The following is a 115343-nucleotide window of genomic DNA, read 5'->3' on the forward strand; positions in this document are numbered from 1 at the left end:
TCGGGAACGCGTTGGCCAACCGGGTCAGCTCGGCGGTCCGCCAGCCTGCCGCCGGCGCCGCGTCATTGACAGCCCGTCGACGGCCAGCATGATCACGCCATGGCGTGCCCACGACAGTTCTGCGAGGACGACATCGGGGACGTCCGACAGTGAGGTGTACGGAGCCGACGGCACAGATCCCCTCTTCCCCGGCTTCGAGGATCACCGACGCCACCGGCACCGCCGGGCTGACCGGCACCGACGCCACGAGTTGAAGGTGAGACACCTTTCCCGCCGACTGAAAGGTATCTCACCTTCAACTGATCTTGGTGATCCCGGCCGGGCGGGCAGGTGACCCCGGCTTGGTGGGTGTCGGGGCGTGCGTCGGTCAGGGTGAGCCGTGCAGGACGACCCGGTAGCCGAGTTGCTGGCCGTAGGTCATCAACGGGCGCAGGGTCGGGACGAGTTCGGTGGCCTGCGTGGACCAGTGGTGTCCCCGGTTGCTGTCGAATCGGCGGTGGCGGGCAGATGCCGTCTGTCGCTGTCGCCGCAACTCGCGTCGCAGGTGGTGCAGCCGCTTGGACGCCGTGGACCGGCCGGAGCGCCAGTCGAGCCAGCGTAGCCACCAGTCACGTAGCATCTCGGTGATCATTTCTCTCCCTTGATCAATTGGTCGATGGTCAGGTTTCCGTGCGCCGGGGTAGTCGGTAGAGTCCGTGGCGCTGGACGAATATCTCCCGCCGTTCGGCTGCGTTGCCGTGGCGGTCGATGACGTATCCGGTGATCCAGATCCACCCGTCGTAGGTCCACTTCCGGTCGACGGCGATGACCCGGAGTCGGATGGCGCGGTCATCGGCGAACTGGACGCTGGCTTCCCGGCCGATGATCAGCACGTCGCCGGGTTTCGGCTCCGGTGTGGCGAGTAGCCGGCTACTCACCAGGCCGATCCGCCATCGGGTACGTCGTACGCCCGCAGTCCGGGCACCACCTGGACTTGACCTTGAACGACCACAACCCCGCGCAGAAGCCGAGCAGCGCCGCGCTGAACAACGCTCCCACTTCCATCATCGACATCCCCTCCTGTGGGATCGACACAGCATCAGCGCCACCACCCAATGAACCGCCAGTACAGGTACCCGGACCTGTGCAGCGGCAGATCGGTCATGGCGTCTATCAGGCACGTGGCCATGTAGACCGACAGCGACACCCGTGCGCCGGTGTACTCGGCGAGGAGCTCCTGACGGCGCGCGTCGCACGGCCATGGAAGTCCGCACTTCGCACACATCCAGTGGGGACGATCCGGAGTGTGCGTGCTCACTGGGCTTCCTTCGGCCAGTGCCCCCGGTTGATAGGGACGTGTTGAGACATGCCCGCTCCCTCGCATCTGCGCGATGTGGCTCGTGCGTCCATTTTGCGCGCGCACTTTTGTGGAGTCAAGGATTGGCAGCCATCTAGGATTGACGAAATATGGATGGCCGAGAACGAGGCGTCAGGAGCAGAATGTGGGCATGACGAGCCCGACCTTCGTGCGGTTCCAGCTCGGCGTGCAGCTCCGCCGAGCACGCGAGGAAGCCAACGTGACCACCGAGAAGGCAGCTGACACCATCGAAGTCTCGGCAAGCACCTTGCGCCGCATCGAGCAGGGCAGGGTCGGGCTGAAGGGTCCGGCGCTGAACGCCCTACTGGACCTGTACGGCGTGGCCGACGCCGAGCTGCGCGAGACCCTGCTGTCGATGGCGCGGAGCGGCAAGCAACGCGGCTGGTGGGCGAAGTACGGAGACCTGCCGAACTCGTACCGGCAGTACATCGGACTGGAGTCCGCCGCCACGACGATCCAGAACTTCGAGACGCTCGTGGTGCCCGGCCTGCTGCAGACCGTCGACTACACCCGTGCGATCACGGTCGCTGACGCATCGCAGCCCACACCGCAGGCCGTAGAGGAACGGGTAGCGGTCCGCGTGGAGCGACAGAAGCTGCTCACCGAGGAGAAGCTCCGCCTGGTCGCGGTCATCGACGAGGCAGTGCTGCACCGCCGGATCGGCGGACCGGAGATCATGACCAACCAGCTGACAGCGCTGCTCGAAGCCCAGGACCGGTGGAACGTGATCATTCAGGTCATCCCGTTCGGGGAGGGTGCATACGCCTCGATGCTGTCGAGCTTCCACATCCTCAGCTTCGACGAGGGGCCGGGGGTGGTCTACATCGAAGGGCTGACCGGAGACCTCTACGCTGAAGGTGAGGATGTGCAGAGGTGCGCCAAGGTCTTCGACGACCTGCGGGCATCTGCCCTGTCACCCGCAGCATCGGCCGAGATGATCAAGGACCTCCGGGATAGGGAGACACCATGAAGGCACTCGACAACCAGTGGCGCACGAGCAGCCGCAGCGGCGGCAACGGTGCCTGCGTGGAGGCACGGTACGTCGACCAGGCCGCCCAGGTGCGTGACAGCAAGGACCAGGCTGGGCCGGTGCTGTCCTTCACCCCGGCCCAGTGGACCGGCTTCGTCCAGGACATCAGGACCGGCAGGTTCGAAGCCTGATACCCGTCCGACCGCTGGCCCGGCAAGCGAAGGCCAGCGGTGCTGCTCCGTCGATGTCCGCCTGGAGCGTTGGTAAGCGATCCGACCGCTGGCAGAGGGGCGAGCTAGATTCGCCCGGTGCGTCGCGGACCGGTTCTCCTGACCGCCGCAGGCGGGTGCGCCGTGATCCACGTCGCTGGCGTTTTGACAGCCAGCCCGGCCTGGCGCTACGCCGAGGTGCTGGCGATCGGCCTGCTCGTCGCCTACGCCGTGGCCAGCGGGCTGCCGACGCCACGTTGGGCGGTGCCGGCGGCGCTCGCCGTCCTGATGCTGGACGCCGTCCGGACGATGCCCGGTGACCGCGCCGAGGGCCACGGCTGGCAGGTGCTGCGGCCGGATACCGCCGGCGTCGACCGATTCGCCGGCGTCGAGGCGGGCCTCGCCCTCTGCTGGGCGTCGCTGACCGCAGTGGCGGTGCTGGTCGCGGCGTGGCACCGCCACCCCCGGCGGCGCCGGCCAGCAGTCGCCACAGCGCTGGCAGCCGTGGTGATCACCGGGTACGCGGCGATCCGGATCATCGCCAGCTGGCTGACCATGGCGATCAACCACCGCGACCATTCGACCGGAGCGGACCTGGCCGGCTCGGTGATCGCCGTGAGCCTGGCGGTGCTGCCGCCGTTGGGGCTCGGGTTGGCCGCGCTGGCGCTCGCCACGGCGCTGGCCGGGCACCGCCGGTGGCTCGCCTCGGCCGGGGCGGCGCTGCTCGCCGTCACCGCGCTGCCCCATGTGGACGCGGCCATCCGGGCCGTGCCGCTGCCCCTGCACGCGGGCGACCAGCTGGCCTGGTCCGCCGCCTACGCCATCGGGTCCACGCCGTCGACGCCGTACCCGGTCACGGCGCTCATCACGCTGCTGGAACTGACCGCGTACCTGCTGCTCGTCACGGGCTTGGCCGATTTCCACCCGCCGACATCCACTGCCCGGACCGAGGCAGACCAGTCGCGGCGGTGAGCCCTCGGGGCCGCTGCCGCACTCGCTGACCGGCTGCCGGGCAGCGTGCGCCTATCCTCAGTAAACGATAACCGTTACCATCACCATGCCGGTTTCCGAGCGAGGAGGCGTCGATGGCGCATGTGCTGCTGGTGGAGAGCTGGGTCGGTGCGATGGCGCATCTGCTGCCCAGGGCCGTGCTGGAGGCCGGTCACCAGTTCTCCTTCCTGACCCGCGACCTGCACCACTACCTGCGCAGCGCACCGGCCGGGGGTGCACATCCGTTGCTCGCCGCGCACAATGTACTGACCGCCGAGACCAACGAGCTGCCCGGACTGCTGGAGCACACGGAACAGCTGCACCGGGCGCTGCGCTTCGACGGCGTGCTCACCTCCTGCGACTACTACCTCGACACCGCCGCCCAGCTGGCCGCCCACCTAGGACTGCCCGGCGCGGACCCAGAGGCGGTGCGCCGGGCGTACCGCAAGGACCTCGCCCGGGCGGCGATGGACGCCGCCGGCGTGCCGCAACCCCGGTACGCGCTCGCGCAGAGCTGGTCCGACGTCGCGCAGGCCGCCCGGGAGCTGGGCTTCCCGTTGGTGGTCAAACCGGTCGACCTCTGCGCCGGCATGTACGTGCGCGAAGTCGCCGACGAGGCCGGGCTACGGGCGGCGTTCAACGCCCTCACCGGGTTCCCGGTCAACGCCAGACGCCAGCCCCGGGTGCCGACGGTGCTGCTGGAGGAGCTGCTGTCCGGTCCGGAGGTGAGCGTGGAGACGGTCACCGTGGACGGACACACGACGGTCGTCGGGGTGACCGACAAGAGCCTCGGCGGCGCCTCGGGGTTCGTCGAGACCGGACACATGTTCCCGGCGGTGCTCGACCCGGCGACCACCCGCCGGGCCGGTGAGGTGGCGGTGGCCGCGCTGGCGGCGGTCGGGCTGGACCGCGGGGTCGCCCACACCGAGCTGCGACTGACCCCGGCCGGGCCCCGGGTGGTCGAGGTCAACCCCCGGCCGGCCGGCAACCAGATCACCGAGCTGGTGCGCCGGGTCACCGGCATCGACCTGCCCATGGTGTACGCGCAGCTGGCGCTCGGCGAGACCGCCGACCTCACACCCGCCGACACGGGCGTACGCAGCGCGGCGATCGCATTCGTACTGCCGCCGCGCCCCGGTGTCATCGCCCGGGTTGACGGAACCGGGGCCTGGCAGACCGACCCACGGGTGGTCGACTGGTCGGTGAAACCCGCCGGCCACCGGGCCGGGGACAGCAGCAGCAACAACGACTACCTGGGCCACGTCATGGTTGTCGACACGGCCGGGACCGACGCGCGGACCATCGCCGACGGCCTGGCCGCACAGGTACGCGTCGGGTACGTCGACGACGACGGCACCGACCGGCACCGGTTCGCCGCCACGCCGGCCGGAGCGGCGGTATGACGGCCGTGTCGCCGGCCCCGCCGGCGTACCGGTCCCTCGCCGCGCTGATCGACGCGGTACAGGCCGGACGGCACGGCGTGGACCCGACCCGCTGCCAGGTCAGTGTGGGGTTCGTGACCAGGCAGGGCGCGAGGCACGCGAATCGGCTGCGCGGCTACCGCAACCAGGTGCTGAGCCTGCGGGTCGACGCGGCGGTCGGCTCCTGCGCGGTCGAGCCCGGCGCGCTGCCCGACGAGGTCGTCTACGACTGTGTCGGCGCCTCGGTCGCCGACCTGCTCGCGCATCCGCTGCTGCCGGTGCGGGTGGCCGCGCTCGACGCGTACCTGATGGCGCAGCGGCCACACGCCGAGGTGGCCGACACCGTGGTCACCGTGCCCGCCGGCAGCTCGCTGGCCAAGTCGCAGACCCGGGCCGCCGCCGTGGTCGACCTGCTGCCGCCGACCGGCGGCCCGGTCCTGGTCGTCGGGGTGGTGAACTCGCTGCTGGCCCGGCTCCGCGCCGCCGACCGGCGGTACCTGCCGTGCGACCTGGCCGGCGGCCACACCGAATGGGACGAGCCGTGTCTGCCCGACGCGGCGGCGCTGCTGGACCGCTGCGACGCGATCCTCGCCTCGGGGATGACGCTCGGCAACGGCACCTTCGAGCCGCTGCTGACCCACGCCGCCGCCGAGGGCAAGCCGTTCGTGACGTTCGCGCAGACCGGCAGCGCCGTGCTGCCGTGGTTCCTCGGCGCTGGGCTGACGGCGGTGTCGGCCGAGCCGTACCCGTTCTTCTGGCTCGACGGCGGACCGACGACCCTCTACCGGTACGGGGTGTCCGGGTGAGCGCCCCGCAGCTGCTGAACCTGGTGGGGCACACCCCGCTGATCTACGTCGACGCGCCGCTGCCGCACCCGCACGGCGGCTTCTGGGCGAAGGTCGAGTCCGCCGCGCCGGGTGGGATGAAGGCCCGCGCGGCGGTGGCGATGCTGGTAGGCGCGCGGCGGCGCGGCGAACTCCGCGACGGCGCACCGGTGGTGGAATCGACCAGCGGCACCCTCGGCATCGGGCTGGTCTTCGCCGGGCAGGCCCTCGGCCACCCGGTGGTGCTGGTTGTCGACCGGGAGCTGGAGCCGTCGATGCGGGCGCTGCTACGCGCGTACGGAGCCCGGCTGGAGGTGGTCGAGCAGCCCCACCCGACAGGTGGCTGGCAGCAGGCCCGCCGGGAACGGCTGACGCAGGTGCTGGCGACGCTGCCCGGCGCGTACTGGCCGGACCAGTACCACAACCCCGACAACGTCGCCGGGTACGCGAGCCTCGGTGACGAGATCGCCGCCCAGGTCGACACCGTCGACGTGCTGGTCTGCAGCGTCGGCACCGGCGGGCACAGCGCCGGGCTGGCCCGGACGCTGCGCCGGCACTGGCCGCAGCTGCGGCTGATCGGCGTGGACACCATCGGCTCGACGATCTTCGGCCAGCCGGCCCGACGGCGGGTGATGCGCGGGCTGGGCAGCAGCATCTTCCCGAACAACGTGGACTATCCGGCGTTCGACGAGGTGCACTGGCTGGGCCCGGCGGAGGCGGTGGACACCTGCCGGCGGCTGGCCCGGACGGCGTTCGTCACCGGCGGATGGTCCACCGGCGCGGTCGCCAGGGTCGCCGCCTGGGTGGCCCGCACCCAGCCGGACACCCGGGTGCTGGCGGTCTTCCCCGACGGCCCGCACCGCTACCTCGACTCCATCTTCGACGACGGCTGGTGCGGCCGGCACGGGCTGCTCGGCCCCACCCCCGGCCATCCGGTCGAGATACCGCACCCCGGTGCGGTGGAGGTCACCCGGTGGAGCCGCTGCCGGGTGGTCGGCGACCCGGTACGCCACGAGCGGGTGCCGGCATGAAACTGTCCTGGCACTCCTACCGGCTGGTGCTGCGCGAGCCGCTGCGGATCTCCCGTTCGGTGATGGCCCACCGCGAAGCGGTCCGGCTCACCGTCACCCACGACGGGCTCACCGGCCACGGCGAGGTCGTCACCAGCGGCTACTACGGACTCGACCGGGCCGCGATCGAACGTACCTGTGCCGGCTGGACCGGCCGACTCGCCGGCTGTTCGGATCCGGCGGCCCTGCGCGACGAGCTGAGCACCTTCGACGGACCCGCCGGGGTGCTCGCGGCGCTGGACACCGCCGTGCACGACCTGCTCGGCCAGGCCCGGGGGCTGCCGGTGCACCGGCTGCTGCAAGCACCGGCACCGACTCCGGTGGCCACGGCGTACACGATCGGGCTGGTGCCGGTCGCGGACGCGGCGGCGACCGCGCGTCGGCTGGTCGCCGCCGGGTTCGCGGTGCTGAAGGTGAAAGCCGGTGACGACGCCGACGTGGCCCGGGTGGCGGCGGTACGCGCCGAGGCGCCGACGGCCCGGCTGCTGCTCGACCCCAACGGCGGCTGGTCCGCCGAGCAGGCGGTACGGCGGCTCGACGCGCTCACCCCGTACCGGATCGACGCCGTCGAGCAGCCGATCCCGCCGGGTCGGCCCGACCTGCTGGCCCGGGTGGCCGCCCGCACCGCGATCCCGGTCGTCGCCGACGAGGACGCCGAGCGCCTCGCCGACCTGGACCGGCTCACCGGATCGGTCGCCGGGGTGAACGTCAAGCTGGCCAAGTGCGGCGGGATCGTCGCCGCCACCCGGATCGTCGAGGCGGCCAGGGAACGCGGCCTGGACATCATGCTCGGCTGCCTGGTCGCCAGCACGCTCGGCGTCGCACCGGCCGTGCATCTGGCCGGCCTCGCCCGCTGGGTCGACCTGGACGGGCACCTGCTGATCGCCGATGACCCGTGGACCGGGATCGGCGGCCACGACGGCGTGCTGCGCCTGGCGGACACCCCCGGACTGGGCGTGACGCCGACGGCGACGACCGGATCCGGCGTGGCGGAGGCGGTGCGGTGAAGGCGACCTGGACGACGCTGACCAGTTTTCCACCGGCGATCCGGCTGCTGGTGGTCAACCAGCTCGGGGTCAACGTCGGCTTCTACATGCTGCTGCCCTACCTGGCCGGTTACCTGCGCGACGACATCGGCCTGTCGGCCACCCTGGTCGGCCTGGTCCTCGGGGTACGCAACCTGAGCCAGCAGGGACTGTTCCTGGTCGGCGGATCGGCCGCCGACCGGCTCGGCGCACGTGGCGTGATCATCGCGGGCTGCGGGCTGCGGGCGGTCGGCTTCGCGGTGTTCGCGGTCGGCGGGTCGCTGCCCGCACTGCTGGCCGCCTCGGTGCTGACCGGGCTGGCCGGGGCGCTGTTCAACCCGGCGGTACGCGCCTACCTCGCCGAGGCCGCCCCCGAGCGCCGGGCCGAGGCTTTCGCCCTGTTCAACGTCTTCGCCAGCGCCGGTGCGCTGCTCGGGCCGCTGCTCGGCAGCGCGCTGCTGCTGGTCGACTTCCGGGCCGCCGCGATCGGCGCGACGGTGGTGTTCGCCGCGCTGACCGTGGCGCAACTGCTGGTGCTGCCACCGCACCCGGTGACCCGCAGCGGGCAGAGCGTCGGCCGGGACTGGCGGGAGGCGCTGACCGACGGTCGGTTCCTGGCGTTCACGGTGGCGTTGAGTGCGCTGTTCGCCCTGCAGACCCAGCTGTACCTGGTGCTACCGGTGCAGGCCGAGGCCGCCGCCGGCACCGCGCTGGCGGTGGCGGCACTCTTCGTCGTGTCCACGGTGGTCACTCTCGTCTGGCAGGTGCGGTTGACCGGCTGGCTGCGCCAGCGGGGCAGCCGTGGGGTGTCCATCGCGGCCGGGTCGGCGGTGGCCGGTCTCGGATTCCTGCTGCCGCTGCTGCCGGTGACCGGCCCGCCTCCGGTGCGGGCGCTGCCGACGCTGGTCGCCGCGCTGGCGCTGGCGGTCGGTGTGATGATGGCGCAGCCGTTCGTGTTGGAGCTGGTGCCCGGCTTCGCCCGCGACGGGCTGACCGGCACCTACTTCGGCGTGTTCTACCTGGCCTCCGGGGTTGTGGCGGCGCTGGCCACCACCGCCGTCGGCCGGTTCATGCAGACCGGTGGCCAGCCGGACGGGGCGGCGCAGGGCGTACCCGCCGGAGCGTGGCTGCTCTGCGCCGGGCTGGGCCTGGCCTGCGGCGCCGCTGTGTGGGCGCTGCACCGCCGGGGCCTGCTCGCCCCACGTACGGTGCCGACCACCGCCGGAAAGGCGGCCCGGTGAGCGGGCCGGTGGTCGGGGGCGGGCCGGTGGTGTCGGACGGCAACCTGCTCACCGACAACCCGCAGCTGTACGAGGCCCAGTTTCCCGACCCGGAGCACCGGGCGGCACGGTTCGTGGCCGACCTGGTCGACCGGTTCGCGCCCGGACCGCCCGGCCGGCGGCTGCTCGACCTCGGCTGCGGCACCGGCCGCGACGCCGGGTACCTCGCCGACGCCGGCTTCGACGTCACCGGGCTGGACCTGTCCACCCGGATGCTGGCCTACGCCCGCCGCCGCCACCAGCGGGTCCGGTTCGTCGAAGGTGACCTGCGTACCTTCGACCTCGGTCACCGCTTCGACGTGGTCACCTGCCTGGACAGTGCCCTGCTGTACTGCCACGACAACGCCGACCTGACCACCGCGCTGGCAAACTGCCGACGGCAGCTGACCCCCGGCGGGCTGCTCGTCGCCGAGATGCGCAACGGCGCGTACTTCCTCGGCAACACCGACCTGGTCGACGGGCCCAGCATCCGGTCGGTGCGCTGGCAGGGCGTCACCTACACGTCCCGTACCACCTTGTGGATCGACGCCGCGGCGCAGCTGCTGCGCCGCCGTCGGATGTGGACCTGGCCGGGTGCGGAGCAGGAACTCGTGCAGAATTCCGCATGGCGGCTGCTCTTCCCGCAGGAGCTGCGCCATCTGCTGGAGGGCGCCGGGTTCGACGTCCTCGCCCTGTTCGACGCCCCCGGCCCGCGTACCGAACCGCCCTGGCGTCCCGGCGCCGAGCTGGCGACCGGCCTACGCGGCGACCGCCTGCACCTGGTCGCCCGCCGCCGCGACGAAGCGGCCTGAAATCCCCTCTGGAAGGAAACCGATATGTCTGCTGTTGCACGACTACGCCGCCGAACATTGCTCGGCGGCGGTGCCGCCGTGACCGCCGCGCTTCTCGCCGGCTGCGGCGCCGACTCCGACGCCCCTGCTGGTTCCGACACCGCCGCCGGCGGCACCCCGAAGAAAGGTGGCCGACTGCGGGTCGCCTTCGCCGGTGGCGGCGCCAACGAGAGCCTCGACCCGCACCTGGCGGGCCTGTTCAACGAGGCGTCCCGGGCCAAGGCGATCTTCGACAAGCTCGCCGACTACGGCCCGGACGTGTCGATCCAGCCCCGGCTCGCACTGAGCTGGGAGCCCAACGCCGACCTCACCCGCTGGCGGGTGCCGCTGCGCGAAGCCACCTTCCACGACGGCCGGCCGGTGCGGGCCGCCGACGTGCTGGCCAGCTACGCCCGGATCACCGACCCGGACCGGGCCTTCCGCGCCAGGTCAAGTCTGTCGCTGATCGATCTGCGGGCGAGCCGGGCCGTCGACGACCGGACCGTCGAATTCGCTCTGACCCGTCCGTTCGCCGAGTTCGGCAACATGCTCGCCGCGTTCGGCGCCTACATCGTGCCTGAGGGCAGCGAATCGTTCGACCAGCCGATCGGCTCCGGGCCGTTCACGTTCAGCAGCTTCACCCCCGGTACGTCGCTGCTGCTGGCCCGGTACCCGGACTACTGGGAGGGCGCCGCGCACCTCGACGAGCTGGAGTACGTGATCGCCAACGAGGAGTCGGCGCGGGTCAACGCGCTGCTCGCCGGGCAGGTCGAGTACGCGCACGACATCAGCCCCACCACGGCCCGCAGCTACGCCGCCGACGACCGGATCGCCATCACCCGGATGGCCAACAGCGGCCTGCAGGGCTTCACCATGAAGCTGGACCGGCCCCCGTTCGACAACCGGGACCTACGGGAGGCGATGTTCCTGCTCACCGACCGGCAGCAGCTGGTCGAGACGGTGCTGTCCGGATCCGGGCAGATCGGCAACGACCTGTTCGGCAAGGGCTACCAGTACTACGCCGACGACATCCCGCAGCGCGAACCCGACCTCGACCGGGCCCGCGCGCTCATCGACCGGGCCGGCGCAAGCGGCCTGCGGATCCCGCTGGACACCGCGCCGGTGGCCGCCGGGTTCGTCGAGGCGGCCAGCGTCTTCGCCGACCAGGCCCGCGCGGTCGGGCTGAACGTCGAACCGGTGCAGCGCAACAAGGACACCTACTGGCGGGAGGTGCTCGACAACGGAGTCATGGCCTGCTTCCGCTCCGGCGCCATGCCGATCGAGACCCACATCTCGCAGCGGCTGCTGAGCACCTCCACGACGAACGCCACCAAGTGGATGCGGCCCGAGTTCGACGACCTCTACGCCACCGCCGTGTCCAGCGCCGACGAAGCGGGCCGGCGGCAGGCGTACGGCGACATGCAGCGGATGCTGCACGCCGAGGGCGGGCTGCTGGTGTGGGGCTTCGCCGACTTCCTCGTCGCCACCACACCCCAGGTCGGCGGGGTGTCCGCCGATGCCCCCGCCAACACCCTCGACTGGGCCCGCTTCGACAAGGTGTGGCTGGCTTGAGCCTGACCCGCTACACGGTTCGGCGGCTGCTGCTCGGCGTCGGGCAGGTCGCCGGCATCACCACCATCGTGTTCGTGCTCACCGAGGCGCTGCCCGGCGACGCGGCGGTGGTGATCGCCGGTGACCAGCCCGACCCGGAGCGGATCGCGCTGATCCGCGAACAGCTCGACCTTGACCAGCCACCGTGGCAGCGGTACCTCGACTGGCTCGCCGGGCTGCTGCACGGAGACTTCGGCGAATCGCTGATCTCCCAACGGCCGGTCCTGGACATGATCGTCGGCAGCGCCGCCGCGACCGTACTGCTGGCCGCCGTGACGCTGCTCGTCCTCGTCCCGATCGCGATCGGCCTCGGCATGCTCGCCGCCCGGCGCGAAGGCGGCCGGCTCGACCGCGCCATCAGCGCCGTCGCCGTCGGTCTCTACGCGGTACCGGAGTTCGCCCTGGCCATCCTGCTGGTCGCGGTTTTCGGCGTACGGCTGGGCTGGTTTCCGCCGACCGCCGTCGGCACCGGCCCCAACCTGCTCGCCCAGCCGGCCGTGCTGGTCCTGCCGCTGCTGGTGCTGCTGGCCCGACCGATCTGCTCACTCAGCCGGCTGACCCGCGCCGGCATGGTCGACGCGCTGCGCTCCGAGTACGTCGCCCACGCCCGCCGCCTCGGCCTCGGTGCCCGTCGCCGGTGGCTGGCCCACGCACTGCCCACCGCCGCCGCGCCGGTCGTGCAGCAACTCGCCCGCACCACCGACTGGCTGCTCGGCGGCGTCATCGTCGTCGAGGCGGTCTTCGTCATCCCCGGTCTGGGTACCGCCCTGGTCGACGCGGTCGCCGCCCGGGACGTCCCCACCGTCCAAGGGCTGTGCGTGATCGTGGCGGTCACCACCGTGGTCGTCAACCTGGCCGCCGACCTGGTCGCATTCCGGCTCGCCCCGCGTGCGGCAGGTGCCCGATGACCGGCCGGGCTCCGATGATCAGCCGGGTTCGGCGGACCGGCCGGGTTCCGCGCCTGGTCACCGGGGTCGTCCTGCTCGCCGTACCGCTGCTGCTCGCTCTCGCCGGTCCGGCCCTGGTCGATCTGGCCCTGGTCGGCAACGGCGCGGACCGGACCCGGCCGTTCGACCAGGCAGGGCTGCTCGGCACCGACTTCGTCGGCCGGGACGTCACCGGGCAGCTCCTGCTCGGCGGCCGGTCCGTCGTCGCGGTCGCCGCCGCCGCGACCGCCCTGGCCTACCTGATCGGCGTACCCGTCGGTCTGTTCGCCGCGCTCACCCGCCGGCGCTGGCTCGACGAGGTGCTGATGCGCCCGCTGGACCTGCTCCTCGCCGTCCCGTCGCTGCTGCTGCTCATCCTGCTCGCCGCCACCGCACCCCAGGGGCCGGTGACGCTGGTGGTAATCGTCGCCGTCATCGCCCTGCCGGAGATCGCCCGGATCACCCGCGCCGCGGCCCTGCCGCTGGCCCACGGACCCGCGATGGAAGCGATGCGGCTCTACCGGGAGACGTGGTGGCGGCGGGCGGTCGGGTACGTCGCCCGGGGTATCCGCCGGGTCCTGCTGGCCGACGCCGGGATCCGGTTCATCGGCGCCGTCTACCTCGTCGCCACCGCCAGTTTCCTGGGCATCGGCGTCGCCCCGGACGCCGCCGACTGGGCCGTCATGGTCGACCGCAACCGCGCCGGGATCTTCCTGCAGCCGTGGGCGGTGGTGGTGCCCGCCGCGCTGCTCGTCGCGCTCGCCGTCGGGGTCAACCTGGTCACCGATCAGCTGCTGGCCACCCGGCCGGAGGTCACGAAGTGATCCGGGTCGACGGGCTGTGCGCCGACGCCGGTGGACAGCGGCTGCTGCGCGACGTGTCGTTCACCGTGGCGGCCGGCGACATCCTCGCCGTCGTCGGCCCGTCCGGCAGCGGCAAGACCACGCTCGGGCGGGCGCTGCTCGGCGAAGCCGGACCCGGCGTCCGGCTTACCGGCGACGTCGAGATCCATGGTCGCCCGGTCAGCCCAGAGACACCGCCGGCCGGCGGCACCGTCGGCTACATTCCGCAGCAGCCGGCGGCGGCGCTGACCCCGGTACGCCGGATCGGCCCGGTGCTGCGCGAGATCGCCCGCCGGCACACCCCGACGCCGTCGCGTCGGACACGGAGCGCCGCCACCCGGCAGGCGGTCCGGGCGGTACTGGCCCGGGTCGGCCTGCCGGACGACCGCGACCTGCTGCGGCGCTACCCGCACCAACTCTCCGGCGGCCAGCAGCAGCGGCTCGTCATCGCGCACGCCCTGCTGGCCGGTGCCCGCGTCCTGGTCGCCGACGAACCGACCACCGGGCAGGACAGCCTCAACCGCCGCGACGTCGCCGCCGAACTACGCCGTCTCGCCGGCTCCGGCGTCGCGGTCGTCCTGCTCACCCACGACCTGCACCTGGTACGGGCGGTCGCCGATGGCGTCCTCATGCTCGACCGGGGCGCCGTCGTCGCCTCCGGTCCACCGGACGCGGTCCTTCCTGACACCCCAGCTCGGCCAGCGCGGACCCCCGCCGCTGACCCGCCGGGCGGTGCCGGTCAGCTGCTGCGGGTCGCCGGGCTCACCGCAGCGCACCACGGCAGCACCGTCCTGCACGACATCGACATGGTCATCGGCCCCGGACAGCGCCTCGCCCTGGTCGGCCGCTCCGGCAGCGGCAAGACCACCGTCGCCCGCTGCCTGGCCGGCCTGCACTCACCGAGCGGCGGCAGTATCGAACTCGACGGCCGCCGGCTCGCCGGCTCGATCGACCGCCGGCAGCGGGGCGACCTCACCACCGTGCAGTACGTCTTCCAGGATCCGCGGGCCAGTTTCCAGCCGTCCGCCGCCCTGCTCGACCAGGTCGCCCGCCCCGCCGTACGGCTGCACCGCCAACCGACCGTCGAGGCGCTGCGGACCGCCCACGACCTGCTGCGTCAGGTCGGGATCGACGATGCTCTCGCCGCCCGCCGCCCCGACCGGCTCTCCGGCGGTGAGCTGCAACGCGCCGCTCTGGCCCGCGCCCTGGTGGCCCGACCCCGGCTGCTGGTCTGCGACGAGATCACGTCCGGTCTCGACCGCGTCAACCAGGACCGGATCCTCGACCTGCTCGACGAAGTGTGCCGCACCCACCGGCTCGCGCTGCTGGTCATCACGCACGACCCGGACGTGGTCGACCGGCTCGCCGACCACGTCACCGTGCTCGACCACGGCCGGGTCGTGGAACACGGTCCCGCCGCCACCGTGCTGCGCGCCGGCCGGCAGCCGCTGACCCGCGCCCTGCTCGACCCTGACCTGCCGCGACCGCGCGACCCCGACCTGCCGCGACATCTGTCGCGACCCGCAACCACGTCCAGCACCGGAGAGATGAGCACCACGTGAACGACCAGAACATCGGTCCGTACGACATCCGTACCGCCACGCCGCAGCACCTCGACGGTGCCCGCAGCGTCATGCTCGACACCTTCTACCAGGTGTTCGGCTACGGCTATCAGCCGCGGTGGCACGCCGACGTCATCGACCTCGCCGGCACCTACCTACGGCCTGAGCGGCATGCGCTATTCGTCGCGGTCAAGGGCGACGAGGTGGTCGCCACCACCGCCGTCCGCGCCGCCGCGCCGAACAGCCCGCCGCATCCCCGCTGGCTGGTCGACCGCTACCCGGCGGCGAGCACCGCCCAGCTGTTCCGGGTCTACGTACGCCCGGAACACCGCCGCAACGGGCTGGCCCGCGCACTGGTCCGACGGGCCGTCGCGTTCGCCGCCGGGCACCCCGGCTACCGGGCGGTCTACCTGCACACCGACACCGGGGTCCCCGGGGCGGAGGCGTTCTGGCGGAGCGTGGCCGAGGTGGTGCACGACCCCCGCGACGGCAGCCCGCACGCCTCCCGGGTGGTGCACTTCGAGATACCGATATCCGTCAATACCCGGCGCGTCCCGGTGGCAGCGGGTTCGGCAGGTCGGAGCCGATGGTCGCGGTCACCGTGCTAGGAGAGAGCCCGTCTGCAAAGGTCACCGTGCTCGGGGCTGCGGCCCGGCCAGGGATTCCGGGTAGGTGAGCACCTTGGTGTAGTTCGCGAACCCGGCGAGAACCGGAATCTCCTGGACGATCACGTTGTCCCGGAACGAGTAGCCGACCACCATGCCCGAGGACCGGTTCTCCTGTGCTGCGGGCGAGTGCGTCGGGCAGGGTCTTCGAGGCGGCGCCGGTGAGCAGCTGTTGCTTGGCCGAGGCGTACGGCGCGCTCAGCAACTCGATCTCGATGTTCGGGTTCTGCGCGGTGAACTCGTCGATGATCCGGTCGAACTTTGCCGACTGGTCCGACGCACCGTCGTCCACACCACACGCCGCGACGAACGCGACTGTCGTCGCGGTCACCGCCCCGCACCGACCGCGCCGTCGACCAGCGGCTCAGCCTGCAGGAGAAGGAGAAGATCGCGGCACTGGCCGCGGCGTTGGTTGAGGACAGCTCGACCATCATGATCAGCAGCGGGACGACGACCCTGGCGGTCGCCCGCAACCTGGGCCGGCACCGCGACCTCACCGTGGCGACGACCAATCTGCTGGTGCCCGGGGCGCTGCCACCCACCGCCATCGGCGACATCGGCGTCGGTGCGGTCGATGCGGAGGCCGGTCGCACGACCAGCAACCTCACCGAAGCCGCGATGACGCAGGAGATGATCTCGCGCGCCGGCCGGGTGGCCATCCTCGCCGACTCCTCGAAGTTCGGCCGCCGACTCTTCGCCCAGGTCTCCGAGCTAAGCAGCGCGGACTACCTGATCACCGACACCCTGCCGCCCGCCGAATTACGGGAGGCGCTGGCCGCGAGCGATGTGAAGGTCGTCACCCCGCCGGCCCCACCACGACAGAGAGGGGCCCGCAACGCGGTCTGCTAGACAGGATCTCCACTCACCACCAGGGGTGCCCTACTGGAGCTCGGCCTGGCCGTCGAACCGCCGCCCCAGTTGCGTCGTCACCCCGCCGTTGCGGAAGAATTACCCCATGACCGAGGATTGGGAGCTCCCTTCAGGCTCCAAGCTAGACACCGCTGTTCCGCACTCGGCGCGGATATGGAACTACTGGCTCGGCGGCAAGGATCACTTCGCGGTAGACCGGGCCGCCGGCGATGAGGTCATCGCCCACATCCCGGACATCCCCATCGGAGCCAAGTCCGAGCGCGCGTTCCTCCAGCGGGTGGTCAGGTTCCTCGTCGGGGACGCCGGCATCCGCCAGTTCCTCGACGTCGGCACCGGGCTGCCCACAGCGGACAACACCCACGAGGTCGCGCAGTCCCTGGACCCGCGCTGCCGGGTGGTCTACATCGACAACGACCCGCTCGTCATGGCACACGCGCGTGCGCTGCTGGCCAGCACGCCGGAAGGCAGTTGCGACTACGTCGAAGCCGATCTGCGGCAGCCGGACGCGATCCTCGCGTCCGCGCGGCGGACGCTCGACTTCTCGCAGCCGATCGGGCTCATGCTCCTCGGCGTCGTCAACCACATCATGGACGACGATGTGGCGTACGGCTCCGTCGCACAACTGGTGCAGGCGATGCCCGCCGGCAGCTACCTGGTGCTCACCCACTCCACGGCGGAGATCCACGGCGAGCCGATGCTGCGCGTGATGCGGGAAACCACCGAACGCGGCGGCACGCCGATCCGCGCCAGGACCAAAATCGAGCTCGAACGCTTCTTCGGCGGGTTGGACCTGCTGGAACCCGGCGTCGTCACGTGCTCACGCTGGCGCCCCGACCCGGAGTCCGACGAGCCCGAGGTCTACCTTTTCGGCGGTGTCGGCCGCATCGGCTGAGCCACCACAGCTCATCTTGTCGTCTGGCGGTCAACAGTTCGTGGCGGCAGGTCGGCGTTAGCGGCCGGGTGGTTGGCCGTGGAGGCGGGCGAAGGCGCGGTTGAAGGCGAACTCGGAGGTACAGCCCATCCGGTGGACGATGGTGTCGCGTAGCGCGCGGGCGACCACGTTGAGGTGCCAGCGGGTGAGGTAGGTCAGTGGTGGTTCGCCGACGTGGCGGGCGAAGCGCCGCACAAGGGTGGCACGGGGGACGTTGACCGTCACGGCGAGGGTGTCCAGGGGGCCAGTCGTGACCGGGTCGCTCGTGCAGGACGGCCAGAACCTGCGCGGTGAGCGGGTCACGTAGGCAGCGTCCCGGCAGTGGTGGATCCCGTCGGCACCCGGGGCGATCGCGGGTCTGGTGCTCTTCACGGTGCTCGAGCTTCTGCGCCACTCGACTCGGCGAAGGGTCACGGGACGACCGTCATGAGCGCCTGCACCCCCGCGTCCACAACAACGTCGTGGTGACCGTGCCCCGCCTCGATCCGGTCATCCACGCACCCCACCGCCTGCACATCTGTTCTCTGCTGACCCCTCGAACGAGGCCGAGTTCCAGGTGCTGCGAGAGGCACTCGGGATCAGCGACTCGGCACTGTCCAAGCACATCAAACAGTTGGAGGATGCAGGCTACCTCAGGCTGCGCAGGGCTACGCTCAACGGTCGCCGACGGACGTGGGCGCAGCTTACGCCTACCGGACGGCGGGCCTTCGCCGCACATGTCGAAGCGCTGATGGAGATCGCATCGCTCGCGCGCACCTCCCAGCATCTCCCCCCGCCCGGTCTCCGACCACACCAGCGCCCCGACGAGCCCAACCTGCGGCTCAGGACGACCGACGTGTCGACGACGCGCGCAGAGGAGTACGGACATCCATGCACATGACCTCTGGAACTGACGGCTAGTGACAACGCGATTGCGTAGTCAGCCGGCGAGCCGTTGACCAGGTGTTTCGGGGCCAGCTCGGTCTCTACGGGGGCGTGACAAGCGGGTGAGGCCGCAGCCTACCCGCCGGCGTCATCCCTCGCCCCGCGTCGGCAGTCTGACCGGCGGTCGGCCGTGAGCTGATCGACGTGGGGCCAGGCCAGGCGGGATCGCTGTTCGCAGTACCGGCCCGCCCGACAAGATCACAGTTTGGTCGTGAACCTCGGGGCAGGGTCGGTTCGTCATGTTGATGAAGCCTGCTGGCGGGCACGGACGATGCGGGCCGATCAAGGTTCGGCGACGGAAGCAGAGATGACGACATGCAGATGGACCGAACACAGGCATCGGGTTCGGCGGCGCTCCGCTGGCTCCGCGACACGGTCGCCATCGTCGGCGATGCCGAGGGTGGGACGATCGCGGAACTGGCCCGGTCGATCCCTCCGGTCGCCGGCGTTGTAACGGTCGTTGGACAGCTCAGCGGACCGGCGGACTGGCGAGCGGTTGCCGAGTCGCTCCCGATCGCGGTTCCCCCTCGCACCTCGGCGATGCTGGCTGTCGCCGGCGCCGGCTCAGCCGCAGTCGGCGTGGCGGGCCCGGCCCCGGCGGCGGTGGTCGCCGAGCAGCTCGGGTCCGAGGTGCTGGCCCCGGCCGGTAGGCTGCTCCTGGTTCCCGGTGCTGCACTGTTCGCCGTCGAAGGGTTCCGACGGTTCCGCCCGGGGGCAGCGCCGGTTCCCGCCGGGCGGCGGCACCCGGCGCCCGCCTGGGAGGCCGCCATAGATTCTCTCTCGGCGGGCGGCAGCCACGGTCTGACCCGGGTCGCGATCCCGGCCGGCCTGTGGGTCTATCCGCAGCGACCGGATACGACCGCACCGGGACCGGACGATCTGGCCTACGCCATCCCGGTCGATGTGGAGCGGCCGGTCCTGCTGGTCGGGCGCCCCGGTCACCCGACACCTGATGTGGACGAGGTGGCGGCAGTGGTCGACGCCCTCCCGGTCGAGCTCCGTACCCGCCTGATCGTCGTGCCCTACGGCCCCGGAGCGATGGTCTGCCGAGAGCTGACCCGGACACTGTGTGACCGCTGGCGCGGCACCGTCACGATGGCTACCGGTCTGCCGACGCTGGACACGGCTGGCCGGACGGTGGCGATCGCTGTCGACGCCGAACCGGCACGCTGCTGGCCGCAACCCGTCCGCCAGATTGTCTTCCCGCCGTCCGGGGTGCCTCGGGTGATAGGGCCGGTCGAGGCGCTCGCCAGCCTGGCCTCTGCTGGATCCGCTCCGGCCGAGACCACCATCTACCGGTGGAACGAGCGATGGGTGGTCGAGGCCGTACAGTGCGGGTTGTGGGTCCGCCCGCCGTTCGCCGGCCGACACGGTCCGGTGGTGCGTGACCGGCCGTGGAATCCGGGCAGACTGGAAGTCTTCGTCGGAGTGCCCGGCAACCCGCCAGGTGACGACGTCCGGTCGGTGATACACGAACTGTTGGCCCGGCTGCCTGCCGCGGCTCGTCGGCGGGTCGTCATCTCCCCGGTGGAGGTGGCGAGAGACCTGGGGCTGGGCCTCGCACCGAGTAACGACGCGCCCGACATCGTGCTCGTCAACGACGGAACTGAACCGCCCGAGTGGTGGCGGGCCGATCCGCGGCTGTTCTCCGTACTGGTTGGCTCCGCTGCCGGTGACCAGGTGGTGACCCAGGCCGGTGAGGTAGGACCGGGCGAGCTCGGCGAGATCGTCGCGACGCACGATGGATGGGCCGGGCGGCCGATCCTGTTGCTGTCGGCTGATCCGGTGCCACGCGAGTTCTGCCAACGGCTGTCCGACCAGCTCCAGGCAGCGGTGGTCAACGGCGGCCCGCCCAACGGTGACTGGTCAGCAGTCCTGCCCCGGCGGATCGGGCGGGACGAGCCGAGATCGGTTCAGCTCACCGGCGCGTTTCCGTTCCCGGACGACGACCTGACGGCACTGGTCGAGGTGCCGCTGGGAGAATCGGCTCGGGCGGGCCGACCGGCGGACTTCGGTATCCGGTCGACGCTGGACCTACGAGTCAAGCGGGATGCTGCCGGCGAGGTGCATCACCGGGACGCAATGCCGCCGACCACCACGCCCATGCCCGACCCGGTACTCGTGGTCGGTCGGGGCCCGGACGCCGACCGACCGTTCCGATTGTTCGACATCCCGGCCGGAGTGTGGTTCGTAGCCACCGCGGTCGCGACGCAACGGCCGGGATGGGCGCACAGTGGCGTCCGGATCAGGCTGGACGTCGAGCAGATCGACCAGGTGAACCTTCAGTTGCTCGCCAACTACCTCGGTGCCGAGGTCATGGTGCCTGCTGACCGGCTCCACGACCATTCAGGCGGAGACACCGCAGGCCTGTGGCATACGCGATCCCGCTCGCCAGCGGCGCACCGCAGTGATCCGGCGCGGGCGTACGCCGACCTACCTCAGGCCGAGCATCCGGACGTCACGGCCGGCATCCGGTACGCAGTCGCCCTGCGCGGCCTACCAGATCGTGCGGTGCCTGCGGATCCGCCGGTCGCGCGCGCCCTGCTCGAACGGCCGGCACCGGTCTCTCGGCCCGCCGCGGGCGGCGAACAGGCATGGGCCCCTGTCGAGGCGCCGGGCGACCGAGCCGGTCCGGCATCCGGCGGTCCGCTCGTCAACCGTATCCACCAGCGAGCAGATGACGCCGGTCTTGCCGACTCTGAGGCTGACGACGTCACCGAGCAGTCGGCTCATCCGACAGCTGAGGTGATCCCCGCCGGGGTGGCCCCGGCGGAAGTCGAGGCTGGGGAACCAGACGAAGTCGAGTCCGGGCCGGCGGCGGCTATCACCGAGTGTGACGCCGGGAAGCCCGAGGCGCTGGTGACCCCGGGCCCGGCGCGGCAGAAGCCGGTCACCGACCGGCCCCCGGCCTTGATCCCTGTGCCAGTGCCGGCGCTGTCCGCTCCCACGGTACCGCTCCGGGTTTCGGCACCCGCCGAGCAGCCGGCCACACTGCACACCCGGCGGAATGTGCGGGCTGGTCTCGTGGCGGCGGCATTCGTCGCGATCGTGGCGCTAGCCAGCGGTGCTGTGACGCAGATCCTGGACGCCGACGACGCGGTGGCCGAGCCACCCCCGTCGAATCTGCAGGTGACGACCGCACTGGCACCGACACTGGCGGCCACGCCCGGGGCCGACAGCGTCGAATCGGCTACCCCGCCGATCACCCCGGTCGGGTCGACCCCGGCCGTCGCGTCGTCGACGGTTGCAGTCAGCCGGACAGAACCGGCACCGGGTCCGACGACCGCCGGCCCGCCGGCTCCGGTCCGGACGACCGCCCCGGCACCGGCCCCGGTCCGGACGACCGCCCCGGCCACGCCGGTCAGCGGGCGGACGAACTCGGGCGGTCGCAATCTGGCCCTCGACGCCTCGGCAACCGCATCCAGCATCGAGGGCACGAACTGGGCGGCGAAGCTCGCCGTCGACGGCGACGGGAGCACCCGGTGGAGCAGCGCGTGGCAGGACCCGCAGTGGATCAAAGTTGATCTCGGTGAGAACTGGGTCGTTACCGAGGTACGCCTGTCCTGGGAGTCCGCTCACGCGTCGGCCTACCGTGTGGAGTTGTCCCGCGACGGGGTGAACTGGACGACGGTGTTCAGCACCAGCAACGGGACGGGCGGCAGCCTGGTCGTCGATGTGCCGTCGCTCGTTGCCCGCTATGTGCGCATGTACGGCACCTCCAGGTCGGGCACCTACGGGTACTCGTTGTACGAATTGGAGGTACGTTGACGCCGTGGGCTTCATGCTTCTTCTGTTCGGAATAGGCCAATTTGTTTGGGGCTTGTAGAGAGATCTGTGTAACGGATTGAGATGAATATCCGTTATGGCCGGAGGACTTCCCAAAACTATTTCCAGGTCGGTTCAACGCAATCCGTAAACGCGAAAGATCTCCAACTTGGTTACCGTAAGTAATGTGGCGGGGAACTGTTCCAGCGATCTGCGGAATCCGGTCTTGAGAACCTTCCAACACTTCAGGTGGGCGATCGCGCGTTCAACGGCGGCGCGGAGCCGGTTGAGCGCGGTGTTGCACGCACGTCGGACCTCGGTCAACTCCCGACCCCGGGGCTTCTTGTACGGACTCGCGATGCCGGCACCCTGGTAGCCCTTGTCACCGATCATCCCGGGCCCGCCGGGTGCGTAGTGGCCTGCCCACCGGGCGGCGATCCCGGACACGTCGAAGGCCTTCCGGTCGTGCATGCCCCCGGACACGGATCACCCACGTCGACCACCCGTCCCGCGAGGTTGGCGACCACCTGCACGTTCTGCCCGCAGAAACCCTTCTTCTCGGAGAACAACCCGTCGACGTCGTCGCGTTCCCCGACCGGCGCGACCAGACCATCGACCAGGACCGCGTCCCGGCGGGCCTGGTCACGGACCCGCTCGTACAACGGGGTCAACACCTCGTCCACCAACGGTTCCAACTCGTCCTGGTAGCGCTCCACGGTCGTCGAGCCGCAGCCGAACACCTCACCGAGCACGTCCGGCGCGAGGTTGTGCCGCAGCCCGAACAGCACCATCACCAGCGCCGTGTCCAGCGGCAACGCCCGCGGCCGTCCCACCGGCAGGTCCCAGTCCAGCAGCGCGTCCACCTGCTCGACCAACCAGTCGACTTGATCGGAGTCCAACCCGGTCATACGCTCACAACGCGGCGGCCGGCCGTTGATCGTTTGAGTCCACATAACCCGAATGATCTAGACGATGCCGGCCGCCGTCTCCACAAGCGACACGCCCGAGTTGATCACACCCGGGCCGTCACGCCACGTCACATCGACAGGGCTCGGTTCCGGATCGGCGGACCCCTTTCGGGAAGTCCTCCCGGTAGGAGCCGGTCGGCACAGATAGGACAAGTGTGATGACGATGTCGATGATCAACCCGCAGAGGCAGGACCTCCCGGCCGACGAGTGGGGTGGGTTGCGGGAACAGGCCGCCGCGGACGTACCGAGGTTGCCCCTGTCCGCCCTGGTGCTCGATGAGCAGGCGGCGAAGCAGGCCGCGCGGAAGGCGGTCGCGGACCTGGTCGACGAGCAGGCGATGGATGCGGTGTTGGCGCAGGTCAAGGGCGACGGGCTGCGGTTGACGGGGCCGGGTGGGTTCCTGTCGGAGCTGGTCAGGGTCGTCCTGGAGCGGGGGTTGCGGGCGGAGTTGACCGAGCATCTGGGCTACCGGGCGCACGATCCGGGCGGCAAGGGTTCGGGAAACTCGCGTAACGGGCACACGGCGAAGACGGTGCGGACCGAGGTCGGGCCGATCGAGGTGCGGATGCCGAGGGACCGGGCGGGCACGTTCACCCCGGTGCCGCTGCCGAAGAACGCCCGCCGCCTGGGCGGGCTCTCCGATGTGGTCATCTCCCTGTACGCCGGTGGGATGACGGTGCGCGACATCTCCCATCACCTGCACCGGGTGTACGGCACCGAGGTCGGCCCGGACACCATCTCCACCATCACCGACGAAGTTCTGGATGAGGTGAAGGCGTGGCAGCACCGGCCCCTGGACGAGGTGTACCCGATCGTCTACGTGGACGCGTTGATGGGGAAGGTCCGCGACGGCGGGCAGGTGCGCAACAAGGCCTGCTACCTCGTGGTCGGTGTGGGTGTGGACGGGGTCAAGCACGTCCTCGGGATCTGGGTGCAGCAGACCGAAGGCGCCAGATTCTGGATGCAGGTGTGCACCGAGTTGCGTAACCGCGGGGTGCGGGATGTGCTCATCGCCTGCTGCGACGGGGTGACCGGGCTGCCCGAGGCGATCGAGGCCGTGTGGCCGCACACCACCGTGCAAACCTGTGTCGTGCACCTGATCCGGGCGGCGACGCGGTTCGTGTCCTACAAAGACCGGCGGGCGATGGTCACCGCGTTGAAGGAGATCTACACCGCACCCACGGTCGAGGCCGCCGAGACGGCGCTGCTCGGCTTCGCCGACAGCCCGCTCGGGAAACGCTACCCGGCTGCGGTCGCCGTCTGGGAGCGGGCGTGGGACCGGTTCACTCCGTTCCTGGCGTTCCCGCCCGAGGTCCGCCGGATCATCTACACCACCAACGCGATCGAGTCGTTCAACTACCAGATCCGCAAGGTGATCAAGAACCGTGGGCACTTCCCGACCGACGACGCCGTGGTCAGGCTGACCTGGCTGGCCATCGCCGATATCGAGGACAAACGCGCCCGGCAACGGGCCGCCGAGGCCGGCAAGCCCCGCAACCAGGCCCGCCAGGCCCCCGGACGACTCGTCGAAGGCGCCGGCGTCCACGGCTGGAAGCAGGCCCTCAACTCCCTGGACATCTTCTTCCCCGGCCGTATCCCCATCGATGCCCGATAGTTATACAGAATAGGGCGTTACACAGACAATCGGACAGGCTTGTCCTCCGGCGGTACGCACCACCGGCCCGTCCACCATGCAACGCATCCGCGCCACCCTGCGCAAGGCACTCAACGACGCGATGGCCCGGTCCAACAACCGGCTCATCGACTTCAACCCGGCCAAGCACGTCGAACTCACACCGGCGAAGCAGCCCAAACCCCGGGTGTGGACGGACAGAGCCGTCGCACGGTGGCGCGAGACCGGACAGAAGCCCAGCCCGGTCATGGTGTGGACCCCGCAACAGGCCGGAGCCTTCCTCGACTACGCCCAGGACCACGACATCGCCCTCTACCCGGTGTTCGTAGGCATCATGCACCGAGGCATGCGTCGCGGTGAGGCACTCGGCCTGCGGGACAGCACCGTCGACCTGGACGCCGCCCTCGTCACCGTCGACCTGCAACGCACCACCGTCGGCTACGAAGCGGTCGACAAGAAGGTCAAGTCCGAGGCGGGTAACCGCACCTTCGCCCTCGACAGCTTCACCGCCGCCGCGTGGCGCGCCTACCTCGCCCGCCGCGCCCGCTGGAAGTTGGCCAGCGGCGGCAGCTGGCCGGACACCGGATGGTTCTTCGTCCAACCCGACGGCGAGAAGTGGCACCCGGACACCGTCAGCAAACGCTTCGACAGCCTCGTCCGCGACGCCGGACTGCCCCCGGTCCGGCTGCACGACCTACGACACTGCGCCGCCACCTACCTGAAAGCCTCCGGCGCCGACCTCACCGACGTCAAGGAACTCCTCGGCCACTCCACCATCACCATCACCATCACCATCACCATCACCATCACCATCACCATCACCATCACCATCACCAGCAACATCTACACCTCCGTCATCGTCGAACTTTAGGTCGAGCGGGACAAGGCGGAGGCCGCCGCCGCGCTGGTTCCCCGCCGCCGACGCACACAGGCCGCCTGACCGACCCGAACCGCCGACACCACCTCCCAGCCTCCGACCACACCAACCCCCGGACGACCCCAACCCGCGGCTGAGGACACCAGATCGCCCGACGCGTCACCCCCGGTCAGCCGCGACAGCCCCAGACCCGGGCAGCAGACGGGCGGATGCAGAAGCCGCGGCCAGGCGGAGTAGGGTTGGCCCTTGACGGGCCGTTAGCTCAATCGGCAGAGCTGAGGACTTTTAATACCCGGCGTACGCCTTTATACCCACTACTTAGCGCAAGGTGTTTTAGTCCAGATTTCTGGCCGGCAATCCAGCCGAGTACCGCGCTATATTGGCAGGTCAGCGCGGCGGTCGCGGACGGTAGTCGCCTGGTCGGCAGTCGCTCGTGGCAGAAGTCCGGTATCCAGGGGTGGAATCCGTCTGGGGTCGGTGGCATCCGATCACCCACGGAGCACCCACACCCCGGCGGCAAACGGCGAAAGGTGTATCACGTTCTGGGCCGGCCGGCGGGGTCGGACGGGTCTATCACGTCAGCGGGACGGGCGGCGGTAGATGGTGACGGCCTCCTCGATCGCAGCCAGGCCCTCCTCCCGCCGACCCACCTCACCCAGATCAACCGACCAGTTGTTCAACGATCCGGCGAGGTCGGGCAGGTAGGCGGCGGGGTTGGCATCGGCCAGCCGGCGGTAGACGCATCCGTATCTCTTCCCGTTTGGCCCGCCCGCCGGCGGACAGGCCACCACTATCGGCGTACCTCATACCTCCGGCATAGACCGGCCGTCGTCGATGGTCACGTCGACACGCCGCCTGTGATCAACCAGACCCGAACCGACCAACAGACCCCAGCCATTCAACCGCTGTAGTGCTCTAGTCGCACGCTTATGACGCCGAGAGTGGTTGCAATGGCGATGATTCCGGGAACGAGGAATGCGGTTCCATAAGCTGATTCTGGAAGATGAATCTCTGTGGTTTCGTAGGCTCGTAGGCTGGCCGTGTCCCACATCCGCACCGTCTTGTCGGCGCTGCCGGAGACGATGATGGTGCGGCCGTCGAGTTGGCCCACCGCCACCGAATGCACCCAATCGGTGTGGCCGGTGAAGGGCTGGCCGATCGGGGTGCCGGTGGCTGCGTCCCACATCCGCACCGTCTTGTCGGCGCTGCCGGAGACGATGATGGTGCGGCCGTCGAGTTGGCCCACCGCCACCGTACGCACCCAATCGGTGTGGCCGGTGAGGGGCTGGCCGATCGGGGTGCCGGTGGCTGCGTCCCACATCCGCACCGTCTGGTCGGCGCTGCCGGTGACGATGATGGTGCGGCCGTCGAGTTGGCCCACCGCCACCGACCAGACCGCGCTGGTGTGACCGGTGAAGGGCTGGCCGATCGGGGTGCCGGTGGCTGCGTCCCACATCCGCACCGTCTGGTCGGCGCTGCCGGTGACGATGATGGTGCGGCCGTCGAGTTGGCCCACCGCCACCGACCAGACCGCGCTGGTGTGACCGGTGAAGGGGTCGCCGACGGGGGTGCCGGTGGCCGCGTCCCACATCCGCACTGTCCGGTCGGCGCTGCCGGAGACGATGATGGTGCGGCCGTCGAGTTGGCCCACCGCCACCGAATGCACCCAATCGGTGTGGCCGGTGAAGGGCTGGCCGATCGGGGTGCCGGTGGCTGCGTCCCACATCCGCACCGTCTGGTCGGCGCTGCCGGAGACGATGATGGTGCGGCCGTCGAGTTGGCCCACCGCCACCGACCAGACCCTGCTGGTGTGACCGGTGAAGGGCTGGCCGATCGGGGTGCCGGTGGCTGCGTCCCATACCCGCACCGTCTTGTCGTCGCTGCCGGTGACGACGACTGGGCTGCCGTCGAGTTGGCCCACCGCCACCGTACGCACCCAACCGGTGTGGCCGGTGAGGGGCTGGCCGATCGGGGTGCCGGTGGCTGCGTCCCACATCCGCACCGTCTTGTCGTCGCTACCTGTGACAATGATGGTGCGGCCGTCGAGTTGGCCCACCGCCACCGTACGCACCCAACCGGTGTGGCCGGTGAAGGGCTGGCCGATCGGGGTGCCGGTGGCTGCGTCCCACATCCGCACCGTCTGGTCGGCGCTGCCGGAGACGATGATGGTGCGGCCGTCGAGTTGGCCCACCGCCACCGTACGCACCCAACCGGTGTGGCCGGTGAAGGGCTGGCCGATCGGGGTGCCGGTGGCTGCGTCCCACATCCGCACCGTCTTGTCGTCGCTACCTGTGACGATGATGGTGCGGCCGTCGAGCTGGCCCACCGCCACCGACCAGACCGCGCTGGTGTGGCCGGTGAAGGGGTCGCCGATCGGGGTGCCCGTGGCGGTGTCCCACATCCGCACCGTCTTGTCGTCGCTGCCGGAGACGATGACTGGGCGGCCGTCGAGCTGGCCCACCGCCACCGAACGCACCCAACCGGTGTGACCGGTGAAGGGGTCGCCGATCGGGGTGCCCGTGGCGGTGTCCCATACCCGCACCGTCCGGTCGGCGCTGCCGGAGACGACGACTGGGCGGCCGTCGAGCTGGCCCACCGCCACCGACCAGACCCTGCCGGTGTGGCCGGTGAAGGGCTGGCCGATCGGGGTGCCCGTGGCGGTGTCCCACATCCGCACCGTCTGGTCGGCGCTGCCGGAGACGATGACTGGGCTGCCGTCGAGCTGGCCCACCGCCACCGCGCTCACGTCGCCGGTGTGGCCGGTGAAGGGGTCGCCGATCGGGGTGCCCGTGGCGGTGTCCCACATCCGCACCGTCCGGTCGGCGCTGCCGGAGACGATGACTGGGCTGCCGTCGAGCTGGCCCACCGCCACCGCGCTCACGTCGCCGGTGTGGCCGGTGAAGGGCTGGCCGATCGGGGTGCCCGTGGCGGTGTCCCACATCCGCACCGTCCGGTCGGCGCTGCCGGAGACGATGATGGTGCGGCCGTCGAGCTGGCCCACCGCCACCGACCAGACCCTGCCGGTGTGACCGGTGAAGGGCTGGCCGATCGGGGTGCCCGTGGCGGTGTCCCACATCCGCACCGTCCGGTCGGCGCTGCCGGAGACGATGATGGTGCGGCCGTCGAGCTGGCCCACCGCCACCGACCAGACCCTGCCGGTGTGACCGGTGAAGGGCTGGCCGATCGGGGTGCCCGTGGCGGTGTCCCATACCCGCGCCGTCCGGTCGGCGCTGCCGGAGACGACGACTGGGCGGCCGTCGAGCTGGCCCACCGCCACCGCGCTCACGTCGCCGGTGTGGCCGGTGAAGGGCTGGCCGATCGGGGTGCCCGTGGCGGTGTCCCACATCCGCACCGTCCGGTCGGCGCTGCCGGAGACGACGACTGGGCGGCCGTCGAGCTGGCCCACCGCCACCGCGCTCACGTCGCCGGTGTGGCCGGTGAAGGGCTGGCCGATCGGGGTGCCCGTGGCGGTGTCCCACATCCGCACCGTCCGGTCGGCGCTGCCGGAGACGACGACTGGGCGGCCGTCGAGCTGGCCCACCGCCACCGCGCTCACGTCGCCGGTGTGGCCGGTGAAGGGCTGGCCGATCGGGGTGCCCGTGGCGGTGTCCCACATCCGCACCGTCCGGTCGGCGCTGCCGGAGACGACGACTGGGCGGCCGTCGAGCTGGCCCACCGCCACCGCGCTCACGTCGCCGGAGTGGCCGGTGATGGTGTGGTGGGGTGTGGACAGGCGGCAGGATGCCCAGTCGGTGGCGAATGGCAGCGGTAGGCCGCTGTCCGCGATCGCTTGGGCGAGTTTCGGGGCACGCGCGCAGCGGGCGGTGAGTTGCAGGTAGGCGGCGCGCTGGCCGGTGGGGGCGGTACGGAGTCGGGCGAGAGCGCGGCGGTAGGCGTCAGCGGCGGCGTGACCGTCCGGGGTGCGGGTGTGGGGTAGCGCGGCGGACAGCGGCGCCGGGGGCGTATCGAGCAGGAACCGCGGCTGGGTGATCAGTGCGTCGAGGCGGTCGGTGCCAGCGGCGTGGGTGGCGATGGTCGCCGCCGTGTACGGGTGGGCGCGGGACCAGTCCGGGGTACCGTCGACCAGCCGGGGGACCCGATCGGCCAGAACATCGACAATCGCAGCCTGATCGGCTTCGGTGTCCCGATCCTCCCGCAGATGCTCGGCGAGAGATTCGTGGTACAGGCGGTACACCGAGCGGCGGTCGAGACTGGTTTCGATGATGTAGTAGCCGGCCTGCTCGATCAGCCACTCCAAGTCGGCGTTCGTGCACGGCCGTCCGGTCAGCGCATGCACGAGTCGGGGCCACACGTCCTCCCACGGCATACCGGTCGCTTCGGCGTAAGCCAGGGGCAACAGCAGGTCACGGGCGCGGGAGGCCTGGCCGCGCAACCGCTGGTCGAGATCCTGGCTCATCGCGTCGGCGGCGTGCCGGGGAAGCCCCGCCCGCCACGTCGGATCATGCGGATTGGCGACCGGTTCCGGACGCAACGCGAGGCTGCGGGCGGTGATCAACGCGACCAGGAACGAGTCACCCGCGCTGGCCGCGACCGCGTCGGCGACCGCGTCCACGAAAGCAGCAGGCTGTCCCCGGTACGGGGAGGTGTCGACCAGTTCGGTCAGGCACCTCCGCGCGTACCGGTGCACACTGGCGCGGTCGGCGAACTCCGGCCGGTCGAGATCCACCAGCCGGACCGGCTGGCCTAGAGCCTCGACCAGATGCGATCGGGTGCCGATCATCATCCGCAGCGGTACCCGCCCGGCGGCGGCCACCAGCGGTGCCAGGACCTGCTCCACCACCGGAGAACCACGATCACGCCGGGCCTCGCGGCTGTCCACGGCCTCGTCGACCGCGTCCACCACCACGACGACCGGCTCAGCATCACGGGCGAGCCCACGGACCAGGGCGCTGACCGAATCCACGTCACCGATGCTGTCGACACCGACCGCCTCGGCGAGCGCGGCCAGCAGATCCTGTGGAGTCTGCCCCCGGGCATGCACGAAGCGGCGGATCGCGCCGTCGGCGGGAATCGTGTCAGCGGGCAACAGATGCAGATTCGGCACCCACCGCCGGCGGCGCGGATCGGCAAGCACATCCAGACGCGCCAGCAGCGCTGACTTGCCCGAACCCGGCCGGCCGGTGACCACCAACGTCGCCGGCCCGGTACCCGCCAGCCACCGGGTCGCCTCCCGCAACGCGGCATGCCGACCGGTGAACAACCACAGATCATCCCGGCCGGCCGGGGCGTCCAGCCCTCGCGCACGCGGGTCGACATGATGACGGCGTTCCCGCTCCCGTGCGTCCCGCTGGGCGCGCAGGTCACGGGTACGCAGGTCGTAGTCGCTGAACCAGTCGTCGAAACGCGGGTTCGGGAAAAACTCCGCAGCCTTCTCCCCAACGAACATCAACCGGGCCCGCTGAGACGGGGGAGTCCGCGCGTTGATCGCGGTGACCAGCGCGTCCAACGGCAGGAACGGCACCTCGAAACCGGCCACCGACCGATCCCGCACCGCGCCGGCCAACGCCTGGGTGAACGCCCCCGCCACGGCACTCTGATAGTCCCGCGCGGCGACGATCACCGCGACGGACGGGGCACCGGCGAAACCTCGCAGCCGAGACAGAAAATCTGCGGCACCGGCACTCATCCGCACGGCCGCGCTGCCCCCGTAGCAGGTGTCCAACACGAACAACAGCTGCTGCCCGGCCACCTGGTCCGGCGTGTGGCTGTCCAGAATCCGCCCGGTCAGGTCCCCGGCCCGCACCGAGCCGTAGGCGAGATCGACGGTATCGGCCATCGGCAGCAGCAGATCACCGTGGTGGTCGACACCGTGCCCGGTGTAGTAGACCACCACCACATCGTCCGGTCGCCGCTGCGGATCGGTCAGGAACGCACGGAGCCGGTCCTGAAAGTCCCGCGCCCCCATCCCTATCCCGAAGCTTGGCACCACCGAGTAGCCCAACCCGGTGAACAACTCCCGAGCCCGCCACAACTCGTCGCCAAGCTCAGGCCGGTCGCCCAACCCCAGATCCTGCTGGTAGACAGTGGTTGCCGCGCCGACGAAGAACCGCCGAGCTGGACCGCCACCCGCTGCCGAGGTCACCGCAACCCCGCCAGCACCGCCGCACCGGTCTCCGCAGCCGACAGATACCGCTCAACAGAGTGAGCGGCCACCCCGTTGCTGATGCCCACATCGGTTACTCGATCGCCGAACACCTCACGCAGCCTCGGCCGTAACGCCACAAAGTCCCCATCGTCGGTGATGTTCACCCAACGCCGCACACCCGGCCACACCCCCACCAGATCACCCTGCGGGTTGCGTAACGGCTCCGGTCGCAGCCGGTGCGTCACGACATGCGGCACCCCCAACGGCGAACCCAACGTCACCAGATCCGTCACCGGCCACTGCGGATGCGCACACAACGCCTCGTACGCCACCACCGACCCCAACGAATGCGCCACCACCACCCGCGTGTCCGGCCCGATCACGGCCGCGAACCGCCCCTGAATCTCCGCCCGCACCTCCGGCTGCCCGAAATAGGCGGAAACCTGCTTCAGCCAGAACACCAACACCCGCTCCGACACCCGAACCAGAAAACGCGACCCCGCCAACGCCAACACCGCCGCCCGCACCGACGCCACCCCACCCAACGACCGCCCATCCGGCGACCCCACCAGCGGATCCACCGCCGCCGCAGCCCGCCACCACTCCACCAACAACTCGGTCTCCAGACCCGCCTCGACATCGTCCGCCGTCAACGGCGGCACACCCGCGTCGAGAAAACGCCCCGGCGCACGAAACACATCACCAAACGCCACAAAATCAAGATCGTCGGCAGTCAGCGCGTCCCGCACCCCACCAGCCAACTCGACCCCGCCCAACAACGCAGGACCCCACACCGCAACCATCTGCGGACGCGTCAAGAACGTATTCAAGATCCCATGAACCGCAACCACCCTCGCCACAGCCCAGCAGGCTACGCCGGACAGGCACCAAAACCAGAGTCCTGACTCACGAATGTCAACAACCCGACCAAGCGACCACGATCCGCCACCCGACAGCCTCGCACGCCGGCAGCCCGTCCAAGGAGGCAATGAATCACGCCCAAAGACTGCTTACTCATCTGCCGCAGGCCGCGCGTCACGCAGCGTGGTCTGTCGAGCCGCGCGGTCCAAGGTAAGTGCCCTGGCCGGGGCAGCATCTCTAACCCGGGCCGACCGCTCCACGCACCACGACCGCGATGGCGAGCCAGACGAAGTACGCGACGACGCTGACGCCAACCATAATCAGTGCCTTAAGAGTCGTGTAACCACGTCACGCTACGGCTTCCTCGGCCGCCGACTCCGCGACGATCGCCACCACGACGATCGGGTCGACCTGGGTTCCGGCTGAGCGGCGCAGTCCGTGAATCGCTTCCTCGGCGGAACGGGCCAGGTGGTACGGGTGGCCGGACGTCATGGCCGACCACGCGTCCGCGACCGCCACGCCCCGGGGTCAACAAGATCCGGCTGCCGGCCAGCCGGTCCGCGATGACCCGAGATCGCTACCGGCTCTGACCCGTCCTGAGCCGCGCTAGTGCGTTGTCCATGAACGTTCACCGGGTCGGCGACACGCCGGGCGGCGTCCGCTGGTAGTCGCTGGTCACGGCTCACTCTCGACGGCGGTGATATTGGCTGTCGAGAGGTGGTGGCGGGGTGGCCGAGCCGGTACGGGCACGGCGGTTGACGCAAGAAGAAGGCCGTAACTCGTCCGCCGGGGCAAGCACGATTCGGTCCGGGTGCGGCGGGCGCTGATCATCATGGCGTCGGCGTCCGGGACACCGGTCCCGGCGATCGCCCGGCTGATCGCCGGCCACGAGGACACCGTCCGCGACGTGATCCACGCGTTCAACGAGATCGGTCTCCGCGCGCTGGACCCTCAGTGGGCGGGAGGCCGTCCCCGCCGGATCAGTGACGACGATGAAGCGTTCATCGTCGCGACGGCCAAGGCCCGCCCGCGCACCCTCGGGCGGCCTTTCACCTGCTGGAGCCTGCGTAAACTCGCCGACTACCTGGCCACCGACGCCGCCCGGACGGTGGACGTGGGCCGGGAACGGCTGCGGCAGGTCCTGCGACGTCACGAGGTCAGCTGGCAGCGGACCCGCACCTGGAAGGAATCGACGGACCCGGACTTCGACGCCAAACTCGACCGGATCGAGGAGGTGACCGGCAGGTTCCCGACCCGCTGCTTCGCGTTCGACCAGTTCGGGCCGTTGTCGATCCGTCCGCACCACGGTCGCGGCTGGGCGGCGCGGTCGCGTCCCGGCCGGCTGCCGGCGACCTACCGTCGCACGCACGGCATCCGGTACTTCCACGGCTGCTACAGCCTCGGCGACGACCAGCTCTGGGGTGTCAACCGCCGCCGCAAGGGCGCGGATCACACCCTGTCCGCGTTGAAGTCGATCCGCGGGGCGCGGCCGGACGGCGCCCCGATCTACGTCGTCCTGGACAACCTGTCGGCGAACAAGACCCCGGCGATCCGGGCCTGGGCTGCCCGTAACGGGGTCGAGCTGTGCCTCACGCCGACCAGCGCGTCCTGGGCCAACCCGATCGAAGCGCAGTTCGGGCCGCTGCGGATGTTCACCATGGCGAACTCGAACCACCCCAACCACACCGTCCTGTCCCGAGAGATGCAGAAGTACCTGCGTTGGCGCAACGCCAACGCCCGCCACCCGGACGTGCTGGCCGCGCAACGCCGCGAAAGAGCCCGGGTCCGCAGCGAACGCCAGCACCGCTGGGGCCGTCCCCGGACCAAGGCCGCCTGACTGATCAGACCCGGTGAACGTTCATGGCCAACGCACTAGCTTGATTTTTAACCCGTCGGTGGCGGGCGCCGGTCGCTCCTGTGAGGATTCCGGCGTGTCGGGCTGGCGTGGGAACGGCCACCGTTGATGATCTTCGGGTTCCCTGGCAAGGACGCGAGATCAAGGCGGTGGCCGTGGCCACGATTTTGGCCCATCTGAGTGGGCTGGTGTTACCCCGCTCTGTCTCGACCGGGCCGGTGAGGGATCCGGCGGAGGTGTTGGCCGGGTTTCGGCGGGACTTCCACCAGGCCCTGTCACGGCGGTCGGATGCGTTGTTCGAGTTGACCGACGCGGTGTTGTGCGCGGATGGGCCGGTGCGGTCGTTGCCCGGGTTGTCGCTGGTAGCGGAGTACCGCCGTGGGCACGGCGCGTTGTACGACGCCTTGGCCGCCGGGCGGGTTGACGTGCAACGGCTGCGTACGGCGGTGGCGGCGGTGCCGCCGCCGCGGGCGGCTGACGGGCGGCTCGTCCTGGCCGTGGATGTGACGTGCTGGCTGCGGCCGGAGGCGCACACGTCGCCGGAGCGGATCCTGTGTCACACCTACGGCCGTGGCAGGGACCAGCACATCGGAGTTCCAGGCTGGCCGTATGCGTTCGTTGTGGCGTTGGAGACCGGCCGCACCTCGTGGACCGCACCGCTGGACGCGGTCCGCTTGGCTCCGGGTGCGGATCTGGCGGCGGTGACCGCCGCCCAGTTGCGGGACGTGGTCGGCCGGTTGATCGCCGCCGGCCATTGGCGGCCCGGCGATCCGCAGGTCTGGGTGGTGATGGACGCAGGCTACGACGCGGCCCGCCTGGCCTGGCTGCTGCGGGACCTGCCGGTGCGCGTCCTGGCCAGGCTGCGCTCGGACAGGGTCCTGCGCCGACCCGCGCCACCACCGCTGCCCGGCCGGCGGGGCCGGCTGCCCCGCCACGGCGCCGAGTTCATCTTCGGCGACCCCCGCAGTTGGGGTGCCCCGGATGTGACCACGGTGACCGATACCCGCCTCTACGGCACCGTCACCGCCCGAGCCTGGCACCGCTTGCATCCGAGACTGACCCGCCGCGCGGCCTGGACCGACTGCCCTGCACTGCCGATCCTGGAAGGCACCGTGATCCGTCTCGACGTCGGGCGGCTGCCGTCGGGCGCGACCGCGAAACCGGTATGGTTGTGGTGGTCCACCGGTATCGACCACGAGCCGGGCCACGATCCCAGCCCGGATCCGGCGATGATCGACCTGTTGTGGCAGGCGTTCCTACGCCGTTTCGACATCGAGCACACGTTCCGGCTGTTCAAGCAGACCCTCGGCTGGACAGTGCCGAAACTGCGCGACCCGCACGCCGCCGACCGGTGGACCTGGCTGATCATCGCCGCCTACACGCAGCTGAGGCTGGCCCGGCCACTGACCGCCGACCTGCGTCACCCATGGGAACGACCAGCGCCACCCGAACGGCTCACCCCATCCCGGGTCCGCCGCGGATTTCGGCACCTACGTCCGACAAGCACCTGCCCCGCCAGCGCGCCGAAACCCACCCGGCCAGGCCCCGGACGACCACCCGGCACGCCCAACCGTCACCCCACCCGCCGCTACGACGTCCACACCGTCACCAGCAGCCAAACCGGGAAGACGACCTCCAGAAAGAAGAAATCGGTCAATCCCAGACCACGCCGCACAGGTTAAAGATCAAGCTAGGGCGTGTCTCGCGGATCTTGGGTGTGGTTCGTTGTCCCTTGTATGGCACGGTTTGATCTGACGGATGACGAGTGGACGATCCTGGAGCCGTTGTTGCCCGAGCAGCCGGTTCGGGGTGGTCAGCGGCGCGATCACCGACAGGTGATCAACGGGATCTGCTGGGTGAAGCGCACGGGTTCGCCGTAGCGGGACGCGCCGGAGCGGTACGGGCCGTGGAAGACCCTAGCCGGACAGTTCCGCTGGTGGGCGGCCGACGGTACGTGGGCCAGGCTGAAGGCGCATGTGATCGCCGGTGGCCGAGGCGGACGGTGACGTCGACTGGCACGCCCAGGCCGATTCGACGGTGGTGCGGGCCCATCAGCACGCCGCCGGGGCTCGTCAAGGGGGCTGGACGCCAAGCAGGCGCAGACGCGCGAGGGTCTGGGTCGTTCACGTGGGGGACTGACCACGAAGGTGCGCTCTATGACCGACGGGCGGGGCCGGTCGCTCGCCACGCGGATTACGCCGGGTCAGGCATCGGACACCAGGCAGTTGGTGGCGTTGCTGGACCAGGTGTCGGTGAAACGTCCTGGTGGTGTCGGCCGGCCTCGTGAGCGTCTGGACTCGCTGTCGGCGGACAAGGCGTACTCCTCGAAGGCGAACCGGGCCGCGTTGCGTGCCCGCAAGATTGAGGCGGTGATCCCCGAGCTGGCAGACCAGAAGGCCAACCGGGTAAGGAGAGGATCTTCCGGTGGACGTCCACCGGTCTTCGATCCTGACCGGTAAAGGCGGCGTAACCAGGTCGAGCGGGGGGTTTCGGCCGGCGGAAGCAGTGGCGTGGCCTGGCGACCAGGTACGACAAGCTTTCCGAGTCGTACCAGGCCACGCTCGACCTTGCTGAAACCCTCGACTGGCTCCGCGCGGTCCCGGACCGTACGTCATGATCCGCGAGAAACGGCCTTGCAGCCGGGCCAGAAGATGCTGCAAGTGCAGCCCCGAGGCCCGCGAAAATGAAGCGCGCGCGCCCGGTTGAAGTTGGTCAACCGCCCGGCTGTCCCCACTTTCCAGTATCGGCCCAGGCTCGGAGGATTGCGATCGCCTCATCAACGCGCTCCTTTCCGGTAGACATCACGGCCAATAACAGATCGCTGTAACCGTCGCCAGCATCGGCCCGGGCTTGGATTGCGATCGCCTCGTCAACACGGCCTTGCCGGGCAAGTAGGCTGGCTAGCACTTTGGATGCGGCCAGATCGCCGGCATCGGCACTGGCTTGGAGAATGGCGATCGCCTCATCAACACGGCCCTGTTGGGCTAGGATCACAGCCAACGACAGCGCGGCCTGCCTGTCGCCGGCATTGGCTCGGGCTCGCAATTCGTCAGCACGCCCCTGCTTAGCGAGTGGGTCGGCCAACTGTCGGCCTGCGGACGGCAATCGAGCATCGGCGATAGGTTGAAGAATGGCGATCGCCTCATCGACACGACCCGGACGGACGAACATCAAAGCCAGCAACCAAATGGCATCCCAGTCGCCGGCATCGGCTCGAGCCCGCAACTCGTCAACGCTTCTGCGGGCAAGCAGCCCGGCTACAAACTGATCCCCGGCATCGGCGCGGGCTTGGAGAATAGCGATCGCCTCATCAACATCGCCCCGCCCGGCCAACAGATTAGCCAACGACAGCGCGGCCTGCCTGTCGCCGGCATTGGCTCGGGCTCGCAACTCGTCAACACGCCTCTGCTTAGCGAGCAGATCGGCCAACCGCCAGTCCGCGCCCCACAGTCCAGCATCGGCGCCGGCTTGGAGAATAGCGATCGCCTCATCAACATCGCCCCGCCCGGCCAACAGATCAGCCAATGACACCGCAGCCTCCCGGTTACCGGCATCGGCACTGGCTTGGAGAATGGCGATCGCCTCATCAACACGATCCTGACGGACGAGCAGGCTGGCCAACGGCTCGGCGGCGCCCTGGTCGCCAGCGCTGACCCTGAGTCGTAGGTGACGGGCGCGCGAGATACGGGCAAGGTGGTCTTGGAAAATGGCGTGACGGAACTGGTAGACCGGGCCAGCTTGGCGTAGAACGCCGCGGTAGTGGGCACCGGCCAGAAAGTGTTGCAGGCGCCAGGGCAACCAGCCGTACAGGGCGAGACGGGCATGGGTCAGCCGGAACAGCGTCCAGGTCCAGCCTCCAGCGACAAGACCGGCGGTAGTGCCATAGACCAAGGCGGCGGTGATACCGATAGCCGAGGACGGCGACGTATGGGCCAGTTCCCCTGCGAGGGTGAACACCGTACCGCTTGTCAGAGCCTGTGGAACTGCGGCGGCGGCGATGTTACGGCGGTTGTTAGCCAGGTCAGCTGCGGCGGTGGCGGCCTGGCGGGTCGATGGAGCCGGCCGCCAGGACGGCAGGACCGCAGTGAGGAGTCCGCAGATCAGCCCGGCCGGCAACACGGCTGTCCAGCTGGTGGTGATTATCCCGGTCAGCAGTCCACCGCCGATCCCGTATACCAGTGGTAGCGCGACCATCTGGGCTCGGCGTCGACGAAGCGTCTGGGACTTCAGGCGGGTGTAGGGCGGATAGCCGTGCGGCCACAGCGGCCGCAACCAGCCGCTGGCTGCCGTCGTCATGATGAGTACCCCCGTGACGGCCGACCAGAGACCACTAGCCCCAACGGCGGCGCCGACCAGTCCCGCGACCAGTCCGCCTGCGACGACCGCCATACGCCTAGTCTCGGTCGACGTCTGACGTGGGCGGGCTGCGAGGAGACCAGGGTCGATCTGCCACCAGTGCAGGTCGCGGGTGCCGCTCTGGTACAGGTGGTATGCCAAACAAGTCAGCCACCGGCGGGTCCGGTCTGGATCATCACGTCGTTGCCGCGAACCGACTTGACCATTCCGCCAACCAGATGGGTGACCGTAGGCGGCGGTGACGAACGCGTCCATCAACCGGTCCGTGATCGCCTGCCGCGTCGCCAGCCCAAGCAGCTCGGCCGGATCCGTTCCCGGATTTTGATAGGCGGTGCGGGCCAATGCCACCATCAACGGTGTAGACAACGCTCGCGCCAGCGGATCCGCCGGAGTCATCATGTCCGACCCGTCGCCATCAGAGCGTGAGCGAAGGTGGGTGAACACCGGTTCCCAGCGTGGATGGGCTGGTTCCGGGTAGGACAGATACGCAATCGCCGCTTCGACAGTGACCGGTTCGAGTTCCACCACTGCCGCAGTCGTCAAGATGGTCTCGCTGCGGATTGCCGCCTCCTCGTACTCGCGGGCACGGCAGGTCACCACCAGAGACCGGCCCGCTGCGGCGTAGCTGTCGAGGGCTTGCAGCGCCGAGTCGATCGCCTGGGCAGGCAGTTCGTCCAGACCATCCAGTACAGGCATCACCTGCCGGTGTTCCACCAGCCGTTCGGCCACCGCCTGCGGGTCGCCGTAGCCGGCCAGGACATCGGCGTAGTCATCGGTCAGCCGCCGCGCCACGAACACGTCCACCGGCTCGTCCGGAGTCCAGGCATTGATCGCCAACAGCACCGGCACCGGCACCGGCTCACCCTCAGCCCTGGTACGGATCAACCCGAGGGTCAACAGCATCGCGAACACGCTCTTACCCGCGCCCGGCTCACCCAGCACCATCAACTGCCGCTGCGGCAGAGCCCGGAACGCAGCCACGACTTGCTCGTTGAGCGCATCGGCCTGCCCACGCAGGGGGAACTGCTGCCAGTCGCCCGGCTGGTCACCGATCACCGTTCCGCGGCTGGCCGCAGGGCGGCTCGTTGACGACCAGGACACCCGCAGCGGCACTGGCCGGGTGACGTCACGCCGTACGGCCTCCTCAGCCCAGTTCCGCTCCAACCGGGCCGCGAGATCCCCGACAACACCAGCGTCCGAGCCACCCGTTGGCATCCGGGCGTACTGCACCCGCAGCGACGCGACTACCAACAGCCCAACGGCCATCCACACTGCCCACGGCCACCACCACCAGGTTTCCGGAGGCTCCACTGTATTCGTAGCCATGTTCCCAACCAACGCAAGCGCCATGCCGAGAAGAAGCACCGCGGCCGGCATCGACAACCGACGACCCGAACGAAGGCTCATCCAGCCCTCCCCGATTAGTCCCCAGCGCTGAGAAACGACGAAACCTAGCCTGACAGCCCACGGCTACCACCCCCACCTGCAGGCCCAGGCCGAGTCGCTCGATGACCGCGACGAGACGAGCCCACCAGCGCAGGGTTCGCCGGCGGAGCACGCACCGCCGGACACCCCGACCTGGCCGACCAACTCTGGCCAATTCGACCCACCGTCCGGTGGGCCCGGGTGACGTTCTACGGCAACCTGTTCCTCACCCCCGACCAACAGGGCCAGGCCATCGATCTCACCGAGGCGCAACGCGACCTCGCCGACGACATCGCCGTCGAATGGCTCACCAACGCGTTGGACTCCACCAGGCCCGCGACGCCAGCACCGCCCGCCAGGAACTACAGGCGCTGCAGCACGACCCCACCGACGCCCAAGGGATACGCGGAATGACCACCCGCGCGTTCGTCCCTCGACCGCATTTCCTGGTTCGGTGCCGCCGGTTTCCACCTCGCCGGCCTCAACGCGTCCGTCGGCCAGGCCGTGCGCTACCTCACCGAACCCGCCATCCGGAAAGCCGCCATCGCCACCGTCCACGAACACCTCGACGACGACACCCGCGTCGTACTCGCGCACAGCCTCGGCTCTATCGTCGCCTACGAAGCCCTCCACGCCCGACCGCAAACCCTGCCCCTGCTCATCACCCTCGGCAGCCCCCTCGGACTAGCCTCCGTAATCCGCCGCTGCAACAACCCCCCGCCTACCCCGCCGGCCTGCAATGCTGGATCAACCTCGCCGACCGCGACGACATCGTCGCCGCCCGCACGAACCTCACCGCAACCTTCGACAAGCAACGCCCCACCGAGGCCACCTTCGAGAGCACCTACACCGTCGACAACGGCGCCCAACCCCACCGCGCCACCTTCTACCTCACCAAACCCACCATCGGCGGCGCCATCGCCGACGCGCTACCCACCGACATCCGCAACGAGTGAGGATCTCAACCACCCATCGGGTGTATGGCATCCTACGAAGCCGCTTGATCCTGCCTCCCGGAATCAGAGGCGGTCACCGCCTGGCGGGAAGATCCGGCCGCTGACCTACACGCCGCCGGGTGATCCTGGCCGAGCCAGGAAACGGGCGATGGTCGGTCGGGCCCCCGCCAGAACAACCGTACGCACGCGCCGAATCGTCGCATCGCCTGGTCGAACGCCTGATGCCGACGCAGGAGCCCGGCAAGCGCGGGCGTCTCCCCGAAGCCGCGGTACCGGGCCACGGTCCGGCCAGCACGGGCAGCAGCCGCAAGCGCGGGAAGTACGGAGCCGGCGACGTTGACCGGGTCCGGCTCGTACGCGATCTCCTGTTGTCCGGTTCGTGCGCTTTTGACCAGGCCCCATGGCATTCCGTGCACGGTCGCCGACAGCAGCGCGTACACCTTCGGCATGTCCGGGAAGGCCTCCTCAACCAGGTCCGAGGACCTGGTGGCCATCGGAAACTCGGGGCCGCCCGGTCGTACCCGAATCCCCTTGATCCGGTTGCCGGTCCGGTTCGGAACCGTCTCGATCCTCGGCTGCCGGACAGATTCAGCAGCTGGTCCAGCTCGGCCTGAACTCCTGGTCCAGGGGCAGCCATGTACGGGTTGCCCGGGATGCCGGCGGCGCCGCTGGCGGCGGCATCGGCGTCAGCGAGTAGGAAAGCCACACCTCGTCCAAGCCGAACGTCGTACGGCTGACCGTCAGCGAACAGGTGCACCATGAGGGCGGCGGCCTCTACCGCCGAGCGTGCCAGGCTTGCGTGCGCGTAGAGCGGCACCGCCTCCCGCGGTCGCGCCAGCAGCGCTCCGAGACATCGCACGTGATCGGCGACCGACACCGCCACATGGAGACCGGCCACCACCGCCCGGCGTCCCAGAGCGTGCCGGTCCTCGCTGCGCGTCGCCGTCAGCGACGCCCGGTGGTCCTGGCTGGCCGGCGCACCCGGTGGAGCGGTGGTCGCCAGCACGGCGCTGAGCAGGCTCTGCAACTCGTCAGCCTGTTCCGCGCAGTCCCTGCCCGCGCGGGCAAGAAACGCTGCTACAGGATCACTGCGGGTCACAACTACCTCATCTCGAACACGGCGGTAGGCCCAGTCATGGTGCCCGGCGTGCTACCACCGGCGCATCAGGGGATTCCGCACGGACGTCACCCGACCCGTGCGGGGCCTCACCGGGGCCGGCTGTTCACAGCTGTGGACAGCCGAGCCACCCAGTTCACCCAGCCGCACCATGGTCGGTTCAGGTAGGGATGCCCATACTTAGGCGTCGACGGTGAACGCCTGAGCGCCCGGCCCGCCAGCCACTACGGTCGCCCCGACCAGAAAGTCCATTAACCAGTATCTACATGAGGAACCCGGCTGCCATATGAGTAGGCTCTGCCGGGGCGCCAGCATCGCGCAGGCCCCGCTTTCTATCTGCCCAGACCTCGGGTCGACTGTCGCCGTCACTTACGACACACCGACCGAAACCCATCCGTGCGGCCGGCTGGCTCAGCGAACGCCAGCGCCGGCAGGTCTTCGCGGCATGCTGGGCCCTGCTAGTGCAGCCGGGCACCTCGGGCCTGCCGCCGTGGGAGCTGGGCGCGGACGTGGCGGGTGAGGTCGCCCGGGTGAGGCCGAACTGTGAGGCCACGTCCCCGGCGAGTTCATCGAGCTTGTACGCCACATGTCACCTCTCGGGGCGGCTGGTCACGAAGTGCGCAGCCGCGATGAACAGAAAGAAGGCACCAGAGCAGCCGGCGCCCGCAATCAAGATTGACCCTGGGACCGACCTGCCGTCTAGCCAGGACAGGAGCCCGGCGGCGGCGCCAACGATGATGGCTGCCAGCAGGCCGATGGCGAACCAGAGCGCCCGGGTGGTGGTGTCGTGCATTGCGAAGCCTCCTGAAGACCTACTCCTCCCTTGAGGAGCAGTCGGATTGCTTCGCCTTGCTTCACAAGTCTCCGGCAAGTTGAGGCAGAGTCAAGGATCCCAGAGGTTTACTCAACCGTGGCGGGCGCGCCGTCGGTGCCGATCAGGCCTGGCCGCTTGCGCACCGGCCGTCGCGGGCGGCGTCGGTCCGGGGCGGGGCGGGGCGGGGACGGATCGAGAACAGCCAGGTCGGAGCGGCACTGGAGGCAGGGGTGTCAGCCGCGGGGTGAACGGCCCGGTCCCATCCCAGCGGGACCTAGATCCGCACCGGTACGCACCGTCTCGTCCCCGTGGCCGCTTGCGGATGTCGGCGCGCAGGCCTCCATGGTGGAGGCCGAGGAGAGGCCGCAGCTGAAGAGCACCCTGCTGGACTACCTGTACGTAGTGCCGACGACATACAGCGGAGTCGACCTGCTCCCCGCTGATCATCCCCGGGTGGCCTGGTGGCGCCGAGCAGGCGGCACCAGGCATGTCTGGGTCGGCGTTGCCGCCCGGTTTGGATAGCTTGGTTTCGGCTACGCGGCATTGCAGGTGACGAGGCGTATGAGCTTTGTGCGGACACCTTCAATAGCCTTGGTGGTCACGCTGATACCGAGCGCGGAAACCTTGACGACCGGGAGTGCGGTGGGTGGGACGGCCGGCCTGCGGGGTAGACAAGGGGCGGTTGGCGCAATATTTCGCCCATTCGGGGATAGAGGACCGCCTGCTACCCCCGTAAGACTGGTCGGCGTGGCGCTGGTGTTCGTGCACGGGATCGGCAATCGCGACGGTCGGGCTTACGCTAACAAGGTCGCGCTTCGGGACGCCCTGTTTCAACGGTTCCTGTTGGCCCGAGGGGTGCCTGAGCTGGCCGGGTCGGAGATCCGCAATCCGCTCTGGGGCGAGCTGGGCACGGCCGTGGGGTGGTCCCCGGCCACGCTGCCCATCGACCGCAACAGTGAACGGCTCGGCGGTGATGACCCAGTCGTGGCCGATCTGGTCGCCGTCGCCGATCCCGGCGGGAGTGGTATGCCGCTCGTTCAGGCCGCCCGTATTGACCTGCATGGAGCGGTCGACCTGCTCTACTCGCTCCTAGACCTGCGCGGTCGAGACGACGCGGAGATCGAGGAGCTCGCCGACCAGGCTGTGGCGCTGGCCGACTGGTGCGAGCATCCCGACCTCGATGCCACCACCGTCGACGACGACCGGGAGCTCGTCGAGTTGCTGGTCCGACGGACCGCGCCGGTGGCGGTGCCGGCCCCGGGTGTAGAGGCCCTCGGCGCCAGGCGAAGGATGCGCGTGGCGGCGCACGCGGCGCTGATTGCTGCGGTGGACAGGTATCGCCGAAGCAACGTAGGTCCGCCCGTCCGACACGCGGCGGCGGCGCTGCGCCGGCTCATAGGCCGCCCGGTCTCGCTACTGATCGGAGACGTCCTGGTCTACCTCGCGAGCCGGGGCAGCCCGGAGCGACCAGGCGAGGTCGTTTCGCTGGTCGTGCGGGACCTGGAGGAGGCCAGCCGCGAGGGGCCGCTCATCGTGGTGGCGCACAGCATGGGCGGCAACATCGTGTACGACGTCCTCAGCTACTTCCGGCCTGACCTCGAAGTGGACACTCTCGTAACGGTCGGCACCCAGGTCGGCTTCTTTGAAGAGCTGGGGATGTTTCCCGCGAGGGCCGGCCGGCCGGCGAACGTTCGACGCTGGATCAATGTGGTCGATCGCGGCGACCTGCTCTCCTACACGGCGGCTCCGGTCCTCGACGGCGTCATCGACTACGAGTTTCCGACCGATGCGCTCTGGGCGCACGGTGCGTACTTCCGGCAGCCCACCTTCCACGCCCGGCTGGCTGCCCGGGTGCGGGAGGCACGTTCGTGACGGAGGTCGTTGTCGATGATGGGACGGGTCCGCGGATGCACGCCTTCGTCGTCGGCGTCGGCGCGTATCCGTACTGCGACGACCCGGCCGACGACGGTCCAGCGGGGCGGGTGCTCGGTGATCTCGGCTCAGTCACGAGCCCGCCACCGTCGGCAGCGGCCGTGGCCGAATGGCTCCTGCACGCACCGCGTGGCACCAATGACCCGCCGGTCGGCACGGTTGAGGTGTTGATCTCGTCGATCGCCGAGGTCTCGCTGCGCCTCGGCGACGGCACCCGGCAAAGCGTCGGCCGGGCTGTCTTCGATGAGTTCAAGGCGGCGTTCCGGCGATGGCGCCGCCGGTGCGACAGCCACCGCGACAATATCGCCCTGTTCTATTTCTGTGGACACGGCTGGGAACTCGACGGTCAGCTCCTACTCCTCGAGGACCTGGGCCGCGACCCGGACGCACTGCTAGAGAACTGCGTCGAGCTCAGCGAAATCCGCACGATCATGCAGCACTGCCGCGCACGAACCCAGGTCTACTTCGTCGACGCCTGCCGTCAGATGCCGCCCGACTTCGCGCAGCTGACCTCGGCGACTCGTGCTCTCATGGATCATCCCCGGCAGGTGCGTCTGCCGCTGTCGCCGCTCGATGCCCCGGTCTATTTCTCCACCGCACGTCGCTTCGAGGCCCAGGCCAGACAGGACGCAGTCACCCCGTTCACCGCCGCCGTCCTACGCACCCTCGACGGCTTGGGCGCACACCCCTCCAGCTCGAACGGCTGGACCGTCGCCACTGACCGCTTCGGGCCACACCTGCGCGACGTGATCATCTGGGACAACCCAGAAGACACCGACAGGCTGTCCTGCCTCACGGTCGAGGGCGAGCAAAGTGGGGTGAGTGTGCTACGCACCCTGGACGGGCCACCGCTCGTGCCGTTCCGGCTTACCTGCGAGCCGGCACACGCGCTGCCCGTAGCCGAGGTGTCCATCCGGTCCTTCCCGGATAGCGCGGGCAATCCGATGACGGTAGACGGCGGTCGGGGTGAGGTCTCGGCGGGCGTCTATCACGTGGAGCTCGGCTTCCCAGACGGCGTCGGCTTCCGCAAGGCGTCCGCATTCGCCGAGGTGCTGCCGCCGAACCGGACCTTCCACACAGAGGTGGAGCAGGCATGACGACCTCCGACGCTGGCCTGCTGGTCCTCGGCCGCAATCCTGGGGCCGGGGCCGGCGAGGTGATCGGTATTTTCGAGATTCTGGACGTAGACCTGCGGGTGATCGCCACCGGCACACTCCTCAACGGCTCCACGACGCCGACCGAGCCGCTTCACGCCGGTCGCTACATCGTGCGCGCGGGCTTGCTCGACGGCCGCCGAGTATCAGCACCCATCGAGCTGGTGCCAGGCGAGGAGCCGGCCCTCGCGGTTATCGATATCACCGCGACCGGAGAAGATCCGCCGAGCGGGGACGGGTGGATCGCAGGCTGGGTCTTCGACCGGGAGTTCACCCCGGCACCGGCGACCCGCCTTATCATGCCGTCAGACACGACCGTAGCCGTCGCAGGCGACCGGATCGGTGACGGTGGCGCGGTGGTGATCCAGTGGACGGTGTCGCCGCAGCTGCCGCAGTTCACCGTGGCCGCCGCAGGCCTACCGCTACGATTCGTCGGCGACAGGTCCGGCATCGGACTAGTCCCCGCGTCCGGGCACGCCCGAGCCTTGCTGACGTTCCTTCAGGTCGGTGACCTGCCTGCGGCGCAGATCCTGGCGGCGCAGGTGCGGGGCGGGGCGCCCGACCCGGCCACCGCGATCGCCGTCGGGTATATCCTGCTGCGGTGCGGCGATCCAGGGCTGAGTGGCTGGGCGCGTGACCTCGTAGCGGCGCAGCCGCGCTCGTTCGACGCGCACCTGATCCACGCCTCGGCGCTCATGCGGGACCCGCAGGGATGGCCGATGGCCCGTACGACGCTGCTGGCCGCCACCCAGCTCGGCCTGCCGCTGATCCCGGCCGGCCTGCGATTGCTCGACGACGCGCTGCGGCTGCTGATCCAGGGCACCGACGACGCGGAGTTGGCCGCAGCCCGGCAGCGGTTCGTGCCCTATCTGCGAGTCGGGGTCACCGGCCTGCTGACCACCTTCCGAGGAACCGCGCCGAACGCGCCTACTGCGGAGCCGGTACGGGCGCGGCGGCCGGAGCACACGCGTCGCCTAGTACTCGACCGCCTCATTCCCTCGCTGCAGCCGTTGCGCCCCCGACCGGCACCGAAGCAGACCGCCTCGAGCACCATGGAGGTCGGCGACCGGAAGCGGGTGCTCCTCGGACCCTACGAACTCCCCCTCGTTCCTGCCGGTCCGGGCGCTGCCACCTTGACTCTGCCGTTGGAGTTCATTGCAGCGGTCGGTCCCGACTCGGTCGGCTCGGTCGGTCTGAGTACCGGCCAGCTCATCGTCATGATCTTCAACATCACCGTGCCGGAGGATCTGGACATCCGGGTCACTCCCGAAGGCTCCAGTGAATCCGTCGCGCTCACTCGTCGAGGGACGGCGCTGATGGGGGCGATGTCCTGGCCGGAGGCCGGCCTGCCGGCCATCATCGGCCTGTCCGGTTACGACGGGCGGCCACCGACGGACCGCCCCCGGGCGCTGAGGGAGCCGGCGCACGCCGGTGCCTCCGGGCGCCGCCGAGCCCTGGTCGAAGAGGCGGAACGTCTGTCCGGTGTCGAGGTCGGTGCGGCGGACGCCTCCGCCCGGTTCGGTGAGCTCGCCGAACAGTGGCTGGCGCTGCGCGACACCGAGACGGACCCCGACCGGGTACTGTGGCGCCGATTCGTTGACGCCCGGCAGCGCTTCGACCGCCGGCACAGCCCTCGTGTGGAGATCGACGCACGACCGGTGACGCGATCCGAGCAGACCGGCGACCTCCCCGGCGATGCGCTCGAAGGGCTGTCGATTCAGCAGGCCGAACTGCGCCTACAGGACCTACTCGAGCGCAGCGGCTTCCGCGGGCAGCTGTGGGACACCGTCTCGGCCGCCGCCACCTCCTACTGTCTGGCCACCGTCACCGCCTGGCTGACCGCCATGCACGTGCCCCGGCCGTGCGACCTGGACCGACGCGCCCGGGCACAGCTGGAGAAGCCGTGGGCGCATGCCGACGCGCTGCGGGTCGCCGGCCAGGTGGCCTCGAACGCCGTCGCGCACTTCCGTGACCGGCGACTAGCCCGGGGAGGCTGGCGAATCGAGGACGGCACGTCACTCGTCACGGAACTGCTCGACGCCTGCGCCGTGGCTTTGCCGCACACTCTCCGCACCCTAGCGACTCGGCGCGGTCCGGCCCCCCACGGCTCGCGGTTGCGGCGGCCGGACGACGGCGATCCCGTGCCGCAGTCGGCCGCGATCCTGCGGGCGGCCGGATACAGCCGAGCCGAGGTGGCAGAGGTCCTGGGACTGAGCGGGCCGGACGCGGTCACGCGGGCCGTCAAGCGGTACCGAAGGAGTCAGGATGTATGACAGCCACGCCGCCCGTCTGGTTGAGCAGACCTCACTCGGTCGGCTCGGCGCGCGCCGTCTCCGCGAGCGGGCGAATCGGAAGGAAACGAGCACAGAGACCAATCGGACCATCAAACGGGTCGAGAGACGGCTGCCGAACGCATGGGTCGGCGCGACCAGCGTCCTGCTCGTCGACGACCACGACCTGATCCGTAGAGGGTTACGGAACGCCTTTGAGCAGGGCGGGCAGTTCACCGTCATTGGCGAAGCTGCCACGGCAGCGGAGGGAATGCGTCAGATGGAGACGCACCAGCCGAAGGTGATCATCATGGACCTGCGTCTTCCCGATGGCAGCGGGCTGGAGGCAACGCGGGCGATCCGCCGGGTATCCGAGAGCACAGGCATCGTGGTCCTCACCATGTACGCCGGTGACGAACAGTTGTTCGCCTCGATCGAGGCCGGGGCGAGCGCCTTCGTACCCAAGACCGCGTCAGCCGATGAGGTGATAGACGCAGCCCGCCACGCAGCATCGAGTCCCTCCGCGTTCACAGCGGCGGACCTTCCTGGGGCGATGGAGCGACGCTTGGCCCCGGGCGGCCCGCAGCTCTCGCCGCGGGAGAGCCAGGTGCTCCGGCTGCTCGCCGACGGAATGAGCGTCGCCGGAATCGCTAAGCAGCTCTTCATCTCGGAGTCCACTACGAGAACCCGCATCAGCAAGATCTACGAGAAGCTGGGCGCGGCCAACCGCGCGCACGCTCTGATGACCGCGCTGCGGCTCGGGCTGCTCGATGCGCCGGACGTGCCGACGTTCTGATGCGCAGTGCTGCTGAGGTGGGAGGCGTGCTGCCGGTGCGTGACACCTGTTCGGCGACGGCACTGTCGCCGAACAGGTGTCACGCGCGAGGGTCGTCAACGGTGAGCCCTTTTGCGGCGCGGTCTGAACAGTGAGGCTTCTTCTGCGTCCTCGTGGAGGGAGTCCCCTCTTGGTCAAGATGGTGTGAGACACCCCGTGTCAGTGAGGTGCTGACCTGAGGACGGGGATCGGAGATCCTTGTGTACGTGTCCACTTCATCTGGCAAGCAGCCGACGTCCGGTAGCGGGGCCGACCCGGCGCCGAAGCCGTCGCGGCGGGTCTTCAGCCCGGAGTACAAGCTCGCGATGGTCGCCGAGTACGAGAACGCCCCGAACGGCGAGAAGGGCGCGATCCTGCGCCGGGAAGGCCCCTGTACTCGTCGCACATCATTGAGTGGGCACGGGCGCGCGACGCCGGGCACCTTGGCCGGGTCGACGGCGGGAAGACGGATGCCGCCACGGCTGGGGCCGGGTCACGGGTGAAGAAGTCCGCGGACCAGATCGAGTTGGAGAAGCTGCGCCGGCAGAACGAGAAACTGCAGGCGGACCTGAGGAAGACCCGTATGGCGTTGGACATCATGGGAAAAGTTCCCTCGCTGCTCTTTGAGCGGGCCCGTTCCGGGCTGAAAATGATCGCGGCCGCTCGCTGACGCCGTGTGCGCTTGGTCTTCGAGGCCGTGGAAAAGTCGGGTGTGGGGAGCTGCGTCATGGGCCCTTCAATGTTGCTTCGAGCACGCGGATCAGCTTCGCTTTCGACTCCAGCAGCTCCCGCGGGCGGCCATCCTGTGACCGACTGGGTGGAAGGACCGGGTGTTGGAGTCAAGTCAGGACAACGAGGAGATCATCGAGCGGATCGCGGCGCTCGACATTGGCAAGGCCGAGCTGGTGTGTTGCGTGCGGATCCCGGGCCAGGGACCTGGAGGGCGGCGACGGCAGGAGGTGTCGACCTACTCCACGATGACCCGGTCGTTGCTGGCGATGGCCGACCGGCTCCGAGAACTGGGCGTGACCCGGGTCGTGATGGAATCGACCTCGGACTATTGGAAGCCCGTGTTCTACCTGCTCGAAGCAGCCGGCGTCGACGCATGGCTGGTCAACGCCAAGGACGTCAAGCATCTACCCGGACGTCCGAAGATCGACCGGCTCGACGCGGTCTGGCTGTGCAAGGTCGCCGAACGGCAGATGATCCGGCCGAGCTTCGTACCGCCGGCACCGATCCGCGAGCTGCGGGACCTGACTCGCTATCGGGTCGATCTGATTGCCGCCCGGACCGCCGAACGCAGCCGGGTCGAGAAGCTGCTCGAGGATGCCCAGATCAAGCTGAGCGTGGTGGCCAGCGACATCTTCGGAACCTCCGGACGGGAGATGATGGCCGCGCTGATCGCCGGGCAGCGCGACCCGAAGATCCTGGCGCAGATGGCACGCAGTCGGCTACGCGCGAAGATCACCCAGCTGGAGGACGCGTTCGTCGGCCGGTTCAGCGAGCATCACGGATTCCTGCTCACCAGGATGCTGGCCCGCATCGACGCGATCACCGCGGACATCGCCGAGGTGAACCAACGTATCGAGCGGCAGATCGGCCCCTTCGGTGATGTCGCGCGTCGTCTGGACGAGATCCCCGGCGTTGGTCCGGCCACCGCACATGTGATCATCGCCGAGGTCGGGGTCGACATGAGCAGGTTCCCCACCCCGGCCCATCTCGCATCGTGGGCGCGCTTCGCTCCAGGAGTCAAGGAATCGGCCGGCAAGAGCAAGGGCTCCGGCTCCACCGGCCACGGCAACTCCTACCTGGCTAGAGTCCTTGGCGAGGCCGCGGTCGCCGCCGGTAAGACCGACACCTTCCTCGGCGAACGCTATCGGCGCATCGCCCGACGCCGCGGTAACAGACGCGCCATCGTCGCTGTCGGCCGCTCCATCCTGACCATCGTCTGGCACCTGCTCCGCGACCCGGCAACCCACTTCAACGACATCGGCTCCGGGTTCTACGACACCCGCGTCAACCCCGAACGCCGCAAACGCAACCACATCCGCCAACTCGAAGCCCTCGGCTACACCGTCACCCTCGCCCCAGCCGCCTGACCGACCCAGATCAAGAACCCGTCCCGGCTCCGCCGGGACGCTGCCGCCTGCCCACTCACCGTCCATTTTCGGATCAGCACACGCGCTCTTGGAAGAACCCGCCGGGAGCGCGGACAACGACAACCCGCCGAGGAGATCCTGACCGCCGTGTTCGGCGAACTCCGCGACGCGGGCGTCGCGGTGCAGCGGGCGTGCGCGCTGACCGGGACCTCGCGGGCGACCTACTACCGGCGGACGAAACCGGTCGGACCGCGACACGGGCCGTGGCTGCCCCGGACGCCACCACCATGGACGCTCAGCACAGCCGACCTCCAGCGGACAAAGCCGCACGTCAACGACCGTGGCCGAGTTTTCGAACGGACAGGTCAGCCGCCCCACGGGACTCGGGCGATAACAAGGCCGGCGATACGGAGGGCGCCGGCCTTGCGCAGTCTCCGAGCGACGGCGCTCAGCTGGGAACCTGTGGTGAAGATGTCGTCAAAGAGCAGCACCTTCGCACCGGTGAAGTCGGCCATCAGATCGATCGCGTCGGCGTGCTGGCCGGCTGCCACCTGCTTGTCGTAGAGGCCTTGCCCGGCAGAGGTCGGCGTCGACGTGCGCTTGAGCAGCAGGTCGTTGCGGATCGGCCACCGGCGTCGTAGGTCTTCCACTTGGGCAGCTTCGAGGATCGTCTCGATGTGACGGATCGGCTGCCGGTCGGTTGTGGTGGGGTTACCGATGATGACGTCGTACTGACTGGTGATGGTGGCATTCGCCTCCAGCCACCCGAATACCAGCCGGCCGAGGATTGGCGCCCAGCCTGCCGCGCCCTCAGCGTACTTGAAGTTCTTCAGAATGCTCTTCAGCGGCTCGGAATACATCGAGATCGCCGCCACGGTCCCGAAGCCGCGCATGTCCTCGGACTGTCGGCAGGTGCTGTTGCGGCAGGCCGCGCCAGCTTCGAGGGCTTGCGCGCAGAGCGAGCACCGGTTGGGGCTCAGCGGCGGAACAGTAGACATCGCACAACGAATGCAGATGGCGACGGGGCCTGAGGTCAGGTACGGACATTGGGCACAGTTCGGGAAGCCCAGAGGGGGGCCCGCAGGGTGGGTCACATGGCTCCCAGGTCTGATTGGGCGAGCCGGAGTCGCTGTTCGGCGGCGGCTTGTACTGCCTCGGCGGACGCGATGCGGCCCAGCACGTCGGAGATATCGCCGACCTCGACGACCCGGCGGATGGATGACGCCGAGGGTGTAGAGGCGGTGAACAGATCTGTTGGGTCGCCCGCAGGGGAGTCGGCATCGAGCATAGCCCTCGCCCACTTCTGCGCCGCAGCGAGAGACTTCAGCAAGAAGACCAGCTTGCCGTGCTTATAGGCAGCCTGGGCTTGGATTTTGGCACCCGATGTGGACGACGCCTCGACGACGATCGTACCCTGGGTAAAACCGGACATCACCACGTTGCGGGCGGGGAACCGCCACCTATCCGGCGGGTCGGTCGGCCAGAACTGTGACACCACGGCGCCACCCTGTTCGACGATCCGCTCGGCCAGAGCAGCGTTTTCCTTCGGATAGGTGGGGCGGGCTATGCCGTTGCCGATGACCGCGACTGTGCGCATGGACAGGTCGACGGTGGCGGTGTGCGCGGCGGTGTCGATGCCCAGCGCGAGCCCCGAGGCTACGACAATCCCGTCTTCACAGAGCCCTCTAGCCATTCGTGCCGCGCGGCGGCGTCCGTCCTCGCTGGCCTGCCGGGTGCCGACGACGGCGATGGAGCGGGCGTCGCCGGACTCGAGGTGGCCTCGGTAGAACAGGAAGGGCGGCGCGTCCGGCACCAGGCGAAGGTTCGCTGGGTAATCGGTGTCGAGCACTGTCGTGACGTTTGCGCCGACGGCTTGCGCCGCTGCCATCTGCTTGCGGGCTGCGTCGCGGGCGGCGGTCTGGGCAGCCCGGTCCTTCGACCACTTCCGGATCAGCGTCGCTGCGCGTTCGGCCTTGGGTGACTTCTCGCGGATCTCGCCCTCGAACCATCCGGCCAGGTCGCCGGGAGTCTGGGCGGTGCGTGCGATCAGCTGCCAGTCGACCCGGACGAGCTCGGGGTCGGTGATAGCGCACAACGTCAGCAGGTCAAGTGTGTGGTCTGCTGCGGTGTCGCTGGTGGGCCCGGTCTGCACAGTCGAGAGCCTACGTGCGTGGGCGTGGATAGGCCCAGCCAACTCGGCCATCCCCTTCCTCGTTGAGTGATTTGGGGCCAACTGGGAGGATTCCTCGGAGGTTACTGGCGACGCTGTTGATGTGCTGCGCGTTGCCGTTCTCGGGCGCGGTGGTGGCAGGCGCGCTGAGCGCACTCCGCGCCGAGGCCGCCGACGCCCTCGCGGACGTCCTTCCTACGCCTACGAGGACTTCTTCGAGGGGTTCCGGCCTGTCGAGGGTACCGACGGTGGAGCTTTGGGGTTCGCCAAGATTCCGGGTCCGCTTCGGGAGATCGCCGCGAAGGCCAAGGAAGACCCGACCAGGACGTACGTGTTTGGTCATCGATGAAGTCAATCGGGCCAACCTGGCCAAGGTCTTCGGTGAGCTGTACTTCCTCCTGGAGTACCGGCAGGCCACGGTCCGCCTGCAGTACTCGCCAGCGGAGGCGTTCAACCTGCCGCCCAACCTACTGCTGATCGGCACTATGAACACCGCCGACCGGTCGATCGCACTGGTCGACGCCGCCATGCGGCGACGGTTCGCGTTCGTCGAGTTGCACCCCGACGAGGAACCGGTCAGATCCGTGCTCGACGAATGGCTTCGGCGACAAGGCAGACCAGATGACCAGCGACCAAGGTTGCTGCGGGCGCTCAACGAGGCGATAGGGGAGGCGGATCACGACGTCAAGATCGGCCCCTCCTACTTCATGCGACCCGGTGCCGACCGCGACGGTGGACTCAAGCGGGTATGGGACCACGATCTGCTGCCGCTGCTGGAGGAGCACTACGCGGGACGCCTGACCCGCGCGGCAGTGCGCAGCAGGTTCGGCCTGTCAGTCATCCGCCAGCGGGCCGAAGCCGACACGCCCACCACCGACGGCCCCAGCCCTGGACGCGGATCGACCGCGGACGGCGCTGACCCGGCCGTTGGAACGACGTGAACCCGGCGGCCGGGCCGGTCCCAGTCGTGTTGACGGAGGTGAGCTCCAAGGAGGTCGTGCTGTCGCTGGGCGACGCCCAGGTGGCGGCGCTGCGCGCGGCCGAACTGGTCACCGTCCGCCGCGCGGACGGCGGCCGTTGGAAGATCAAGGCCGGCCGCAAAGTCGGCGCCATCCGGGTCGGTGACCTCGAGATCGAAGTGACACCCAAGGTCGGCCTCGCCAACATGATCTTCTTCCTCGGCTACGCCACCAGCCCCGGATTCCGCCCCGAAGACGTGGCCGGTATACCGGTCACCGGCCTGTGGCCCGCGTTGGCGACATCACTGATCCGCCAGGCCCGCCGGGCACTGGCCCCGGGGCCACTACGCGGATACGTCACCGTCGACGACGCCCTCCCGCTCATCCGCGGACGGATCCGGTTCACCGACCAACTGGCCGGCCGCCCCGGCATGCCACTACCCATCGAGGTGCAGTACGACGACCACACCCCCAACTTCCCCGAGAACCAGATCCTGCGCGCCGCCATCCGGCGGATGCTCGCGGTACCACGACTGAGACCCGTCGACCGGGACGACCTGACCGAACTGGACGCGCGGCTCACCGGCGTGACCGCGCTACCCACCGGCACCCCACCGCCGGTCTGGCACGCCGGCCGGCTCAACGCCCACTACGCTCCCGCTCTGCGCCTCAGCGAGCTGATCCTGCTCAACAGCTCCGCCGACCCCGGCACCGGCGTCCACACCATCGCCGCCTTCGTGGTCAACATGGAGAAGGTCTTCGAGGCGTTCATCGGCACCGCACTCCGCGACGCCCTGTCGGCCTACCCGGGCCACACAGAAACCCCGGGCAAGGACACCCTCGATCCCGGGCGAGCGATCCGGATCGAACCCGACGTCCTCCACCTCATCGACGGGCGGCCAGCAGCGGTGTTCGACGCCAAGTACAAGATCGAGCCCGGCACGGGAAGACCCACCAACCCCGACCTGTACCAGATGCTCGCCTACTGCACCGCGCTGAACCTCCGGACCGGATGGATCATCTACGCCGAAGGCGCCGATCCGCCAACGACGTGGCACGTCCGCAACACCGACATCCAGATCGGCTACCAGCCCCTCAACCTACGCCAACCCCCCGACCAACTACTGAAAGACGTACAGGCCTTCGCGCACTCGGCCATCCACCAAACCGTACCGGCCTACCTCTATCACCCCTGATCCTCATGGACAGCCGGAGCCGGACCCGCTCGTACCTGACTGCGGCCACGACGCGATCGATCGCCTTGCCAGCGGGATACACCGATTCACCGGCCCCGGTGACGTCGCGCCGCAGACCGCCCGGCACCCCCTGAGACGGATCGGAGCTGTCCTTCTCGGTCGAGGCTCGACTGCCGTTACGCGGTAGCGAGATGAGGGGAGGGTGGGGCCGGAGAGCCCGGCCCCACCCCTGTCGTGGTCATCCCCACGTCGTTGCCTCTGGTGGGGGTCAGGCGCAGGTGAAGAAGTTCCAGCTGATCCACTGCATGGAGGGATAGCGGTAAGCCTGGGCTCCTCCACACGCGGGACCACTGCCGTCGACCATGCGGGAGAAGACCGGGTTCTGCCACAGGTCCGGTGACACCTGATCGGTACCGGACTTGCCGTCCTCCCACGCGGAGGGCTGAATGCTGTAGTCGTTGTAGGCGGCTGCGTCGGCGTAACGGAACTCGCTCTAACAAAGTACTACTAGGTGGCGCTGTGTTGCTCTGCCGTTTGACTCGCTGCGCCGGGCCTCCAGGCCCGGTGGCTGAGCCGGGCCTTCGGGCTCGGCGAGGATCGCAAAGACGGAGGTGATCGCTGTGATGACCGACCACTCTGTCAGCACCAACTCCAGGGGGAGTTCATGTGGATATGCAACGTCCAGTTCGCGTCACCGTAGAACCAGCGACACCAGGTGCCGGTTTTGGAGGATCCCGGCCTGCTGCAGGTCGTCTGTACGGATACCTGTTGCCTTTCGCCGCTACTCGAAATTCCTCGGACCCGGATCTTGCCGGACGTGCTGGTGAAGCTGCCGGATCCGGCGTCGCCGATCGCGATATGGACACTGCGGAACGAACTCAGAGAGTGGCAGGGATCGTGCACAGTGAACGGGAGATCGTAGTCGGCCGCATGGGCGGGTGTAGATACACCCGCAGTAGCCACGACCAGTACGGATGCGAGTAGCAGAGCTCTGATCCAGGACCGCGACACTGGGTTCCTCCACACGTTCAGTCCGGGCATCGACTTCGACTTACTGTCAGCGTACAGGTTGGCTTGGCCATCCAGATGCGAGTAAATCTAAGCAGCTTCCACGCCCACCAAGAATATTCACAATCGCCACCCAAACTGCAACGATTGACACATGTCGTGATGAATCCCTGTCAAAAAGCTGGATCTGACTGGACGTTTGCTTCAGCTTCGCGCCAGTAGTGGCCGATTCACGTACCGGCCCCGGCGGCGCAAAATGCCCGACCAGACCCAGAAAGAGACCATACCGGCAGCCGCATGCCCGTCCGGCTTCACCGCATTTCACACCGGGATCGTGTCTGATTCACATTGATCCCCACATCGACGAACATGACGTCCGCCGCGTAGACGCCCGGACGCCGTAGGCCTCCTGCATAACCGAACGGCGAGCCTATCCGTCCGACCTTGTACCGTTCGAAAAACTCGGCCACGGACGTTGACGTGCGGCTTTGTCCGCCGGGGGATCGATGGATGGCGTCATGCTGCCGGTCATGATCCTGTCGTTGGGCTACCTGATTCTTCGTCAGGCACTGCAGTTGATCATCTTGTTGGCCCGGGGTGGGGACGCCAACGCGGTCGAGGTCCTCGTGCTGCGGCATCGTGCGCCACGAGGCGCCATTGAACCGTGTGGGGGTGAGAGGCCTCCACCGCCGTCCTGTCGCAGCAGGGTGGTGAAGCTGGGAGCAGCCTGATCCGGGAGACGCCGGGGAGGGTGGCAAGCAGCTCCGACAACGCCGGGACATGCCAGGACTACCGGATGGTGTGGGTCCGGCAAGCGAGACGAGAAGGTGTACGTGAGGAACCAGCGGTGTAACGCCCCTCAAGAGCGCGGCCAGCTCGAATCCGGTGGATGTGGGCTGGATGGCGGTGCGTACCCGTCCGCGCAGGCGGACGGGGAACTCCTTGACCGGTGTGGTGTCGTCGGTCGGGAGGCCATGGTGAAGGTCTGCGGCGTAGCCGTGGCGATGCCGCAGGGGTATAGCTGGGCACCTCCCTCGACGAGCGGTTCGTGGTGAACGTGGGAACCGTCCCCGAGTTCCCGTCCGGGGTCTGCCGGCCAGGCAGGATCCGGCGGGTTGGCGCGTCGTCCGCCGACGGCTCGGGGATGGGGCGGCGGGTTCGTAGTAGTCCGAGGTCGGGAAAGCCGGCCACATGGCGAAGGGACCCAGCGGGTTCGTGTATGTGCGGTTCTGTAAAGGTTGGAGACGCTGGTGAATACTGGTGAGCCGTGGCCTGACGTCGATGAGGCGCAGGTACGGGTACGACGGATGCAGACCAAGCTGCACCACTGGGCGGCCGATGATCCCGGTCGCCGGTTTGATGATCTTTTCAACCTCGTGTGTCACCCGGACTTCCTCGTCGTGGCGTGGGAGCGGGTGCGGCGTAACAAGGGGGCGCGTACGGCGGGCATCGACGGGGTTGCCCCGGCGATGGCCGCGGCGAGTCCGACCATCGTGGTGGCGTTGCTGGCCGATACTCGCCAGCAATTGAAGTCCCGGACGTTCACTCCGCTGCCGGTGCGGGAACGGCTGATTCCCAAGCCCGGTCAGCCGGGGAAGGTCAGAAGGCTCGGGATTCCATCGACGATGGACAGGCTGGTGCAAGCCAGTCTGGCGCTGGTGTTGGAGCCCATTTTCGAGGCCGTTTTCAAGCCGGTTAGTTACGGTTTTCGGCCGCGTCGGCGGGCGCAGGACGCGATCGCCGAGATCGTCTACTTCGGGTCCAAGGGTTACCGCTGGGTGCTCGATGCGGACATCACGGCGTGTTTTGACGAGTTGGCACACTGCGCGATCCTCGATCGGGTCCGCCGACGTGTCGCCGACAAACGCGTCCTGGCCCTGGTCAAGGCATTCCTCAAGGCGGGCATCATGGCCGAGGGTGGCCAGGTCAGGGATTCGGTCACCGGCACGCCGCAGGGTGGTTTGATCAGTCCGTTGCTCGCCAACATCGCGTTGACGGCGTTGGATGAGCACTTCTGCGCCAAGTGGGATGCCCACGGCACAGACGACAGACGGTACCGGCATCGGCAGCGTGGCGGGGCCACCTACCGGATCGTCCGCTATGCGGACGATTTCGCGGTCATGGTGATGGGCTCCCAAACGCACGTCGAGGCCATACGGGAGGAGGTCGCGCAGGTGCTCGCCCCGCTGGGGCTGCGGCTGTCGCCGGCCAAGACCCGGGTCTGCCACCTGGACGAGGGGTTCGACTTCTTGGGCTTTCGCATCCAGCGACGCCGCAAGCGGGGAACCAACAAGTACCACGTCTACACCTACCCGTCGAAGAAGGCTCTGACCTCGATCAAGACGAAGGTGCGGGCGTTGACGAAAGACATCCCAGGAGCTTGAATGTCAAGCAGCAGCCTTGCTGAGGTGATGCGACCACGCGGTCGCCTCGTCGTAGACGGTGCCGGTCTTCAGGCATCCGTGCAGGATGCCGACGAGCCGGTTGGCGAGTTGGCGCAGCGCGGCGTTGTAGCTGGCGCCGCGGGCACGTTGCCGGTCGTAGTAGGCGCGGGCACCCGGCGAGGCCTTCAACGCGGAGAACGCCTGGGTCATCAGGGCGTCGATGAGCCGGTCGTTGTGGACGAACCGGGCCGCGACGGTCCTCTTCTTCCCGGACGCGCGGGTGATCGGGCTGGTCGCGGCGTAGTTCTTCCGGGCCTTCGCGGTGGCGTAGCGGTCGTGGTCGTCACCGAACTCGGCGAGCACCCGGGCGCCGAGGACGGCACCCAGTCCGGGCTGGGACAGGATGATCTCAGCGTCCGGGTGCCGGCCAAAATGGTCCTCCACCTGCCCTTGCAGGGCCTTGACCTGCTCGTTGAGAGTGACCAGCAGGGCGACCAGGGCGCGCACCGACGCGGCGTAGGCGGTGGTGACCACGGCCGGCTGGCCGAGGTGCTCGGCACGCAGCACCGCCTGGATCGACGCGGCCTTGGCCGCGACGTCACGGCGCCGGGCCCGTTTGAGAGCGGCGCTGATCTGGCTGATACTCAGCCGGGCGGCGCTGGCCGGATCAGGGGCCTTCGCGAGGAGTTGCAGGGTGTCAGCGGCGTCGAGGTCCTCGAACGCCTCCAACGCCGCAGGGAAGTACTCCCGCAGCGCGTGCCGCAGCCGCTGCACAGCACGGGTGCGTTCCCAGATCAGCGTCTTGTGCATCCGGGTGACGACCTTGACCGCCTCGGCGTCCGCCGAGTCTCCGGCCATCGGGCTCAGTTGGTGCGAGTCGGTGCGCACCATGTCGGCCAGCATGTGCGCGTCGGCGGCGTCGCTCTTGGCCCGGGACACCGCCAGACGTTCCCGGTAGCGGGCCGCCTGCAACGGGTTGACCGGGTACACCGTGTACCCGGCGGCGACCAGCGCCTGCACCCACGGGCCCCGATCGGTCTCGATACCGATCTTCACCTGAGCAGCAGCAGCGTCGGCGTCGATGTCGTCGCCGAGCGCCGTGCCGATCATCGCGTGGAGCCTGGTGATGCCGGCGATGCCCTCGGGCAGCCTCGCCTTGGCCAGCCTGCGGCCGGAGGCGTCCATGAGCTCGACGTCGTGGTGGTCCTCCGCCCAGTCATCTCCTATGAACAGCAACGTCTCTCCCGCCTATTGAGTCGATCACCGCTGGTAGCCAGGAGGAGAACCATCAGCGACCTAATGAAGCAGTGCTCACGCCGCGACCGGGCGGGCACGACATCCCATCAGCGATCAACTCTCCACACCGACCAGCCGGGGCACGATCTTTCGTCAGGACTCGACGTCCAGGAACCCGGAGTGCTCACCGGCTGGCGGCTACCTACCCACCAGGAGTTTGCCGGATGGCTCACTCCCAGAACTCATTAGGATCACGGCACAAGACCCTGGCCGACCTGCTGCACCAGCTCAACTCGGTGCTGCGGGGATGGTGCAACTACTTCCGGCACGGGGTGTCGTCGGGGACCTTCCACTACCTCGACCACTTCACCTGGTGGCGAGTGACCGGGTGGCTGCGCAAACGACATCCCAGGATCACCTGGAAGGCCCTCCGACGGCGGTTCCTGACCGCAAGTCCAGGACGCCGCCCTACCGAGGGCAAGGAGGTGCTGTTCCTCGCCCAGCAGGTGCCGATCGTGCGCTACCGCTGGCGAGCGACCAACATCCCCACGCCATGGACCAGCGTGCAACCTGCCGAAACCGCATAGCCAGCGGGAACCTGTGGAGCGCCGGATGCGCGGAGACGTGCACGTCCGGTGCGGCGGGCGGGCCGGGGAAACGGACCGGCAGGAATGCCGGAACCGCGCCCCGGTCCGACCCGACAGGTCGCGGTCCTGCGTCGGCAGGTGCGCCGTCCGGATCTGGAACCCGCCGACCGGGCGGTGCTTGCCGGCCTGTCGAGGCTGTTGCCGCGGACCCGGTGGGCGACGTTTCTCGTCACCCCGGCCACGTTGTTGCGCTGGCACGGCGATCTGATCACACGGCGGTGGACCTACCCGAGACGGCGGCGGGGTCGACCCCCGGTGACGGCCGAGGTACGCCAGCTGGTGCTACGGCTGGCCCGGGACAACCCCACCTGGGGATGCCGACGCATCCAGGGCGAGTTGACTGGCCTGGGCTACCGGCTCGCTGCCAGTACGATCTGGGCGATCCTCACCAAAGCCGGTGCCGGTCCGGCTCCACGACGGGCGGGACCGACCTGGACCGAGTTCCTCACCACCCAGGCCAAAGGCATCCTGGCCTGCGACTTCCTACACGTCGACACCATCGGACTGACCCGCGTCTACGTCCTGTTCCTCATGGAGATCGCGACCCGGCGAGTCCACCTACTGGGCGCAACGACCAACCCGACCGGCGAGTGGGTGGCACAGCAGGCCCGCAACCTCATGATGGGCCTGGGCGATCGTGCGAACCAGTTCCGGTTCCTGATCCGGGACCGGGATGCCAAGTACACCAACTTGTTCGACACCGTGTTCCACGCCGAGGGTGTCGAGGTGCTCCGAACGCCACCCCAAGCACCCCGGGCGAACGCGTTCGCGGAGCGCTGGGTACGCACCGTCCGGCGAGAGTGCCTCAACCGGACCCTGACCTACAACATGAGGTGCCCCGAGGATTCCGGACAGGGAGCCAATAAGGTTACCCTGTAAGGAAAATCGAGGGAAGAAGCGCGATGGCACGCATAAGCTCATACACCCCAGAGTTCCGTGAAGAAGCAGTGCAACTCGTTCTACAGTCGAACAAGCCAGTGTCGCAGGTTGCCCGGGAGATCGACGTTCACCCGGAGACGCTCCGTTCCTGGGTCCGCCAGTACCGGCGGGAAAACAGCGGCGCCCAGGACAGCCCACCGATCGGCGTCGACGAGCGCGCTCGACTGAAGGAACTCGAACGTCGCAACCGGGAACTCGAAATGGAGAACAGCTTCCTGAAAAAAGCCGCGGCGTACTTCGCGAAGGACCCTCGGTAACGAGCTTGTACGAGTTCATCGAGACGATGCGACTCGACACCGCGAAGTACGCCTACCCCGTCGACTTCATGTGCGAACAACTCGGCGTGTCCAGGTCCGGATACTACGAATGGCGAACCCGCCCCGACTCCGCGACCGCCACCCGCCGCGCCCACCTTCGATCGACCATCGAGGAGGTGTTCGCCGCGTCCGACGGCACCTACGGGCATCGACGTGTCCACGCGCAACTGCGGCGCCAGGGCGTGTCCGCCGGGCCGGAACTCGTCCGCCAGCTGATGCGCGAGCTCGGGCTCGTGCCGTGCCAGCCCCGCCCGAGGCGGTGGGGTCTCACCCAGTCGTCGTCCGGCACGGTGCCTGACCTCGTCGGCCGGGAGTTCACCGCCGACGCGCCTGGCGAGAAGCTCGTCGGCGACATCACGTACATCCCGACCGGCGAGGGGTGGCTGTATCTGGCGACCGTCATCGACTGCTGCACGAAGGAAGTCATCGGATACGCGATGGACGACCACTACCAGACGCCGTTGATATCCCGCGCCATCCGTAACGCCGCCCGGAATCGCGAACTCAGGAAGAACGCCATCTTTCATTCGGACCGGGGCAGCAACTACATGTCGGACGACTACGGCAGAACGCTTCGGGATCTGAGGTTGCGGCGATCTGCTGGCCGGACCGGAATTTGTTTCGACAATGCGATGGCGGAATCGTTCTTCGGTGCGCTGAAGAACGAACGCGTGTCGCGTGTGAAGTATCCCACTCGTGAGGCGGCACGCCGGGACGTTACTGCCTACATCGAATTCTGGTACAATCGTCAGCGTCTGCATTCAGCGGTGGGCTACCGACCTCCCCGGGAAGTCCACGCAGAGTTCGAGAACCTTCAAATCGCGGCGTGAAAGAACCGGCCGAACCACTGTCCGGAAAACGCGAGGCCCCTCAACATTCGACATCTGCTCGCCGTGCTCGGCGAAAACCTCACGCACTACAACAGGCATCGGCCACATCAGGGCCGCGGGCAACGCCCACCTGACCAGGACACGGCCCCAGCCCCAGTGACCGATTTTGGGTACCGTCCGAGTACGACGCAGGAAGGTCGTCCACGGGCTGATCAACGAGTACGAGCAGGCCGCGTAGCCGAAACCGAGCCACCCAACGGGGCGTCAACTCCGACCCAGGTCGACCCAAGCTCCACACCACAAAACCGCACTTCACGGGCCACGATCGAGTTTCCGAACGGTACAGCTCAACGACCCGGCCGTCGAACGGGCCCGGATCACCACCCCTGACGGCTGGGCGGTGTCCGCGCCCGTCACGGGATGCGCTGCGGAAGGACGCATCGCCGTGTACGGCAGCGTCACCACATGGTTGCTGCTCATGTACCTGCCGCAGGATCTCAATGAGATCGCTGCCGACGCCTACACTTACCCGACGTCACCGCGGCCCTGGCGGCCTACCGGGGCTTCATGTCCGACCGAGGCCATCGGCTCCGGTTCCCCAGGAGGCGGTCGAGCACATCCAGAGCACCGTCGGCGCATCTGCTGGCCTGACCAGCGTCGAAGTGGAGATCGCCACGGCTGACGCGCAGTGCCAGCAGGCCAGCGACCTTCGCGCGCGGTTGCAGTCTGTCATAGACCGCGACGCGCAGGAGTGGCTGCGCCGCAACCGCGATGCGGTTCAGCGTGCCGCGGCAGATCTCCAGGACGCGATCTCGCGGGCTGATCGGCTGGTGCGCAGGTCGTGAGCTGCCAGGCACACCGCCCTGCCGCTGCGGGCAAGGGCGGTGTGCCTGATGGACGGCAGTCTCCCGATTCGATCCGCCTGGCCCAGGTAACATCGGCGAATGCGCCGCAGCGGCTCGATCGACGTCGATGGCGGGTGCCTCGCCTACACCTGTGTCGGGCGTGGAGAGCCAGTGGTCCTCGTGCACGGGTTCACGCTCGACCAGCGGGTGTGGCGGCCCCAGGTGCGGAGTCTGCGCCGGCGTTTCCGGGTGCTGACCTACGACTGCCGCGGCTTCGGGCGGTCCACCTGCCCGACCGGCCCCTACAACCACGCCGACGACCTCGCCGTGGTGATCGCGGCGCTGGGCGGCGGACCCGTGCACCTGGTCGGCATGTCGATGGGTGGTCGCATCGTGCTCGGGTTCGCGCTTCGTCGGCCGCACGCGGTGCGGTCGCTGACGCTGATCGGCGCCGATGTGGGCGGCTACCGCCACGATATCGACTGGGACGTACCCGCCGACCAGGACGACCTGACCGCAGCGAGGTCGGCGTGGCTCGGCCACGAGCTGTTCGCCACCGCCCGGCGCGACCCGGTGGTGTGGTGCCGTGTCCGGTCGATGGTGGCCGACTACTCCGGCTGGCATTGGCTCCACGAGGACGTACGCGTGCCGCCGGACACCGACACCTGGGACCGGCTGGCCGAGATCACTGTGCCGGCGACCGCGGTCGTCGGCGAACACGATCTGCCCGACTTCCACCAGGTCGCACGCTCGATCGAGCTGCGGATGCCCCGCGCCAGCCGGGTCGTGGTGGCTGGCGCGGGGCATCTGGTGAACCTGGAGTCGCCGTCGATCTGCACTGCGCTGATCACCGCCCGGGCCGGGGCCCTGAACTGAGGTTCGGCCCGGCCGATCGCCACCGCTCCTGCTCGTACCAGGCCTTGTCGAACGCGGTGACGGCCGGCACGGCCCTACCGGCGTCGCAGGCCTCGGCGACGGTGCGCCAGAGCGCGTCGACCAGGCCCGTATAGCGCACCGCTGTCCACAGCTCGTCGCGGGTGAACGCCGGTCCGTTCATGCGGACGGCGCGGATGTCGTAGCAGCCACGGTAGGGGGTGCCGCGTACGGACAGCGGATCTCGCCACAACGCGGCACCGGGGGCGCGCAGTGAGTAGCGAACTCTCGCTGCGATGTGCCCGCCGTGCCACAGGTCGCTGTGCTCGGCCACGTCCGGCAGCGACGGCGGGAAGTAGTAGTGGCGCTGGTGCGGGACCTCGTGCCGGTCGAAGTTGCCGGGCGCGAAGTGCCACCGGTTGTACTGCATCCGCTGGGCCACGAGCCACAGCATCCTGCCGAGGTCGTTCACGGCGTCGTCGGGCAGCCGGGGATGCGGCATGACCGCGCAGAAGAAGTCCGGCTTGCGCAGTTGCAGCACGGGTCCCAGACGGTCGGTGCCGGCCGGTGCCAGGGCCGTGAGGTCACGTACCGCGCTGGACATGCCGTAGTCCGCGCGCAGGTCGACGACCGCGACCTGCACGATGACCGTCAGCAGCGACTCCACGCCGTTGCGGCAGGCCTCGGCGGGCAGCTCGAGCAGCGCGCGCACCACCTGCCCGATGGCGTCCTCGCCGTCGAGCCCGGTGGTTTCGACACCGGCGGTCTGCCTGGCGAACGCCGCGAGCGGTGCGGGCAGGGTGCGGTGGCGGCGCTGCGTCTGCGGCAGCATGGTCACCACCTCCTGCTTGGCGAAGGTCGTACCGTGGACGCGCCGGTAGCGCATCGAGTCGGACTGGTCCACCGCGCGGCTCAGCTCACCGACCTGCTGCGCCACGGCCGTCAGGTCCAGGTGGTCCGTGGGGTCGGCCGGGCGGGCGGCGGCGGTCTGGTAGCGCCGCCGTGCCTGGACCAGCCAGTCGCGCAATCCCACTGCGGTGAGCTGCCGCCCGTTGAACTCCTCGAACCGGATCGCGCGGCCCGCGGCGAACAGCAGGTGGGCCGCAGCGACGAACAGCCGCTGCGCGCTGGTCCAGGTGTCCGGGTGCTCGCTGGCGAGCCTGTCCAGCAGCCCGTCGCGCAGCAGGGTGTTGGTGCCCGCGTCGGACCGGGAGAAGACCTCCTCACCGGAGTAGATCAGTACGGTCTCGACCCGGTCCACCCAGTCGGCGACCTGGCTTACCTTCTCCTTGAGTAGTCCTCGGTCGTGCCAGCCGGCGAGCAGCCGGTCCAGCTGTGCCTGCTGGTCGCGCTCGTCCTGCTCCCAGTCGGCGACGGCCTCCTCGATCTGGTCGTGGAGGTTGGCGGGCAGTGTCATGCACCCAGCGACGTACCCGGCCGGATGGGGGTGGTCCGCGTCGACCGGGCACAGCCGCAGCCGGCCGTTGGACGCCTGCACGACGATGACGTCTCCGGGGCGTGCCTCATCGGGCGGGCGCAGTCGCAGCTCGTCGTCGCCGATCACGTGCAGCAGGGTGATCCGCTCCCAGGCTGTCAGCGCCTGCACGGCCCGGGCGAAGGGGACGCGGCCGTCGATGGTCAGCAGGCGTACGACCTGCTGGTAGGCGGGCGCGCCGGAGTGTGTGCCGCCGCGGAGCCGGGCCAGGACCGCTGCCAGGCCGCCGCCGGGGGGCTCTGCGGCCGTCATGGCCGAAGCCTGTCGGTGCCGTGTACGTCTCCGCCGCGGACTGGGGTCTCCTGCGGCACGCGTGCCGCGGCGGCGATGGCCGGCAGCAGCAGGCTCGCCCACCTCTCGGTGAGCTCCGAGTCGGGTGTCAACGCCGTCGCGCGCACGGTGCCGGCGCAGGCGGCGCTGCCGCACCGGCACCGGAACGACCAGGGGTCCTCGAAGCGGAAGCCGCGGTAGTCGCATGTGGCCTCGGTGCCTAATGAGTTCTGGGAGTGAGCCATCCGGCAAACTCCTGGTGGGTAGGTAGCCGCCAGCCGGTGAGCACTCCGGGTTCCTGGACGTCGAGTCCTGACGAAAGATCGTGCCCCGGCTGGTCGGTGTGGAGAGTTGATCGCTGATGGGATGTCGTGCCCGCCCGGTCGCGGCGTGAGCACTGCTTCATTAGGTCGCTGATGGTTCTCCTCCTGGCTACCAGCGGTGATCGACTCAATAGGCGGGAGAGACGTTGCTGTTCATAGGAGATGACTGGGCGGAGGACCACCACGACGTCGAGCTCATGGACGCCTCCGGCCGCAGGCTGGCCAAGGCGAGGCTGCCCGAGGGCATCGCCGGCATCACCAGGCTCCACGCGATGATCGGCACGGCGCTCGGCGACGACATCGACGCCGACGCTGCTGCTGCTCAGGTGAAGATCGGTATCGAGACCGATCGGGGCCCGTGGGTGCAGGCGCTGGTCGCCGCCGGGTACACGGTGTACCCGGTCAACCCGTTGCAGGCGGCCCGCTACCGGGAACGTCTGGCGGTGTCCCGGGCCAAGAGCGACGCCGCCGACGCGCACATGCTGGCCGACATGGTGCGCACCGACTCGCACCAACTGAGCCCGATGGCCGGAGACTCGGCGGACGCCGAGGCGGTCAAGGTCGTCACCCGGATGCACAAGACGCTGATCTGGGAACGCACCCGTGCTGTGCAGCGGCTGCGGCACGCGCTGCGGGAGTACTTCCCTGCGGCGTTGGAGGCGTTCGAGGACCTCGACGCCGCTGACACCCTGCAACTCCTCGCGAAGGCCCCTGATCCGGCCAGCGCCGCCCGGCTGAGTATCAGCCAGATCAGCGCCGCTCTCAAACGGGCCCGGCGCCGTGACGTCGCGGCCAAGGCCGCGTCGATCCAGGCGGTGCTGCGTGCCGAGCACCTCGGCCAGCCGGCCGTGGTCACCACCGCCTACGCCGCGTCGGTGCGCGCCCTGGTCGCCCTGCTGGTCACTCTCAACGAGCAGGTCAAGGCCCTGCAAGGGCAGGTGGAGGACCATTTTGGCCGGCACCCGGACGCTGAGATCATCCTGTCCCAGCCCGGACTGGGTGCCGTCCTCGGCGCCCGGGTGCTCGCCGAGTTCGGTGACGACCACGACCGCTACGCCACCGCGAAGGCCCGGAAGAACTACGCCGCGACCAGCCCGATCACCCGCGCGTCCGGGAAGAAGAGGACCGTCGCGGCCCGGTTCGTCCACAACGACCGGCTCATCGACGCCCTGATGACCCAGGCGTTCTCCGCGTTGAAGGCCTCGCCGGGTGCCCGCGCCTACTACGACCGGCAACGTGCCCGCGGCGCCAGCTACAACGCCGCGCTGCGCCAACTCGCCAACCGGCTCGTCGGCATCCTGCACGGATGCCTGAAGACCGGCACCGTCTACGACGAGGCGACCGCGTGGTCGCATCACCTCAGCAAGGCTGCTGCTTGACATTCAAGCTCCTGGGATGTCTTTCGGGATGTCGCGCACGGCGATGCCGACCGACAGCCCGTCGTCGAGGACCGACGGGTCGCAGGAGTGGTTGATCAGGAAGGCGCCCTGGCAGGGGGTGAGGTGGCGGCCATCGGCCCGGCGGAAGCCGAACTCGGCCAGCCATGCCAGCACCGGCAGCGGTGTCTCGTCGCCGCTGCCGGCCGGCAGCACCCTGCAGCGGGGGCATGGCCACCACACGGCCGTGCCGGCGGGGATGTCGCGCAGGGCGATGACCCCCACGCCGTGGATCTTGCTGAAGCCGGGGTGTAACGCGGTATGCAGCATCAGACCAGCTCCAGGATGTCGGTCAGCTCGTTCTCGACCGCGGCGACCGCCTCGGCGGTGTGGCCCGAGACGAGGTAGCGCCACTTACCGTCGACCTTGAGGGTGTCCACGAGCAGGGTCGCGCGGGCCGGTGCGGCGCGCTCGGCGAGGCCGGCGTGCGCCAGCGCCTTGACCGCCCGGTGGAAGTCCAGCCGGTTCGTGCCGGGCCGGACGTCGGCCCGCCAGTGCACGGCGGCCTGCGCGGGTCCGGGGTGCAGCCGCCGGGCGAGCTCTTCGAGGTAGGTGCCGCCGGTGCGGCGTACGTTGGCTTCGGTCACGACGAACCCGCCGGGGTGGACACCGGCGTCGACGTCGGCGTACCCGCGGAAGCCGTGTCGGTGCAGCCACCCTCCGATACGGTGGGCGGCCTCGACGACCTGCGGTTCGGCCGTCACCGCCGGGGTGACCATCCCCGTCCACGCGTTGTCGCGGGTGCGCTGGTCACAGGTGTAGAAGGCGTGCACGCCAGCGCCGTCCAGGAACAGCTCGATGCTCGGCACCGCCGTGAACGCCATCCGCTCCTCGTAGACCCAGCCGCACCGGCGGGCGGGGGCCTCGGCGACGGAGCGTCGGATCTGATGCGGTACGAGGTCGATGTCGGCGGCGGTGACCTCGAAGGTGCCGTGGCCGTTGGAGGACCGGTTCACCTTGACGATGGCGCGTTCACGGGTGTGCAGGAATCGGGTCAACTGCTCGGCGAGGTCGGCTGGGGCGTAGGCGTGACCGCCGTCGGCGACGGGCAGGCCCATTTCGGTGGCGATCTCGCGGAACCCGGCCTTGGTGTTGATCCGCCGGATGGCGGTCAGCGTGCGTTCCTCGGGCAGGCTCGGGTAGTCCGCCAGGCGCAGGCGGCGGCTGCGGGCGAAATCGACGACGCGGGCGTCGACGACGAACGGCGCCAGCTGCGGGCGGGCGGTGACGGTGGGGGTGGCGTCGAGCGCGGCGACCACGTCGAGCGGGTGGCCGGGAAACAGCGCGGAGGGCGCCACGACGTCCACCGTGTCGGCGGGGACGTCCACGACGGACGCGACGTAGTCGCGAAACGCCGGATCGCACGGTGCCAGAGCCACCACGCAGTCGCCCGGTTCGGCCTGCCACAGTTTGCGCGGGGTGACCACAGCCATCGCCCTGGCGTAGGAGGCCGGCGGGCAGTCGATCATGACGTCATTGACCAGGTTCGCCATGATGGTGCGCGGTTCGCGGGCCATCGCTCACACCTCCAGCGGGCGGGTCGCGGCGAGGATCACGTGACCGGCCAGTGCCCAGCACACGTCGACGTCGGTGAAGCCGGCGGCCGAGAGCCAGCCGATGTGGTCGGCCAGCCGGGCGGGCCGGTCAGCCGGATCCGGGTGGCGGTAGAGGTTCCAGCGGGCCTGCCGGAACGCGGTCAGGCCCGCGTCGGATCCGTACAGGGTCAGGGACTGCTCCTCGACGGCGGCCTCCCACTGCCTCGCGGCCAGCTCGTGGGAGGCCGCCGTCGCCGGCAGCACCAGGTCGCACTGGACGTAGACGCCACCGGGCCGGAGCAGACCGCGCACCGACCGCAGCAGCGACCGCTTCTGGCCGTCGTCGAGGTGGTGCACCGCGAGGGAGGTCACCACGGCGCCGTAGGCCCCGGTGCGCCACTGCGTACCGGCCAGGTCGGCGTGGCAGAAGCGGATCCGGTCGCCGTACGCCTTGAGCCGCTGCCGCGCGGCGTCGATCATCGCGGCCGAGGCGTCGACGGCGGTCACCGAGCGGTCCGGCTCGGCGGCGAGGATGGCATCGGTGAGGATCCCGCCGCCGCAGCCGAGTTCGAGCACCGCGGCATCGGGCAGGTGCGCCAGCAGGGCGCAGATCGCTTTCACCTGTTCGTCCCGTCGCGGCACGAACACGTCGCCGAACCGCAGGAACAGGTCGGTCTCGGCGTCCTGCCAGTGCGGGGACGGATCTTCGAAGGTCACTGTTCCTCCATGGGTTCGAGAACTCCTTGTCGGTGCAGCCAGCCGGCGAGTGCTTCGGCTCCCGGTTCGACCTCGGCGAGCGCGGCGGTGCGGGGGGCGTGGAGCCAGTCGAGCGGGGTGCGGGCGGGCAGGTGCCGGATCGCGCCCAGGGCGGACACCAGCACCGCGTCGCCGGTGTATGCCCACACCAGCGGTACGTTCAGCCGCCACCGGAACCTGCCGCCCGCCGGTCCCTCCGCCGTGGCGGCAGCCGGTGCGGGGCGCATACCGGCTGCCGACAGCCGGCAAAGCAGGGCCGCGTCCGATGCGGTGGTGCCGACGTGGCGGCGGTAGTCGGTCATGAACTCGGCCGGCACCGGACCGTGCAGCCGGTCGCCCCACAGCGGCTGCACGGGCTCCGGGTCCAGCCCGCCCTGGTAGGCGGCGATGTTGAGCGCCAGCGCTGGGCCGTGGGTGCGGGCCACATGCCAGGTCCCGGCCGCCCAGGCGAAGCCCTCACCTGCGGCGGCGGTCATCGACCGGGCCGCGCCGAGCACGTGCCGCGGATCCAGCTCCGGCAGGTACTCCTCCCTGGTCGCGGTGCCCTCAGCGGCGGCGATGCGGCGTGCTGTGTCCTGCAGCGGCCAGCCCTGGACGGGCCAGAAGTGCATGGTCTTGGACCCGGACAGGACCAGATGCAGGTTGGAGCACGCTTCCCGGTGCACGCCGCCGGGGGTGCACTCGTAGTCGCCGAAGAAGATCTCCGACTCCACGGCGCCGCTAGGCAGCCCCTGCTCGGCCAGGACGGGTGCGTAGGCCTGCACGACGGTCTCGAACAGTGCCCGGTGGTGGAGCTGGGCGTCGCGAGCCCATGCGAAGTACCCGCCCGTGCTGCTGTCCAGTCCGGCGCTCCACGGGAGCCGGCCCGTCCCGCGGTGGTCGGGCCAGTGCCGCGTCGGCACAGGCCGCCCGTCGAGGAACAGCTTCGCCGCGTCGTCGTCGGCCGCCGCGAGCGCGTCGCCCAGCGCCTGCCACACGGTCGGGGCGTTCAGCGCGGGCAGGGTCCACCGGACCGGACGGCAGGCGAAGCCGTCCACGGGGTCGCCGAGGTGCAGGCCGGTCATGCCTGTGCCGCTGGCGGGAAATCGGCTTCGGCGGCGGCCGGACCGTACCGGTGCACGACGCCTTGCGGGTCGATGACCAGGTAACCGAGCTCGTCACGTTCGAGGTAGCCAGCGGCGATGGGCACCTTTCCGTGGCCGCCGGGGATGTCGAGCACGTACGTCGGCTGACACAGGCCCGACACCGGGCCGCGCAGCCGGCGCACCAGTTCCTGGCCGGCGGCCACGCTAGTGCGGAAGTGGCCCGTGCCGGGTGCGAGGTCGCCCTGGTGCAGGTAGTAGGGCTTGACCCGCAGCCGCACCAGCTCACGGAACAGCTCCTCCAGCGCCTCGACGGAGTCGTTGACGCCTTTGAGCAGCACGGTCTGGCTCAGCAGCGGGAACCCGCCGTCTGCGAGGTCGGCCAGCGCGCCCCGGGCCTTCGGGCCGAGTTCCTGCCGGTGGTTGCAGTGCACCACGATCCACACCGGCGTGTCGGTCCGCAACGCCTGCCGCAGGTCCGCGGTCACCAGCTCGGGAGCCACTACCGGCACCCGGGTGTGGATGCGCACCACCCCGACGTGCGGGATGCGGTCCAGCTCGCCGACGATCCGTTCGAGCCGGCGCGCCGACAGCATGAGCGGATCACCGCCGGTGAGGATGACCTCCCAGATCTCGGGGTGGGACCGGATGTAGTCCAGTGCGGCGGCCAGCTCGCTCTCACCGAGCAGCCCTTGCCCTGGCCCGACCATCTCGCGCCGGAAGCAGAATCTGCAGTACACCGGGCACAGGTGCAGCGGTTTGAGCAGGACTCGGTCGCGGTAGCGGTGGGTGATGCCCGGCACCGGCGTGAACCGGGCGTCGCCGATCGGGTCGGGCGACTCCTCCGGGGTCGCGGCCAGCTCGAGCACGCTCGGCACGAACTGGGCCGCGATCGGGTCGTCCGGCCGGTGTGAGATCAGCTCCTGCATCGCCGGGGTGACACTGATGGCGTACCTGTGTGCGACGGCCTCGACCTCAGCCGCCTTCTGGGCGTTCAGCAGGCCCGCCTCGGCCAGGCCCGGCACCGTCCGGATCGTCCGCGACCGGTTCCTCATCGACAACCTCCGTAGTCCGACCGGGGCCATGCAACCACCGAATCCCGCCCCGCAGCCCGCAGTCGGTACGAGCCCGGACAACCTCGGACGTCATTGATCGACGGATGCCGCTACGGTGGGATCGGCAAGGAGGGGACGCCGTTGAACACAGGCCAGGGCGCGCGGGTGGGACGTCCCGATCCCCGGCGCATCGTGACCCGCCATGATTTCGGCGCCGAGCTGACCCTGGCCCGCCAGGCCAGCGGGCTGAGTGTGCGGCAGGTCGCCTCCCGGGTCGCCGTGCCCGCCAGCACCGTCGGCGGCTACTTCGCCGGCACCCACCTACCCGGCCTGCAACCGCCGGGACTGCTGGAACGCATCCTCCGCCTGCTCGGCACCACGGACCCGGCCGACCTGACCGCCTGGCGGTCGGCCTACTGGCGGTTGCGCCAGGCCGGCGGCTCCGGCGGGGACGATCCGCGCCAGACCGAGCGGGCCGACCCCCTCGTGCCTGTGTCCATCCGACCGCCCGTGGAGCGGCTGGCCCTCGAGCCCAGCATCCGCGGCCGTGACGAGCTGCTCCAGTCGCTCGAATCGATCGTCCTCGCCGCCGGGCAGGCCGGCCCACCGGCCCGGGTCCACGTCCTGCACGGGCTCAGCGGCAGCGGCAAGAGCACGGTCGCGCTCGCCGCGGCACGGACCGCCCTGCACCGGCAGGTGCGGACCTTCTGGATCCAGGCCGACGACGGACCCTCCACCGCGGCCGGTATGCGCGCCCTCGCCGTCGAGCTCGGCGTGCCCATGGACCAGTGGTACGCCGAGAACCTGCCCGACGGCGTGTGGCGATGCCTCGAAGCCCTCGACGAGCCGTGGCTGCTCGTGTTCGACAACGCCGACGATCCGCCCGCCTCGCTGGCACTGCCCCGGCACGGCCTGCTGGACGGCACCGGCTGGCTGCGGCCCACCGGCCGCGCGAGCGGGACGATCATCGTGACGACACGCGACGGCAGCAATATGACCTGGCACTCCACTCCGCCGCCGTGGCTCACCCTGCACCGGCTGGGCGGGCTTCACCGCGACGACGCCGCCGAGGTGCTGCGCGAACTGGCCGGGTCGGCGGTGGGCACGCACGACGACGCGGCCGCGCTCGCCGAACGGCTCGGCGGCCTGCCGCTGGCGCTCAACCTCGTCGGCCGCTACCTCAACGAGGCCGACGAGGTTCCCCCCGGCCTGGCAGGGCCGGGGCTGCCCCGGACCTACACCGCCTACCTCGAAGCGCTGACCCGGGGCGACGCCGGTCCCATGCCCGGCCGGTCGGGCGGCACATTCGCCAGCCGCACCTCCCGCACGGGCATCGACCAGGCCTGGGATCTGTCGCTCAGCCTGCTCGCCGAACGAGGGCTGGCCCACGCCAAACCCCTGCTGCAGCTGCTGGCCTGTCTCGGTGCGACGGTGGTGCCGTACGGCCGGCTGCTGCGCGCAGAGACGCTCGCGGGATCGTCACTGTTCACGGGGATGCAGCCGCTGGGAACGTGGGAGGCGCTGCGCGCGCTCGAAGGCCTGGGCCTGATCACCATGTCCGGCCGGGACGACGCCGCGGGGCTGACGATGCACCCGCTCGTGCGCGACACCGTACGCGCCGATCCGGACCTGCGCCGGCACGCGGGCGCGCTGCTGCACCTGACCACGGCCCTGCTCGAACCCGCCATCGGCGCGGTGGACCCGAAATCGCCGGCCACCTGGTCACAGTGGCGGCTACTCGCCGACCACTGCACCGCGCCGCTGGACCTGCTCGAGGAGCAGGCCATCCCCGCCGACCTGCTGCGGGCCGCGGTCCGGCTCGCGCACCGCGCGGCGAGCTTCCTGCGCGCCGCCGGGCATCGCGGCCAGGCCGGATCCGCATTCGACCGGACCCTCGCCGCCGCCCACCGATGCCTGGGCGACCTGGACCAGCTGACCCTGACGATCAGCCACGACCTGGCGCGGCTCGACCACGACCGGGGGCGCGCGGCCGAGGCGGAGGAACGCTTCAGGGCGGTGCTGGCCGCCCGGCGCGACATTCTCGGCGACGAGCACCCCGACACCCTGCACACGCAGTACTACCTGGCGCGCACGCTGCGCGCCCGGGGCGCGCTCGACGAAGCCGAGAAGCTGCTGGCCAGCACCCTGGCCGCCCGCACCCGGCTGCTGGGGACGCTGCACCCCGACACCCTCACCAGCCGGCACGGCAGCGCCGACCTGCTCAAGGCACGCGACCGCCTGCCCGAGGCGCTCGCCGCATACCAGGAGGTGCTCGCCCAGCGCCAGCAGGTGCTCGGCGAGGCCCACCCCGCCACCATGGTCACGCGCCAGCACCTGGCCGAGGTCTACCAGCGGCTCGATCAACTCGATCTCGCCGAGCGCGAGTTCCGCTGGCTGTGGGAGAACAATCAGCGGGTACGGGGCACCGGCCATCCGCGCACGCTCGCCGTCGGGCAGTCACTGGTGGAGGTGCTGCACGACCGCGGCGCCGTCGCGGCCGCGGCGGACCTCGGCCGCACCGTGGCCCAGGCCCGCCGCGACACCCTCGGCGACGCCCATCCGGCCACCCTGGCCAGCCGCTACCGCCTGGCGCTGATCCAGGTGGACCAAGGCGACGTCGTCGGCGCGCGGCGCGAGCTGACGGCGGTGCTGGCCGATCGCCAGCACGTGCTGGGTGTCGACCATCCGCATACCGGGCTGGCCCACGACACCCTCGTCGCGGTCGGGCAGCGCACCACCGACCAGGCCCCGCACGCCGACCGCGCCCCCGACGCCGAGCCCGTCCGACCCCACCGGGCGCCTGACTGACCACTCCCGATACCACCAGGACCGGTACCGGTGCGGCAGCCAGGGCCGCTCGCCGGTGTCCTGCGGGCGTCGCGCGGCACGGTCACTGGGCCGCCGCCGGCGGCAGGTCCTCACGCACGCGGCGGACGCCGAACAGGTACGCCGACTGCGGCCCCACCAGAACCGCCCGGCAACGCCCGGAGATGATCTCCGAGCTGGTCGAGAGCACCACGCCCGGTGTCTCACCTGACCGTGCCGTGCGCAGCAGCGCGCGGCGGAAACGGTCCTCGGCTGCGGACCGGCCCAGCTCGTAGACCTCGATGTGGCGGAACTGGCGGTAGGAACGGCCCGGCACGGTTCGGGGCGCCTCGGTCACCGCCCGTACGAGGGTGAACGAGAGGCTGGCCACCATGGTGCGCAGGTGTGGCAGGCCGACCTCGCCGAGTTCCTCGAAGATCTCGCGGCGCAGGCAGTCGCGGGCGGACTCGCGATCCGCACTGTCGCCGAACCAACGCAGGAAGGCCCCGAGCCGCCGCGACGACACGAACCCGCGCAGGTCCGCATAGGTGACCGACTGGCGTGTTCCGCGCCGCTCCTCCCGGAAGCCGATCCGGTCGAGCGCGGCCTGTGCGGGAATGCGGAGTTTGAACACGCCTCCGGGCGGCCCGAAGGAGCCCGGCGTGTAGGGCGTGTGGAACAGGACGTATCCGTCGTCGTCCTTGACCCTGATTCTTCGTGGGTCTGACGCCGTTCGATGACCAGCGAGTCTGCATCGTTGGCGGTGGATGTATCGGCTCCGTTGGGTGTGGTTGTGGGCCGGCTGTCGCGCCGGTGGCGTGGTCTCCTGGGGTTCCTCCTGGTCGTCGGGGCGGTGGTGTGGGTGGTCAGGTGGCGGGCATGGGCATCCGGCGGATGATCTCGATGGCGGTGGCCAGGTCGGTGGCCCAGGGCCAGGTGTGGGGTAGGCGTAGCCACCGGTAGCGGCGGGCGCGGACCAGGCGTGCGGGGGTCTGGAAGATCCGGTAACGCAGTGTCTTGGGCTCGGCCTTGGCCAGGGCGCCGGTCAGCGCGTAGAGGCGCATCCACGCGGTGAGGACCACGGCGATGGTGACGGCGGCGCACCAGGCCTTGTTGACCTGCCATTGTTTGGACGGCAGATGCCCGAGGCCGGTGTCCTTGGTGGTGCGTACGTCGTCTTCGACGCGGGCGTGTACGCGGTGACGGGCGTCGGCGCGTTGCACGGACAGGCCGTCCGGGCCGTGGGCGCCGGTGTTGGTGACGAACGCCGAGTACCGGTAGCCGCAGGTGTCGAACAGGGTGGCCTGTTCGTGGTCGAACAGCTTGCGCCGGCGCACGATGACCCGCATCGTCTTCGGCCACTTCAGGCCGGTCAGCCGCTCGCGGAGCAGGTCGGTGATCTCGGTGACCTGAAGGCCGTCGATGACCTCGCCGGTGGTGTTGGACAGGCACGGGACCCACCAGTCGTCGGGTCGGCGGTTGCATGCCGCCCGGACGTGTTCGTCGACGTCGAACCCGATCGAGTACGCCACTCGACGCCCACCGGTCTGGTCGAGGCTGTGCAGCCAGTCGATGAGCGTGTGTGAGGCGCCGGCACCGTCGGAGGTGATCAGCAGGTCGTCGCGTCGGTCGGCGGGTATCTGCGCGATGGCCTGGCGCAGGACCTCGATCAGATCGGCGGCGGTGTTCGCCCCGGCGTTGCCGGGGCGGGGCATCAGGGCGGCCAGTTCACCGGTGTTGTCGATCCACACGCCGAGGCTGTGGAACCCGAACGTCTTCTTGAACGTCGCCTCGGCGTGTTCCTTGCGGGAATGGGCCACGGTGATGGTGCCGTCCACCCGCAGCACGATCGTCTCGCCCATGCTCAGGCCACCGGCGTAGGTCGCCTCCGGCACGCCGGCCGGTAGCAGGCTCCACAGATGCGCGCGCGACTTCGCCCGCGCGGCGTCGATGCGGTGCAGACCGCTGTCGCTGATCTCACCCAGCGCGCGCAGGGCGGTGGTGTCCGAGGCCACCGGCCCGAACAACGCGGCCTGGGCCCGTAGCGCCTCGATGTCGTACACGTCTGTCCCGCCAGCGGCGATCGAACACGCGATGTCAGTCAGGACCCGGCCCCGGTCATGGACCGGATCGAATCCCGGCCTGGCTAGCACGGTGGAGATGCCCGCCGTCAGGCCGGTGCGGTCGGCGAGCATGCGTAGGCCCGCCACCCCGACCATCGCCACCACCCCGTCACCGTCGGCGGTGACACGCAGGTCCTTCGACCATCCGGTAAGCTCACGCACGTCGGAAGTGCCTCCTCGCTAGAGATCCTGGTAGATGTCGCAATCACCATTTTCCCTTGCCTGGCAGGCACTTCCGCGTTTCCGGGCCTCACGAAACCGTTACAAGATCACGACCCCGTGAATATCCAGGGTTGATCCTCAGCAGTGCGCACATCGACACCCGGACCTCCCGGCCCGACAGCGCGGTCCGCAGAAGGAACCATCGCCCGCGCTGGCGCCAGCACCAGGAGGCGATCACGATCAGCACCGATGCGACGATGCTCGCGGCGATCTCGACCAGCATCTGTCCTCCCTGGGGCCTGGCGCCGGACGGTACGGCCCACGGAACGGGCCGTACCTTATTGCAGAAGATCGCGTGGCTGGTGGAAACAGCCCGCGCGAACCTCGGACAAGTCCGGGCGGTGCCGGCCCCGTGGCCGGCACGGGCCTGCCTACGGGTAGGACCTCCTTCTTCAAGGTCTGCAGTCCGTGGCCCCGGCACCGACCTGCCTAGGTAGTACATCCAGGTCAGGAGCCGGCGTGCACGATCGCCGCCCACAACAGCCGGTTACGCGGATAGCGCCGACGCAGTTCCAGCACGGTGGCGTGGACTGCCGCGGCGGGTTCGCCGTCCGCCAGCTGGGCGTACGCCTCCGTCGCGGTCATCCGGGCGACACTGTCGTTGATCTTCCAGAGGGTCCCGACGACGTGGCGGAATCCGGCGAGCAGGAACGCGGACGAGATGTGCACCGCCTAGTCCACCAATTCGGTCCCGCCGAACGCTGTCGTACAGGCGGAGAGGTAGGCCAGTTTGGCGTCGTGCAGGTGCAGCGCAGCGATCTCGCGCACCCGCAGGGGCCCGTCGAAGAGTACGAGGCGGCTGTCGGCAGGGTTCTGCTCGGTGGCCGTGTGGCAGGCGAAGTGGACCAGGCCGGTTCCGGTGAGCCCGGCCAGCACCTCGGCTCGGGTCGCCTGCTCGTCGACGAGCACGGTGGGCCCGGGACGTCTGGCGGCGACCAGCGCTCGAGCGACGTCGTGAGCCGCGGCGGCCGCCGCGGGCAGCGGTGCCAGGCCCTGGGCAACGGTCACCCCGACCACCAGCGACCGCTGGGCGGGCACGACAGCCTGCACGGTCGGCGCGTAGGACGACATGCCCTTGTCGAGCACGGAGGCGCCGGGGACGCCGTCCAGCCCGGCCGCGTGCAGGGGAAGCACGGTCAGCGGTCCCGCGCGGGCACCCACCAGACGCGGTCCACCGGCCGATCGAGGCTGCCGAGGACCGCCTCGGCCACGGCCCGCCACAGCCACGCTGAAACGTCCCGCAGCCGGTCGTTGCTGGTCTACGTCGGGTCGTAGACGGCGCGCAGCGCGCTGTTGGCGTGCTCGCGGGCGCTGTCGTAGGTGACGTCCGGCAGTGGCACGTGGACGACACCGCCGTCGATGACCACGAGCGCGTCGCACCGGCTGTGCGCGATGTTCACGACCACGACCGGCCCCGCCAGGCCCCCGACGTTCAGCGGGCGTGCCGACAGCTGGAAGCCCCGAGGCCGGATCGCTCGGATCTCCGCCAGCAGCGGGTCGCGTTCGCGTTCGCGCAGGTGCCGCATCCGCTGGTCGTCGCCGGGCTCGCCGCTGTCGGCGAGCATGCGGCTCAGTACGGTGAACCGGCCGGCGAGGTCGGGCCGCTCGGCGCGCAGCGCCGCCAGGTCGGCCCTGTTGTTCAGCGCCTGTGCCAGTAGCACGCCGCGCCCGGCCTCAACCAGCTGGAGCGGGGCCTCCGGCTCGACCCCGCAGGCCAGGGCGACTGCCGCGGCGGCGCTGCCCAGACCGGCCAGCTGGACTGGAGCAGATGCCGCTGCTGGTCGTCACGGTCCAGCCGCAGATCCACCACGGCGGCGAGCAGGTCGATCGCGCCGTGGAGCAGGTCGACCGCGGCAGGCCAGTCCCCCGGCTCGGAGCGCATCTCCCCCGCGTTGTACATACTGGATGTGCGTACCAGCGCCGATGCGGACGCTACCGCGCCGGACTCGGCGTAGGCTCGGGCACCGGCCCGCAGGTCGTCCGCGGCCCCGGCGCGGCCCGGCCGCTGTGCCCGCTGCCTCAGCGGCAGCCCAAGATTGGCCAGGATGGTGGACCTGGCCGGATCGTCTGCCGCGACCAGCGAAGCGGCCTCCTGCAGGACCCCCACCGCCTCGTCGAGATCTGCAGGGGCGCTGCGGGCACGGTGTCTGGCCGACAGCGCGGCGCCGAGGTTGGCCAGCAGCCTCACCCGCCGGCCCGGGCCGTGGCCGGTGTGCTCGGCGGCGGCACGACCGGCGGCGTCGATGTCGGCGCTGTCCCGGTGCCGATCGAACCGGGTGCTCAGCGCCCTGGCCTGGGTGGCCAGCAGCTTCGGTCGATCTTCACTGGCGCGGGCGCCGTCCGCACGGCGCGCCCCGCGCAGTCCACGGCGCTGTCGAGACTGCGCGTGTCACCTCGATGCTGGTATCGCAGCAGGAGCGCGCCTGCCAGGTTCGACAGGTGCCCGGGGCGCTCGAGCTCGGTGGCGGAGCCGACGGTCGTCCACAGCATGTCGACCGCCAGGTCGATGTCGTCGAGGTCGCCCCGGTGGTCGAACCTCGTCGCCAGCAACGCGGCCAGGTTGGAGCACCGGCCTGCATGGTGCTCGCCGCGCGGATCGGTGAACGCCAGGCACCGGGTCGCCGCGTCGACCGCCGCGTCGGCGGCGGACGGTCGCCGGCAAACTCGAACCAGCCGAGGTACACCATGGCAAGCCGGCTGACAATCGCCGCGTCCTGTTCGCCGGACAGGCGTCCATGCTCGAGTGCGCACCGCAGCACCAGGGCGGCATCCTGGTAGAGCTCGGGTGCTGCCGTGCCCGGGGGTCGCGGGTCAGGTCCTGTGCGCGCTGCTGCCAGACCTCCACATCACCGGCGTCATACGTCCACAGCTCGGCGACCTGGTTCCGGAGCACCTCCGGAACCAGGTCGGGCGCCTGGCGGTAGACCACGACGAAGTGGTCATCGCCGCAGCGACGTCGTCGGAGCCGGCAGGCGATACCAGCCCTTCCATGACGCGGTAGTGGTGGAACAGGCCCAGGCAGTAGGCGACCGGAAGCTCGCCGGCCCACCGCATCAGGTCCTGGGCCAGCCGCATGGCCTCCGGTTCGGCCAGCACCGACGGATCGCCATCACCCTCGGCGAACCGGTCGAGGCGACGTTCCAGGGCGTTGAGCGCGTCGGCGAATGCCACATCTCCACCGTGACGACGTCCCGTTGATAGCGGCACCGGGGTCGCGGCACAACAGTTGCGTCGGGTGCGCGACCCGATCGCCGTCAGGAGCGCACCCACACCCGGTCGTCGTCCAGCGGGCGGAAGCCAGCGGCCTCGGCCATCGCCGAAGCGACCACGAAGTCCCTGGCCACCTCGCCGGGCAGGTGCGCGTCGCTGCCGAACGACAGCCACTTGCCCCCGCACTCGCGCCAATAGCGCAGCAACTGCCGCGGGTGTTCCAGCCGGGTGTTCAGCTCCAACGTGCGGCCAGAATCGGCGAGCTCGGCCAAGACCGCGCGGAACTCCTCCTCGAAGGCAGCGACGGTGACCGGACCGGCCTGCGCGGGCCACGCCCGCAACGGGTAGTCGACGTGGCCGAGGATCTCGAAGCTCTGGGACTGACCAACCATCGCCAGCACTTCGCTCAGGTAACGGCGGACGACCTCGTGCGGGTCCACGGTGCCGTACATCCGGTCGACGACACGGAACCCGTCCGGGTCGACCAGGGAGTGCACCGAGCCGATCACCTGCTCGAACCCGTGCCGGGCCAGGAGCTCGGTGGTCTGGCGCGGATGCCAGTGGGGCTCGCCGAGCTCGATGCCGGTGTGGATACGCAGCCCGGGAAACGCACTGCGGCAGTCGTCGACGGAGGCCAGGTATCCCTCGACGTCGAGCTGCGGTGCCCGGAAGAGCCCGTCGTCGCCGACCATCGCCTGGTACGCCGGCGGCATCGCGGCGACCGCCTCGGCCGGGATCGTCCAGGTGGTGAAGTCGGCGTGCTCGGTGAACGCCACTGCCCGTAGCCCCAGGCAGACCGCCCGGGCGCAGGCGTCGAGCATCGAGCCGCCGAGAACGTCCCAGGACCACTCGGTGTGGATGTGAAAGTCGGGAGGGAGCACCAGCTCATGATCACCACGGGCGGCGGCGGCTACAACACGTCGGCCTGTACGGAGTCATCCGGACAAGGTCCGTACGGGCGAACTGTCCGGATGTTCTTGCCCGTCGCCTGCCGGGCTGCCTAGCATCGCTCGCTATGGCAGAACCCGAGCACACCGTCGAGCACATCCTCGAGCTGGCGCGCGCACGAGGGCTGCACCTGTTCGGCGACGTGGCCAGACTCGACGACACCGGCTGGGACTTCGTCGTCGTCCACGCGTACGCCGATGACGGGCAGCAGTGGATCCTGCGCGCCCCGCGCAGGCCGGACGTGGCCGACGCCATCGCCACCGAGGGCCGCCTGCTGGAACTGCTGCGTGACCGGTTCACCGTCGCCATTCCCCGCTGGATGATCGCCGACCAGGAACTCGTCGCCTACCGGCGCCTCGCGGGCGAGCCCGCCGCCAGCGAGGACACCACGACGTTCGCGTTGCACTGGCGCATCGACCGGGCCGACCCGCCGGCGTCCTATGTCGAGCGCCTCGGCGAGTTCATGGCGCAGCTGCACAGCATGGACGTACGCGAGGCGCAGGCGACCGGCCTGCCCGTGCGCCGGCTGGAGGACGTCAGGTCGGCGTTCGCGGAGCGGCTGGCTATCGGCGTGTCGGAGTTCGACATGCACCACACCTGGCACGAGCGAGGGCTGCGCTGGTTGCACGACGACCGGCTGTGGGCGCAGCGGCCGGTGCTCATCCACGGTGACCTGCACCCGGGCCATACGCTGGTCGACGACAGCGGGGCCCTGGCGGGGATCCTCGACTGGACCGATGCCGAGATCGGCGACCCGGGGCAGGAGTTCGTCGAGGCGGCGCGCAAGTTCGATCCGCCGATGCTGGCACAGTTGCTGGAGTCATACCGCCGCCACGGCGGGCCGCTGTGGCCGGGACTGTCCCAGCACGCGGTCGAGGCGATCGCCTTCGCGCCGCTGGCGCTGGGTGTGCTCGGACTCCGGTCGGGCAAGCAGCGCTACGTCGATGCCGCCCGCGCGCGACTCGGCGTGCCCTCGGCCTGAAGCGGCGACCGGGGCACGTCGGGCCGGCGGTATCGCACGACTGCGGATTTATCCGTCGGCCTTCAGGCGCCGCCTGCGTCCAGCACCGATCGAAGGCGGATCTTTCCTTCACGGTTGAGGTGACAGGTGGGGATCGGTCCGCCCGGAGCACGCTGGTCTCGCCGAGGGCACAGGTTGAGGGGGCAGACGAAGCTCTCGGGCTCGCTGCGCCCTTCGGCTCCCTTGGTGCCGAAGCGGGGGTCTCCGGGCTCCGGTCCGCCGAGCTTGCGTACCAGGCTGAGGTAGTCGTCCTTGCGGTCGAGTCCGCTGCGTGCGGCGGCTTTGAGCCCTTCGGCGTCGTCGTCGTGTCCTGCGGCGTGGGCGGCATCGGCGAACTCGGGCAGGTCGCGGCACAGCCACGCGATCCAGTCGTTGTCTGCGCCGTGGGGCGCGGCGGCGCGGGTCTGCGAGGCGGACGCCACGTGGTCGCGATGCATGGAGGCGTAGTGGGCCAGGGCTTTTCCGGCGAGGCGCAGGAACCATGGCTTCAGTGGTTCGGGCGTCGACGTTCTGCCCAGGAAGAGCATCGCGCAGCCCGCGATCGACAGCAGGCGCTGCTCGGTCCACGCTGGTCGCAGTCCGCTGCCCTGCAGCCAGGCGTCGCAGGCGCGCTCGAGGTGATCGATCAGCTGCGGCAGCCAGCCGGGAACGCGGTCGCGCGGTCCGTGATGCGTGTCGAGCAGTAGTTCGATCAGTGCGTCCTGCTGGTACTTCGGCTCCTCGCCCGTCAGGATCCGCGCGATGATGTAGAGCAGCATGTGCGTGGGGTCGCGGGTGAGCGGGGCTGCATTCTCATACAGCGACAGGTCGATGAGGTAGTACGCCGTGTCGTCGATCTCCGGCCTGACCTTGATCAGCGCGTTGTCAGTGTGGAGGTCGCCGTGCGCCTTGCCGACGATAGGATAGATGCGAAGCTCCGGCGAGAAGTAGCGGCCCTGTGCGGCGGCGAACGGGTTCGGCAGCGGGCCGGGTTCGCCATCCAGCGTCATCTCGGTGCCCTGGAACCTCTGCGCCCACGAGTGGAGTCGGCCACCGGGCTCCATCTGGTCGAAGATGTGCCGCCGGAGGAATCCGTCGACGGTCCAGGGGTCGTGGTCGAGTTGGTATGGCTGTCCGTTCCAGTCGCCGAGGACGCCTGCGACGACGTTCGCGCAGGCCTGGGCGAAGGTCTGCGAGTCGCAGAACACTCGGGCGGCGGTGTTCGATTCGGATTGGTGGGAGACGCCGAGCGATCGGCGCAGCAGCACCGTCAGCACCTCGGTGCTTTCGAGGTCGTCACCGGCCACGGTCTGGAATGTGATCCATTGCCGTTCGGGGCAGTTCACTGAATGGTTCACCGGTATGCTCATATGGCGCGCGGCGAAGTCCCCGCCTTCTTTGATCGCCTTCTTGTGCCTTCGGTACTCGCTGGCGGCGGCCTTCCCGTCGGGCACGGTAGTCACTTTGACGACCAGCCTACGGGCCTTCCTCATCTCACGATCGGTCTCGGTCGTATAGGCCACCGGTGCTTGGCTACGTCCGTTGACCAGCCACCGTTCCAGCCTGTAGGAGTGATTCTCCTGCTCAGCCCACGCCGAGAAGACGTTGAAGACTTCGGGCTTGAGGTGCTCGCCGAACGCTGGGTCGACATGTGCGGCCATAGGTATCCTCCACTCGACCGCATGAGTGTAGAGGGTGCGATGCGGCAGGAGCGCGACGTTCGTCGCGCTTGGATATGGGAGGTTTCCGACAGCAGGGCATGCGGTGCCGCTGCGATCGGAAAGTCGGCCATGCCAGCGGCGCCGCTCTCCCGCTGACCCGGATTCGGGCGGTCAGGGTCCGAAATGGATGTGCGACGCCCACACCTGAGGCCGGTCGAGGGCGTGCGGCTGGGTACGGAGTCGCTGGATCGCGAGATGCAGGGCCTGCGCGGGGTCGTGGTGCTGTTCCAGCATCGCGCGATAGGTGTCGTCGGTGATCGTCGAGGCGACGTAGTCGCCGATCGGCCACAGCGAACCCACCGCATGCCGGTAGCCGGCCATCAGGAACGCCGACACGAGATGCACCGGCTCGTCGAGCAGGTGCTGCGGCGTGGCAGCCGAGTTGCACGACGACAGGTACGCGAGGTGGGCGCCCTGGACGTCGAGCCGGCTGAGTTCCCTCATCTCGAGCCTGCGGTCGTGCAGGGCGAGGTATCCGCGCGCCGGGTCGGTGTCGTCGGCTTGGGCATGGCAGGCGAAATGCGACCATCCCGCCTCCGGTAGCCGCCGCAGGATCTCGTCGTGGGTCGCGGCTGGACCGACGAGGCACGGGTGCGCGGAACCCAGTCCTGCGTGTACGGACATCGCCTCGTCTTCGGCGAACGTGAGGGGGCGCAGGTTCGACGTGTCGTAGGCGGGTCTGTTCACCCCGACGACGAGCGGGTTCGTGTTGCGGCGCACAGGCTGGCGTGCTTTCGCCAGCAGGCGCAGCGTCGGAGAGTACGAGGAGACCACGAGGTCCAGCACGGCCCGGCCCGCGACCGGTCCGGTGTTGCGGTGATGACCTGCCGCGTGCAGCGGCACCAGGGCCAGAGCGCCGGTGGGTATCCACCACACCCGCGGCCATGTCTCCTCCTGGGGCGGGTCCTGATGCCCGAGGTGCGCCAGCACCGGTCCGGTGATCGCGTCCCATGCCCATTCCAGGACGGCGTGGACGGCCTCGCCGACCGTGCCCGACGCCGCTCCTGCCGGCGTCACCGCGGTCAGCAGTTGCTCCGCTCGTTCGCGGACGTGCGCTTCGGTCAGCAGGGGCAGTGGAAGGTAGTCCTCGCCGTGCCGGTCGATGATGAGCGCGCCGCATCCGAATGGTGTGACCAGGACGGCGACCGCGGTCCCCTCCCCGGTGGCCGCGCGCAGGTCGTCGATGGCGGGAGGCCGGCCGAACTCCTCGAACCCGCCGATCGCACGCACGCGCTCGTACAACCGCTCCAGACGGGTCGCGTCGGCCCGTCGCCGGCCCGGATCCCGTTCACGCGGACTCGCGTTCGCCGGGGCCGTCCGCCGGCCCCATGATACGGCCGCCGGCTCGAAATTGTTGAGGCGGTGGCAGAGCTCGGCGATGTCGTCGGCGATTTCCGGGGCGGTCTGGCGCAGGGCAGACAGGTCAGTGCGCGTCTCCAGCGCCCTGGTCACGAGGACGGCCCTTCCCACCTCCAGCGCCTGCCACGCCCTACCCGCCCGGCTGCGCCGCTGCGCGGAGTCGGCATCAGCCACCTGCGCGTACGCGGCGAGCGGTCCGAGTCCCTGCAGGCTCGCCAGATGGACGCGCCGGTCGTCGGCGGTGAGACGCTGATCGGTGAGCTGCGGAAGCAGGTCGAGGGCGATCGCGGCAGCGGTGCGCGCCATGTCCCATCGGCCCTGCTCCGCGCTCAGTGCCGCCCAGCGGCGCGCGCAGTACGCGCGTGCCATCGGCGCGGCATCACCGAGTCGGGCACCCGCGGCGTAGGCCCGCACCGCTTCGGCCCAGTCGTCCGGTGCATGGCTGTGCTCGTATCGAGCCACCAGGGCATTGCCGAGGTTGGCCAGCAGCCGTGCCGAGTTCGGGTGGGCAGCGGCCTGCTCACCGATCGCCTGCTGGAGGATCGTCACGGCTTCGTCGAGATCGTCGGCTGCTGCCGTGTGCTCGAATCGCCGGTTGAGCGCGATGGCGAGATTGACCTGGTACTCGTTTGCGGCTATCCCGCACGCCCGAGCGGCGGCGACGGCGCGCCGGCTGACGGATATCGTCTCGTCGAGGTCGCCCATGTCCGGATCGGCGGCATTCTCGAACCGGACCCGCAGCGCGATCCCCAGATTGGATAGATAGCCGGGCCGATCCGGGTGCGTGGCACCGGTCAAGGAGATCGCCGTACGGCTGACCGCTATCGCGTCGTCGACGTCAGCGCGGTCGAGGCTGCGTTCGAACCGGGCGCTCAGCATGGTTCCCAGGTTCGACAGGATGGTGGCCTGGGGGATGGTGCCGGCGACGGCCCGCATTGCGGCGCGGCGGGCGTGGGCGATCGCCTCGTCGAGGTCGGACAGCTCGCCGCTGCGCTCGTACCGTGCCAGCAGCACGCCGGCGAGGTTGGTCAGGTAGTGGGCCAGGTCGGCGGCGGAGCCGGGTGCCGCGGCAGCCGCGGCGCGGCCGTTGTCGATCGCCTCGTCGAGGTCGGCCGTGCTGCCGTAGCGCTCGAACCGGCTGATCAGCGCCAAGCTGATCGCATCGAACATCCTGCCCGCGTCACGGTGTGCGGCTCCGACGCTCTCGAGTGCCTCGCGGCTGATGCTGATCGCCTCGCCGATGTCGTCGTCGTCACCGTCCCGCTCGAAACGCACACGTAGGACGCCCGCGAGGTTGCGCAGGACCGCCGGGCGTCCAGGATGGCCCGGCGGGGTGAGAGCGGCGGCCTCACGGCCATGGGCGATCGCCACGCCGAGGTCGGCGGCCGTCCTATCGAGCTGGTACAGGCTGCTCAGGACGCCGCTGAGATTGGACAGGCAGCGCGCCCGGCCCGGTTCGTCGTCAACGGTCAGGTCGACGGCCTCGGTGAGCGCGGCGACAGCGTCGTGCAGATCAGCCCGGATCCCGGTGAGCCAGAATCGCGCGTGCAGCGCTGAAGCCAGATTCGACAGGATGGTCCCACGGGAGGAGAGGTCGTCGATCATGCCGGCTTCGGCTCGCCGTAGCTGATCGACGGCCTCATCGGCGTCGGACAACGTGAAGTTGGCTTCGAACCGGCTGGCCAGAGCGGTGCCGAGGTTGGACAGGTAGGCGGGGACGTCGGGATCGCCGGGTGGCAGCAGCGCGAATGCCTGTCTGCCGATGCTGATGGCCTCATCGAGATCGGCCGCTGCGCCGGTGTCGTCATAGCGACCCTTCAGCGCGCCGGCAAGGTTCATCAGGCGTTCTGGCTGGCCATCGCCTTCCGGGTCCAGCCTGACGGCATCGCGCAGCAGCGCGATCGCCTCCTCGATCAGGCCGGTGCCGCCCCCATCGGACCCCTGGCGCAGCAGCGCCTTGGCCTGCCCGCTGTAGACCTCGGATCGCAGAGCGTGCGGCCCCACCGGTCGCGGACCGAAAGGAAGCTCGTCGAGCGCATCTCCGATCGGCTCCGGCACGAGCTTCGGCGCGTGCCGGCGGACCAGCTCGTATGCGGCCAGGCAGCAGGCGAGTTCACGTTGATCGTCATCAGCGATCTCCTGGAACCGCAGCAGATGCACCCGGCCGATCAGTGCCCACGCCTCGGCATCCGTGTCGTCGATCGATCTGGACACTTCACCGGCCAGTGCCAGCCCTGCGGGGTCGAGCGCGGCGGCGGCCGTCTCGGACTGGACCGCACCGGTCAGCCACTGCTGAAGCCGCATGACGGACTCGTCACGATCCATGACCGGTCCTCCCCGACGCCGGCGTCCCTGTCCCTGCCACTCCGGCGACGGGCACCGGCGAGGGGGCAGGCTTCTGCGGGAGCATGCTGCCACCGCGCGCTCGAACCGCGCCATCGACACGCTGCCATGGCCTTGTCGATTCGTCGGCACGTAGACTTCCCTTCACAGCTGATCGCCCGAGCAGTCCGCATGCGAGCGTCTAGGGTGCCGGCACGCTCCCGCCGCAGTCGCTTCACCGAACGAGAGGCCGCCCGGTGCTCGATCAGCCCGTCGATGCAGGCAACTTCTGGCGTGCTCTGGCAAGCCCTGGTGCCGTGATGTGGTCGTGCTGCTCACTGCTTGCCGTGCCCAGCGCCTGGCTGCCGTCCGACGGCCGGGCCGGCACCTGGTCGAGCCTGCCCGTGTCGGTCGCCTCGTGGGCCGCGGGCCTTTTGACGGCCGCGGGGCTCGCCCAACTACTGGCGCACTTGGTGCGCCGGATCTGGTTGGGCTACTACATCCCCTGGCCGCTGTCGAAGGCGCTGCGCGACCGACGCGTCCAGCGGTGGACGACTGCGGGCAACGCGGCGCGGTCGAGCGGCCAGGGAAGCCCGCAACGCGAACGGCTCCTGCAGCGGCAGGTCCGCATCGCCTTGGCGTACCCCACCAGCCCGACATGGATCGGCGACCGGTTCGCAGCGCTGCGCACGCGCGTGGACAACCAGTACGAACTCGACCTTCCATCGGCTTGGCCGCGGTTGCTGCTGCTACTTCCCGTACCCGTGCGCAAGAACATCGGCGATGCCGGCCGAAGGTTCGACGCTGCGGTGTTGCTGCAGGCGTGGGCGCTGGTCAACGCGCCGCTCGGCCTGCTGTGGTGGCCCGTGTCCTGCGTAGCCGGGGCGGCCGCGCTGGCGGCCGCACTGATGGGACGCAGCGCAGCCGCTCAGGCCACCGATCTGATCGAGGCAGCCGTCGACGTGTACGGACACCGGCTCATCGGCCAGCTAGGCCCGTCCGAGACAGCGACGATCCTTGATGGACGCGTTTCTGCCCGGCTCAACGCTCGACACCGCAAGAGCGCCTAGTAGTACTTTGTTAGGTCGGTACCAGTTGGTGGCAGAGGGGGCAGAACCCGAGCCAGGTCGCGAGTAGGTACTGCAGCCGGTGTAGGACGGTGTACAGACTCAAGTCCGCCCCGCCGCTTTTGGGCGGGCTGTCCGTAGTCGGGTGAGGAACAGTTGGGCGACCGTGGCGAGGGTGACGTGGCGGTGCCAGCCGGTCCAGGAGCGGCCCTCGAAGTGGTCGAGGCCGAGGGCGGTCTTGAGTTCGCGGTAGTCGTGCTCGACGCGCCAGCGGCTCTTGGCCAGGCGGACCAGTTCGGCGAGTGGTGTGTCGGTGGGCAGGTCGGACAGCCAGTAGTCGCTGGGTTCGTCGTGGCCGGGAGGCCATTGCACGAGCAGCCAGCATTCGGGCAGGACGCCGTCATCGCCGCACTGTGATCCGCGTCGGATCACCCGGCCGGCGGGACGCACCCGTACTGCGAGGAAGTGCCCGGACAGCTCGCCGGTGGGCCGGTCCGGGCTGCGGTCACGGGTGGGTGGCCGGGGACGCCAGCGCACCAGGCGCGCGGCGTCGGCGCCGTGGGCGAGGGCCAGGTCTTTCAGAGGACGTCTGATTCACGTATTTTGTCGGTGATGCGGGTTTAGCCGTATCGCCAGGTTGGGGTGGTTTCGGCGGTGAGTCGTTTGGCGAGGTTGTCGATCATCGCGATGGTGATCATGCTGGCGGAGTTGTCGGGTCGGGCTTCGTAGTCGCGTACGAGTCGGCGGTGGTGCATGAGCCAGCCGAGGGTGCGTTCGACGACCCATCGGCGTTTGACGACGCTGAAGCCCTTGGCCTGTGGGTCTTTGGTGACGATCTCGACGTCGACGCCGAGTTGGGCGCCGTGTTCGACGACGCGGTTTTTGAAGCCGGCGTCGGCCCAGGTCTTGGTGAGGGTGGGGTAGGTGGTGGTGGCCTGGTCGAGCAGGTCTGCGCCGATGGCGTTGTCGCTGGCGCTGGCGGCGGTGACGATGACGGCGAGGAGCAGGCCGAGGGTGTCGGTGATGATGCCGCGTTTGCGGCCTACGATCTTCTTTCCGGCGTCGGTGCCCTGTGTGGATAGTGGGACGTTGGTGGAGGTCTTGACGCTCTGGCTGTCCATGATGGATGCGGTGGGTTGGATGGTGCGGCCGTGGTGGTCGCGGACGAGGCCGGTGAGTTGGTAGTTGAGTTCGGTGAAGATGCCTTCCTTGCTCCAGGCGGCGAAGTAGCCGTAGACGGTGCGGTGGGGTGGGAAGTCGTGGGGCAGGTAGCGCCATGCGATGCCGGTGCGGTTGACGTAGAGGATGGCGTTGAAGATGTCGCGGAGGTCGTGGGTGGGGGTGCGGCCGCTGACGCCGGCGTCGGTGCGGGCTTGTCGCCAGGCGGTCAGGCGGGGTGCGATCAGGGCCCAGCGGGCGTCGGACAGGTCGGATGGATAGGCTTGCCGTTCGGTCATGCGGTAGGCGTACGGTGTCTGGGCGGCGGCTCGACGGACGTCATGTCCGTCGATGTGGGGATCAATGTGAATCAGACACGATCCCGGGGTGAAATGCGGCGAAGCTGGGCGGGTCTGTGGCTGCCGGTATGCTGTCTTTCTGGGTCGGGTCGGGCATCTTGCTCTGCTGGGGTCGGTATGTGAGTACCACGCCGTGTTCACCGACAGCCCGTACACCCTCGTACAGGCCGAAGCCCAGCACCGGCAACACGCGATCATCGAGCAGGTCAACGCCGACCTGATCGCCGGCCCCCTCGCCCACCTGCCCTCCGGACACTTCAGCGCCAACGACGCCTGGCTGACCTGCGCCGCGATCACGCACAACCTCACCCGCGCCGCCGGACACCTCGCCGCGGGCACCTGGTCGACCGCCAGACCCGCCACCATCCGGACCCGGATCATCACCGTCGCAGCCCGCCTCGCCCACCGGGCCCGCACCATCCACCTACACCTGCCCGAGTACTGGCCCTGGCAGGCGGCGTTCGACAACCTGTTCACCGCCGTCCAGCCGGCACCCGGCTGACCACACCCCACCAGCCGAAACCAGGCGGCCCGACCACAGGCCACAATCCCGTTCCACCCCGAACACTCACCCTCGGAGCAAGCCGATCACGTGATCGGCGACTCCCTCACGCCCGCCGCACCACCCAATACAGAAATGATCAACCAACATTCAGCGGCAACCGCGTCGGTGGATCGAGGCTGAGGTCCACGACTCGTTGTTCGAGGGCCGTGATCCGCCGGTGGAGTTGGTCGATGTCGGCCGGCGCGCCGAGCCATCGCACGTGATCGGCGACCGAGAAAGATGTCGATCGTGACAGCCGTGGTGGCTGGCTTGGTGGTAGTCGTGTTGCTCATCGGACCCGCCTCGCACTCACACCGAGGTGATCCGGAGACACGTCTCGGACCCTGGGGAGCTCCCCTCGGATAGATGGAGCACGGACCGCCGCCGGACCTTGCGCCGCGTATGCCGCCGGTTGCGAGCCTGCAGGATGAGCTGACCTACCAGGATCACGGTGGCTACGACTGCGGAGATCAGTTCGTGTACGCGCCGACCGGCCGTCAGTGGAGCGGCCCGGGCTGATGGCTGTACCTTGCCGCCGGTACCGCCTTCGGGGCAGGGTTCGAGGCAGGCTTGCCGAGTGCGACGTCAGGTGCTGGCCTGCCGGCGCATCGCGACGAAGGCTGCCGCCATGAGCAGTTCCTGGCACACCTCGTCGGGGTCCTGCTTGGCGTCGATGGTGGTGGCGCCCAGCCGACGCCAAGTGGCGACGAACGTGTGGTATCCGGCGTACGCGCTGGTCAGCGTGTCGTTGCTCTGGCCGATGCCGTCGTCCTGTCCGGGGTCCGAGAGCCGTCGCCTCATCGTGGTCTGGCCGATTCCAGCTGGAGGTAGGCGTCGAACCGGCCTGTCAGTCCGAATCGTTGCTGATCGGTCGGTCGCGATTGTCGAAGACGGGCTTCTCGCCGGTGGTCTCAAGCCGGTGGTGGTGGCCGGGTCCGAGGTGGTCGGCGATCAGGTTCCGGGCGATGGTGACCAGCCAGGCGCCGAGGTCGTGGCGGTGCCGGGTGAGGCCGCCGATTCGCCTCAGCGCTCGGAGGAAGGTGTCCGAGGTGATGTCCTCGGCGAGCGGCCGGTTGCCGACTTGGAAGTAGACGTACCGGAAGACGGTGTCGACGTAGTGGTCGTAGATCAGCCCGAACGCCTCGCTATCGCCTGCCTGGGCCCGTTGCACGAGTTCCCACACCTCGACCGTGTCGGTGTCGTGGCTGGCCGATGTCGATTCGTGGTGGGGGGTCGGGTCCGGTCGGTGGGGTTCGACGGTTGTGCGGGGGGTGCCGGCGGCGGTGCGGATGGCCGCGATGACGTCGTCGGTGGTGTGATCGCGTGGGTCGGAGCCGGCGAGTGCGGCGCCGATCGAGCCGGCGCGGAGCAGGCCGTTGAACAACTGGTCTTCCGGGTTGGCTGGTCCGTGCTCGTGGAATGCGTCGGTGGGTGTGGTGGCGGGGTGGGTCGGTCGGGGTGCGTTCACCATGAGATCCCCTCATTGCGGAGTTGTCGCCGGGCGCGACGGATCTGGCCTTCGACGGCCCGGGCCGTGGTGTCGAAGTGTTCCGCGAGCTGCTGGTGGGTGAGGCCGTAGGCGTGGCCGAACAGCAGTCTGCGTTGCAGATCTGACAGCACCGTTGTGTGTCTGATCTTGTCGAGGACCACCTTGGCCATGGCGGATCGTGCGGGGTCCTGCTCGGAACGCAGGGCGGCGGGGCCGGTGTCGTCGGGTGGAAGCGTGGTCTCGTTGGTGTTCCTGCTGGTGCGCCATCGGCGGAAGGTGTTGGCGAACTCGCTTCGGCACATGCCGGTGAAGTAGTCGTGCAGGCTGTGGTTGCGGCTGGGGTCCCAGCCGGTGCCGTCGTGGCACCGGCGGGTGAACGTCGCCAGCGCGTTTGTGACCGACTCCTGGATGATGCTGTCGTGGTCGGCGTGTGCCCATCCGTCGGGTGGGTGGAGTCGCCAGCCGCGTCGGGCGCAGTGGCCGAAGATCTGTTTGGTGCGCAGGTCGTGGCGCATCTGCATGACGGCGGCCGCGACGAGCGCGTCGATCATGCGGTCCCAGCGGTGTCCGGTGAACCTGTCCGCCTCGATCAGTCGCCACAGGTCGCGGTCGGCGGCCAGGTGTGCCTCGTGGTCGTCGTCGGCCATCCCCACCTCCTTTGGTCTGTCCCCGTCGCCGCATGTTCTGTCGTGGGTGTGGTGCGTCCCCACGCGGGTTGGCCGGCGCGGGTTTCCGGCTATCGGTACGGGCCGGGACGGGTGTCTCTCGTGCTCGGTGGGCCGGGTGGCGTGGGCGTGCAACGTCGTAGGGGTGGTGGACGGGACGGGGTCTGGATTGGTGGGCTGTGGAGGCGTTGCGGCGTGTCCGGTGGCGTCGGTCGGTGCGGGCGGGAAACGAACACGAGGTTCACGTTCTGTCGGTTGTGTGTTTGTTCGGGGGCCGTTGGCGTGCGTCTCTGGGTGGGCTTTCTGGGGCGGGGCCGCCCCGGCGGTGGCACACCCGAATGTGAGTAATCGTTTGATTCACTCCTGCGCATCTATGTACATCTATTAGGATGGCGTGCGACGGCATGGCGTGGCGGTCGTGGATGCCGACTTGATCGTCCTCGTCGGGGGCGTGGGAACCAGATCCCTGGTCGACGCGTCTCAACTCTGTCGCCGCAATGGGTGGTGAATATTTTTCGCATGCCAGATGGTCATGCGGGCTGACGTGTGTCAAAGCCTGTACCCGCACGGGTGGCGGGTGTGCGTCCGAGTCTCGACGAGGTTACAAAGTCCGCCGAGTGCAGTCAGCCGATTGCAGATTTCGTGTTGTGCGTGCGAGACTCGCCCCGGACCAACAAACCCGGGCTGGACAGGAGAGCGGCAGATGGCAGGTAGGCAGCGGCGCGGACGGCGCGGCAGCGGCGGTCCGAGGCGTTCCGCGTCTGATCGGATCGCCTGGGGCCCGTCGACGACAGGGGATTGCCGGTGGGTGACGACGGCGCACGGCCACTGCTGCGCCGGTGCCGCCGCCACGGCTACCCACCGGCACGTCATGTCCTGCATGGCGTCGGCGGTGGTGAGCGGCTACCTGTGCGGGTTGGCCGGTGACGACATCGCCGCGGCCGGTGGCCTGCCCGCGGCGGCCCTGGTGCTCGTGGTGATGTTCGCCGCGATGGGGGTGCCCGCGGCGGCGCGGCACGTGCGCGCGCTGGCCGCGCGCGCGCTGCTCGCCGGTATTTGCTGGTCGCGGGAGTTCCGGGCGTGGCGGCCGACGGGCACGGACACCCCAGCTGTCCTGATCCTGATGCTGAGGCGCGGGAACGGCCGAGGGCCGGGCTGACACGTCGCGACGATGTCGGGACCGGCCCGCCGTGCGCGGGTGATCAGGGCCGTCACTCGTAGCGCGAGGCCTGCTGGGCGAGAATGCTCCGGGCCGTGTCGCCGTTGACGGCCGAGTGCCACAGGTTCTCGAACAGTTCCTCGTAGGAAACTATCTCCTGTTCGCTCTCGACGAGCGCGACGTCACTCGGAAGATTCTCGACATACACAACCGGGCTGTCCTGTTCCGAGGTGAATTCGAGAAGTGAGAACGACCAGGTCGGGCGTTCCGAGACGTCGGGGTCGAACGGGATGATCGCGATCTCCACGGCGGGGTGGTCGAACATGTCGTTAAGGTGGGCGAGTTGGTCGCGCATGGCCTCTCTCCCTCCGACGTTGCGTTGGAGAGCGAGTTCGTCGATGATGACCCGCAGTTCCACCTCACCCGCGCGGTCGAAGACACGTTGTTGCCGGTGCATCCGTAGCGCTACTCGAGCTTGGATTTCTTTGTCGTCATGCGGCAGTATCTTCACCAGCCTGATGAGGGCCTCAGCGTATGCCCGGCACTGCAGGAGTCCGGGGATCACGACCGGATGGAAGTGTTTGATGACGGCGGCCTCGTCCTCGTAGCCCATGAAGTCGATGTAGGCGGGGGACACGTACTCGCGGTAGCTCGCGGCCCAACTGCGTCGGCGGGCGGACCGAGCGAGGTCGAGAAGTCGTGTGACCTCGGCGGGATCGTCCACCCCGTAGAAGCGGAGCAGCATGTGGAGATCGGCGAGGGCGACGGTGACGGTTCCGGCCTCGATCCGGGTCACCTTGGAAAGGGACCACTCCACACCTTTGCGGACATCATCGGTCGTGTAGTGATTTTCTTCCCGGAGATGGCGTAGCGCGGTCCGCAGACGTCGACGGCTGAGGGTCGGCCCAGGCGTCGTCATGGCGTCCGCGTCCTCTCGTCGTGTACCGCCCACACTAAGGGATGCGTGAATATCTGCCTATAGCCGTCTTCACTTTGCAGGCGGCACTGGGCACTTTGCACTAAGCCGATGCGAGATGGTGTGGCCATCCGCGCGTTGTCGAGATCAACTGAAAATCCTTGGCCTGGTGCCATCTTGGTACACTCGGTGTCCCTGGCGATCTCGTCTCGATCGAATCGTGCAGGAAGCCGCCGCGTCGCCGCAGATGGGATCACGCCGAGGGCTGGCATGCGTCGCACTTCGAAAGGTATTCGCCGTGACATCATCACACCCCCTCAACTTCTCATGGTCCACACCGGAAGACCCGGTGACTGTTCCCCCGCACAGCGGGGCCGAGATGGAAATTCCACCGATCTGGCGACGGAAGAGTTCGAGTTGTCTCGACGACCACTGCGTCGAAGTCGCGTTTCACGGCGACCGGGTGGACGTCACCAGCTCGAATGTCCCCGCACCGCGCCTCACGTTCACCCCACGTCATGGCACCGGTTCGTGTCCGGCGTACAAACCGGAGAGCTGCGCCCCGGCGACTGAGCCACCAGAAGCGGGTGACAGCGCTGCCGACCCGTTCCCACACGCCACCCGGGTTGACGGTCGGACGAACACCGTCGGCGGTGCCGCCGCCATGACCAGTAACCTTGGGCGACTACCCGGGGTGACCGTCCAAGCGTGCCGCAGCGAAGTCGTTCAGCGATGACCCCCTTCCCTCTGGCGTGACGATCCCGCCGGCCGCCTTCCGTGCACTGAACGCGATGGTAGGTGGTTTTGTAGCATAAATACACAGCTGGACGCCGCGTCGCGACTGACCGATAGGGCCATGCCGTCCTGATCAGCGCCGCCCCGGCACCCGGCGACACCACACACCGCCGATCAGTAGGCCGCTTCCACACCCGGTCAACCCTGATCGACGACTCAACAACCGGCTACATTGCGTCACATCCGACTGGTGATCGCGTTAGCCGTAGCGGGCTCGCGCACCCTATCGGTACGCCGCGACTCAGCCCGGCCGCGCGCATCCACCCTCCACTGACGGTGGCCGACCACCTCCCACAGACAGCAGGCCAGCAGAATCACGCCGGGCTCCAGAACCGGAAGACACCGGTCCGCCGGGGCGTGCCGCCCATCGGCGACATACTCCGATGGAAGTCAGCCAGGCGGCCGCTGGAACCGCCGCACAGGGCTGTCACGGCCACGAGACCGCCACCACCCCATGGCGTTTCGGCGCACACCACCCGCGCGGCGTACCCCCGTCGCCATCACCTGGGATGTACTCGATGCGCGCGGCCCCTCGGCGGCGGTAACCGGCCGCCCACCGGCGCAGCAGGTCGAGGTACCGCTCGGCCACGTCCTCGGCGTTCGGTCCGTGCGCGTAGACGCCGCTCTCCCACCCGCCGGTGTCCTCGTTCCCGCGTTTCGTCCGGTAGGCGAAACTGCCCGCCTCGACCAGGACCGCCGCGCCGACAGTCACCGCCGGCGTGAACACACCCCGGTCGACCAGCGCCTGGCTGGCGTGCAGGAACGGCACCAGCGGCCCGCTGGTCACCACGAACAGCTCCAACTCATCAGGCAGGTCGAACGCCGCCCCGGACCACCGTGCGATCCGCCGCCCATGGATCGCCCCGCGAAGCGCCGGCACGTCGAAGCCCGGGTCGGGCCCGTCGACCCGCAGCGCCGCGTCACCGGTGACCGGCACCACCGTGTCGGTGAACGTGCCCTGGCCCTGCATCGGCACAAAACCGCCGAGACAGTAGCTGCGGGAGACCAGGCGGGTGCCGACGCGGTCGAACGCGACACAGCGGGACAACCCGGCGAACCGCAGCGGCACGACGATCCTGCCGCGCCCGGACAGTTGGTGGATCCACGCCGGAGGGATGTCCCACGCCCCGACCGTCACGATGATCCGGTCGTACGGCGCGTGCTCCGGCACACCATGCTCGGCGTCGGCCCGCACGACCCGTACCCGCCCGTAACCGGCCGACCGCAGACACCGGCGCGCCCGCGCGACGATCTCCGCGTCGATGTCCACCGACGTGACGGAACCCTTGGGGCCGACCAGCTCCGCGATCAGCGCCGCGTTGTACCCACCCGAGCCGATCTCCAGAACCCGCATCCCCGGCTCGATCCCGGCCTGCTCCAGCATCACCGCCTGGATGTGCGCGGCGGACACCGAACTCAGCGCGGCCCCGTCGGAGCCGACCTTGGTCACCAGCGGCGTGTTCGAGTCGTACACCGCCTCCAACGGCTCACCAGCTGCGAACAGATGACGAGGCACGGTCGAGAACGCCGCAGCCACGGCGTCGGAGACGATGACGTCCTCCCGCAACTCGGCGACCATCGCCGCCCGCAGCCTCGCCTGATCCCCGACACCCATCTCGCCCGTCACGGTCATGCCGTCGCACCTCTGCCTTCTGGTCGAAGTCGCCGATCAAAGCCCGACACCGCTCCCCGGGGGGATCTGGGCCGCCGATGGGTCTGACACGAAATCTCGGTGACTGGGTACGGGCCTGTTCGGCTCGGCTGGCTTGTGGAAGCGGGTCGAAGCGGACGGTCAGCCCGAGGCTGTCGGCCTCGCGGATCATCCGTTTCATGGCGCGTTCGGGGTCACGCTTGGTGAAGTAGTCGGCTCCGAGGTCGGTGAAGGTGGTCTTGTCGGTAGGACGTGCCAGATCGCGATGGCCAGCTTGTGCATGACGGCCGCGAGGGCTTTCTTCCCGCCACGTCGGGCGGCGATCCGCCGGTAGTACACCCCGTAGTAGGAGTTCCTGTCGCATAGGGCGGCGAGGGCCGCGACGCCGAGGATGCGTTTGGTGACCCCGGCTGACTCGTTCATCCCGGGACAGACCCCGATCCACGAGGCCAGATGCCCGGCGGTGGCGAACCGGGTCATGTCGCCGCCGGTCTCGGCGAGGATCATCTCCGCGGCCCGGCGGCCCACACCGGGCGGGGAGTCGAGGTTGTCGATGTCGTCGTCGTGGCCGGCGGTCAGGTCGGCGATCCGCTGGTCCAACTGTCCGACGAGCCGGTCGAGGTGCTCGATCTGGGCCAGGTAGTGCCGACACATCCAGCCGTGGTGGTCGGTGAACGTGCCGTCCAGGGCGGCGACCAGGTCGAGGGTCTTCTTCCTGGCCCGGCCGACAGCGAGTCCGGCCAGCACCTGTGGATCGCGTTCGCCGGCGATGAGCGCGTCGATGATGGCCCGTCCGGTCGTACCGACCACGTTGGTGATGACGCTGGTCAGCTTCATCCCGGTGTCCTCCAGTTCCTTCTCCAGCCGTTGGATCTCCTGCCCTCGGGCCACGGTCAGCTCGGTGCGGCGGCGGGTCAGGTCACGCAGCTCACGGATCCGGCGGCCGGGGACGAGGGCGCGGCGGCGGGATCATCGGCTGGCCCCGGTGCCCGCCGATAGCGCCCTGGCGCGATGGTGCAGTGGCGCGGCGAGCGCTGTGTTGATTCCGTGTTCGCAGGCGTGCAGGAGTTCGGTGATGACGACGAGTTCGGCGTGGCGGCCGGCGGGGGTGTGGAGCAGGTCGGTCAGGTGGTGGCTGATGTCGGCGGCTGCGTCCGGTGCCAGCAGGCTGTAGGTGTGCAGAGTCGCGGCGTCGTAGCCGGCGGGGGCGAGTCCCCAGCCTTCCCAGTCGAGGATCTGTAGTTCGGGGGCGCAGAGGTTCGCGTAGTGGAAGTCTCCGTGGGCGGTTGTCCAGGGTTGCCCGGGGTGGTCGTTGGAGGGGATGCCCAGGTAGTGCGGCATCGACCAGGCGAGGAATCCTGGCTGGACGGTCATCCGGATGGTGTTCACCGTCGCGATGGTCGTGAGGGCGGTGCCGACCGTGGCCCACCAGCCGGATGTCAGGGCGGGTGGGGTGGTGATTGCGGCGTGGTCGGCGATGGTGCCGGCCGTGGCGTGTTCGTACAGTTCGGCGCGGTAGGTCCAGGTGCCGTCGGTCCAGTCGTGCCAGCGCAGCAGCCGGGGTCGTGGTACCGCCGCCGGTATCGCGCGGTGGGCGTCGATGGCGCCGTTCCAGAAGGTGTCGATGAGCTGGTCGATGGGTGTGGCGGCGACTCGGAGCCATCGGCGCCCGTGGTCGGTGGTGACGGGTGCGCCGAGGGTGCGGCCGTGCCAGCCCCAGGCCTCGTGGGCCTCAGGGTCTGGGTGTGTGTGGAGGGCGCGGCGGGCGTGGGTGTGCGCGGTCCGCATCCGGTGGACGGTGGCGGGGTCGTCGGGTTCGGGCCACATCACCGGCCTGCCCTGGGAGCTGTCCCGGGCGGGTTCGTGGTGTCGAGGGTGGCGGTGGCCGCGGCGTGGGCGAGGACGGACTGGGCGGTGGTAGTGAGGCCGAGTCGGTTCCAGTGGAAGACCAGATGGTGGGCGAGGACGTCGCGCAGTCCCCGGCGGAGCGCGCCAGTGCGCGCGAGGCGGGTCAGGGCGGCGCCGGTGTCGTGTGCGGCGGTCAGCCACGGGTCGACCTGACCGGTCAGGTCCCGGTCGGCGGTGTGGGTGACGGCCTGTCGGGGGTCGAGGGTGAGGGTGTGGTGGACCTTGGCGGTGATCTGGGGGAACCGGCCGGGGTCGTGGTGGTCAGGGTACAGCGGCCGCATGGCTGTCACCCGGTGCCAGATGTCTCCTTGTTCGTGCCAGTCCTGGTCGGCGGCGCGTAGCAGGGTGCCGCAGAGCAGCAGGGACAGTTCCCGGGGGCCGAGCGTCGGGGCCTGTTGCTGGCGTCGGGTGTGGCGGTGGTGCAGGTAGGTGAGGATGTGGGTGCTGTCGGCGTGGAAGAAGCGGTGGGCCACGGCCATGGCGGCGTGTCCGCCGAAGGCGTGGGTTTCGGGTTCGTAGACGCCGGCGGACCAGCCGGTGATCGACCCGTGTGATGCCAGGCCGTCGAGCAGGCGGGTCACGAAGGCTCGGAGCTGGTGCTGGTGGCGTCGGTCGGTGTGGAGTCGGAGCCGCCAGTACGGCGTTTTGCGGATGTACCACCAGGTGTGGAGGATGCCGGCTGTTTCGGCGTGGCGCAGGTGTGGTCCGAGGGCCGTGACGGCGGTGTGTTCGGCGGTGGGCGGGTCGGGGAATTCGATGTTGGCCTGGTACCAGGCGTGGTCGATGGGTGTGGTGAGGGCGGCGCGGCCGGCGGTCTGGTACCGCTCGGCGGCGTCGATGAGGTCGGCGATGGGGACCGGGACGCGGGCCGCGGCGGTCGCCGCTGGTGTGCCGGTGAGCAGGGCGAGCACCGCTGACTCCGGCACCAGTGCGGCGGTGTCCGGGTCGCCCTGCCGGTGCGCGGAGGGGTCCGGGTCGGTCGCGTGGGTGGTCAGGTGAGGAGCAGGCATGCGTCCCAGTCCGAGGTTGGTGGGGTGCCGTGCGCGACTGCGGTCAGGGCGAGCGCGGCGCCGGTGCGGCCGTCGAGGAGGCCGTCGGCGGGGTGGTCGTCCATCGACAGATGGTGGAGGAGGCGGTCGGTGAGGTGGGGCAGGTGGGCGGCGACTGCCGGGGTGGTGGCGTCGACGGCGGTGCGCCAGGTGGTCAGCAGGAGGCCGGCCCAGCCGTGGCAGAGGCTGGTGTCGGTGACGTGGTCCAGTTGGCGGGGGTCGGTGAGGCAGGCGGCGAGGGCGTGTTCGGCGAGGTGTCGGCGGTGGGTGTCTGCGGTGGCGAGGCCGGCGAGTTGTTGGGCGCGGGCGATGCCGGGGGTGCCGTAGCACCAGGACGGGCGCAGCGGGCCGGTCTGGGTGGGCCGGTGGGTGCGGTGGTCCTGGGCGGTGATCCATTGGGGCCACCAAGCTTGGCCGTCGTGGTCGTGTTGGCACCAGGTGTCGAGCCAGTGGCAGATGCGGCCGATGGCGTCGAGGTGGCCGTCGACGGTGATGCCGCGTCGGGCGGCGTGTGCCAGGAGGGCAAGTGGGCCGGTGATGCCGTGGGCGAGGCCGAGGTTGGCGTGGCCGCCGGGGAACGCCGCCGAGGTGGCGGCGTGCGGGTCCTGGAAGGTCCACCAGCCCGGCCGGGTGACGCCGTCGTGGCGGATCGGTTCGGTGAGTCGCACGAGGTACGCCAGGACGCGGGCGAGGGCGTCGTCGCCGGGGGTGTGGCGCAGCAGGTGGGCGCCGATGCCGGTCAGCCCGCTGATGAGGTCGTACTCGGCCAGTGTCGGCAGCTGTCGGGCGGTGATGCGGTGCATCGCCTGGTCGACGCGGCGATGGGTGAGGGTGGCGACGGCACGGTCGAGGGCGTGTCGGGCGCCGGTGTAGCGGCCGCCGGTCGCGGTGGCGGTGAGGTGCAGGGCGTAGGCGATGGCGGGTGCGCCGCGGTAGAGGCTGCTGTCGGGGGTGGCGAGCACGCCGCCGTCGACGATCGTGGTCAGCCAGTGGTGCGCGGTGGCCCATGCGCCGGTGCCGGTGGCCGCGCGTTCGATGTGCAGCAGGGCGGTTCCGACGGCGCCGTCGGCCAGGTTCTGGGCGTGTGCCGGCGGGGGCGGCGGGTCGGGCGGTGGTGTGAGGTGGTCGGCGACGGCGCGCGCCGCCGCGGCGGCGGGCCGTAGTACGGCCAGTGGGCTGGGCTTCATTGTGGTGGGTCGGGGTGCAGGGCGGACCAGCGCAGGGCGGCGGCGCGCGCGAGCCGACGGGTCAGCCGTTCCCGGCCGGGGTCGATGCCGTGCACGCGGACGCTGTGCAGGTGCAGCAGGGACGCCAGGACGGGCAGCGGGTCGCGTTGTACGGCGAGGTGGCGACGGTAGTCGGCGAGCGCGGCGCGGCGCCGCTGCCATGCGGCCCACAGGGCGCCGGTGTCGTCAGCGGTGCGTAGCGCGGCCCAGTCGCCGCTGAGATCGGCAAGGCGGACGGCGGCGGTGAGGACGTCTCGCGGGGTGGGTGCGGTCTCGTTCGGCAGGCCGGTGGTGAGCCACCGCATCGCGGCGGCGGTGTCGCCGGTGAAGCCGACGGCGATGTCGACGAGACTGGCCGCGGCGAGTGCCGGCGCCCCGAGCGTGGACGACGAGACGATGTCCAGTTCGGCCAGGGCGGCGGCGGAGTCGGCGACGAAGACCTGCTCGGCGGCTGCCATCGCCGGGCCGTGGCCGTAGCGGCCGGTCTCCGGGTGGTAGGTGTCGAGCTGGAGCCGGGACAGCAGCCGCCGGCGGCGCAGCCGGGCGGCCCAGGCGCCGACCTGGGCGGCTGCGGGGCCGTAGGCGTCGGCGTGGGGCAGTCGTACCCGGAGCCGGACGTGGTGTTCGGGGTCGCGGTAGGGCAGGAACCACCACGGCAGTGGTGCGCCGGTGTCGGCGAACAGGTCGGGCACCTGCTGGAGGACGTCGGCGGTCCGGTCGGCGGCGGTGTACAGCTTCGCGTACAGCCAGGGTGAGTCGCCGGGCAGGTGCCCGTCGTCGCGGTCGGAGACCCGTATCCGGTCCAGGGCCGGCGTCGGCGTCGCCGGCGCGGTGGACGTCAACGCGACGGTGATCTCGTGGGCGTGGCCGTCGAGCCAGCCGAAGGCGTCAGCGGCGGGTGCTTCGTCGAGCCGGGCCTGGCCGTGCCGGTCGAGGTGGACCCGCAGCAGATCGGCGTGCAGGGGCTCGGTGAGGTCCAGCGGCAGCACGTTGTCCGCCTCCACCAGACAGACCCGGTCCGGCATCCGGAACCGGCGCCGCCACCCGGCGAACGCGTCACGCCACCGCCGTGGCGGCGTGTGCCGGGGCGGCAGATCGGCGGCGGTGAGCCGCCACCGGGCCGGGGCGAGCACGGTGCGGCCGTACCGCACGCGGGGCAGGAACGGCAACGCGTCCGCGACACCCCACGAGAACGGCATGTAGACCGCGGTGCGGGCGCGCGGCAGCTCGCACAGGAACCGGGCCATCGGATGGCTGAAGTGGCGGAACTCGACCGCGTTGAACACGGTCGGTTCGATCAGCGCCCCATGGCGCAGCGACACCAGGAACAACCCGTCGCTGTCGCCGCCGACGGCGAGGTCCATGACCCGCACCGGCCCGCCGCCGTCGGTGAACTCACCGACGGTCAGCAGCGTCGGCAACATCCGCGGGGCGCAGGCCAGGGGGTCCGACGACGCCCGCAGCGGCGGAACCGACAACTGGGCCGGCACCGCCCCACGGCGTACCGTCGCCACCGCCGCGTAGCCGGCGCGGAACCGGTCCCGGTCGACGGGGTCGAGCAGGTGCAGGAACCGGCCGGTGGTCGCCCCGGCGGCGCGGGCCGCCCCGGACACCACCAGCGTGTACCGGTCCCGGCGCAGGGCCGCCACGCTCGCGGCATGAACCGCGACGAACAACTCCACATGCGGCGGCGGCCGCAGCAGCGGGTCGTCCGGGCCGGCGAGGTCGGCCACGGTCTGATCGTCGAGGCTGATCTCGTCGGCGCCGCCCATCGTGGCCTGCTGCGCCAACCGCAGCAGACCCCGCTCCCGGTCGGTGACCGGCGTGGCGGCGACCGACCGGTCCGAGCCCCGGTAGGTGGCGGGCAGCCCGAGTCCGGTCGCCGGGTCGGTCACCTCGGCCAGCGGCACCACCGCGCCGACGCCGTAGCGTTCCAGGAACGCGGCGTGATACTCCTCCCACGGCGGCATTCCGCGCCGGTAGGGCGACAACCGGGTCAACGCCGCCGCGGCGGCGCGGGCGTGACGCGTCACGGTGTCCGGCAGGGTGACGGCGACATCGAGGCGCAGATCCACCGCGACCGGCCGGCCCGCGCCCGCCCACACCTGCCGCATCCGAGCGGCCAGGTCCGCATCGACGCCAGGCACCGCCGCCGCGGGGGTAACCCCTGGATGGTGTCGCCGCAGCTGGTCGGCGACCGACCGCAGCGCCCGGACCGTCTCGGCCGCCTCCGGCACTGCGTCGGCGTCGACCGCTGTGAGCCGGTCCACCACATACGCCAGGCCGTCGGGGGCCGTCATCGGTGGCCGCAACGCCGTCAGCAGCACCCGTGCCCGTACCAGCCGCAGGACCGCCGACTCGGCCGCCATCGAACCGCCGCCCAGTTCACCGCGCAGATTGTCGACCAGTTCGGCGACGACGATCGGCGCACGCGCCAGGTCGACCACGGCGTCGACGGCCGCGCTTCGGCGCACCGACACGTCCACCGGACCGGACACACCCCGCCCCGGTCCGTCGCCTGCGGCGGCCCGTTGGCATGGCACGACCACACGATCCTCATGCACATCGGCACAGTCGTTGACCATGACCGGCAGACGACGCAGCAGCGGCGGACACCCCTCCAACAGGGTGATCACCGCGTCGAGCCACTGCCCGTCCGGACGGGACACCGGCAGGTGCCCACGCCCCCACCACACCGTGGGCTCCGCGCCGATCACCGCTGGCGCGACCCCGGCGAACAACGCGAACGGTGTGCTCCGCCCGCCCGCCCGCAGCAGATACCGCGCCACCGACTTCACCGTCCGCCGCAGCCGACGCGGGTCGGTGTCGCGACCGGCACGAACACGGGCGACCTGCCCGGCCAGCTCCGCAGACGCGGCCTCGATGGCCCGTGCGAGCGACTCGCGGCTCCACACCTGCCGCAGCCAGTCACCCACCTCGCCGGCCTCGACGTCGTCCAGGTCCGGCCAGGCAGGGAGATCCACGGTGGTGGGTTGGGCCGATGCCCGCAGCAGCACCGCGTCCATGACCTGGTACACCGAAGTCCTCCCGGCGGGTGGAGGTGGGCCCGACGCTCGTCCGCGCCGGGCCCACCGGGACAGGGGTTCAGGACTGGCAGCTCGTGCAGGCCGACGCGCAGGTCTTGCCGCAGTTGTCGCTGGTGCTGCGCAGCAGCTCCGGGATCACCGGCCCGGACTCGATGAGGCTGATGTCGAGGTCGAACAGGTCGTCGTCGGTGTCCGCCCCGCCGCTGGCGGCGGCCGGGACGGACGTGATGGTCGTGGACATGGCGGTGGTTCCTCCCTTGTGCTGATTTGAGGGTGGGACGCCTGGTCCTGCTTGCCGGTCAGGGCCAGGAGATCGTGATGGTCGTGTGCCGCTTCGGGATCACCCGCGCACCGGGCGCCTCCTCGACGACCACCGCACCGGGAACGACGCTGATACGGGCCGGACCGCCGTGCCGGTGGTCGCGGTCCCACACCCGGATCTGCTCGATCAGCGTCGCGGCGAGACTCTCCGCCTGCGCGCCGTGCGCGTAGGCGCCGAACTCGTAGACATCGCCCCGCCCTTCCACCTCGCGGAACGTGACATAGGCGAAGCCGGCGTCGCCCAGCACCGTCGGTGTGGCGATCGGCGACGCCGGATCGACCAACGCCCGGGCGGCGTCGGTCCGCGCCCGGCTGAGCAGACAGAACCGGTCCACACACGTGGCCAGCCACAGGAACAGGCCGTCGAACGACTCCGTCCCACCGAACGTGACGCCCGACCACACCTGCGTCCTCGGCTGCCGCACCGCCGCACGTAGCGCCTCCACATCCACCGGCACGTCGTCGTCGAACCGCAGACCCACCTCGTCGCCGTGCAACGTCACCAGCCGCTCCGTGTGCGCCCCGGCACCCTGCACCCCGACAAAGCCCGCCATCTCATGCCCGACACTCACCAGCCGGTCGCCGTCACGAACCAGCGCCACCGAACGGCTCAACCCCCGCAACCGCAACGGCACCACCAACCGGCCGCCGTCGGACAACTGCTCCGACCAGGCCGGCGGCACGTCCCACACCCCGACCGTGACGATGATCCGGTCGAACGGCGCCCGCGCCGGCACACCGTGCTCAGCGTCGGCCAGGACCACGTTGACCCGCCCGTAGCCGGCGACGTCCAGGAACCGGCGCGCCCGCCCGGTCACATCCGCGTCGATGTCGACCGTCGTGACCGCACCGCCCGGCCCGACCAGCTCCGCCATCAACGCCGCGTTATAGCCACCAGAACCAACCTCCAGACACCGCATCCCCGGACCGATCTGCGCCTGCTCCAGCATCACCGCCTGCAACCACGGCGCGGACACCGAACTGATCGTCACCCCGTGCTCGTCACGCTTCGTACGGACGATGTCGTTCGCGTACGCCCGCTCCGATGACACCTCCGGAGCGAACAGATGCCGAGGCACCACCCGGAACGCCGCCTCCACCTCAGCAGACGCAATCGATCCCCCGGCCAGCAGTTCCCGAACCAACGCCTCCCGGAGACCATCGACCTCCGCCGAGTCATCCGCCACTACATCCATCACGTCAGAAAGCCCTTCCAATAGATCATCAGAACAACTGCCGAGAAGCGCGAGCACTGACGCAGGCCTGGTCCGCACACCAGCGGCTGTTACGGCTACGAGACCATGACGACGCTGCGCGCCACCCTGCAACACCGCCCGCCGGCTGCGCCCCAGTTGTGCTCGATACGCGCGGCCGCATACCGGCTGAATCCTCTGCCGCCCGGACGGCTGCGAGGTCGGCATCCGCTCGGCCACGTTATCCGCACACGGTCCGTTCGCGTAGACGCCGCTCTCGTACACGCTGGCGGTGGCATCGTTCTCGCGTTTCGCCTGGTGGGCGGGACTGCCGTCCTCGACAAGGACGGCAGCTTCGGAGGACGCCGCTCGGGGTAGATGCACCTTAGTCGACTGGGGCATGGTTGGCCCGCCTGCGTCTAGCAAGCTCCCCATCCTGCAGCCGAGTTCCATGAAGAGAGCAAACCCAACGCGCGGGGTTCTGGGCAGGGGGCAGATGCGGACAACTGGATGTGTCCGCATGGCGGTCGCAGGCGTTGCTCGTCGTCCCCTGTCTCATCGACAATGAACCCCCGTTGGCGATGCATGGCAGGTAGGAACAGGCGGTGAGCGGTGGGCCAAGCCCCAAGAACGCTTGAGCCGGGACGGTCTGTGCAGCACTTTCTCGGTGCGGAGGTCCGTCGCCTGCGCCAAGAACGCGACATGTCCCAGGCGGACCTCGGCAGAGCGTTGTTCGTGCACAAGGACCTGATCCGCAAGATCGAGGCGGCGGAGCGAACAGCTTCAGATGATCTGGTCGAACGATGCGATGTAGCGCTCGCCGCCGGAGGGGCGCTCCGGCGCTTGATCCCGATGCTGCAGCGTGAACGCGGGCTACGAGCGGGCCGAGACACAGGGAGCAGGACACAGGGGTTCCGCTCCGAGGCTACCGATCGACCCGTTCTGGACTGGCTACTGGCGTCTGCCTTGGACGTAGGGTACTCACGCGTCTCCGATGACGAGAGCTCCAAGGCGGCGCTGAGACTGCAGGAGCTCCGAACCGCTGACCACACTCATGGTGCCGGCCGGATCTACTCGAACGTAACCGACATCCTGGGGCGGGAACTCGACATCCTGGCCTCTCAGTCGCCGCTTACAGCAACGGGATTCCTCGAACTCGCAGGATACGAAGCGGTCGACCTCGGGGCGGACGGTACAGCGCAGCAGCACTACCAGCAAGCCTTGGCGATCGCTACAAGAACCGGAAACCACCTGTACGGCGGATACATCATAGCTGTCAGCCTCGCCCATTTGGCACTGCATTGCGGAGACCCAGACCAGGCCGGGCGCCTCGCCACCGCCGCACTGCGCGGCACCGAACGTCAGACCACGCCCGGTGTACGGGCGGTCTTCCGCACTGTGCTGGCCCGTGCTCAGGCAAGACGCGGCGATGAGGCTGCCTGCGCCGCAACGCTGCTTCAAGTTGAGTCTGATCTTGCTCGGAGCATTCCCTCGGACGAGCCGTCCTGGATCGCCTACTTCAGTGAAGCCGATCTCGCCGACGAGAAGGCCCATTGCTTTTATGATCTCGGCCTTTATGAGCTCGCGCAACGCGAAGTTTCCCGAGCGGTTGCGAAACTGGAGCCGAGTCGAGTGAGACGTCTGGCGATAGACACCGCGCTCCACGCTTCGTCCCTCGCGCGATCGCGCCAGATTGACCATGCATGCACAGTTGCACGACAGGCAATCGACCACGCCGTAAAGCTCAATTCGTTTCGCAGCTCTCACCGCATCGTACTCATGCTCGCCGAGCTTCACCCCTACACGGATCTTCCCGCCGTGAGGGACCTAGGCGAATACGCAGCGGCTCAGCTACCCACCCTGATCGCTACGGAAGGGAGTGTCCGCCATTCCTGATTACGTCGAGATAGGCTTGAAGTTCCGCCTCCAACGCCACCGATATGGCGGTGGGCGTAGATATATAGTGCCCGACGCCGTCGAGTGCCAGCATGCCGGACAGCCGTCCTCGGCGATCGAGTGCCGTCGCCAACTCGACCACCTCATTTATTGGCGCAACATCATCCCGACTGCCGTGGATTAGCAGTACGGGGCATCTTACTCGATCCGGCGTGACGCGAGCGCCGTCGGAGGAAAGAATCCTCGCGTGCGGCCGCTGAAAACGGGGCGCCGTGACCATCCATTTCACCGGGTCGACAATCGCCGACCTGGCTACAGCCAACAGGAATGGTCCGTCCTCGCACGCCGCCCGGAGCGCGGTAAAACCGCCGGCACTCGCACCTGAGATGAACACGCCGCTAGGGCACGCTCTGCCTGTCGCAAGTAGATGCATCGCCACAAGACGACAATCCTCGACATCAAGTCGGCCCCACTGGCCGTCCAAAGACTTGCGGAACTCTCGACCGTATCCAGTGCTTCCGCGATAGTCGACATCAGCCACTGCGAACCCGCGACTCGTGAAGAACTGCACCTCCCAGTCCAATCGGAGATCGCTGTGGTAAGTCGGCCCAGGATGCGGTCGGACGATCATCGGCGCCGGGCCATGCTTGCTCGTTGGCGGATAGAAGAGGACGGTCAAATTGACATCACGAGAGGGTACCTGGATTGTTTCCGGGACAGAGATGGAGGCGGCTTCCGTGACACTCGCAGCGCCCTGTCGAATGACTTCCAGCTTGTCGGAACCGTCGGTCGACACCAAGGCAATCTGCTGCGACGAGGTCGGGGATGCGCCGATAAGCGCAATCCTGTCGTCGATCGCGGCGACATGGGGCTTGATCGCGGTGTAAGGCAGGCTGATGGGGTTCATGCGACCGTCAGGTTCGACAATAACCAGTCCGAACCTTGGTCCACGTTGAAAGACCAGGCCGATTCGTCGCCGCGGAAGAATAACGTAGTTGGCATAGCTGGACTCCCACGGTGCGGCAGCACATTCGGCAACCATCGGCGCTATCTCATCCGCTTGTCCATTGCGCCAACGATACAGATTCCACCAGCCCGATCTGTCAGACAGAAAATACAAATTACCATCGGCGTCCCACTGTGGCTGGACGACTGACTCGTCAGACCCTCCGGCGATCTTCACTTTTCGGCCGACAGGCCATCCTGGGCGATATTCAGCAACCCACAGTTCGCTTGAGTCCCAGGGCATCGCACCCCTGCCCCATTGAATCCAAGCTAGTTGTCCCGCCGATGGCCGAGGTGAGGCAAAGAATCCATTGGTCGCCAGCAAGACACGCAGCCCGCCCGACACAATGTCCACTGCAACTAATTCGTCTCCGGCCTCATCCTCGCGAACGCATATCAGTTCATCTGAAATTTGGGTGAGATCGCCATAGACATGCGCGGTTTTGGCTTTAGCAATGTCGACCGCTAGTAGCCCAGTGGAACCGTCCACCATCACCGCTCCGGCTGACGGGTGGATCGCGTAGGGCATACCGCCGTAGGCGTGCAGGCTGCTTCCAACGTTCGCCCCATCGAGGCGTGAGATGTCAACGTCCGAGGGATTCCACTCGGGTCTCCACGTCACTACCACGGCTCGGCTGCTCTCTGGTGACGACTCGACCCAGTGCAGCGCGCCGTCCATGCCGGTGAGCCAGTCGTATGACACCCGGGCCCGAGCCACCTGTCCAGCCGTCGGTGCCGATCCGCGAACGCTGCTATCCGCCACAGGCCACTCACCCCTCAACGTCGCCCGTAGCGATCACAGCACGAACCGGACCAGAAGCGCGACCACCCTGGGACTTCGTCGGCAGATGCGGACAGTCTCCGTGTCTGCGTCAGCGGTCTAGCGACGGACCAGAGATACCGCCTGAATGGACTCACGACCTCGCCGTCGTACATCGACAGGGCTGCTCCCGGCGGTTCGTCGGCATTACGAACCATGCCGGTACCCGTTGGGCGCTAGTCAGTTGGTGTCCTCGACCGCCTGCCGTGCCGGTGTCCCCGTCACCGGCACGGCAGGCCCGATCACGGTCTCTCACTGGAAGGTGTAGCCATGTCGCTGACCTCTGCACTCGCAGTGGCCGTCGCCTGCGCACTGGTGGGCACCATCGCGGGTTTTGCGCTGTGCAGGTGTCGACACCGATGGTGCCCCGACTGCGGGCAGACGCTGCGGTGCCCGGACTGCACCGCGTCCCGCTCACACAAGCTGGGCCATCCCGCGCAGGCACGGGCACCTAAGCCGGCAGGGCGACGATGGTCAATCTCGCGCCTGCAGCTCGTACACGTGCGGAGGGCTGACCCGGTGGCGGCAGCCGATGGCATGGGTGGGCCGACCCTTCTCGGGCAACGCCCGTACGCCGCAGCCGGGGCTCGAGCAGCGCCGGCGTCGTGCCCTGGCCCTCTGAGTCAGCCGTCACCTTTCACCATCCCTTCGCTTTGGCGCGGCTGGACAAGGAACGGTCGGCGATGACCGTCTACCAGTCCGGGACTCATCGGCGGTCGGTGTTGTCGTTGCCGGTTGATCGTCGGTTGTTGGCGGATGAGTTCTTCCTGATGGCGCATCACGACGTGTCGGGTCAGCTGCGGGTGGCGCCGCGGATCGCCGGGTACGGGGCGACGGCCGCGGTGTTGGCGGACCTGGTCGTTGCGGGGGTGTTGGAGGTGACGCCGTCGGGGCATCTGGCGTGTCCGGAACCGGGGGTGCGGCTGGGCGGGTTGGAGCGGCAGATCGCGGCCTGGGTGGCGGCCGAGCCGGGTCAGCCGGTTCCGGTGTGGCTCGACGTTCTCGCCGACGTGTCGGTGCCGGCGATCGGTCAGCGGTTGGCCGACGCGGGGGTGGTGCGTCCGGTGCGGGTCCGGCGGCTGGTGACGGTCCGGACGGTGTGGGAGCCGACGGACATGAACGTGGCGGCGTGGCCGTGGGCCCGGTTGTCGACCCGGATCGGCCGCGGTGACCGGTTGGACCAGTTCGACAGCGTTCTGGCGCGGTTGTGTGCGGCTGTTGGTGTCGAGGGCCGGTTCCTCGGCGGTGAGCCGCGGGCTCGGCAGCGTCTGGACCGGTTGTTGAGTCCGGTGCCGGCGCAGGTCGACGTCCTGTTGTGGGAGTTGTCGGCGGCGGTCGGCCGGGCTGTGCTGGGTGGCCGGACCTGACCACCGTCTGCCCTGCTCAAGCGTCTGCTCAGGCACCCTGCCCGCCCATTTTCTCTGACCTGCCTCCGTCTCGTCTGGTTCTTGTCTTCTCTGGGGGGATCGTTGTGTCGGTTTCGTTTGGTGTGCCGCGTCCGCGTCGGGGTGGTGTCGCCGCCGCGTTGGCCCGGTCCCGGCTCGGGGTGCCGCAGGTGGTGTTCTTCGTCCTGGCCGCTGCGGCGCCGATGACGGTGGTCGCGTCGGCGGTGCCGACCGCCTATGCGGTGACCGGCCTGTCCGGGGTGCCGGTCGCCTACGCGGCGACCGCCGCCGTGATGGTGGTGTTCGCGGTCGGCTACGTCGCGATGTCGCGGCATGTGGTCAACGCCGGGTCGATGTACTCGTACGTCGCGCACGCTCTCGGCCCGGCCTGTGGTGTGGCGGCGGCGTTCGTGGCGGTGGTGGCCTACAACCTGATGCAGATCGGCCTGTACGGGGCGTTCGGTGTCGTCACGGCCGCGACCGTGTCGGCGGTGGCCGGTGTCGGCGTGCCGTGGTGGGTGTGGGCTCTCGGCGGCTGGCTGGCGGTCGCGGTGCTGGGGTTGGCGCGGGTCGACCTCAACGGCCGGGTTCTGGGTGTGCTGCTGGTCGCGGAGATCACCGTGGTGGTGGTCTTCGACACGGTCATGGCCACCCACCCCGCCGCCGGGGGGCTAGCGCTGCACGGGTTGGCGCCGGGGCATCTGGCGGTGCCGGGGATGGCGGCGATCCTCGTCGGCGGGATCGCCGGCTACGTCGGGGTCGAGGCCACCACCGTCCTCGCGGAGGAGACCCGTGACCCCCGGCGTACGGTCGCGCACGCCACCTACACCGCGATCGCCGTCACCGCCGTGTTGTATGCGGAGTCGGCGTGGGCGATGCAGACCGCCGCCGGCCCCACCCAGATCATCGACGCCGCCACCCGCCATGGGCCCGAGTTGATGTTCGTGCTGGTCGACGGCCACCTCCCACGCCTGATCGTGGACGTGGGCCGGCTGCTGCTGGTGACCAGCCTGTTCGCCGCCCTGCTGGCCTTCCACAACATGGTCGCCCGCTACCTGTTCGCGTTGGGCCGAGAACAGGTCCTTCCCGCCGCGCTGGGGCGCACCCACGGGCGGACCGGGGCGCCGCGACTCGGCTCGCTGGCCCAGACCGGCGTGGCCGGCCTGACCATCGCCGGCTACGCGCTGGCCGGACTCGATCCGATCGTTCATCTGTTCTTCTGGCTGACCGTCACCGGCGGCCTGGGTGTGTTGATCCTGATGACCGCGACCAGCCTCGCCGTCCTCGCATACTTCCGCCACGACCGCCGGGGTGAGTCCCGCTGGTCGACCGCGTTCGCTCCCGGCGTCGCGCTCAACCTGCTGGTGTTCATCCTCGGCGGCACTCTCATCGGTTTCGGTGACCTCCTCAACACCCCTGCCGGCTCGCCGGCCCGGTGGGCGCTGCCCGGCCTCTACGCCGCCGCCGTCACCGCCGGCCTGGCATGGGCCGCCGTCCTGCACCGCACACGCCGCCACGTCTACGCCACCGTCGGCGCGGGCGCCGACGCCGCCACCCGCACCACAACCCACCCGACCCCCGCCGCACGTAAGGAGATCCGTCGGTGACCACCACCCCCACCACGACCGTGATCCGTGTCGCCGACCGCCACGACATCCCCGCGCTCACGGCGACCCTGGTCGAGGCGTTCGTCGGCACCCCCGACGCCGTCTGGCTCATCCCCGACCCCGGCGAACGCCGACACGTCTACCAGCGACTCTGCCCGGCGGTCCTCACCCACGCCATGACCTCGGGCACCGTGTACACCTGCGACGACCACACCGGCGCCGCCGTCTGGCTGCCCCACACCACCGCCCACACCCCCGATCCCCACCACACCGCACTGGTCGCCCGTGCCGCCGGCCCACACGCCGGACGGTTCACCCACCTCGCCGCACTCCTGCACGAACACGCCCCACACCGCCCCCACACCTACCTCGCCTACCTCGGCGTCGCCCCCGACCGGCAGCGCAGGGGTGTCGGCACCGCCCTGCTCGCCCACCGGCACACCATCTGCGACACCGCCGGCACCCCCGTCCACCTCGTCGCCACCAGCAGCCACGCCCGACGCCTCTACCAACGGCATGGCTACTACGACACCACCCCCGCCCCGGTGCACCTGCCCGACGGTGGACCACCTTTGTGGCCGATGTGGCGTCAACCCCACACCTGCGGTGTCGGCTCCGGCCGGGAGTCGTGACGGCCGTGCCCGCCACCGCCGTACGCAACCCGTTCGACCCATCCGGAGAGGCAAGCCCGGTCATGAGCGACACCGCGCCCACCACGAGGCAGGGCATCGACACCAGCGTCCCGCAGTCCGCCCGGGTCTGGAACTACTGGCTCGGCGGCAAGGACAACTTCGCCGCCGACCGCCAGATCGGAGACCGGATCAGAGCGGCGAACCCGCACATCGCCGAGATCGCGCTCGCGCAACGCGCGTTCCTCGTCCGGGCCGTCACCCACCTCGCCCACGCCGGTGTCCGCCAGTTCCTCGACATCGGCACCGGCCTGCCCACCGCCGACAACACCCATCAGGTCGCCCAGACACTCGCACCCGAATCCCGCATCGTCTACGTCGACCACGACCCCCTCGTCCTCGCCCACGCCCGCGCCCTGCTCACCAGCACCGCGAACGGCGCCACCGACTACATCGACGCCGACCTGACCGACCCCGACGCGATCCTGTCCCGGGCCGCCCACACCCTCGACTTCGACCAACCCGTCGCCCTGATCCTGCTCGGCGTCACCGCCCACCTCACCGACGACACCCAGGCGTACGCCATCGTGCGCCGTCTCGTCGACGCCGTCCCCGCCGGCAGCTACCTCGCCCTGTGCGACGACACCAACGTCATCCACCCCGCGTCGATGGACGACGTGGTCCGCCAGTGGAACGCCAGCGGCGAAAACCCTCGCGTCAACCGCACCCCCGACCTCATCGCCGGCTTCTTCCACGGACTCGAACTCCTGGAACCCGGCGTCGTGTCCGTCACCCGCTGGCGACCCGACACCGCCCACATCGTCGACGTCGACGACTTCGGAGGACTCGCCCGTAAACCCTGACCGGCATCGGCCCACCTGCCCATGCGCCCTTCCCGCCCCGCCTCCGGCCCGCCAAGCCCATCCGCCGAACCGCAGACCCCCATCAGCAAGGACGGAGCACCACCCGTGACCATCACACCCATCTACCCGCCCGTGCCAGCACCGGCGTACCCGTCAGCGAGCCTCACCGCCGACGCCATCCTCGCCCTGCACACCCCCGACGACGACACCCTCATGTGCGCGCAGTGCCGCTTCGA

Annotated in this window: 96 protein-coding genes and 4 pseudogenes (1 of these 100 only partly in view); 52 read left to right on the plus strand and 48 right to left on the minus strand. The window is 69.5% G+C overall.

All coding sequences use genetic code 11. The features are described from left to right. Positions 1-367: 367 nt before the first annotated feature. The 3 genes from O7610_RS20125 to O7610_RS20135 are packed head-to-tail and all read right to left on the minus strand — an operon-like array spanning position 368 to position 1047. Positions 368-631, minus strand: a complete 264-nt coding sequence (locus O7610_RS20125) for a hypothetical protein (RefSeq protein WP_281552202.1) — start codon at positions 629-631, stop codon at positions 368-370. A 28-nt stretch (positions 632-659) separates the two neighbouring features. Beyond that, a complete protein-coding gene (locus tag O7610_RS20130; RefSeq protein WP_281552203.1) occupies positions 660-917 on the minus strand; it encodes a hypothetical protein in 258 nt (85 codons plus the stop codon). Next, the gene (locus tag O7610_RS20135; RefSeq protein WP_278173158.1) at positions 910-1047 is read right to left on the minus strand and encodes a hypothetical protein; all 138 of its coding nucleotides are present in this window, start codon (positions 1045-1047) and stop codon (positions 910-912) included. Before O7610_RS20135 ends, O7610_RS20130 begins: the two co-directional genes overlap by 8 nt. Before the next feature lie 440 nt (positions 1048-1487). On the opposite strand from O7610_RS20135, the gene O7610_RS20145 reads away from it, so the two are divergent. The 14 genes from O7610_RS20145 to O7610_RS20210 all read left to right on the plus strand — a co-directional run bounded on the left by O7610_RS20145 (position 1488) and on the right by O7610_RS20210 (position 15504). Next, positions 1488-2327 (plus strand): helix-turn-helix domain-containing protein, encoded by an 840-nt coding sequence (locus O7610_RS20145; RefSeq protein ID WP_281552204.1) that lies wholly within the window; start codon positions 1488-1490, stop codon positions 2325-2327. Continuing rightward, the gene (locus tag O7610_RS20150; protein WP_278173156.1) at positions 2324-2518 is read left to right on the plus strand and encodes a DUF397 domain-containing protein; all 195 of its coding nucleotides are present in this window, start codon (positions 2324-2326) and stop codon (positions 2516-2518) included. Before O7610_RS20145 ends, O7610_RS20150 begins: the two co-directional genes overlap by 4 nt. A gap of 183 nt (positions 2519-2701) precedes the next feature. Then, complete coding sequence (locus O7610_RS20155) at positions 2702-3508, plus strand: hypothetical protein (RefSeq protein WP_281552205.1); 807 nt, start codon at positions 2702-2704, stop codon at positions 3506-3508. Positions 3509-3621: 113 nt separating this feature from the next. Further along, positions 3622-4929 (plus strand): ATP-grasp domain-containing protein, encoded by a 1308-nt coding sequence (locus O7610_RS20160; RefSeq protein WP_281552206.1) that lies wholly within the window; start codon positions 3622-3624, stop codon positions 4927-4929. Then, the gene (locus tag O7610_RS20165) at positions 4926-5753 is read left to right on the plus strand and encodes a Rossmann-like domain-containing protein (RefSeq protein WP_281552207.1); all 828 of its coding nucleotides are present in this window, start codon (positions 4926-4928) and stop codon (positions 5751-5753) included. The genes O7610_RS20160 and O7610_RS20165 overlap by 4 nt, the downstream gene beginning before the upstream one ends. After that, entirely contained in the window at positions 5750-6802 is a 1053-nt protein-coding gene (locus O7610_RS20170) for a PLP-dependent cysteine synthase family protein (RefSeq protein ID WP_281552208.1), read from the plus strand. Before O7610_RS20165 ends, O7610_RS20170 begins: the two co-directional genes overlap by 4 nt. Then, entirely contained in the window at positions 6799-7848 is a 1050-nt protein-coding gene (locus tag O7610_RS20175; protein WP_289211531.1) for a dipeptide epimerase, read from the plus strand. The genes O7610_RS20170 and O7610_RS20175 overlap by 4 nt, the downstream gene beginning before the upstream one ends. After that, the gene (locus O7610_RS20180; RefSeq protein WP_289211532.1) at positions 7845-9107 is read left to right on the plus strand and encodes an MFS transporter; all 1263 of its coding nucleotides are present in this window, start codon (positions 7845-7847) and stop codon (positions 9105-9107) included. Before O7610_RS20175 ends, O7610_RS20180 begins: the two co-directional genes overlap by 4 nt. After that, complete coding sequence (locus O7610_RS20185) at positions 9104-9937, plus strand: class I SAM-dependent methyltransferase (protein ID WP_289211533.1); 834 nt, start codon at positions 9104-9106, stop codon at positions 9935-9937. The genes O7610_RS20180 and O7610_RS20185 overlap by 4 nt, the downstream gene beginning before the upstream one ends. A 24-nt stretch (positions 9938-9961) precedes the next feature. Next, positions 9962-11527: an ABC transporter substrate-binding protein gene (locus tag O7610_RS20190; RefSeq protein WP_289211534.1), complete on the plus strand. Its 1566-nt coding sequence runs from the start codon at positions 9962-9964 to the stop codon at positions 11525-11527. Then, positions 11524-12474: an ABC transporter permease gene (locus O7610_RS20195; protein ID WP_289211535.1), complete on the plus strand. Its 951-nt coding sequence runs from the start codon at positions 11524-11526 to the stop codon at positions 12472-12474. Before O7610_RS20190 ends, O7610_RS20195 begins: the two co-directional genes overlap by 4 nt. Beyond that, on the plus strand, positions 12471-13316 hold the full coding sequence (locus tag O7610_RS20200) for an ABC transporter permease (protein ID WP_281552214.1): 846 nt from the start codon (positions 12471-12473) through the stop codon (positions 13314-13316). Before O7610_RS20195 ends, O7610_RS20200 begins: the two co-directional genes overlap by 4 nt. Then, entirely contained in the window at positions 13313-14896 is a 1584-nt protein-coding gene (locus O7610_RS20205; RefSeq protein WP_289211536.1) for an ABC transporter ATP-binding protein, read from the plus strand. Before O7610_RS20200 ends, O7610_RS20205 begins: the two co-directional genes overlap by 4 nt. Next, positions 14893-15504, plus strand: coding sequence for a GNAT family N-acetyltransferase (locus O7610_RS20210; RefSeq protein ID WP_281552216.1), 612 nt, complete (start codon positions 14893-14895; stop codon positions 15502-15504). Before O7610_RS20205 ends, O7610_RS20210 begins: the two co-directional genes overlap by 4 nt. Before the next feature lie 21 nt (positions 15505-15525). On the opposite strand, the gene O7610_RS20215 is transcribed toward O7610_RS20210, so the two are convergent. After that, the gene (locus O7610_RS20215; RefSeq protein WP_281552217.1) at positions 15526-15657 is read right to left on the minus strand and encodes a hypothetical protein; all 132 of its coding nucleotides are present in this window, start codon (positions 15655-15657) and stop codon (positions 15526-15528) included. Between the two features lie 165 nt (positions 15658-15822). Here O7610_RS20215 and O7610_RS20220 point away from each other — a divergent pair, with 165 nt between their 5' ends. Together O7610_RS20220 and O7610_RS20225 are read left to right on the plus strand one after the other, a co-directional pair. Continuing rightward, on the plus strand, positions 15823-16410 hold the full coding sequence (locus O7610_RS20220) for a DeoR/GlpR family DNA-binding transcription regulator (RefSeq protein WP_289211537.1): 588 nt from the start codon (positions 15823-15825) through the stop codon (positions 16408-16410). Positions 16411-16516: 106 nt separating this feature from the next. Beyond that, positions 16517-17323: an SAM-dependent methyltransferase gene (locus O7610_RS20225; RefSeq protein ID WP_281552219.1), complete on the plus strand. Its 807-nt coding sequence runs from the start codon at positions 16517-16519 to the stop codon at positions 17321-17323. Between the two features lie 57 nt (positions 17324-17380). On the opposite strand, the gene O7610_RS20230 is transcribed toward O7610_RS20225, so the two are convergent. Further along, positions 17381-17734: a helix-turn-helix domain-containing protein gene (locus O7610_RS20230; RefSeq protein ID WP_281552220.1), complete on the minus strand. Its 354-nt coding sequence runs from the start codon at positions 17732-17734 to the stop codon at positions 17381-17383. Between the two features lie 145 nt (positions 17735-17879). Between O7610_RS20230 and O7610_RS20235 the strand changes: the two genes are divergently transcribed. Both O7610_RS20235 and O7610_RS20240 read left to right on the plus strand, forming a co-directional pair. Then, positions 17880-18242: a transcriptional regulator gene (locus O7610_RS20235; RefSeq protein ID WP_475048852.1), complete on the plus strand. Its 363-nt coding sequence runs from the start codon at positions 17880-17882 to the stop codon at positions 18240-18242. A 365-nt stretch (positions 18243-18607) separates the two neighbouring features. Next, positions 18608-22054: a discoidin domain-containing protein gene (locus O7610_RS20240; RefSeq protein ID WP_289211538.1), complete on the plus strand. Its 3447-nt coding sequence runs from the start codon at positions 18608-18610 to the stop codon at positions 22052-22054. 132 nt (positions 22055-22186) lie between these two features. Here O7610_RS20240 and O7610_RS20245 read toward each other — a convergent pair whose 3' ends face one another. After that, complete coding sequence (locus O7610_RS20245; RefSeq protein ID WP_289211539.1) at positions 22187-22522, minus strand: transposase family protein; 336 nt, start codon at positions 22520-22522, stop codon at positions 22187-22189. Then, positions 22441-22959: a transposase family protein gene (locus tag O7610_RS20250; protein ID WP_289211540.1), complete on the minus strand. Its 519-nt coding sequence runs from the start codon at positions 22957-22959 to the stop codon at positions 22441-22443. The genes O7610_RS20245 and O7610_RS20250 overlap by 82 nt, the downstream gene beginning before the upstream one ends. 398 nt (positions 22960-23357) lie before the next feature. On the opposite strand from O7610_RS20250, the gene O7610_RS20255 reads away from it, so the two are divergent. Further along, positions 23358-24635: an IS256 family transposase gene (locus O7610_RS20255; RefSeq protein WP_502959115.1), complete on the plus strand. Its 1278-nt coding sequence runs from the start codon at positions 23358-23360 to the stop codon at positions 24633-24635. A 76-nt stretch (positions 24636-24711) separates the two neighbouring features. Further along, positions 24712-25524 (plus strand): tyrosine-type recombinase/integrase, encoded by an 813-nt coding sequence (locus O7610_RS20260; RefSeq protein ID WP_289211541.1) that lies wholly within the window; start codon positions 24712-24714, stop codon positions 25522-25524. A gap of 584 nt (positions 25525-26108) precedes the next feature. On the opposite strand, the gene O7610_RS20265 is transcribed toward O7610_RS20260, so the two are convergent. The 4 genes from O7610_RS20265 to O7610_RS20280 all read right to left on the minus strand — a co-directional run bounded on the left by O7610_RS20265 (position 26109) and on the right by O7610_RS20280 (position 33016). After that, positions 26109-26318: a hypothetical protein gene (locus O7610_RS20265; protein WP_289211542.1), complete on the minus strand. Its 210-nt coding sequence runs from the start codon at positions 26316-26318 to the stop codon at positions 26109-26111. A gap of 110 nt (positions 26319-26428) precedes the next feature. After that, a complete protein-coding gene (locus O7610_RS20270) occupies positions 26429-31633 on the minus strand; it encodes a caspase family protein (protein WP_289211543.1) in 5205 nt (1734 codons plus the stop codon). Further along, positions 31630-32454, minus strand: a complete 825-nt coding sequence (locus O7610_RS20275; RefSeq protein WP_289211544.1) for a hypothetical protein — start codon at positions 32452-32454, stop codon at positions 31630-31632. Before O7610_RS20275 ends, O7610_RS20270 begins: the two co-directional genes overlap by 4 nt. Before the next feature lie 391 nt (positions 32455-32845). Then, positions 32846-33016 carry a hypothetical protein gene (locus O7610_RS20280; protein WP_289211545.1) on the minus strand — a complete coding sequence of 57 codons (171 nt, stop codon included), beginning with the start codon at positions 33014-33016 and terminating at the stop codon, positions 32846-32848. A gap of 209 nt (positions 33017-33225) precedes the next feature. Here O7610_RS20280 and O7610_RS20285 point away from each other — a divergent pair. From O7610_RS20285 to O7610_RS20295, 3 genes and pseudogenes are all read left to right on the plus strand, one after another. Next, a pseudogene (locus O7610_RS20285) lies at positions 33226-34334 on the plus strand (IS630 family transposase). Positions 34335-34570: 236 nt separating this feature from the next. Continuing rightward, entirely contained in the window at positions 34571-36034 is a 1464-nt protein-coding gene (locus O7610_RS20290) for an NF041680 family putative transposase (RefSeq protein WP_289211547.1), read from the plus strand. A 54-nt stretch (positions 36035-36088) separates the two neighbouring features. Further along, positions 36089-36969 (plus strand): annotated as a pseudogene (locus tag O7610_RS20295) (IS5 family transposase). A 95-nt stretch (positions 36970-37064) separates the two neighbouring features. Here O7610_RS20295 and O7610_RS20300 read toward each other — a convergent pair. Continuing rightward, positions 37065-40115: a tetratricopeptide repeat protein gene (locus O7610_RS20300; protein ID WP_289211548.1), complete on the minus strand. Its 3051-nt coding sequence runs from the start codon at positions 40113-40115 to the stop codon at positions 37065-37067. 219 nt (positions 40116-40334) lie between these two features. On the opposite strand from O7610_RS20300, the gene O7610_RS20305 reads away from it, so the two are divergent. Next, the gene (locus O7610_RS20305; RefSeq protein ID WP_289211549.1) at positions 40335-40547 is read left to right on the plus strand and encodes a hypothetical protein; all 213 of its coding nucleotides are present in this window, start codon (positions 40335-40337) and stop codon (positions 40545-40547) included. A gap of 2248 nt (positions 40548-42795) precedes the next feature. Here the strand turns inward: O7610_RS20305 and O7610_RS20310 are convergent. Beyond that, positions 42796-42999 carry a hypothetical protein gene (locus tag O7610_RS20310; RefSeq protein WP_289211550.1) on the minus strand — a complete coding sequence of 68 codons (204 nt, stop codon included), beginning with the start codon at positions 42997-42999 and terminating at the stop codon, positions 42796-42798. A gap of 615 nt (positions 43000-43614) precedes the next feature. On the opposite strand from O7610_RS20310, the gene O7610_RS20315 reads away from it, so the two are divergent. The 7 genes from O7610_RS20315 to O7610_RS20345 all read left to right on the plus strand — a co-directional run bounded on the left by O7610_RS20315 (position 43615) and on the right by O7610_RS20345 (position 51289). Beyond that, positions 43615-44892 (plus strand): lipase family protein, encoded by a 1278-nt coding sequence (locus tag O7610_RS20315; RefSeq protein ID WP_289211551.1) that lies wholly within the window; start codon positions 43615-43617, stop codon positions 44890-44892. A 35-nt stretch (positions 44893-44927) separates the two neighbouring features. Beyond that, positions 44928-46049 (plus strand): caspase family protein, encoded by a 1122-nt coding sequence (locus O7610_RS20320; RefSeq protein WP_289211552.1) that lies wholly within the window; start codon positions 44928-44930, stop codon positions 46047-46049. Beyond that, positions 46046-48379 (plus strand): hypothetical protein, encoded by a 2334-nt coding sequence (locus tag O7610_RS20325; protein ID WP_289211553.1) that lies wholly within the window; start codon positions 46046-46048, stop codon positions 48377-48379. Before O7610_RS20320 ends, O7610_RS20325 begins: the two co-directional genes overlap by 4 nt. Before the next feature lie 130 nt (positions 48380-48509). Further along, positions 48510-49172 (plus strand): response regulator transcription factor, encoded by a 663-nt coding sequence (locus tag O7610_RS20330; protein ID WP_289213649.1) that lies wholly within the window; start codon positions 48510-48512, stop codon positions 49170-49172. Positions 49173-49417: 245 nt separating this feature from the next. Continuing rightward, positions 49418-49693: a hypothetical protein gene (locus O7610_RS20335; protein WP_289211554.1), complete on the plus strand. Its 276-nt coding sequence runs from the start codon at positions 49418-49420 to the stop codon at positions 49691-49693. After that, positions 49690-49860, plus strand: a complete 171-nt coding sequence (locus O7610_RS20340) for a hypothetical protein (RefSeq protein WP_289211555.1) — start codon at positions 49690-49692, stop codon at positions 49858-49860. Before O7610_RS20335 ends, O7610_RS20340 begins: the two co-directional genes overlap by 4 nt. Before the next feature lie 163 nt (positions 49861-50023). Next, positions 50024-51289, plus strand: a complete 1266-nt coding sequence (locus O7610_RS20345; protein WP_289211556.1) for an IS110 family RNA-guided transposase — start codon at positions 50024-50026, stop codon at positions 51287-51289. A gap of 365 nt (positions 51290-51654) precedes the next feature. Here O7610_RS20345 and O7610_RS20350 read toward each other — a convergent pair whose 3' ends face one another. Together O7610_RS20350 and O7610_RS20355 are read right to left on the minus strand one after the other, a co-directional pair. Further along, positions 51655-52182, minus strand: a complete 528-nt coding sequence (locus O7610_RS20350) for a ComF family protein (RefSeq protein ID WP_289211557.1) — start codon at positions 52180-52182, stop codon at positions 51655-51657. A gap of 197 nt (positions 52183-52379) precedes the next feature. After that, positions 52380-53441, minus strand: a complete 1062-nt coding sequence (locus O7610_RS20355) for a DNA-processing protein DprA (protein WP_289211558.1) — start codon at positions 53439-53441, stop codon at positions 52380-52382. A gap of 353 nt (positions 53442-53794) precedes the next feature. Between O7610_RS20355 and O7610_RS20360 the strand changes: the two genes are divergently transcribed. The 3 genes from O7610_RS20360 to ltrA all read left to right on the plus strand — a co-directional run bounded on the left by O7610_RS20360 (position 53795) and on the right by ltrA (position 59006). Continuing rightward, on the plus strand, positions 53795-54400 hold the full coding sequence (locus O7610_RS20360) for an AAA family ATPase (protein WP_289211559.1): 606 nt from the start codon (positions 53795-53797) through the stop codon (positions 54398-54400). 38 nt (positions 54401-54438) lie between these two features. Next, positions 54439-55614, plus strand: coding sequence for an McrC family protein (locus O7610_RS20365; protein ID WP_289211560.1), 1176 nt, complete (start codon positions 54439-54441; stop codon positions 55612-55614). A gap of 2315 nt (positions 55615-57929) precedes the next feature. Next, positions 57930-59006, plus strand: coding sequence for a group II intron reverse transcriptase/maturase (gene ltrA, locus O7610_RS20370; RefSeq protein ID WP_289211561.1), 1077 nt, complete (start codon positions 57930-57932; stop codon positions 59004-59006). A gap of 3 nt (positions 59007-59009) precedes the next feature. Here the strand turns inward: ltrA and O7610_RS20375 are convergent, their stop codons facing one another. Beyond that, positions 59010-60242, minus strand: coding sequence for an IS110 family RNA-guided transposase (locus tag O7610_RS20375; protein WP_281551456.1), 1233 nt, complete (start codon positions 60240-60242; stop codon positions 59010-59012). A gap of 224 nt (positions 60243-60466) precedes the next feature. Here O7610_RS20375 and O7610_RS20380 point away from each other — a divergent pair, with 224 nt between their 5' ends. The 5 genes from O7610_RS20380 (at position 60467) to O7610_RS20400 (ending at position 64696) form a co-directional block, all read left to right on the plus strand. Then, positions 60467-60829, plus strand: coding sequence for a group II intron maturase-specific domain-containing protein (locus O7610_RS20380; protein ID WP_289211562.1), 363 nt, complete (start codon positions 60467-60469; stop codon positions 60827-60829). 84 nt (positions 60830-60913) lie between these two features. Beyond that, positions 60914-61768, plus strand: coding sequence for a helix-turn-helix domain-containing protein (locus O7610_RS20385; protein WP_289211563.1), 855 nt, complete (start codon positions 60914-60916; stop codon positions 61766-61768). Between the two features lie 23 nt (positions 61769-61791). Next, positions 61792-62975, plus strand: a protein-coding gene (locus O7610_RS20390) for an IS3 family transposase (RefSeq protein WP_289211211.1) whose coding sequence is annotated in 2 segments (ribosomal slippage) — positions 61792-62059 and positions 62059-62975 — 1185 coding nt in all. Because the reading frame shifts where the segments join, the coding sequence is not laid out codon by codon here. Between the two features lie 662 nt (positions 62976-63637). Then, the gene (locus tag O7610_RS20395; protein ID WP_289211564.1) at positions 63638-63820 is read left to right on the plus strand and encodes a hypothetical protein; all 183 of its coding nucleotides are present in this window, start codon (positions 63638-63640) and stop codon (positions 63818-63820) included. A 99-nt stretch (positions 63821-63919) separates the two neighbouring features. Beyond that, positions 63920-64696: an alpha/beta fold hydrolase gene (locus tag O7610_RS20400; protein ID WP_289211565.1), complete on the plus strand. Its 777-nt coding sequence runs from the start codon at positions 63920-63922 to the stop codon at positions 64694-64696. On the opposite strand, the gene O7610_RS20405 is transcribed toward O7610_RS20400, so the two are convergent. Together O7610_RS20405 and O7610_RS20410 are read right to left on the minus strand one after the other, a co-directional pair. After that, positions 64668-66440: a hypothetical protein gene (locus O7610_RS20405; RefSeq protein ID WP_289211566.1), complete on the minus strand. Its 1773-nt coding sequence runs from the start codon at positions 66438-66440 to the stop codon at positions 64668-64670. The two genes, O7610_RS20400 and O7610_RS20405, sit on opposite strands and share 29 nt — an antisense overlap. Then, complete coding sequence (locus O7610_RS20410; RefSeq protein ID WP_289211567.1) at positions 66437-66703, minus strand: hypothetical protein; 267 nt, start codon at positions 66701-66703, stop codon at positions 66437-66439. Before O7610_RS20410 ends, O7610_RS20405 begins: the two co-directional genes overlap by 4 nt. 224 nt (positions 66704-66927) lie before the next feature. Here O7610_RS20410 and O7610_RS20415 point away from each other — a divergent pair, with 224 nt between their 5' ends. Continuing rightward, positions 66928-68160 (plus strand): IS110 family RNA-guided transposase, encoded by a 1233-nt coding sequence (locus O7610_RS20415; protein ID WP_281551456.1) that lies wholly within the window; start codon positions 66928-66930, stop codon positions 68158-68160. 3 nt (positions 68161-68163) lie between these two features. Here O7610_RS20415 and O7610_RS20420 read toward each other — a convergent pair whose 3' ends face one another. The 5 genes from O7610_RS20420 to O7610_RS20440 are packed head-to-tail and all read right to left on the minus strand — an operon-like array spanning position 68164 to position 72645. Then, positions 68164-68487: an SET domain-containing protein-lysine N-methyltransferase gene (locus tag O7610_RS20420; RefSeq protein WP_289211568.1), complete on the minus strand. Its 324-nt coding sequence runs from the start codon at positions 68485-68487 to the stop codon at positions 68164-68166. After that, positions 68487-69734 (minus strand): preATP grasp domain-containing protein, encoded by a 1248-nt coding sequence (locus O7610_RS20425; protein WP_289211569.1) that lies wholly within the window; start codon positions 69732-69734, stop codon positions 68487-68489. The genes O7610_RS20420 and O7610_RS20425 overlap by 1 nt, the downstream gene beginning before the upstream one ends. A 3-nt stretch (positions 69735-69737) precedes the next feature. Further along, on the minus strand, positions 69738-70469 hold the full coding sequence (locus O7610_RS20430; RefSeq protein WP_289211570.1) for a class I SAM-dependent methyltransferase: 732 nt from the start codon (positions 70467-70469) through the stop codon (positions 69738-69740). Next, positions 70466-71572, minus strand: coding sequence for a hypothetical protein (locus tag O7610_RS20435; RefSeq protein ID WP_289211571.1), 1107 nt, complete (start codon positions 71570-71572; stop codon positions 70466-70468). Before O7610_RS20435 ends, O7610_RS20430 begins: the two co-directional genes overlap by 4 nt. Beyond that, entirely contained in the window at positions 71569-72645 is a 1077-nt protein-coding gene (locus tag O7610_RS20440; protein ID WP_289211572.1) for a lysine-2,3-aminomutase-like protein, read from the minus strand. The genes O7610_RS20435 and O7610_RS20440 overlap by 4 nt, the downstream gene beginning before the upstream one ends. A gap of 141 nt (positions 72646-72786) precedes the next feature. Here O7610_RS20440 and O7610_RS20445 point away from each other — a divergent pair, with 141 nt between their 5' ends. Continuing rightward, complete coding sequence (locus O7610_RS20445) at positions 72787-75453, plus strand: tetratricopeptide repeat protein (protein WP_289211573.1); 2667 nt, start codon at positions 72787-72789, stop codon at positions 75451-75453. Between the two features lie 82 nt (positions 75454-75535). Here the strand turns inward: O7610_RS20445 and O7610_RS20450 are convergent, their stop codons facing one another. The 7 genes and pseudogenes from O7610_RS20450 to O7610_RS20480 all read right to left on the minus strand — a co-directional run bounded on the left by O7610_RS20450 (position 75536) and on the right by O7610_RS20480 (position 80345). Continuing rightward, entirely contained in the window at positions 75536-76219 is a 684-nt protein-coding gene (locus tag O7610_RS20450; RefSeq protein WP_353850388.1) for an SMODS-associated NUDIX domain-containing protein, read from the minus strand. 97 nt (positions 76220-76316) lie between these two features. Beyond that, complete coding sequence (locus O7610_RS20455; protein ID WP_289211574.1) at positions 76317-77735, minus strand: IS1380 family transposase; 1419 nt, start codon at positions 77733-77735, stop codon at positions 76317-76319. An 88-nt stretch (positions 77736-77823) separates the two neighbouring features. Next, the gene (locus O7610_RS20460) at positions 77824-78018 is read right to left on the minus strand and encodes a hypothetical protein (RefSeq protein WP_289211575.1); all 195 of its coding nucleotides are present in this window, start codon (positions 78016-78018) and stop codon (positions 77824-77826) included. A 224-nt stretch (positions 78019-78242) separates the two neighbouring features. Next, positions 78243-79022, minus strand: a pseudogene (locus O7610_RS20465) (CHAT domain-containing protein). A 32-nt stretch (positions 79023-79054) separates the two neighbouring features. Then, positions 79055-79456 carry a hypothetical protein gene (locus tag O7610_RS20470; protein WP_289211576.1) on the minus strand — a complete coding sequence of 134 codons (402 nt, stop codon included), beginning with the start codon at positions 79454-79456 and terminating at the stop codon, positions 79055-79057. Next, a complete protein-coding gene (locus O7610_RS20475) occupies positions 79435-79983 on the minus strand; it encodes a hypothetical protein (RefSeq protein WP_289211577.1) in 549 nt (182 codons plus the stop codon). The genes O7610_RS20470 and O7610_RS20475 overlap by 22 nt, the downstream gene beginning before the upstream one ends. Positions 79984-80075: 92 nt before the next feature. Beyond that, complete coding sequence (locus tag O7610_RS20480) at positions 80076-80345, minus strand: hypothetical protein (protein WP_289211578.1); 270 nt, start codon at positions 80343-80345, stop codon at positions 80076-80078. A 453-nt stretch (positions 80346-80798) separates the two neighbouring features. Here O7610_RS20480 and O7610_RS20485 point away from each other — a divergent pair, with 453 nt between their 5' ends. Further along, entirely contained in the window at positions 80799-80993 is a 195-nt protein-coding gene (locus O7610_RS20485; RefSeq protein ID WP_289211579.1) for a hypothetical protein, read from the plus strand. A 56-nt stretch (positions 80994-81049) separates the two neighbouring features. Here the strand turns inward: O7610_RS20485 and O7610_RS20490 are convergent, their stop codons facing one another. Then, entirely contained in the window at positions 81050-81886 is an 837-nt protein-coding gene (locus O7610_RS20490) for a PHP domain-containing protein (RefSeq protein ID WP_289211580.1), read from the minus strand. A gap of 134 nt (positions 81887-82020) precedes the next feature. Here O7610_RS20490 and O7610_RS20495 point away from each other — a divergent pair, with 134 nt between their 5' ends. Beyond that, positions 82021-82935 carry a macrolide 2'-phosphotransferase gene (locus tag O7610_RS20495; protein WP_289211581.1) on the plus strand — a complete coding sequence of 305 codons (915 nt, stop codon included), beginning with the start codon at positions 82021-82023 and terminating at the stop codon, positions 82933-82935. Positions 82936-82997: 62 nt separating this feature from the next. Here the strand turns inward: O7610_RS20495 and O7610_RS20500 are convergent, their stop codons facing one another. Beyond that, positions 82998-84614, minus strand: coding sequence for a hypothetical protein (locus O7610_RS20500; RefSeq protein WP_289211582.1), 1617 nt, complete (start codon positions 84612-84614; stop codon positions 82998-83000). Between the two features lie 171 nt (positions 84615-84785). Next, the gene (locus O7610_RS20505) at positions 84786-88358 is read right to left on the minus strand and encodes a CHAT domain-containing protein (RefSeq protein ID WP_289211583.1); all 3573 of its coding nucleotides are present in this window, start codon (positions 88356-88358) and stop codon (positions 84786-84788) included. Between the two features lie 254 nt (positions 88359-88612). On the opposite strand from O7610_RS20505, the gene O7610_RS20510 reads away from it, so the two are divergent. Continuing rightward, positions 88613-89425, plus strand: coding sequence for a hypothetical protein (locus O7610_RS20510; RefSeq protein ID WP_289211584.1), 813 nt, complete (start codon positions 88613-88615; stop codon positions 89423-89425). Positions 89426-89524: 99 nt separating this feature from the next. On the opposite strand, the pseudogene O7610_RS30930 reads toward O7610_RS20510, so the two are convergent. Next, positions 89525-90010, minus strand: a pseudogene (locus O7610_RS30930) (transposase); the annotation flags it as partial. Positions 90011-90042: 32 nt separating this feature from the next. Beyond that, positions 90043-90879, minus strand: a complete 837-nt coding sequence (locus O7610_RS20520) for an IS5 family transposase (protein WP_289211585.1) — start codon at positions 90877-90879, stop codon at positions 90043-90045. Between the two features lie 193 nt (positions 90880-91072). Here O7610_RS20520 and O7610_RS20525 point away from each other — a divergent pair, with 193 nt between their 5' ends. Beyond that, a complete protein-coding gene (locus O7610_RS20525; RefSeq protein ID WP_502959039.1) occupies positions 91073-91441 on the plus strand; it encodes a transposase in 369 nt (122 codons plus the stop codon). A gap of 627 nt (positions 91442-92068) precedes the next feature. On the opposite strand, the gene O7610_RS20530 is transcribed toward O7610_RS20525, so the two are convergent. Genes O7610_RS20530 through O7610_RS20540 form a run of 3 tightly spaced genes read right to left on the minus strand, consistent with a single transcriptional unit; the run spans position 92069 to position 93619 of the window. Continuing rightward, positions 92069-92284 carry a hypothetical protein gene (locus O7610_RS20530; RefSeq protein WP_289211586.1) on the minus strand — a complete coding sequence of 72 codons (216 nt, stop codon included), beginning with the start codon at positions 92282-92284 and terminating at the stop codon, positions 92069-92071. 46 nt (positions 92285-92330) lie between these two features. Next, positions 92331-92954 (minus strand): sigma factor, encoded by a 624-nt coding sequence (locus O7610_RS30935; RefSeq protein WP_502959040.1) that lies wholly within the window; start codon positions 92952-92954, stop codon positions 92331-92333. Further along, positions 92948-93619 carry a sigma-70 RNA polymerase sigma factor region 4 domain-containing protein gene (locus O7610_RS20540; protein WP_289211587.1) on the minus strand — a complete coding sequence of 224 codons (672 nt, stop codon included), beginning with the start codon at positions 93617-93619 and terminating at the stop codon, positions 92948-92950. The genes O7610_RS30935 and O7610_RS20540 overlap by 7 nt, the downstream gene beginning before the upstream one ends. Before the next feature lie 826 nt (positions 93620-94445). Between O7610_RS20540 and O7610_RS20545 the strand changes: the two genes are divergently transcribed. Beyond that, a complete protein-coding gene (locus O7610_RS20545; RefSeq protein ID WP_289211588.1) occupies positions 94446-94796 on the plus strand; it encodes a hypothetical protein in 351 nt (116 codons plus the stop codon). A 52-nt stretch (positions 94797-94848) separates the two neighbouring features. On the opposite strand, the gene O7610_RS20550 is transcribed toward O7610_RS20545, so the two are convergent. The 9 genes from O7610_RS20550 to fxlM (O7610_RS20590) form a co-directional block, all read right to left on the minus strand. After that, positions 94849-95715: a helix-turn-helix domain-containing protein gene (locus tag O7610_RS20550; protein WP_289211589.1), complete on the minus strand. Its 867-nt coding sequence runs from the start codon at positions 95713-95715 to the stop codon at positions 94849-94851. Positions 95716-96934: 1219 nt separating this feature from the next. Next, positions 96935-98140, minus strand: coding sequence for a methyltransferase, FxLD system (gene fxlM / locus O7610_RS20555; protein WP_289211590.1), 1206 nt, complete (start codon positions 98138-98140; stop codon positions 96935-96937). Positions 98141-98335: 195 nt separating this feature from the next. Then, positions 98336-99049 (minus strand): transposase, encoded by a 714-nt coding sequence (locus O7610_RS20560; RefSeq protein WP_289211591.1) that lies wholly within the window; start codon positions 99047-99049, stop codon positions 98336-98338. A 78-nt stretch (positions 99050-99127) separates the two neighbouring features. Then, on the minus strand, positions 99128-99946 hold the full coding sequence (locus O7610_RS20565; protein ID WP_289211592.1) for a hypothetical protein: 819 nt from the start codon (positions 99944-99946) through the stop codon (positions 99128-99130). A gap of 38 nt (positions 99947-99984) precedes the next feature. Continuing rightward, on the minus strand, positions 99985-101076 hold the full coding sequence (locus tag O7610_RS20570; RefSeq protein ID WP_289211593.1) for a thiopeptide-type bacteriocin biosynthesis protein: 1092 nt from the start codon (positions 101074-101076) through the stop codon (positions 99985-99987). Next, positions 101058-102302: a lanthionine synthetase C family protein gene (locus O7610_RS20575; RefSeq protein ID WP_289211594.1), complete on the minus strand. Its 1245-nt coding sequence runs from the start codon at positions 102300-102302 to the stop codon at positions 101058-101060. Before O7610_RS20575 ends, O7610_RS20570 begins: the two co-directional genes overlap by 19 nt. Beyond that, complete coding sequence (locus O7610_RS20580; protein ID WP_289211595.1) at positions 102299-105379, minus strand: lantibiotic dehydratase; 3081 nt, start codon at positions 105377-105379, stop codon at positions 102299-102301. The genes O7610_RS20575 and O7610_RS20580 overlap by 4 nt, the downstream gene beginning before the upstream one ends. A gap of 67 nt (positions 105380-105446) precedes the next feature. Continuing rightward, the gene (locus O7610_RS20585; RefSeq protein ID WP_289211596.1) at positions 105447-105629 is read right to left on the minus strand and encodes an FxLD family lanthipeptide; all 183 of its coding nucleotides are present in this window, start codon (positions 105627-105629) and stop codon (positions 105447-105449) included. A 58-nt stretch (positions 105630-105687) separates the two neighbouring features. Then, positions 105688-106905 carry a methyltransferase, FxLD system gene (gene fxlM, locus O7610_RS20590; RefSeq protein ID WP_289213651.1) on the minus strand — a complete coding sequence of 406 codons (1218 nt, stop codon included), beginning with the start codon at positions 106903-106905 and terminating at the stop codon, positions 105688-105690. A gap of 648 nt (positions 106906-107553) precedes the next feature. Between fxlM (O7610_RS20590) and O7610_RS20595 the strand changes: the two genes are divergently transcribed. After that, complete coding sequence (locus O7610_RS20595; RefSeq protein WP_289211597.1) at positions 107554-108798, plus strand: helix-turn-helix domain-containing protein; 1245 nt, start codon at positions 107554-107556, stop codon at positions 108796-108798. On the opposite strand, the gene O7610_RS20600 is transcribed toward O7610_RS20595, so the two are convergent. Next, positions 108770-110506: a S9 family peptidase gene (locus O7610_RS20600; protein WP_289211598.1), complete on the minus strand. Its 1737-nt coding sequence runs from the start codon at positions 110504-110506 to the stop codon at positions 108770-108772. The two genes, O7610_RS20595 and O7610_RS20600, sit on opposite strands and share 29 nt — an antisense overlap. 800 nt (positions 110507-111306) lie before the next feature. Between O7610_RS20600 and O7610_RS20605 the strand changes: the two genes are divergently transcribed. The 5 genes from O7610_RS20605 to O7610_RS20625 all read left to right on the plus strand — a co-directional run. Further along, positions 111307-111990: a GOLPH3/VPS74 family protein gene (locus tag O7610_RS20605; protein WP_289211599.1), complete on the plus strand. Its 684-nt coding sequence runs from the start codon at positions 111307-111309 to the stop codon at positions 111988-111990. Between the two features lie 104 nt (positions 111991-112094). Next, positions 112095-113615 carry an APC family permease gene (locus O7610_RS20610; protein ID WP_289211600.1) on the plus strand — a complete coding sequence of 507 codons (1521 nt, stop codon included), beginning with the start codon at positions 112095-112097 and terminating at the stop codon, positions 113613-113615. Then, entirely contained in the window at positions 113612-114247 is a 636-nt protein-coding gene (locus O7610_RS20615) for a GNAT family N-acetyltransferase (RefSeq protein WP_289211601.1), read from the plus strand. The genes O7610_RS20610 and O7610_RS20615 overlap by 4 nt, the downstream gene beginning before the upstream one ends. A 62-nt stretch (positions 114248-114309) precedes the next feature. Next, complete coding sequence (locus O7610_RS20620) at positions 114310-115107, plus strand: SAM-dependent methyltransferase (RefSeq protein ID WP_289211602.1); 798 nt, start codon at positions 114310-114312, stop codon at positions 115105-115107. A gap of 105 nt (positions 115108-115212) precedes the next feature. Continuing rightward, positions 115213-115343, plus strand: the 5' end (the start) of a protein-coding gene (locus O7610_RS20625; protein WP_289211603.1) for a hypothetical protein. 181 nt of this gene lie beyond the right edge of the window; the window shows 131 of its 312 coding nt (coding positions 1-131); its start codon is at positions 115213-115215; the stop codon falls past the right edge of the window.

Origin of the sequence: Solwaraspora sp. WMMA2065 (assembly GCF_030345075.1) — a bacterium.
Classification (GTDB): domain Bacteria; phylum Actinomycetota; class Actinomycetes; order Mycobacteriales; family Micromonosporaceae; genus Micromonospora_E.

Bases quoted from the DNA above. Each gene is read 5' to 3' on its own strand.
- O7610_RS20125 (WP_281552202.1), bottom strand. From the start codon at position 631: ATGATCACCGAGATGCTACGTGACTGGTGGCTACGCTGGCTCGACTGG.
- O7610_RS20135 (WP_278173158.1), bottom strand. From the start codon at position 1,047: ATGATGGAAGTGGGAGCGTTGTTCAGCGCGGCGCTGCTCGGCTTCTGC.
- O7610_RS20145 (WP_281552204.1), top strand. From the start codon at position 1,488: ATGACGAGCCCGACCTTCGTGCGGTTCCAGCTCGGCGTGCAGCTCCGC.
- O7610_RS20150 (WP_278173156.1), top strand. From the start codon at position 2,324: ATGAAGGCACTCGACAACCAGTGGCGCACGAGCAGCCGCAGCGGCGGC.
- O7610_RS20160 (WP_281552206.1), top strand. From the start codon at position 3,622: ATGGCGCATGTGCTGCTGGTGGAGAGCTGGGTCGGTGCGATGGCGCAT.
- O7610_RS20165 (WP_281552207.1), top strand. From the start codon at position 4,926: ATGACGGCCGTGTCGCCGGCCCCGCCGGCGTACCGGTCCCTCGCCGCG.
- O7610_RS20175 (WP_289211531.1), top strand. From the start codon at position 6,799: ATGAAACTGTCCTGGCACTCCTACCGGCTGGTGCTGCGCGAGCCGCTG.
- O7610_RS20190 (WP_289211534.1), top strand. From the start codon at position 9,962: ATGTCTGCTGTTGCACGACTACGCCGCCGAACATTGCTCGGCGGCGGT.
- O7610_RS20200 (WP_281552214.1), top strand. From the start codon at position 12,471: ATGACCGGCCGGGCTCCGATGATCAGCCGGGTTCGGCGGACCGGCCGG.
- O7610_RS20215 (WP_281552217.1), bottom strand. From the start codon at position 15,657: ATGGTGGTCGGCTACTCGTTCCGGGACAACGTGATCGTCCAGGAGATT.
- O7610_RS20225 (WP_281552219.1), top strand. From the start codon at position 16,517: ATGACCGAGGATTGGGAGCTCCCTTCAGGCTCCAAGCTAGACACCGCT.
- O7610_RS20240 (WP_289211538.1), top strand. From the start codon at position 18,608: ATGGACCGAACACAGGCATCGGGTTCGGCGGCGCTCCGCTGGCTCCGC.
- O7610_RS20245 (WP_289211539.1), bottom strand. From the start codon at position 22,522: ATGCACGACCGGAAGGCCTTCGACGTGTCCGGGATCGCCGCCCGGTGG.
- O7610_RS20250 (WP_289211540.1), bottom strand. From the start codon at position 22,959: ATGACCGGGTTGGACTCCGATCAAGTCGACTGGTTGGTCGAGCAGGTG.
- O7610_RS20255 (WP_502959115.1), top strand. From the start codon at position 23,358: ATGGATGCGGTGTTGGCGCAGGTCAAGGGCGACGGGCTGCGGTTGACG.
- O7610_RS20260 (WP_289211541.1), top strand. From the start codon at position 24,712: ATGCAACGCATCCGCGCCACCCTGCGCAAGGCACTCAACGACGCGATG.
- O7610_RS20300 (WP_289211548.1), bottom strand. From the start codon at position 40,115: ATGAGCCTTCGTTCGGGTCGTCGGTTGTCGATGCCGGCCGCGGTGCTT.
- O7610_RS20310 (WP_289211550.1), bottom strand. From the start codon at position 42,999: ATGCACGACACCACCACCCGGGCGCTCTGGTTCGCCATCGGCCTGCTG.
- O7610_RS20320 (WP_289211552.1), top strand. From the start codon at position 44,928: ATGCACGCCTTCGTCGTCGGCGTCGGCGCGTATCCGTACTGCGACGAC.
- O7610_RS20325 (WP_289211553.1), top strand. From the start codon at position 46,046: ATGACGACCTCCGACGCTGGCCTGCTGGTCCTCGGCCGCAATCCTGGG.
- O7610_RS20350 (WP_289211557.1), bottom strand. From the start codon at position 52,182: ATGCGCGGCTTCGGGACCGTGGCGGCGATCTCGATGTATTCCGAGCCG.
- ltrA (WP_289211561.1), top strand. From the start codon at position 57,930: ATGCAGACCAAGCTGCACCACTGGGCGGCCGATGATCCCGGTCGCCGG.
- O7610_RS20380 (WP_289211562.1), top strand. From the start codon at position 60,467: ATGGCTCACTCCCAGAACTCATTAGGATCACGGCACAAGACCCTGGCC.
- O7610_RS20385 (WP_289211563.1), top strand. From the start codon at position 60,914: ATGCCGGAACCGCGCCCCGGTCCGACCCGACAGGTCGCGGTCCTGCGT.
- O7610_RS20400 (WP_289211565.1), top strand. From the start codon at position 63,920: ATGCGCCGCAGCGGCTCGATCGACGTCGATGGCGGGTGCCTCGCCTAC.
- O7610_RS20405 (WP_289211566.1), bottom strand. From the start codon at position 66,440: ATGACGGCCGCAGAGCCCCCCGGCGGCGGCCTGGCAGCGGTCCTGGCC.
- O7610_RS20410 (WP_289211567.1), bottom strand. From the start codon at position 66,703: ATGGCTCACTCCCAGAACTCATTAGGCACCGAGGCCACATGCGACTAC.
- O7610_RS20420 (WP_289211568.1), bottom strand. From the start codon at position 68,487: ATGCTGCATACCGCGTTACACCCCGGCTTCAGCAAGATCCACGGCGTG.
- O7610_RS20425 (WP_289211569.1), bottom strand. From the start codon at position 69,734: ATGGCCCGCGAACCGCGCACCATCATGGCGAACCTGGTCAATGACGTC.
- O7610_RS20435 (WP_289211571.1), bottom strand. From the start codon at position 71,572: ATGACCGGCCTGCACCTCGGCGACCCCGTGGACGGCTTCGCCTGCCGT.
- O7610_RS20440 (WP_289211572.1), bottom strand. From the start codon at position 72,645: ATGAGGAACCGGTCGCGGACGATCCGGACGGTGCCGGGCCTGGCCGAG.
- O7610_RS20460 (WP_289211575.1), bottom strand. From the start codon at position 78,018: ATGCTGGTCGAGATCGCCGCGAGCATCGTCGCATCGGTGCTGATCGTG.
- O7610_RS20495 (WP_289211581.1), top strand. From the start codon at position 82,021: ATGGCAGAACCCGAGCACACCGTCGAGCACATCCTCGAGCTGGCGCGC.
- O7610_RS20500 (WP_289211582.1), bottom strand. From the start codon at position 84,614: ATGGCCGCACATGTCGACCCAGCGTTCGGCGAGCACCTCAAGCCCGAA.
- O7610_RS20505 (WP_289211583.1), bottom strand. From the start codon at position 88,358: ATGGATCGTGACGAGTCCGTCATGCGGCTTCAGCAGTGGCTGACCGGT.
- O7610_RS20520 (WP_289211585.1), bottom strand. From the start codon at position 90,879: ATGACCGAACGGCAAGCCTATCCATCCGACCTGTCCGACGCCCGCTGG.
- O7610_RS20530 (WP_289211586.1), bottom strand. From the start codon at position 92,284: ATGAGGCGACGGCTCTCGGACCCCGGACAGGACGACGGCATCGGCCAG.
- O7610_RS30935 (WP_502959040.1), bottom strand. From the start codon at position 92,954: ATGGTGAACGCACCCCGACCGACCCACCCCGCCACCACACCCACCGAC.
- O7610_RS20540 (WP_289211587.1), bottom strand. From the start codon at position 93,619: ATGGCCGACGACGACCACGAGGCACACCTGGCCGCCGACCGCGACCTG.
- O7610_RS20550 (WP_289211589.1), bottom strand. From the start codon at position 95,715: ATGACGACGCCTGGGCCGACCCTCAGCCGTCGACGTCTGCGGACCGCG.
- fxlM (WP_289211590.1), bottom strand. From the start codon at position 98,140: ATGACCGTGACGGGCGAGATGGGTGTCGGGGATCAGGCGAGGCTGCGG.
- O7610_RS20565 (WP_289211592.1), bottom strand. From the start codon at position 99,946: ATGCGGACCGCGCACACCCACGCCCGCCGCGCCCTCCACACACACCCA.
- O7610_RS20570 (WP_289211593.1), bottom strand. From the start codon at position 101,076: ATGCCTGCTCCTCACCTGACCACCCACGCGACCGACCCGGACCCCTCC.
- O7610_RS20575 (WP_289211594.1), bottom strand. From the start codon at position 102,302: ATGAAGCCCAGCCCACTGGCCGTACTACGGCCCGCCGCCGCGGCGGCG.
- O7610_RS20585 (WP_289211596.1), bottom strand. From the start codon at position 105,629: ATGTCCACGACCATCACGTCCGTCCCGGCCGCCGCCAGCGGCGGGGCG.
- fxlM (WP_289213651.1), bottom strand. From the start codon at position 106,905: ATGGATGTAGTGGCGGATGACTCGGCGGAGGTCGATGGTCTCCGGGAG.
- O7610_RS20605 (WP_289211599.1), top strand. From the start codon at position 111,307: ATGACCGTCTACCAGTCCGGGACTCATCGGCGGTCGGTGTTGTCGTTG.
- O7610_RS20620 (WP_289211602.1), top strand. From the start codon at position 114,310: ATGAGCGACACCGCGCCCACCACGAGGCAGGGCATCGACACCAGCGTC.